This window comes from Candidatus Hydrogenedentota bacterium, from assembly GCA_019637335.1.
GTDB lineage: Bacteria > Hydrogenedentota > Hydrogenedentia > Hydrogenedentales > JAEUWI01 > JAEUWI01.
The window spans coordinates 1-95,921 of the sequence record JAHBVV010000029.1 but is presented as its reverse complement, the minus strand read 5'-3'; the positions used below and the strand labels follow the sequence as shown (position 1 = coordinate 95,921).

Below are 95,921 nucleotides of genomic sequence, written 5' to 3'. Positions count from 1 at the left end.
CCACGAAGAAAAACAGAGAATAGCTTTAACCGCAGAGAACGCAGAGAGCGCATAGGGTGATTTCTGGTACGCAGATGGATTGGGTGGATGATCGAGAGCGCATTCTTAACCACGAATGAACACCAATGCACACGAATGCATCGGGAGCAGCCGCGCGGGCGGTGATCAAGAATTGTGCCCACGGATTGCACTGATGACACGGATAGAGAATAGAAAATGATTTCGGTCGTTGGGGTGTGCAGGCGGCTGCGTGCTGTTTCCAAGGTGGCCTGATCGGATTGTTCAGCATCGGAATTGTAGCGGGGTTGATCGGGTGGCGGGCTGCTTCTTCTCGTTTGGTTCGGGTGTCGCTTCAATCCATGTCATCGGTGTAATCCGTGGGCAAGAAAAGAATTTCGACCACGAAACTTGTGGAACGGCCCGGAGATTCCCCCTGGATTTTTAGCTTCGTAAATGCCTTTACAACAAACGGTTATATGGATCTTGAACGAAAGAACCTGCAGAAAAAACAAGAAGTTGACGGAAAGTAGTACGAAGAGCACGAAGAGAAAGCTCACGAAGAGAAATGGAGACAACGTTTTGAACGCAGAGAACGCAGAGAGCGCATAGGGTGATTTCTGGTACGCAGATGGATCGGGTGGATGATCGAGAGCGCATTCTTAACCACGAATGAACACCAATGCACACGAATGCATCGGGAGCAGCCGCCGGCGGTGATAAGGAATCGTGCCCACGGATTGCGCTGATGACACGGATAGAGAATGATGTCGGTCGTTGGGGTGTGCAGGCGGCTGCCACCGGAGGCGCCTGGCGTGTTTCCAATATCGGCACATTTGATCGGGAAGACGATAGTACCCGGACTCCCGCAGCTTATCAGATTCGCGCCTTCGGCGCGGAGCGGGCGGGCCGTCCATCACGGCGCATCTTCGACCCGCGTTCCCATTGGTCGGCACTTTCGCCGCAGCGCGGATTTGTGCCGCAGGCGAATCAGGCCGACTTCATTCCGCTAAAGTTCTACTACATTTCCTGTCCGAGCCGAGCGCCATAATGAATCACCTGAAACGTCAAAGAGGGCGCTCCAACACGCTCACTTGCATTGATTCAAGACTCCAGGTCAACTCGAGTTCACGCCCAATTGCCGCGATTGGGTCTAAATGCGACTGCCCTGATTGCGGGGGTGCAAGCTCTCGCGGGGCTTCTGCTATACTGCGATGACCCGGTGGGCGCCGGGCCTGAAATCGCGCCCCGTGGAAATACTATCCGCCCGGCGCGTGTTGCTTTGAACGGGCAGGTGTGAGTTCCGGTAACGGGCGCAAGGAGCATAGACGCATGCGGGTCGCCGTCTTAAATCCCATGTTTGGAAAAGACTTCACGAAGTCCGCGCGCTGGTTTGCGCGGTCGCGCGGTCGCGTGCAGCGCCATCCGGACTACCTGGCGACCGCCGCGGCGGTGCTGGAGCAGGCGGGGCACGAAGTGCTCTTTCTCGACAGCCAGGCGAAGAATATGCCGACGCCGGAGGTTATCGAGCAGCATCTGAAGACGTTCAGGCCGGACATGACGGTTTATCAGGCCACCACCCCGTCGATCTACGCGGATATCGAGTCCGCGCGCCTGTGCAAGGAAGCCGTTGGCGGTATGCACGTTCTGGTTGGGCCGCATGTATCCGCCGAGCCCGAATCCACCCTGCGCGCGGCGGATGGGGCCGTGGACGCGGTCGCCCGCCACGAATTCGACTACATCCTGCGGGACCTGGCGAACGGCGCGTCTATTTCCGAGTGCCGCGGAGTCTCCTGGCTCGATGGCGCGGCGTATCGCGAAAACCCGGACATGCCCTACATCGAGAATCTCGACGAACTCCCCTTCCCCGCCTGGCATCACCTCGACATGCACGACTACAAGGATGGGGCGAAGCTTTTTCCCTTCGTGACGGCGATCACCGGTCGCGGCTGCCGCTACCGCTGCTCCTATTGCCAGATCCCCCAGGTCATGAATGGCCACCGCTACCGCACGCACAGTGTGGAGCGGGTGGTGGACGAAATGGAATACAACAAGCGCATCATTCCCGGCCTGAAGGAGGTGATGTTTGAAGACGACACCCTGACCATGCGTATCGCGCGCGATCGCCTCATCGCCCTGTGTGAGGAGATCATCCGGCGCGACCTGAAACTCTCGTGGAGCGCCAACGCCCGGGTCGACCTGAACGATCTGGAGACCCTGCGCCTCATGAAGCGTTCCGGCTGCCGCATGCTCTGCGTGGGTTTCGAGTTCGGCGACCAGAAGATCCTGAACAATGTAAAAAAAGGCACCACGGTCGACCAGATGTACACGTTCGCGGAGAATGCGGCCAAGGCGAAGCTGCGCATCCACGGCTGTTTCATGATCGGCGGTCCCGAAGAGACCCGCGAGACAGCCCTGAAGACCATACAGATGTCCAAGGAGCTCAAGATCGACACCGCGCAATTCACCGGCGTGGTTGCGTACCCGGGCACCAGCTACTACGAGTGGGCGCGCCAGGAAGGGGCGCTCATCCCCCGGGACTGGCGCGACTGGGTGACCGACGACTACGAGCAGGCCCCCACGATCAACCTGGCCACCCTGCCCCGGGAGCAGATCGACGAGTTGGTGGATCAGGGCCTCCGCGAGTTCTACCTGCGGCCCTCTCAGATGTGGCGGATGCTGCGGAATATCAACTCGTGGCCGGACGTCAAGGCGAAGTTTCACGGGCTGGTCAGCTTTTTCGATTACTTCACGGGAAATGGCCGCAAGAACTTCGTGGGATTCACCGGAAACAACTGAACGGGATGCCCGGCTATTCAGTTAACAGATTCTGTGAAAAACGATTGCTTTTGACGCCCGCATGGGGTACCATAGCCCCATGGTGTACAAATGGACATTGGGGATGACCATCAAGGAAGGAAAACCATGAGACTTCTCGTTGCTATTGCGCTAGTGGCCGCCGTGCTGGGCGCCCCCGCCGGGTTTGCGGTGGAGCCGGCCTATCAGGGCCAGTTCGGAAACAATGAGGAACCGGCCCTCCGCCCGTATAAGTGGCTCTATCGCGGGGTGAAGTCCCTCGTGTACCACACCGGCGACCAGTTTGTTGAAGGTAACATGCACGTTCCCTATGCTGGCAGCGTGCAGGGGCTCCGCGGCTTGCGGCGCGGAACCGTGGAACTGGGCGAGAGCCTCTACCGTGGCGGCGTCTTTGCCCCCGCGCCCACGCGCGAGAGCTACAAGTCTCTCGGGGCGTTGAACAGCCACATCGAGGATGATTTTTTTACGCGGAACAGTTCGGATTTCGTATTCAGCTGGTACTTTTTCCCCGCCCAGAAGTTTGTGGATTACTACCCCTACGAGGGTGATCGCAAGGTCGGCCTGCGCAAGGCGGAAGCCCGTGAGATACGCGACGAGCGGTCCAAGGCGGCAGCCTCCCGCGCGGCGAAGGATCCGGGCGAGAGCCGCGTCAAGCGCGCCCAGCGCGGCTACATCGGAGACCGCGCGGATTACGGTACCGACAAGACCGGCAGCGGACGCGGGAACCTTATGAAACTCGGCCGCTGACGGCGTTTTGAATTGGCAGGATATCGCGCCCCCGCCGGGTTGTGCTGGCGGGGGCGCGCTTTGTTTGCGGGGTGGCCCTGCCGCCCGCCGAAGGGGTGCGCGGGCGTTAATCCACGGTGACCAGGGGACGGAGCGTTTCCAGCCGCTTGTCTCCGATACCCTGGACATAGCGCAGGTCGTCCACGCTCGAAAAGGGCTGGAGCGCGCGGAAGCGCAGGATTTTCTCGGCGGTCTTCGGGCCGACGCCCGGAAGCGTTTCGAGTTCCGACTGGGTGGCGCGGTTCAGGTTGATACGCGCGGCGGAGGCCGCGCCTTCCCCGGCGTCACCGGCGATTGCCGCGCCATACTGGCCGCGCGATCGCGTGTAGGCCGGCACGTTCAGGTCGGCCGCGCCCGGCGTCGGGCTTTCTCCCCGCGCCTGGTATGGCACCGTCAATACGCTCCCGTCAATCAATCGGGCGGCGATATTGAGATCGCGCAGCTCCGCGTGGGGCGACGGCCCGCCGGCGGCGTCCAGCGCGTCCTGAAGGCGGGCGCCGCGCGGAAACGAATAGGAATCCGGGTCCACAACCGCGCCCTGGACTTCCACCTGGATGGATGTTTCTCCTTCCGGCGCGGCAGGCGGATCCGGGCCGGCGACGGGCGGCGCGGCTGTTTCCACGGGCGCAACGGGCGGGGTCCGCGGGGCGGGCTGGCACGAGAGGGCGGTAACTGCCAGCGACGCCATGACGGCATACAGGGGACCGGCCAACCTCATTTCGCCGCCTCCTCGTGCTGGGCCGGCCGCGGGCCGTATGCTGCGTCAAGCACGCGGCGGACGGCGCCCGTGAGCTGCGCGGAGACCACGGGCTTGGAGACGATTTCCGCGATCCCCGCGTCCCGCGCGATGCCTTCGCTCACTTCATTGCTGAACCCCGTGAAGAGGATGATGGGGATATCGGGCCGCAACTTGCGCATGCGGCGCGCGAGGGCGTCTCCCGACATTTCGGGCATGTGCTGGTCGGCGATGACGAGGTCGAAAGCGCGCGGATCACGTTTGAAATCCGCGAGCGCGTTGCGCGGGTTGCTCCGGGTTTGCACCTTGTATCCGAGCGGGGTCAGGCATCGCTGGCAGAACCGGCGGACCGCGTGCTCGTCGTCAACGACCAGCAGGGATTCCCGGCCGGGCGCCTCCACGGCCCGCGCGCCCGGCAGCGGGTGCTCCTCGGCGGGCGTGCGCGGCAAATAGGTCTGAAACTCGGTTCCCTGCCCGACCACGCTTTCCACGAGGACCGCGCCGCCGTGATCCGCCACGATGCCATAGACCATGGCGAGCCCCATGCCCGTACCCTCGCCGGGGCCTTTGGTGGTGTAGAAGGGATCGAATATGCGTTTGATATTGCCGGGATCGATGCCGTGCCCCTTGTCGGCCACGGTCAGCTTGACGTAGGGTCCGGGGTGGAGCTTCGGGTGGGTGGCCGCGAAACGGCGCGTGACTTCGACATCCTCCAGGCGCACCTCCAGCGTGCCCCCCTTTTCGGACATGGCCTGGATGCCGTTCGTGCAATAATTCATCACGACCTGGTGCATCTGCGTCGGGTTGGCCAGAACCATGCCGGAGTGGACATCGATGCTGTCGATGATGTGGATTGCCGGCGGGATGGATGCCCGGAGCAGGCCCAGGGCCTCTCGCACTACGACGTGCAGGTGGACCGGCGAGCGTTCTTCTCCGGTCTGGCGGCTGAAGGCCAGAATCTGCTTGACCAAATCCTTCGCCCGGTGGGCGGCCCGGAGCGACTCCTCCAGGTCTTCCAGCACATCCGGCGGACCATCCAGTTCGCGGATTGACATGTCCGTGAGTCCGATAATTGCGGCGAGAATATTGTTGAAGTCATGCGCGATGCCGCCCGCGAGGACGCCGAGGCTCTCCAGGCGCTTGGAATGCTGGATCTCCTGCTCGATCAGGCGCTCTTCCTGCTCCGCGCGAACCCGGTCGGTGATGTCGCGCATGCAGCCGAGCATGCGATACGGCGCGCCGGTCTCGTCGGGCAGGACGATGCCGTGATCCTCCACATGCCGGTACGCATTCTCCGAATGCCGGACACGGTATTGAAGCTGGTATTCGCCCAGCTCCCGAACCGCTTCATTCAGACGTCGCAACACCTCCCGGCGGTCATCTTCGTGAATCAGGGCCTGGCGGGTCTCCCGGTCGAGGGATTCGAGCTCCTCGCGCGAATGGCCGGTGATCTGCCGGGTGGCGCCGGTCAGCCGGATGGTCTGCGCGCGGAGATTGTACTCGTACATGATCTGGCCCGTTTGCGCCGCGAAGGCGCCGTAGCCGTGGTCGAGGCCGCCCGGGGCGTTGTCGCCATGGCGCGGGCGGGCGCGGAACCGCACCACGAACAGAATGTAGGGCTGCCGCTTGAACGAGAAGTGCCGGGCCGTCATCGCCACCGGTAGCTTCTTGCCGTCCCGCGTGACCAGAATGGTCTCGAGGTAGAGTAGCTTCTGCGTGCCCAGGTTGCGCAAGCGCGCCATCACATAGTTTACCTGCGCCGGCTCCAGCAGATCCTTCGGGAGCATCGCGAGGAACTCTTCGCGCGGGTAGCTCAGGGCGTGGCACATTTGCAGGTTGACCTCGACGATGCGCTCTTCGTCGGCCGCCTCGGGCAGCACAACGGTGAAGATGCCGTCGCTGCACGAGTTGAACAGCAGCCGGAAGCGCTCGTCGCTCTCGTAGAGATCGTGGCTGCGCGCTTCGACGAGCCCGGCGAGCACGCGGTTCGCGCGCTGTAGCTCGGCGTGGCCGCCGGAGGCCAGGCAGAAACGAATGCGCGCGGCCAGCTGATCGGCGGAAAACGGGCGAACCAGAAAATCGCCGGGACCCGCCCGGAGCACGGGCATCCAGGGCCGCAGGTCCGTTCCGCGCGGAAAGACCCACAATGCGGGGCAGTCGGGGGCTGTTTTCCGGAGTTTGCGGCCGATGGGTGGCCCGAGCTTTCCGATTTCACCGCCCGCGTCAACGATGAGGCAATCCGGCGGGACCTTGCGCAATCGCGCCTCGAGGGCGGGCAGATCCGGAATGGCGTCCAGGCGGACATCGGTGAACTGTCTTCGGACGGCGCCACTCAGGCTGGCCCGCGCTCCAGGCCGCGATTCGGCGATGGCGATGGTTGGTCTAAGCATGGGCGGTCGAACGCCCTCCAGTTCGCATTGAGGCTTGAAGGAATAGAATCGGCCTTGGCCGGTGTTAGTCTAACAGGCTTGCGGTGGGAAAAGTAATCCCCCGACCCGTGAAGTGATGCGCGTTCTTCTGATAAGATAGCCACCCAGCAGCGAGCCGGTACGTTGCCTCACCCATTCGTGGTTCGACATAAGGAGTTCAGACGATGCCACCCCTGTATGATCCCGATCAGGTCCGCCCCATGTGGGAAGAACTGGCCAATGTGGGCGTGCGCCCGCTGACCACCCCCGAAGCTGTTGACGAAGTTTTCACCCGGGAAAGTGGCACGATGCTCTGTGTCGTGAATTCCGTGTGCGGCTGTGCCGCTGGCGGCGCACGCCCGGGCGTGACCCTGGCGCTTCAGGGCGACGTTATCCCCGATGAACTCGTCACGGTGTTCGCCGGGATGGATCAGGACGCGGTTGCGCGCGCGCGCGGCTATATGGACGGAATAGCGCCCTCGTCCCCGTGTATTGCGCTTTTCAAGGATGGCGCGCCGGTGCATGTGCTGGAGCGACGCCACATCGAGCGCATGACGGCGATTGATATCGCCAACAACCTCACCGAGGCCTTCAAGCAGGTATGCAGCCGCAAGGGGCCGTCGGTTTCGCCGGATGTCTACAATACGAATCCGCATGTGGACACCTGCGGCTCCACCATCAGCCCCTACCAGGGCAACTGATTCCCACCCGCCCGCGGATCGCGGGCCATTCCCACTGTATTCACGCGGCCGTGGGGTCCCACGGCCGCGTTTTCCCGTCCAGAGAGCCCCCATTCGCGACGGTTTTGATCGCGCACCCGCAGTAACGGAGACCCGGTATGGCCCCCAACGCCCGTTTTCACTTCCAGGCGGCGTGCATCGCCTGTGGGACCGCCGTGGCCCTGGGCGCGTTCGCGTCCCACGGCCTGAAGGCGCGCCTGGAACCCGACCTGCTGGTAATCTTCGAGGTTGGTGTGCGCTACCAGTTTTATCACGGCCTTGCGCTGCTCGCGTGCAGCCTCGCGCCCGCGAATCTCTGGGATAGTCCCTGGTTTCCCCGCGCCGCCTGGAACTGGATAGCCGGTATCCTCGTGTTTTCCGGAAGCCTCTACCTCCTCGCCGTCACCGGCCAGCGATGGCTTGGGGCCATCACCCCCATTGGCGGCGTGGCCTTCCTGATCGGCTGGGCCTGCGCCCTCCAGGCGTCAAGGAGGCTTTAGGCTTTAGGCTGGAGGCTGGAGTGGACAGAGTGGACAGAGTGGACAGAGTGGACGGAGTGGACGGAGTGGACGGAGTGGACGGAGTGGACGGAGTGGACGGAGTGGACGGAGTGGACGGAGTGGACAGAGTGGACAGAGTGGACAGAGTGGACAGAGTGGACAGAGTGGACAGAGTGGACAGAGTGGACGGAGTGGACGGCAGTTGACAGTGGCTGGACTTGCCAACTGTCAACTGTCAACTGTCAACGTTTGTTTCCCTTCTCGTCTCTATACTATCCTGTGATCTGATCGACCCCCACGGAACACAGGAACTTCCATGTCCAGCGACTCCCCCACGTTGTCTGTCGTCCTGCCCATCTACAATGAGCAGGCGGCCCTGGATTCGCTCTTTGAGCGCCTTACCACCACCCTGGACGCGACGGGGATGGCTTGGGAAGTTGTCGCTGTGGACGATGGGAGTACGGATGGCAGCCGGGAGCTGTTGCGGGCGCACCGGGCCCGGGATCCGCGGATCCGGGTGGTGGTTCTGGTGCGCAATTTCGGCCAGAGCCCCGCGCTCTACGCGGGATTTTCGCGGGCGCGCGGGCGCTTTGTTGTCATGTTGGACGCGGACCTGCAAAACCCGCCGGAGGATATCCCCCGCCTGGTGGAGAAGCTGGAGCAAGGGTACGACATGGTCAGCGGGCGGCGCGCCACCCGCCAGGACAGCTTCTTTCGGACGGCTCCGTCGCGCTGGCTGAACCGCTACATCAGCGCCGTGACCCGGGTGCCCCTGAGCGACCACGGCTGCGCCATCAAGGCCTTTCGCCGCGAACTCGTGGACCGCATGCTGACCCTGACGCATCGCTGCCGCTATCTTCCGGCGGATGCGGCGATGCTGGGCGGGCGCGTGACTGAGATCGACGTTTCCCATGCCGGCCGCCCGCACGGCCAGAGTAAATACGGGCCAATTAAACTCATCCGGACGGCCTTCGACCTGATCACGAGTGTCACCGCCGCGCCGCTTCAGGCCATCGGGCTTTTCGGCTGGTTCCTCGCCGGTATTGGGTTCCTCATGAGCCTCTGGGTTGCGTATGTGCGGGTCACGCAGGGCGATATCAACCAGATGGGCACGGTGGTCGCCGTGTTCTTCTTCCTCTCCGGATGCCAGCTCGTGGCCACGGGTCTCATGTGCGAGTACATCAGCCGTATTTATATCGAGGTGCAGGCCCGGCCCTACTACGTCATTCAGGAGGAACTGGAGTGACCCCGGGCGCGCCGCTGACGGTGCTCGTCCTGGCCGTTGGCGGCAATGTGAGCCAGGGCATTCTCAAGGCCCTTGCGCGCGCCCGTCGCGCCTGCCGCGTAGTCGGGGCGGATATCCGCGCCGATCATGCCGGGCTCTTCTGGGTGGACCGTGCCCGCGTCTCTCCCTGGGCGCACGAGCCCGAGTTCCTCCCCTGGCTGATCGATTGCTGTCGCCACGAAGGAGTTCAGCTCATTCTGTCCGGCGCGGAGCCGGTCCTGATGGCGCTCGCGCAACACCGGGGCCGGATCGAGGCCGAAACCGGCGCATGCTGCCTCGTGAGCGACTGGGAGGTCATGGAGACCTGCGACGACAAGTGGAAAACCGCGCAGTGGCTCGCGGCGCGCGGTTCTGAGGGGCCGGAGAGCGCCATAACCGACGATCCCGGCTCGGTGGACGCGCTTGCGGCCCGTTGCGGGTTTCCCCTGGTGGCCAAACCGCGTCGGGGCGGCGGAGCGCGCGGTTTTTTCGCCGTGCAGGACGCCGCCGACCTCGATTACATCCGCCGGAAACCCGGTTACCTGATTCAGGCGTATGCCGGCAGCCCGGAGCAAGAATACACCGTCGCCTGTTTCGCCGATCGGGATGGCGTGCTCGCCCCGAGCTGTTGCATGCGGCGGGACTTGGTCGCGGGCACCACCTTCCGCGCAACGCTGGGTGATTTTCCCGATATCCGGGCCGCCGCCGAGTCAATTGTCGCGGCGCTGAAGCCGCTGGGGCCCTGCAACGTCCAGCTGCGCCAGACCAACCGCGGGCCCGTCTGTTTTGAAATCAACCCGCGCTTCTCCGGAACCGCGCCGATCCGGGCCCATTACGGCTACAACGATGTGGAAGCAGCGATCAACCACTTCCTGCTTGGGGAGCCGGTCCGCTTGCCGCTGATAACCCGGGGCGAAGCACTCCGCTACTGGAACGAGGTCTATGTTGAGCCGGAAGCGCTCGAAGCGCTTCGCGAAGCGGGTTCGTTGGAATCGCCCGGCCAGCATGCATTGATCGATACCGCGCCGCGCGAACGGGGGTAGGAACTCGGGCAGGCCGGGGATGCGCCGTGGCGGGAAGTGCAATCCGCCTGGATGGGGATTCGGGGCTTTTACTCTCCCTCGGCGAGGGGGCGCATGAGGAGATTCATCTCCCGCCCGATGACTTCCTGCACTTCGAGGAGCCAGCCGTCGTACAGCTTGTCGGCGATTAGATCCACGAGGCGGCTCATGGGCCCGTCGTAGCCCACGCGTATGCGCGCGGAGCGCTCGGAGAAGTAGGCTTCCTCTATGGAGTGCACGGCGGGGTCCTGGCTCATCAAACCCATCAGGAGCGCCATCCGATCGCGGGTCCCGGGATTCGATAGCGTGATCAGGACCTCGTCGCGCTTTTGCGAGCTCAGCACCGAAAGCACCGTGGCGACGGTGACATTCCCGACTATCTTCGTTACGGCATCGCCTATCGCCTCCTCGCGGCAAGCGTCAGCGTCGTTGCCGGTGATGGCGGCGGAGCGCGCGAAGACCTCGAGCAGGTCTCCATCGCTGCCGCGAAAAACCCGCGCTTCCAGGCTGGCCACGGTCCGCGCGGTGCCGGTCTTGTCTTGATCCGCCTCGCGACTAACGGTGACCACGCCCAGCACCACGGCGTCGGCGAGGGACTCCCGGGCGTAGGCCGCCGCGGCGATCAGGTTCCCGGTCACGGCTTCGTGCAGGTCCGGCATTTTGAATTTCACGGCGGTGTCCTGGTGTCCGTGCGCCTTCAGCTCCAGCTTTTCGAGCCCTTCGACCAGCCGCCGCTCCGCGATGTTGTCGGGCGCGATGGAGAGCATGCCGTGTTCGTCCTGCTCCGCGATCAGGCAGGCCACCGCCGGCGGCGTGGCGAGGCGCGGTTTGGCGGTGGCGGCGAGGTCCTGTTCGAGGGCGTGGATATCCACGTAGGCGTCGATTTCCACGCGCGTGTGGCCGCCGGCGGTGTCCACATGCAGCTCATCGGTCCGCTTAATGTAGGCGTCGGCGTTCCGCACCATGACGCGGTAGGGGCGCAGATCGCCGGAAGCAATCTTGGACTTGAGGATCTCCCAGATGACTTCCTGGCGCGCGGCCTGAAGCGCGGCGTGGCGCGCGGTGAAGCCCACACCCTCGGCGCGCCCCACCATGCGCAATACAAAATCATCGGCGGCGGTGGCGGGCCAACACAGCGCGGCACTGGCGGCAAAGGCCGCCAGCGCCACGTAGAGGTAGAAGCGGGATGTGTGCCGGGCTGCCGGGCCAAACGCCATGCAGGAGGTTACTCCCGCCCGCGCGCGATGGCGATGTAGTAGAGCAGCCACAGGATCGACGAAACCGCCGCCGCGACATAGGTGAGGGCGGCCGCATCGAGGACTTGCTTTGCCCCGCGGAGTTCGTCTTCGTCCATCATGCCCCCCTGCTGGAGGGCGCGAAGCGCGCGGCTGCTGGCATTGAACTCCACCGGCAGGGTGACCACGGTGAAGGCGGTGGACGCGGCGAAAAGGTAGACGCCGGCCCAGAGCAGATACGGCATCTGGGCAATAAACAGACCCGCGAGAATCAGGGGCATGGCGAGTTTCGATCCGATATTCGCCACGGGATACACAAACGAGCGCAGCTGCATGGGGGCGTAACCGTGGGCGTGCTGGATCACGTGTCCCACCTCGTGGGCGGCGATGCCCAGCGCGGCGATGCTCTGGCTGTTATAGACGCCCTGGGAAAGGCGCACCACTTTCGCCTGCGGGTCGTAGTGGTCCGTCAGTTCGCCGCCGATCGGCTCCAGGCCCACATCGTCAATGTTTTCCTGGCGCATCATCCAGCGGGCGAGTTCGGCGCCGGTCATCCCGCGCCGGGTTGCGATCTGCGCATTGCGGGCATAGGCCCATTTCACCTTCGCCTGGGCCCAAAGGGACAGGATCAGGGTGACACCAAAAACTAGCAGGCTTGGCATGTCTAAAATCATCGGTCGTTACTTCTTCTTTCGGTTTTCCTGGGAGTTCTGGCCCTGCTGCTGCCCCTGTTGTTGAGGTTGTTGCTGCGGGGGCTGCTGCTGGGCGGGCGCGCGCATCGCGCACTGGCCGTTCAGCACGGCGCCCTCTTCCATCAGGATGCTGCGGGTTTTCACATCGCCTTCAACCCTCGACGTGGTGGCCAGGCGCAACACGCCCGGGGTAGTCACGTTACCGTACACCTGGCCGGCGAGGAATATTCGCTTGCCCGCCACGACATCGGCGTTCAGGCGTCCCGTTGGGCCCAGTTCCAAGTCTTCGGAGCATTCCACTTTGCCTTCCACCAGGCCTTCGACCTTGCAGGAGACGGCCCGGACATTGCCGGAGATCAGGGCGCTCGGCCCAAGTTGAAGGCGGCCTTCGACCGTTATATTCCCTTCGATGCGGCCCCCGATGTCAGTATCCGATCCGCTGGTGAGGGAGCCCTCAATCAGGACGCCCTCGGGGATAATCATTCGTTGTGCACTCACCGTTCTGGCCCTTCGCATGGCGAGGTCGTCGGCTTTCGCCTCGGGCATCGCCGCGGTTTCCGCAACCACATCCCGCTGCCGGTCGGGGCCGCGGCTTGTCTGAAGCTTGTCGTTGAACCGGGAATTGAAGCGGCCCAGAAGGCCCTTCCGCCCGGCGTTGTTCATCTTTTCAAAGTCCGCGTCGCGATCGAAATCCAATTCGAGGTGGCCCGGATCGGTCTTGCTTGACTGGTCTTGCGCCATGGTTCAGGGTTTCCTGATGGGTTCTTCACGCGTGTCCGGAGCGCGTTGAACATGCCTTCGGCGAGGTGTGAACGGGGAAACGCGCAAACCGTACGGCGGTCTTGCGCCTGTCGCGACCGGGACTAGAAGTAGCCCAGACGGCTCGCCATGTCCGCGATGCAACCGGATATCTTACGTTTCGGGTCCGCAGCCACAAACGGCTTGCCTGAGTTTATCGCTTCCGAAACGTAGTTATCAAAGTACACGAAGCCCAGGTTGTCCGGTTCAATCGCCAGGTGCTGCCGCGTATACTTCGAGAGAATGTGCGCCGCCATGCGGGCCTCGTACGCATTGTTCGCCTTGCTCACCACGATCTTCGGCTTAAACGACTGCGCGAGGGCCATCAGCTCCTTGCACAATTGCTCTTTCAGGGCCGCTTCGAAGCAATCGGCCCGCCGGATGGACACCAGAAAATCGTTCAAGGTTTCATTGCGTTTCAGCAGCATCCCGACGTCCGCGCTCTGGTAGAAGCGCTCAATACGCCGAAATAGGGCCGCCCGGAGGAACTTGAACGCGTTGTCGATACTGGTTCGCTCCGGCGTAATAACGAGCACCCCGTTTGTGTGGGTCATCAGGAAAAAATCGAGCGTGTTCAGGTGTGCGCCGGCGTCCAGGTCCACAATAACCACGTCGGCGTCGAGCTTGCGCATTTCCCGAATGAGGGCCACCTTCTCGCGAAAACGCGGGTTTGCGGCGTCCATCAGCCCGCTCGTGCCTGGAATCAGCCGGAGATTCGGGTAATTCGTGTCGCAGACAATGTCCTGCAGCGACTTGGGGCCGGTTTGGTGGAAGAAGTCGTCCAGCCGCCGGGGCGAGCGAAATCCGAGTACGGACTCGATGTTGGAACAGCTCAGGTCGGCGTCCATCAGCACCACGCGCCAGCCCCGCCGCGCGATCTCGACCGCGGTATTCACCGAGAAGCAGGTTTTACCGACGCCCCCCTTGCCGCCACCGACGACCAGGATCTCGGGCGAGGCCGGGCGCGCCGGTTGATTCTTTACAAGCTGTGTCGGATCAAGTCCCATAACCGCCCGCCGGCCTCATGGTTGTATCCAGTTGAACCGCTTGAGTTTAGCAGATAAACGGGGATTGGTCAATGGCCGGATCTCCGGCGTGAATGGGCGGCGGCGGGGAACAACACTACGGGTTGTGGAAAAAACGCGGGATCCACGTCCAGGGGCACAAGGGCAAAATTTTTTCCCGAAACGCCTTGCGCTACTCGACCGTGATGGGCTCCGCGACGACCCGCAGATTGGCGGGCAGTTTTCCCTGGAAGTGGGTCTCCATGGAGGCGCGCTGGCTGGCCGCCATCGCCCCCGCCGACTTCACCGTAGCGGCCCGCCCGAGGTCGATGTTGGTGGTGGCCTTGGTGTTCCGCACGACGATGCGCGGGGTGTCGACCACGGGTTTGGCCTCGCCCCCCCGCGCCGATTTGGCGGTGCCGCCCTTGACCAGCACCTGCATGACGCCGTCGCCCTTCAGATTGGTGATCAGGATGATGCGCTCGTTCGCCCCGCTCTTGATGATGGTTACGTCGCCCGTGACGGTTCCGTTGAACGGGGGCGTGTGATCCAGCCGCTTCTTCTGCCGGCTCTCGTTGGGGAGGGTCGGCTTACTCTCCGGCGGGGGTTCGGGCACATTCGCCGCCACCATCTCCGACATCGTGCGCTGCGAATACACAACCGGGGCATCCACAATGGTCTCCACTCGGGGAAGATCCTCGGAGTAGATCATCACGTCCTCGGGGCTCAGTGATATGTCTTGCATGCCGGGATAGGCCACGACAATGGCTACCGGTTCGCCGGAAACTTCCAGAGCGCCGACGAGCCCCAGGATAACGGCCGTTATTATTGACATCCGTCTGTACCTCGCAGGTGGGTATTGCGGGATAAGCGCCACCACCCATAAGAATACCGCGATTCTCCGGTATATTGCAACGGAAGGATCAGCGACGAACCGGATTTCGTCGAAGGCGCAGCCGATGGGTGCGCATTGAGGGGTAAGGACCGCGAGTGAACGCAGGGCGGCCGCCTCTGGCCGCAACCAAAGAAATGATCACCGCGAAGGGCACGAAGAAAAACAGAGAATAGCTTTAACCGCAGAGAACGCAGAGAGCGCATTCTTAACCACGAATGAACACCAATGCACACGAATGCGCCGGGGCCGCGGCTGGCCGCGATCAGGAGTTGTGACCACGGATGACACGGATGACACGGATAGAGAATAGTTCCGGTCGTTCATGCGTGGCGGCGGCTGCGTGCGATTTTCGACGCAGCCTGTTCGGATTATCTGGCGCCGAGTTGATCGGGCGGCGGGCTGCTTCTTCTCGTTTGGTTTGAGTGTCGCTGCAATCCGTGTCATCGGTGTAATCCGTGGGCAAGAAAAGAATTTCGACCATGAAATTTGCGGAACGGCCCGGAAATTCTCATTGGAGTCTTCGCTTCGTAAATACTTTCGCACCATATGGTTATTGATTTCCTGGGCGCAAGAGATTGCGGAAACTGACGGCTAGCCGTACAGGGTCGTCCTGGAGGGCGCAAGCAGTGAGTTTGAACCGTGAATGAACGCAAGTAATCGTGCATTTCATGGCGGTTCAGGGCGGGAAAATCACGATGCGCCAGTATTCGGAAAGCATGTTGAACAGGCTCAGGAAGTCTTTTCCCGCGTTTTGCTTGGTCATGTACCCCGCGATGTTCTTCCGGTAGGCCGCCGTAACGTCCTCTTCCCGGCTGGAGGTGGTCAAGACGAACACGACCGTGTCGGAGAGGTCCGGATCGTCCCGCAACGCCTGCAGGAACTCCAGCCCGTTCATCCGGGGCATGTTGATGTCCAGCAGGACCAGATTCGGCCGCGGAATGGCTTTGCGCTTGCCGTTGCCGCGAAGGAACTCCAAGGCCTCCAGTCCGTCGCGGGCCAGGGTCAGGGGATTCGCGACGCGGTATTCCCGCAACGCGCGTTTTACGGCCATGGCGTCGATGTCATCGTCCTCCACGAGAAGGAGGTGTACGGGGTCCTTCATGCGCCGGGGTCCTCCCTGGATTGCGGGGTGTCGAGCGCGGCGCGGATGCAACCGGCGAGGCGCTGCACCGCGAACGGCTTCTGGATCACCCCCGTGGCGCCCAGTTGCCGGACAAGCCCGCCTTCCGCCTCGGCGGAATGCCCCGTGGCCATGAGCACGGGGACGGTGTAGCCCGACTCGCGGAGGCGCCGCAGCGTCTCCCGGCCGTCCATGCCCGGCATGGAGATGTCCAGCACGAGGATATCGTACTTCGCGGTCTGCTGTTCGAGCGCCGCGATCACTTCCCCGCCGCTACCCAGGCAGTGCACGGTGTAGCCGAGGCGGCGCAGCAACTCCGCCGTCGTGACGCGAATCTCCGCCTCGTCGTCGACCAGCAGGATGGTTTCCGAGCCGCGGATTGACGCGCCGGGCGCCGATTGGGCGGGTGCGGGCGGCGGCGAGGCGGCGCTTGCGGGCAGGAAGACCTGGAATTCCGTGCCCTGGTTCAGCTCCGAGCGAACGCGGATCGAACCCCCCATACCGTGGACGCACTCCCACACGGTGGCCAGGCCCAGCCCGGTGCCTTTCTTGGCGCCGGCGGCCTTGGTGCTGAAAAAGGGGTCGAACATCCGGGCCCGGATGTCTTCGGGAATGCCCGGGCCCGTATCGGCGATATAGATCGCGACCAACGGATCCGGCGGCAACCCAATCAGGTCGCCCGCGCGCTCGTCCTCGCCGCCGATGCAGCGGACGGAGACATGCAGGTTCCCCTCGGTCTCCATGGCCTCGATCGCGTTCACGCAGAGATTCAACAGGATCTGGTGCATCTTTGCCGCCGAACCGATCACGTGCGCCGGCTGGTCCCTGTCGCTGTCCAGCTTCAGGGCGATGCCCTTTGGGCGCGAGTGCTCCAGGATGGCGAAGGTGGATCGGGCCACCTCGTGCACATCCACCGATCCGAGTTCCCCGTCGCCCGCGTAGAACTTGTTGAACTGGAGCAGCTGCCGGATGACCTTCGAGGCGCCGTCCACAATGCCGATGATCCGCTCCAGCTCCCGGCGGACGACGGGATTGGTGGCGTGGAGCTGCGCCAGTTCCGCGCTCGACAGGATCCCCGCGAGAAAATTGTTGAAATCGTGCGCCACACCCCCGGCCAGCGTGCCGATGGCTTCCAGGTGCCGGGAGGCGCGCAGTTCCTGCTCGAGGTAGGCGTTTTCCATCCGCAGCTTGTACTCCCGGTGGGCCGATTCTATCGCCCGGACCAGCACCTCCGGCGTAAGCTTGCTCTTGGAGAGGTAGTCGGACGCCCCCAGACGGATGCTCTCCTTGGCCGTCCCCTCGTTGCCGTTTCCGGTCAGCATAATCACGGGCCGGAGATCGCCCCGCTCCCGAAGCTCCTTCAGCAGGCGGGTGCCCGTGATGTTGCCCAGGAAGAAATCGAGAAAAATGACGTCTACCGCGCGATCAGTCAGGGCATCTTGCGCCTGCTCCCAACTCCGGTATCCGTTGAACTCGACGCAGTACTCGTCGCAGGCCGCCAGAGTCCGCCGCAAGGCCTCCAAATCAACTTCATCGTCGTCTACCGCCACTACAGAAATACGTCGCATGGCAACCCCTTCTGTCTTGCGCGCCGCCGCGAGCGGTCGCGACCTCACCGTGGGCCAGGCCCACCCAGCCATGCGGAAAGGTGCTCAAAGTATGAAAAGCGAACCAAACCCGCTCTTCCCGCACACAATAGGATGAACATGTCAAATTCCGTCCTTATTCCCGGCGCTGGGAATCCGTCACGCCTTGAAGCTGCGGGAAGGCATCCGATAGAATCCCCCAATGGCCTCGGGCGGGCATTGGCAGTACGGGGCGCAACCAGCCAGGAACGGCGCATGACCACACCGCCAGCGGAAGAAGAACGGATTATGCGGCGGCGGGTAACCGCCACGTTGGAACGGATCCTGCCCCGGTTGCAGGCGCAGTTTGAGTCGCAGATCGACCCGGACGCCTGGGCGGGCTACGAGGATCGGCTCCGCCGGAACTTTGATCGCCTTTTTCGCAGCCTCCATTACCTCTACGGGCGGGAATACGACTTTTTCTACCACGTGGAGGCGATTCTGGCCGCCGCCACACGCTACTGGATCGAGCGGGCGCCCCAGTTGAAGGCGCTCGACGCCCTGCGCGAGCACGACCCGCACTGGTACCAGTCCCACCGCGTCGTGGGCGCGATGTGCTACGTGGATCTCTTCGCGGAGGATCTCAAGGGGCTCATCCGGCGCATCCCGTACCTGGCGGACCTGGGCATCACCTACCTGCACCTCATGCCGGTCTTCAAGACGCCGGTGGGCGACAACGACGGCGGCTACGCGGTGAGCAGCTACCGGGAAGTGAGCCCGGATCTGGGCACGATGGACGATATCGAGCACCTGGCCTCGGAGTTGCGTCAGCGCGGGATTTCGCTTGTGCTGGACTTCGTCTTCAACCACACCTCCGACGAGCACCAGTGGGCCAAACGCGCCCTGGCCGGCGACGAAGACTACCAGGCCTACTACCGCATGTATCCCGACCGGACGATGCCGGACGCGTACGAGAAGAGCATTGCGACGGTGTTTCCGGACGAGTTCCCCGGGTGCTTCAGCTACCGCAACCCGATCCGGAAATGGGTGTGGACCTCGTTTTACAACTTTCAGTGGGACCTGAATTACGAAAACCCCGAGGTGTTCCGCGGGATGATGGAGGAGATGCTCTTCCTCGCCAACCGCGGCGTCGAGGCCCTGCGCCTGGACGCCATTGCGTTTACGTGGAAGGAAATCGGCACCGGCTGCCAGAACCTCGAAGGGGCGCACCGGCTTGTGCAGGCCTTCAATGCGCTCAAGGACATTGCCGCGCCGGCCATGGTGTTCAAGTCCGAAGCCATCGTCCACCCCGACGAGGTCCGGAAGTACATCAGCCTCGACAAGTGCGAGCTGTCGTACAACCCCCAGCTGATGGCCCTGCTCTGGGAGGCCCTGGCCACGCAGGATTGCCGCATCCTCCGCCGCGCCATGCGCCACCGCTTCCAGATTGACGACGGCTGCGCCTGGGTGAACTACGTCCGCTGTCACGACGACATCGGCTGGGGCTTCGGCGACGACGATGTGGAGCAGGCGGGCATTAACCCCGCCGATCACCGCCGCTTCCTTACCGATTTCTACACGGGCAGCTTTGAGGAGAGCTTCGCGCGCGGGTCCAAGTTTCAGGAGGACCCGGACACCGGCCAGGCCCGCGTCTCGGGCACCTGCGCCTCGCTGTGCGGCCTGGAAAAAGCCATCGAAGAGAACGACGAGACCGCCATCGACCTGGCGATCAAGCGCGTCCTGCTGTTGCACGGCGTCATCATGACGATCGGCGGCGTACCGCTGATCTACCTGGGCGACGAAATCGCCTCGCTCAATGACTACAGCTTCCTCGAGGACCCGGACAAATCGGAGGACAGCCGCTGGCTGCACCGATCGCCCTTTGACTGGAAAAAGGCGGAAAGCCGCTGGGATATCGAGAGCATCCCCGGGCGGGTGTACAACGGCATTGCGCGCCTAATCACCCTGCGCCACCAGAACCCCGCGTTCACCCGCGCCGACACCGACATCTTCGACCCCGGCAACGACAGGGTCTTCGCCTACTTCCGCGTCCACGAGAACCACACGTCTCTCGTATTTGCGAATTTCAGCGCGGAGACCCAGCTCATCGACGCGAAGCGCCTGCGCCAGCTCGGGATGCGCAAGTCGATGGCCGACCTGCTCACTGGGCGCACGATCCTCGCGGCGAAACACCTCGAACTTGCGCCGTACCAGTTTTGCGTGCTGGCGCGGTCGGGCGGATAGGCCGGGCTCAGCGCTTTTTCAGGATGCCCCCGAGAAGGCCCCGCTTCTCGCCGCCCCCGCTGCCACTGCCCTGCATGCTTGCGGTGGGCAGCAGCCCCTGGCGCTCGGCGCGGAGCTCCTGCAACACGTTCGCCGCCGACTGCCCCGCGAAGATCGGCGCGGGGTCGCGGCCATTCAGCACGAGCTGGAGCCCGCGAAGGATCCGCGAGAGGTACTCCGCAATCCCGGGCGGCACGAGCACCCGGTAGCGGTAGCGCTCGGGCTTCACCGCCTGAATCACCAGGTCGCGCGTTCCCTCCAGGTGGATGCTCCCCTCCAGCAGCGACTCGTACGATCCGAAGCCCTTCGTCAGGTCCGCCTTTTTCACATACAGCCCATGCCCGGTCAGCGCCAGGGTCTCCTCCCCCGCCACCAGCAGCCCCGGATGAAACACCCCCAGCAGCGGATCGGCCGGATCGATCCCGAAAAAGGCCCGCACCGACGCCGCGCGCCCCTCGGGGATGTGCGGGTGCAGCAAAAAGATATTCGACGACTGGTGCTGCTGGAAATACGCCATCAACTGCTCCGGCGCGAAACGCGGGCCCGACGGACCCTCATCCGCCGCACGCGGCGGCTCCCCCGGCACCGTGATCGGCATCTTGCATTGCGGGCACGTCCCCCGCTGCCCCGCCAGGTGGTCCTCCACCCGGAATGCCTTCCCGCATACACATTTGAACTCGATGGCCATCGCGATTGCGTCCTCCAGCGGCACGCCGCCCGAACCCGTACTTTACCACGAAGGGGCGCGGCGCAAAAAACGGCATTCCCCCCGCCCCAGGGCAATCACATTTAAACTTCCAACTCGGGCCGCGTGCCACATGAACCACCTTCGATGTTAAGAAGGGCGCGTGTTGGAGCGCTGGCATTTCGCCTGCGGCGAATCCCCGACCTTGCCGGCACAGATGCCGGCGCTCCAAAACGCGCACTATCGTTGATTCAAGGTTCCAAATCAATTCAAGCTTACGCCCATATACCAAGGTCGAGTTTAAGTGCGATTGCCCTGGCCCCCGCCCCGTGCGCTACCCTATCCCCCGGGCAGCCGATGGCGCGCCGCAATACCGGAGACCCCGAACCATGCATCCAGCCACGACCCGCACACTCCTGCGCCACACCCGCGCCGCACTGCTCCTCCTCGCCCTCCTTCCCGCCGCCGCCCAGGAGAGCCCCGATCTCGAGGGAACCGGCCTCAACTTCGATACCGACGTGCCCTATGGCGCCCAGTCCCCCGCGCAGATTCTCGACATTCTCTATCCCGCCGACCCCGCCGCCGATCCCCGCCCCGCCGTCGTCCACATCCACGGCGGCGGCTGGTACACCGGCGGCAAGGGCGGCCAATCCACCTTCAACCTTCTCAAGGCCCTCGCCGACCGCGGCTACGCCGGCGTTTCCATCGCCTACCGCCTCTCGGACGAAGCCAAATTCCCCGCCGCCGTCGAAGACGCCCGCCTCGCCATCCGCTGGCTCCGCGCCAACGCCAGCGCCTACCGCATCGACCCCGACCACATCGGCGCGATCGGCGCCTCCGCCGGCGGGCACCTCTCCGCCATGCTTGCCGTCACCGCCGACGCCGCGGAATTCGACGGCGCCAGCGGCCTGACCGAACATTCCAGCGCCATCCAGGCCGCCGTGCCCGTCTGCGGCCCCATGGACCTCCGCCAGCCCCTCTCCTTCAGCTTCGGCCTCGAAAACGACGAGGTCGTCATCCGCTTCCTCGGCGGAACCCCCATCGACCTCCCCGAACCCGCGCGCCGCGCCTCCCCCGCCGCCTACGTCCGCCCCGGCCTCCCCCCCATGCTGCTCATCCACGGCACCGACGATCGCCGCGTGGAACTCGAACAATCCACCCGCTTCGCCGACGCCCTCATAGCCGCCGGATCCCCCGCCGAACTCATCGCCGTGCAGGGCGGCAAACACGGCATGGGTATCGCCCGCGAACCGGAGATGGTCCAGCGCATTTTTGTTTTTTTTGACCAACACCTGAAGGAATGATCGGAAAAAAGGCGTCTATCGTTCCGGAATCTGAAACGATGATGGGGTGAAAGGGGGAGGGATCTGGATTCGCGAATCCGAACGGAGGGCCCCCGCGCACGTGGGGAAGAGAGGGGACACGGGCAAGCTATCCGGCGGCGTTGCCGCCGCGCTTGACCGTGGCACACCGGGAGGTTTTTGGGGGGATGCGGGGGCACGGGCGATCCGCCTGCGGCGGACGGGGCGTTTCTTCGTGAGGCGGCACGGGCAAGCTATCCGACGGTGTTGCCGCCGCGCTTGACCGTGGCACACCGAGAAGGGTGCACGGGCAATCCGCCTTCTGCGGACAGCCTACAGCCTAAAGGCTCCAGCCTCGGGCCTAAACGACTTCCGTGCTGTGGTCGACGTGGCGGCCGACGGGGACTTTGAGCTGGAAGTCGCCGGGGATGAGGGTGGGGTATTGGTTGTTGAAGCAGCCGAGGCAGAAGCATTCGGGGTCGCCGCCGGTGGCGCGGACGAGGGCGTCGATGGGGAGAAAGGCGAGGGAGTCGACGCCGAGGTATTGGCGGATTTCTTCGACGGAGAAGTTGTAGGCGATGAGTTTGCTGGGGTTGGGGGTGTCGATGCCGTAGTGGCAGGAATTGATGATGGGCGGCGATGAGATGCGGAAGTGGATTTCCTTTGCGCCGTGGTTGCGGAGCATTTTGATGATCTTCTTGGCGGTGGTGCCGCGGACGATGCTGTCGTCGACGAGGACGATGCGCTTGCCTTCGATGGCGCTGCGGGAGGGGTTGAGCTTGATGCGGACGCCGAAATCGCGGATGCCCTGCTCGGGTTCGATGAAGGTGCGGCCGACGTAGTGGTTGCGGATGATGCCCATGTCGAAGGGGATGCTGGATTCGTGGGCGTAGCCGAGGGCGGCGGGGTTGGAGGAGTCGGGCACCGCCATGACGAGGTCGGCTTCGACGGGTGCGGTGCGGGCGAGTTCGCGGCCCATGTTCTTGCGGACTTCGTCGACGCTGGCGCCGAAGATATCGCTGTCGGGCCGGGAGACGTAGATGTACTCGAAGATGCACTGCTTCGGCGTGACCGGCGGGAAGGGGAATTGGCTTTGGATGCCGTCGCGGTTGATGGTGACGACTTCGCCGGGCGCGATTTCGCGGACGCGGACCGCGTCGATGAGGTCGAGGGCGCAGGTTTCGCTGGCGAGGACGTAGGCGCCGTCGAGGCGGCCGAGCCAGAGGGGGCGGAAGCCGTGCGGGTCGCGCGCGGCGACGATTTCCTCGCCGTTCATGACGAGGACGGAGTAGGCGCCGATAACCTCGCTAAGGGCTTCGATGACGCAGTCGGTAAACGTCTCCCCGCGCGACCGGGAGACATGGTGGATGATTACCTCGCTGTCCGTGGTGGATTGGAAGATGGCGCCGATGTCCTCGAGGGTGTCGCGGAGCTGGCCGGCATTGACGAGGTTTCCGTTGTGGGCGACGGCCATGGAGCCGCGTGCGTAGCTTACGACGAGGGGTTGGACGTTGTGGAGGTTGTTGCTGCCGAATGTGGAATAGCGGACATGGCCGATGCCGTGGGTGCCCTTAACGCGCGCGAGCTTATGGGGCTTGAAGACATCGGAAACGAGGCCGACGCCGCGGTGCGCGGTGAGGGCGCCGTCCTTCGAGCAGACGATCCCGGCGCCTTCCTGGCCGCGGTGCTGGAGGGCGTAGAGGCCGAGGTAGATCAGGCGCGCGGCTTCCGCATGCCCGAACACGCCGAACACGCCGCACTCGTCCTGGACCTGGTCGTCCCGTTCCCAGCCGGCGGGTTTGGGGTGGTATTGCGGGGGCGGGTTTTCGATCAGGGCGGCGAGCCGGTCAGCGTTCATGCGCTCAGAGGTCCTTTTTCCCGGTCAGCAGGTGGTAGGCTTCGAAGTATTTTTCCCGCGTCTTCACCACCACGTCGTCCGGAAGCGGCGGCTGCGGGGAGTTCTTGTCCCACCCGGTGCTCGACAGGTAGTCGCGAACAAACTGCTTGTCAAAGCTCGGCTGGCCGACGCCGGGCTGGTAGGTCGCGGCGGGCCAGAATCGTGACGAGTCCGGCGTAAGCGCCTCGTCGGCGAGAATCAGATCGCCGTCCAGCACGCCAAACTCGAATTTCGTGTCGCAAAGAATGATGCCGCGCTCCGCCGCCACGTCCCGGCCCCGCTCATACGCGCGCAGGGCCGCGTCCGAGGCCTTCGTGTTCCATTCCGCGCCAATGATCTCGCCGGCTTTTTCCGGGCTGATGTTGATGTCGTGGCCATCGTTCGACTTGGTCGCGGGCGTGTAAATCGGCGTCTCCAGCTTGCTCGACTCCACCAGCCCCGGCGGCAGGGGAATATCGCAGACTGTCCCGCGTTCCTGGTACTCCTTCAGGCCGCTGCCCGCCAGGTAGCCGCGGATCACGAATTCCACCGGAAACATCGCACACTTCTTAACCAACATCGAACGGCCGTCAAACATTTCCGGGTGGGCCTGAAATTCCGGGGGAAAATCCTTGAGATCGGCCGAAATCAGGTGATTCCTGACGATTCCGTCCAGCTGTTCAAACCAGAACAGGGAGATTTGGGTGAGAATCTTGCCTTTGTCCGGAATGCCCACCGGGTTGACCCAGTCGAACGCCGAAATCCGGTCCGTCGCCACCAGGAGCAGGCGATCGCCGAGATCGTAGAGATCGCGCACCTTGCCCCGGGAATCCGGCGCCCGGCCCGGCAACGACGTCTCGCAAATGGCTTGGGTCATGCAGAAACTCCGAGAATTAGGCTTTAGGCTTTGGGCTTTGGGCGTAAGGCGTAAAGCGTAAAGCGTTAGAAGAACGTGCCCTGGAGGTGCGGCTTGTTGACCTCCAGCAGGTCGTCGAGCAGCGCGCGGCAGCCGGTGGCGTTGGGCGTCAGCGGATTCAGCAGCAGCGCCTGGAACGCCGCCTCGCGATCGCCCGTCACCGCCGCCTGCACCGTCATCGTCTCGTACGCCTTCACATGCTGCATCAGCCCGCGGATCGGCGGCTCCGGCGCGCTCTGGGGGATTGCTTTCGCGCCGTCCTTGCCGATGATCGCGCTGACCTCCACCGACACGTCGTCGTCAAAGGTCGGAATCGCGCCGTTGTTGCGGCAGCACACGATCTGGCGGTTCTGGCGGTCGTTCTCGATGCCGTCGATGAGGTAAAACGCCGCGGTCGAGTAGTGCGCGCCGCCGCGCTTGCCCAGTTCCTCGGGCTTCTCGTTCAGGTTCGGGTCGGCGTACTTCTTGAAGAGGGCCGCCTCAATCTCCAGCACCTCCTCCCCGCGCGTCTTCGGCTTCGCCTTGATCGTCTCCAGCACGGTGTCCGTCGAGTAGAAATACTGGAGATAGTAGTTGCAGAACATGCCCAGGCTGCTCATCGCGGCGATCATGTTGTTCCGCGTGATCTCGTGTTCCCATTCGGAGCGGGCATTCTCGAAGAACTTCTCCAATATCCCGGCCGTGACGTCCTCGCCTTTGCGCTTGAACTGGCGCACCCAGCTCAGGTGGTTCAGGCCCACGTAATCCAGCTCGATATCGGCGACTTCGCCCCCGAAATACTTTATCGTCTCCATGATCATGCCGATGGGCACATTGCACAGGCCGACGCTCTTGATCGTGCTGTGCTTGAGCACGGCTTCTGTCACGATACCGGCGGGATTCGTGAAGTTGAGGAGGTAGCCGTCCGGCGCCAGCTCTTCCATCGCGTGGGCGACGTCCAGAATCCGGGGAATCGTCCGAAGCGCGCAGGCGAAGCCGCCCACGCCGGTGGTTTCCTGGCCCACGATGTTGTGCCGCAGGCCCAGGCGTTCGTCCTCGATGCGGGCCTGCATCTGCCCCACGCGGATCTGCGTGATCACATACTTCGCGCCCGCAACCGCTTCGCGCATGTCCGTGGTGGTATGCACGGTAAAGGGGTTGCCGTGCTTCTCCGCCATCCGGCGCGCGAAGCCCGCGTTGATCTGGAGGCGATCGTTGTCCAGATCCATCATCCAGACTTCTTTGACGGGGATGGCGTCGAGACGGGAAAAGAGGCCGTCGAGGAGCTCGGGGGTATAGGAACTGCCGCCACCGATAATGGTAAACTTCATGGAAGGTAGATTCCTGTGGGTGTATTTTGAGTGCAACCCGTTGGTGTGGGGATGCTTAGGGTGCGCCACGAACCGGACCGCGCATTACCGCGCCCGCGACGCCCTGATCATAGCGGCCCCACCCGCCGGAAGTCAATGAAGCGGGGACCGAATTGCCGCTTCACGTTGGCTCAGATACGAATTCCGGCACGAGATCGCGGGCGATTGGACGCAGCCGCTTGGCCTCTTGTACGGGTATGGCGCGGTAGGGCCAGCGCATCCGCGCCCCCACGTCCGCCCAGTTGCCGATTTGCGCGAGCAGGCGATCGCAGGCGGCGGGGCAGTAGCCGTCTCGCGTGATGAAGGGGACAATGTGCTCGGCCATGAACGCGCCGAGGCGCGATTCGAGTTCGAGGGCGGCGTCGATATCCTTCAACATGCATTCGTACCAGCGCTGGGCCGCCCCGGGGTGCAGGCAGGCGGCGTTGGAGTAGGCTCCGTGCGCGCCCTCGCGAATGCCCGTGGCGAGCCGGTGGCCCGGGACGAATACGCTCAGGTGCCGGATATGCGATCGCATGGCGGCGTACCACACGGCGTCCCCGGCGGCGGTCTTGATCCCGGCGAGCGCGGGGACCTCCCGCGAAAGCGGGGCGAATTCGGCGGGCTCCAGCACGCGCTTGGCGTGCGGCGGATTGTAGAGCACCAGCGGGACCGGGTCCGTGGCCTCTGCGACGCGGCGGAGGAATGCGATGGCCTCCTCGTCGGTGAGCGGGCACCAATCCGGGAGGATGACCTGAATTGCGCCGGGTTGGAGGGCGGCTGCGCGCCGCGCGCGCCCGAGCGAGAGTTGCGCGCTCATGTGGCTGGCGCCAAGCTGAAACGGGATTCCCCCGGCCTCGCATTTTTCGGCGAGCAGCGCGCTGACGGCGTCGAATTCACTTTCGGTAAGGGTATGGAACTCCCCCGCCGTGCCGCAGCTATACACGCCGCTGACGCGAAACGCGATCAGCGCGTCGATTTCGCGGGCGACGCGCGGAAGATCCAGGGTGTCGTCCCCGTTCCAGGCGAGGAGCAGGGTGGCCCAGTTGCCGCGAATTTCGTGGGGTTGGAGGGGCTTCATGGCGATTTCCAGGACATCATTCTTCGCTGCTGGGCGTCTTGAAATCAAGCGGAAAGCCGCCGCCGGTTTCTTTATATTCCGGCCTCCAGAATGTACAATGGCGATGGTTCGACAGCGGCCTTTTCCGGCCGATTGCCTGACGATGGTTTCCGGTTAAGTTCGCGCGGGGGCGAACGCCCGGACATCGCCCCGATGGGGATGCCCGGCGCACACGCCCTGCGCGGCTTGACGCGCTAAGGAGGCGCCCCATGAAACTTCCCATTTCCCCTCCCCATTTCTCTCGCCGCGATTTCATCCGCCGTACCGCCGCCCTGGGCGGGCTGGCCATCGCGCCCAACATCCTCGTTCGCGCGGCGCATGCGAAGTCCGCCGCCGGCAACCGGCTGGGTGTCGGCGTGATCGGCGTCGGCGGGCGCGGGCGCCGCGTAATGCAGGCGTTTCTCGAACAGCCGGACACGCAGGTGCTGGCGGTGTGCGATTGTTATGCGGACCGGCGCGCGCAGGCGGCGGCGCAGGTGAACCAGTATTACAAGAATGAGGCCTGCGCGGAGTACATTGATTTCCGCGAACTGCTCGCCCGCGAGGATATCGACGTGGTGCTTATCGCCACTGGCGACAACTGGCATTCGGGCATCTCGCTCGAAGCGGCGCGCGCCGGCAAGGACATGTTTTGCGAGAAGCCGATGAGCGTGACGATTTCGGAGTCGCGCGCGGTCGCCGATACGATGAAGCGCCTGGGACGCATCTACCAGTGCGGCACGCAGCGGCGCAGCATCGGGAATTTCCAGTTCGCCTGCGAACTCGCGCGCAGCGGCAAGCTGGGCAACCTGACGGAGCTCCACGCCGAAGAAGCGCCGGGCATGAAAATCCTCAAGGACACGGTGCTTCCAGAGGAACCGGAACCCGCGCGCGAGGTTTTCGACTGGGACATGTGGCTTGGGCCGTCACTCTGGCGCCCCTACAACCACGAATACCCGACCCGCGGCTTCTGGAGCGATCACGTCGACTGGAGCGGCGCCTCCATCACCGAATGGGGCAGCCACACGGTGGATTTGTGCCAGTGGGCGAACAGTTCCGACCACACCGGCCCGGTGGAGTTCTGGAAGGAAGGCGAGCGCTGGGTGGGCCGCTACGAAAGCGGTACAAAGCTCATCATCCGGAACGGCCTGCGCTTCGGATCGTGCCCCGTGCGCTTTGAGGGCGACGAGGGCTGGGTGGAAACCGGCGACTCCGGCGAAATCGAGGCCCATCCGAAATCCCTCCTGGGCAACCGTGGCTTTGAAGGCGGCTACCCGCCCGAGAATCACGTCCGCGCGTTTCTCGATAGTGTCTATTCGCGGGTTCAGTGCGTTTCGGACGCGGAGACGGCGCACCGCAGCATCTCGGCGTGCCACGTGGCGAACATGGTGAAGCGGCTGGGCCGCCCGGTGAAGTGGGATCCGATCACGGAGACCTGCCCGGACGATCCGGAAGCGAACCGTTTGATTTCCCGTGCCTACCGCGAACCCTGGTACCTGTAATTCCCGCGCCGCATCCGATCCGATCGGAGCGGCGGCAGAAAGAGACGACCATGTTGAATGTACGACTGATTTCGGGCCTGTTTGCGGTGGCGCTGCTGCTGATCGCCGCCGGGCCGGCGTTTGCGCAGGAAAATGCGCCCTATGATGAAGCCGCGCTACTGGCGGCCCTGGAGACGGAAACGGAGTACACCGCGCGTATGAACGCCTACCGCGGGCTGCGCCAGGTCGGGACGGCGGCGTCGGTCCCGGCGATTGCGAAGGGCCTTCACGATCTGAAGGAATCGCACCTGGCGCGCTACGCGCTGGAAGACATGCCCTTTCCGGAAGCGGGCGCCGCGCTCCGTGGGGCGCTTGAGGGCGTGCCCGAGGAAGTATTGCCGGGACTGCTCGCTTCGCTTGGGGCACGGCGCGACGCGGAGGGCGTGGCGGCCATCCAGCCGTTGCTCGGGCATGCGAACGCCAATGTGGCGCGGGCGGCCGCGGCGGCGCTTGGCCGGATTGCATCCGCACCGGCCGTTGAGGCGTTGATGGCGGTGCACCAGACGGGCGCGAATCGCCTGGACGTGGCGGAAGGCCTGCTCGCGGCGGGCCAGCAATTGGCCGCGGAAAAGAAGCGCAAGGAGGCTCTGGCGATCTTCCAGGCGCTGCGGAAGAAGGAGAATCCGGAGTTCGTGCGCGCCGGCGCGTTCTACGGGCTGGCGCAGGCCGCCCCGAACAAGACGCCCGAGCGGGTGGTGAAGGCCCTTCAGGGCCGCGATCCGCTCTTCCGCAATCTGGCGCGCGAGGTGGTCGCCGACACCAAAGGCAAACCGGCCACGGCGAAGTATGTGGCCGCGCTGCCGCAACTCCCGGCGGACGCCCAGGTGATGCTGCTCGAAGGCCTGACCCGGCGCGGGGACAAGTCCGCCCGCGAGGGCGTGCTCCCGCTGGTGGGCAGCGACAGCGCCGAGGTGCGGACCGCCGCGGTTACGGCGCTGGGTTCGCTGGGCGGCGGCGAGGATGTCCCGTTGCTGGCGGGCCTGCTGGAAGGCGGGGCGCTTTCTTCCGCCGCGCGGAGCAGCCTGATCCGGCTTCGCGGGCCGGCGGTGGACAATCGCATCGTGCAGACGATGCCGGATGTCGCCCCCGCGATTCGCGCGCAACTCCTTGAATTGCTTGCGGTGCGCATTGCGCCGCAGGCGGTGAACCAGGCCCGAAAGCACTTGAACGACGGCGACGGGGCAGTGCGCCTGGCGGCCCTTCGGGTCTTGCAGCAGCAGGGCACGGTGGCGGAGCTTCCGCCGCTTATCGAGCGGATGAACGCGGGCCTGGATACAGAGGAATTCGCCTTGGCGTCGCGCGCGCTGGGCGGTATCGCCGCCGGGGGCCGCGAGGAGGCGCTTCCGATTGTGCTGGCGAGTATTGAGCACGCGCCAGACCCGGTGCAAATTGCCCTGGTTGACGCGCTCGGGCGTATCGGCGGAACCGAGGCCCTCCAGCCGGTGCTGAAACTGTTGGATTCGGGGGACGCGGCCATGCAAAAGGCGGCGCTTCAGGTTCTGGCGACCTGGCCATCGCAGGATGCGGCCCCGGCGCTGCTGGACCTGGCGAAGTCCGAAGATCCGGCGCGCCACGATGCCGGCCTGCGCGGCTACACGCGCCTGGCCGAAAACCACCCGGAGCACGATCCGAAAAACGCCATGATGGCGCAGGCCATGGAGCTGGCGCGCACGAAAGAGGAGAAGTGGATGATCCTCTCGGCGTATGGGAATGTCCATTCCGGCCCGGCGCTGGACATGTTGGAGTCGCAGCTGGACGATCCCGAGGTGCAGCGGGAGGCGTCTATGGCGCTGCTCAAGGTGGCGGAAGGCGTCGGGAACCACGGCGAAGACGGCAAGGCGCGCGCCCGGAAATCCATGGAGTTGCTGAAAGAAAAAGCGGCCACGGATGCGATCCGCGCAATGGCGGATAAAATGCTGGAGCGATTGAAGTAGGACGGCGTAAAGGCAAACGAGAACGCGCCTGCGGATCGCCAATCCGCGGGCGCGTTTTTGCGTTTCTGGAGCGTTCTGGGGATTCGCAGTTGAGACTCTTGAAGCGTGCCGTTCTCCGGTGGGGCAACCTGAGCGGATTGCACAAGGATTCGCGAGACCTTGCAATGACAATGTCATTACGGTATGCTGGATGCCAGAAAAGGAGTATGCCATATGGCCGCGCCGCGTCAAGAAAAGACCAAGAGAAGCACCTTGAATCTTCGGATCTCGCCGGAACTGCGGGGCTTGATCGATCAGGCCGCCGAACTATCCGGAAAAAATCGAACGGACTTTGTGCTGGATGCCGCCCGCCATGCCGCCGAGGAGGCGTTGAAGGAACGGACGGTATTCTTGCTCGACCCCGAAGGATACAAAGCCTTCGTGGCGCTGCTTGATGCGCCCCCACGCCCGAACGAGCGCCTCCTCAAGACCCTCCACTCCAAGCCACCCTGGGAAAAATGATGGGTCTTTCGCCACCAGAACTCCTGGAGGCGCACCACGCCATTGAGAGCTTTCAGTCCGGCGAGCCTTCGCTGGATGCCTGGCTCACGCGCCGCTCACGGGCCAATCAGGCAAGCGGCGCCACTCGCACCTATGTTGTATGTCACGGAAACCGTGTTGTCGCGTATTACGCCCTCGCTTCGGGCGTGGTGGCGGCCGCCGCGGCGCCAGGCCGCTTTCGCCGCAATATGCCGGACCCGATTCCGGTAGCCGTACTCGCTCGTTTGGCGGTCGATGCGGAGTGGCAGGGTCAGGGTTTGGGACGCGCGCTGTTACGTGACGCCGTGAATCGCATAGCGCAGGCGGCCCATCTAATCGGGATTCGTGGAATTGTTGTACATGCCATATCCGACGCGGTGCGTGAATTCTACATCACACTTGGTTTCACGCCAAGTCCAAGCGAGCCGATGTTGCTTATGGTAACCTTGGCGGATATTCGCGCGGGGCTATCCTTGGACGACCGAACGCGCTGACTACTCCCCCGCCGCCTCCTTCCGGAATGTCGCCGCAGCCTCCTCCCATAGCCCTTCGAGGCGGGCGGCGATCTCCGGTTCTTCGGCGGCCAGGTCAATCATTTCGCCGCGATCCGTCCGGAGGTTGTGGAGCGACCAGGTGGATTCCTCGTTGCGCTTGACGATCTTCCAATCGCCCTGGCGGAGGGCGGAGTGGCCGACATGGCGCCACCAGAGGAAGGGCCGATCAACCGCCTGGTCTTCCGTGAAGCTCGAAACGAGGCTGCGTCCGGGCAACGCGGGAGCGCCGGCGATTTCGGGCCGGGGCGCGCCGCTCAGTTCGAGCAGGGTGGGCAGGATGTCGATGAAGTGTCCCACCTGCTGGCGGATTTCGCCGCGGGCTTGCAACCCGCGCGGCCAGTGCACGATCAGTGGTGAAGTGATGCCGCCTTCATGGGTCCACGATTTGTGCAGGCGGAAGGGCGTGTTCGCTGCGCTCGAGAAGCCCGGCCCCAGGCAGAGGTAGGACGCGGCGGATCCCGGCGGTGCGGCGGGATCGTGTTCGTCGCCCCGGATGATTTGCTCCGCGCTCGCGCCATTGTCGGACACGAAGAGGATGAGGGTGTTTTCGAAGGCGTCCATGGCCTTGATCTGGTCGAGAATGCGGCCAATTTCGCGGTCCATCCGATCGATCATCGCGGCGTGGATCGCCATCTTTTCGGCCTGGAACCGCTTCTGCGCCTCGGACAACGTATCCCAGGCGACAGCCCGTCCCGCTTCGCCGACGCCGATGCGGGATGCGAGATCGGCCTCGGACAGGTTGTATCCAGGGAGGATCTCGGGATCCAACGCGGAGAGCGGTGTGTCCAGCAGCTTCATTTCGCGTTGGCGTTCCCACCGCGTCCGGCGGATGGCGTCCCAGCCTTCGAGGTAGCTCATGCGGTAGCGGTCGATATCCTCCCGCAGCGCATGGAGCGGGAAATGCGGCGCCGTGAAGGCGAGGTAGTGGAAGAAGGGCGCGCCGGCGTGATCGCGCGCATGGTCCCGCAAAACGCCCACGGCGTGATCGGCGATGGCGATGGTGGCGTAGTAGCCGCTGTCGGGCGCGGGCTGGGGCTGGGCTTCTCCGTCAAGAAAGTGCTTCGTGGGCGAGAAGAAGCGGTCCTGATCCTGGACGAGGTACGACCGGTCGAAGCCGTTGTCGAGCGGTTCGCCGTCGATGTGCCATTTGCCCGAGTGATAATTGCGGTAGCCGGCGTCGCGGAGGAAAACGGGCAGCAGCGGCGCCCACGCGGGCCGCGCGCCGAGGCGCTCCTCGTCGAAAACATCCCGCCGCACCTGCTGGGCGTAGTAGCCGGTGAGCGCGGCGGCGCGCGACGGCCAGCAGCGTCCGGTGGAGTAGAACTGGGCGAAGCGCAGACCGCCCTCCGCAAGACTGTCGAGGTTCGGCGTGGCGATTTCGCCGCCGTAACATCCCGCGTCGGAATAGCCCATATCGTCGGACATGATGAGAAGGATGTTGGGGCGTGATTCCGCCGCGGCGATATCCCGCGGGGACGCCAGGGCAATCAGGGCAAGTCCGAGCAGGAGCCGCGCCGCCCGATGGTGTATGCGGTGCATCGTCGTTCTCCGGGACCTGGCCGCGCCGTGCTCCGGAGTCGTGTCAACCGGCGTTACGGCGTGGCGTTGAGCGACCGGATCAGCGCTGCCTCTTCAGCGGAGAAGGGCGTCCCGTCCGGCCGGAAGACGTCATGAAACCACACTTCGGGTTCGGAATCAAACGGTTTCTGCCAGGATTCCCACGGGTAGATGGTCTGGCTCTTGCCGCTGACCAGGCCCCAGTGGATTGCGCCGATGTTTTCCGCCTTGAAATAGGGCATGATCTCCTCGAAACGGCTGCCGGCGGTCCGGGCCATGTATTCGGTGCAGATCATGGGGCGTCCGGCCGCCTTCACGCGGGCGACCGCCCGCTTCGCGCCTTCGAGGTTGTCGTAGGTGTGAAACGTTACGATATCCGACTGTTCCAGCATGTAGGCGTCGAGCGGATCGAGGTCGCCCCCGGTGCGGGCGAGCCCCATCCACGCGCCGGCGGTCAGGGGCTGGCCGGGCGCCGTTTCCCGCGCCCACGCGAAGACCCGCTCCAGGAAGATCCGGCACAAGGCGTGCTTGTTCTCCGGTTCCAGGCGGCCGTAGGAATTGCCGTTGGTGTTGCCGGGCTCGTTGTAGAGATCCCACATCAGTACCCGGGGGTCCTGCCCGTAGCGCTTGAGGATGCCCTGCACGTAGGGCTTCACGGACGCGTGGCGGGATTCGTCGGAGAGCACCTCCGTGTGCGGCCCCTGGACCCAGCCGGAATTATGCACGCCGGGCGTCGGGGCCTTCTGAGTCCCGAGTTTCGGATGCGGATCCCACACGGCGTCAAAGAACACAAACATGGTTCGGATGCCATGTCTGCTCGCGATATCCAGGTACGTATCAATGCGCGCGTAGTAGGCCTCGGGGTCCACTTCCCAGACCAGGTCGTGGAGAAACACGCGCATGCAGTTGAACCCGACGCCCGCGGCATAGCCCAGGTCGCGATCGATGGTCGCGGGGTCGAAGGTGTCCGCCTGCCACATTTCGATCTGGTTGATGGCCGACTCCGGGACGAAGTTGGCGCCCGTCAGCCACGGCTGCGCCCGGTACCAGTCCCACGCTTCCTCGGGCGTCCACTGGCGGTCGCGCGCGGCGGCGCTGGCCGCGCCAACCAGCAGCATGCCAGTCAAGACCATGGCCATCACTCCTCGGAATACGCGCGCCATCGACATACCCTTTCGCGTTGCGATATTCCAGGCTACTCCGTCTTCGCCGGATACGTGTCGGGCAGGATGTTGACGCCCGTGGTGAAGACGATTGGCAGACTGAATCCCGGATTCTCGAAAGTCACCTCAATCATAAAGGCCGTATACCCGGTCTCCGGCGTCTCGGGGCGCGCGCTATAAACGCCATCGGCCCCTTCGAGGGAGGTGCTGGACCACGCCTTGCCGATTTCCTCCATACGAAAATCGCGCGCCTTCGGATTGTGGGCCTGCCACAGCAGGACTTTTTTCGGGGCCGTCTTGCAGTGAACTTCCAGCGCGCCGTCCTCCAGGCTCTTCCACGTATATTCCGGGCGCGGGGTGTTGTTACGCAGGGCGTGATAGAACGACGCGACGTTCATGTAGGCCTCGGCGCTCAGCCCGTGGTCGGTGTTGGGCATGTAGCGCAGGTGCTTCTCGCCTTGAAGCTCGTCAAAGTAGAAGCGCGAGGAGTCCGGCGGGAAAAACTGGTCGCCGGTGGAGTTCACAATGTACTTCGGCATCGTCAGGCGATCGCGGTACTCGAAGGGCTCCACGATGGCCAGCAACTCGCGCATACGATCGCTGTGGTAGCGGCCGGTGATGTCCATTTCCTCGTATTCGCTCACGGCGGGGGCCCAGAAGCCATAGGCGTTGATGTGATTGTCCAGCGACGGGACGAAATTGAGCACATCGATGACCGCGGGCGCGATGCCCATGACGCGCTTGTCCACCGCGCCGACGGTCCAAGTGGTCCAGCCACGCTTGGAGCCGCCGAGGACAAAAAACCGCTCGACGCCGGGGACCTCCGCCTGAACCATGTCCATCGCGCGGACGACGGCCTTGGTCATGGGCAGCCGGGCGAGCCACTCCGCGCGCTCGCCATTCAGGAATTTGTCCCACCCGTAGGTGATGAGTTCGTCTTCCTTGCGCCCTTTTTCCTTGTACTTGTCCATCGCTTCGCCCGTGAAATGCAGGGGCTGATTCGGGATCTGTTTGACCTCGATGACCACGGACTTGGTCATGATCGCGATCTGGTCGAGCGCGCTGCTGGGCGACGGGGCCCCGCCTCCGTTGCTGCCGCCGCCAATCATGATCAGCGCGGAACTGTCCTGGCGTTCCGCCGGTATGCTCACCGTGACCCAATGCTCCCAGAGCGTGCGATCGACTTCGGTCTCCTTCAGCCAGTTCTGCGAGACCAGGTGATAGACGCGGGTCTCATGGGTGGGCTTGGAGACCGTCGCGTCTTCCTGAAGCGTGTACTTGTACGCGGGGTCGGCCGTATAGACGTAATCGTCGAGCGGCGTCGCCTGGGCGGCGGCGGAGAGCAGGAGCGCGGCGATAATGGCGCCGCGAGTCGAAGCGATAGATCGAAACAGGGACATTTTATTGAGCTCCAGTTGGGCGGTCGCGCCCGGATGCGGGCGGCGCCATCGATGGCGAAATGCTAGCAGGTTTCCCGGGGCGCGTGCGAGTTTCCGCATTGAACGCCCGCCAAACGCCTGATAGACTGCCCGTGTGCCTGCCCAGGTTTCAACAAGCGCGGCCCGCCCGGCGCCACGCGGTTTCAGGAGACGTATCATGCCTGCTTACATCGTCCCCGCGCGGGCCCGGCGTATCGCCGTCTGCGCCCTGCTTTCACTGCTTGCCGTGTCCGCCCATGCGGAGTTCACGATAGCGCATACCGGCGGCCAGCTCACCATCTATGAGGACGGCGCGCCGGTGCTCGTATACAACCACGGGCTGGTGTATCCGCCGGAAGGCGTGGACGCGGAGCGCTACGCTCGCTCCAGCTACATCCACCCGCTTTACGGTCTGGACGGCGCGGTTATCACAGAGGATTTCCCCGCGGATCACTACCACCACCGCGGGGTATTCTGGACCTGGCCGGAGACGGTGATCGGCGGGCGAAAGATGGATGTGTGGACGCTGGTGGGCGCGCGACAGGTCTACGAGCGCTGGCTGTTGCAGGAAGTTGAGGAGGACCAGGTGACCGTCGGCGTGGAGAACGGGTGGTTCTTCGATGGGGAGCATCTGCCCAAGGTGCGCGAGACCATTCACTTCACGGTGCATCCCGCCGCCGAGCATCACCGGGCGATCGATTTCAAACTTCGCTTTACGAATGTCTGCCAGGAGGATGTGGTATTCGAGGGCGCGAAGGACAAAGGCTACGGCGGTTTTTCGTTCCGGCCCCGCGCCGAAAACAAGCCGTTTGTGTTCGACACCGCGCAAGGGGTGTCGGTCGAGGATGCGCTAAGCTACGACACGCCCTGGGCGAGCGTGCGCTGGGAAAAGGAAGGCGCGCCCTCACCGGGCGTGGCGATCTTCCAGCACCCGTCCAACCCGGGCTTCCCCCACCCGGGCTGGATCTTCCGGCACTATGCGTTTCTCGGTGTCTGCTGGCCACACGAGCAGACGCATGTGCTGAAGCCCGGTGATTTCTTCGAGCTGCAATACCGGCTATTGGTGCACCAGGGCGTGGATGCGGCGGCGCTTGCGGAACTGTTTGATGCGTACGTGAAGCAGAATGAGGCCGGGCATGGCGGGTGATCCTGTGCGCGCCGCCCGTGTGTTCCTGGCAGGGCGCCCCGTCGCGCGGATGTTCGTTCTACTTTGCCTGTTGCAGGCGGGCAATACCCCGGGCGAGGCCCTGCGGGCGGCGCGGGGCGACGGTCGCATTGAGGTGTTTGTCGGCGATGCCCTGTTTACCGCGTACGCCTACTCGGATTCGCAGAAGTACCCGTTTTTCTGGCCCGTGAACGGTCCGGTTTCGGGTAAATCGGTCACCACCGAGTCGACGGAACCGTACCCGCACCACCGGTCCTTGTTTTTCGGTTGCGACAAGGTCAACGGCGGGAACTACTGGCAGGAGGGCAATGATCGCGGGCAAATTCTTTCGCAGGGTCCGAAAATCGAAAGCGCATCGGGCGATCGCGTGGTAATCACGGATTACTGCCTTTGGAGACAGCCCGGAGAGGACGCGGTAATGGCGGATCGCCGCAAGATCACCGTGAGCGCGCCCTCCGATACCCTGCGCCTCATCGATTTCGAGATCACGCTGGAGCCTCTGACCGATATCACCATCGAAAAGACCAACCACTCGCTCTTTTCCGCGCGGATGACGCCGGCGTTGAGCGTGGAAGCCGGCGGTACGCTGGTCAATGCACAGGGAGACCCTGGCGAGGCGGGGACCTTTGGCGTGGCGTCGCCGTGGTGCGACTATTCGGGAACTCGGGAGGGTGTAACCGAAGGGCTGGCGATCTTTCAGCATCCGGAGAACCGATGGTATCCCGCAAAGTGGTTCACGCGGGACTACGGCTTCTTCTCCCCCACGCCGATGTACTGGCCCGAGGGCGACGCCATCCGGCTGGCGAAAGGCGAGGTCCTGATATTGCGCTACCGCGTGGCCGTGCATGCGGGGGACGCCGTGGAGGCCGGAATTGGGGCACTGTTCGCGGCCTACGCCGGGGAGTAGGACCGATGGTGCGCCACGGTCAAGCGTCTTACGCTTGCCCGTGCGGGTCGGGAGTGACTCCGGAACTTTCGTTCTAACGCGTTGGCTTTTCAGCAGTCCGGCACGGTCAAGTCCTTGCGGACTTGGCCGTGGCACACCTGATGCACCTTATGGATACCTACGCCGTCTCGTAGCCCTTTCGCTGGTTGCGCTTGATGTACGCCGTGGCTTCGGGGTCGTTAACAAACGCCTCCTTTTCCGGGTTCCAGGTGATTTTTCGGCCCAGCCAGCGGGCGATGTTGCCCAGGTGGCAGGCGGTGGCGGAGCGGTGGCCGATCTCCAACTCGGCGGCGGGTTTTTCGCGGGTCTGGATGCATTCGAACCAGTTCCGAAGATGCTCCACGGTGTCCGAGCGGCCCGCGGGTTCTTCCACCCGGATCTTGTCGGCGCCGTTGCGTTTGAATTCATAGACGCCGCGGGCAATATTGATGCCGCCCTCGTCCCCCAGGAAGAGTCCGCCGCCCGCCGGGCCCTTGCCGTCCATGTGGACCGTGACGCCGTTCGCGTAGCGGAAGACGACCGGGCACGCGAGCTGCGCGGCTTCCGGCCAGGGGTTGTCGCCCGTGAGGGGCTTGCCCTGAAACGAGAGTTCGCCAGGCGCGAAGGGCTCCGGCCAGACCTCCACGGGGCCGCTGTAATCGAAGCCGAGGCCCCAGTGGATCATGTCCATGCTGTGCGCGCCCCAGCCGGTCACTTCGCCACCGGAATAGGGGGTGTAGGAAATCCAGCCGTACGGGCGGCCATCGGGATAGGACTTGCCGTCGCCACGCGGGGAAAAGAGCAATGGATGGAAGCCGCGCGGTTCGGTCTGGCCGCACCAGGCGTCCCAGTTGAGCCCTTCGGGAACGGGTTCTTCGCCCAGATCGCAATCCCAGGGACTGGGGAGATTGGCGGTGTGCACACGCTGCACGTTGCCGATCTCGCCGTTCAACACCCGCCGCATTCCCTCGGCGCAGCTGAGCATGCTCCGCTGCTGGCTTCCGGTCTGCGCAATGATGCTGTGTTTGCGGACGGCCTCGACAATCTGGATGCCCTCGTCGATGGTGAGCGTGAGCGGTTTTTCGCAATAGACATCCTTGCCCGCGCGGCAGGCGTCGATCACCGGCCTCGTGTGCCAGTGGTCCGGCGTTACGATAACCACGGCATCGATTTCATCCGAAGCGAGCATCTCGTTATAGTCGTCGTAGAGGACGGCATCCGTGAAACGCTCCTTCAACTTTTCCAGGCGCGGGCGGTAAATGTCGGACAGGGCGACGAGTTTTCCGGGCTCGGGCAGGCCGTACAGGCTGTTGGCGCGGCGGCCGCAGCCGATGTATCCGACTTGGATATGGCCGTTCGGGCGGGGCTTCCACGCTTTGCGGCCGCCGGCGCCCGTGACGCAGCCCGAAGGCAGGATGAGCGGGGCCGCGGCGACGGCGATGGCATTGCGCGTATGCTTCAGAAAGCGGCGGCGGGAAAGGGGCTTCAGGGCATTCATGGAACCGACCTCCACGGGATTGTGTCGCGGGTCGTACTACGGCGATCGCGCGTTCAGACTTTCACGTTGGACTTCGCCACCAGTTCGGCGAGTTTATCTTCGTCCACTTCGATGCCGAGGCCGGGTCCCTTCGGAATCCGGACCTTGCCTCCGACCGGCGTGAACGGCTTCTTGATGATGCTGGTTCCCAGGAACTGCGGGCCATTCAGGGCGGCCGGGAACTGGAGTCCATAGGCGCCGTACAGGATCAGCGACGCCGCGAGCGAGACATCGGGATCGGTCAGGCCGCTACCGAGGAACATGAGACCGGCGTCCTCCAGAATCTCCACCTGCTGCGCCGCCGAAACAAGCCCCCCACACCGCGCGGGCTTCATGGCCACACCGTCGCAGCAGCCGAGCTTGATGAATTCCATCAGATCGCCGGGTGAGACCACGCCCTCATCCATGATAATCGGCAGGGCGCCCTGCTTCTTCAGTTCCTGGTATCCAGTGAGGCGGTTCGAGGGCAGGGGCTGCTCCAACACGGGCACGCCCAGGTCCGCGAGTTTCGGCGCCACGTCCAGGGCGGTGGCCAGGTCGTAGCCGCCGTTCGCGTCGGCCCAGAGGAAGCCGTCGGGCACGAGACGCTTGACGATGCGGCACATTTCCAGATCAAACTTGGGGTCCGGCGCGACTTTCACGTTGAAGTTCTCAAAACCGCGCTCGCGGCCAACGGCGATGAGGGGTTCGAGATCGTCCAGGGTCTTCGGGTTCAGGGTCCAGCTGAGCACGAGTTCATCCGCGGGCTTGCGGCCCCAGAGCTCGGCGATGTTGAGCCCGGCGGCCTTGCCGATGAGATCGTGCAGGGCGATGTCGATGCCGGCTTTGGTGATGGGCGCGCCCGTAGAGAAGGACGGCGCGATCTCCTGGTTCATGGCCTGGTGAATGCCCTTCAGGTCGAAGGGATTCATGCCGGTGATGACCGGTTTGAGGTAGCGCTCGATGGCCGTGACGGCGCCTTCGAGGGTTTCGTAACTCCAGCGCGGCACGGGCACGCTTTCGCCCCAGCCCACGCTGCCGTCGTCCGCGGTAATCTTGATCAGCACGGCCGGACGCCCGGTTCCCGAAGGGCCTTCGAAGAACTTGAAGCGCATCACCGTGGGATAGATGACCGGGAAGATTTCAATATTTTCGATGCGGGTTGGCTTATTCGGTTGCGCGAACACCTTCTCGCTCCACAGCATGCCGGCCGCGCCGGCCAGACCCGCGCCGAGGAAGGCGCGGCGGCTCCAGTTTCCGCTTCTTGGGCTCTTGCTCATGGGAAGATCCATTCCAGGGCCGGGGCGGCCCGGTTGTCCCTCCGGAATTCCGGGGTGTTCTGGATGACCAGCGCTGCGCGCGCCGCCTCCCCCCTTCCCCGAATATGGCTCTATGGTATACCTCGCGGCGCGCGGGCGCAAGCATCGGGTACTCTCCTGGAAACGCGCGGGGTGCGCAGGCGGAAACCGGTGCGATATCGTACAGGTCTCCTTCAGGGAGCGTTGGTTACCGAAGTGCGCCGTGAGGCCGGCGCGGGAGTAGTGGATATGGCGAAAAGAATCGGCGGGCCTTGGCGCGGGCTGGCCCTGGCGGTTGCAATGGCGGTTTGCGCAACGGCGTTCGCCGACGTTCCCGTGGTGCGCGATGGGACCCCGGCGGTTTACTTCGACCTGCGCGCGGGCGGTGACGCCGATCTGGCGGCCGCCGTCGAGGATGCGCGGGGCGCGGTGGACCGGGCGACGGGCGCCACGCTCCCGACCGAGCCAGCCCCGGGCCTGATTTCGCTCGTGATTGGCGTGGCCGGAGAGACGGATGAACTCCCCTTCGCGCATCCTTCGCTCGATCGCGAATCGTGTTATATCCGGGTGACCCGGGATGCCATCTGGCTTATCGGCGGGTCGCCGCTCGGCGCGCGCCACGGGCTTTACACGCTGCTCCACGATCTGGGCTTTCGCTGGATCATGCCGGGTCCGCTGGGCGAATGTCTGCCGGCAGGCGATTCTCTCTTCCTGGAACAGGGCGAGCGCGTTGTGGCGCCGGACTTCCGCTACCGGAAGATCGCAACCGGAAGCGGTTCACCGGAGGCCGCCGAACACCTGCGCCTTTGGGAATGGCGGAACCGGCTGCATGCCCCGCCGGTGCTGCACGGGCACAACCTCACGGCCACAATGGCACGCGTGGCGCCGTATTCCGAGCGCCCCGATCTCTATGCGCTGCTGGAGGGGGAACGCAAGGCCACCCAGATCTGCACCTCGAATCCGGAGGCGGTTACGCTGGTGATTCAGTCGGTGTCGGAGTACCTCGATGCGCACCCGGAGGTGGAATCCTATTCGCTCTGCCCGGACGACAATTTCTACTTCTGCGCGTGCGAGCACTGCCGCGCGCTGGATCCGGGCCACCGCGATCGCGGCGGTATGACGAGCGTCTCGGACCGTTACCAGGTATTCCTGAACCACGTGCTGGAGGGGCTCGCCGATCGACATCCAAACGTGCTGATCACCACCTACGCCTATAACCCCAATCACACCGATCCGCCGCGCGTGACGTCCGTGCGCCCGAACACGGCGGTATTCTGCGCGCCGAATGTGTTTTGCTCGATTCACGGCATTGGCGACACGGTTTGCGCGTCCCAGCAGGACCTGCGCGCGCTGTTGCGCGCGTGGCGGGCGCTTACCGAGCATCTCTACCTGTTCGAGTACGACCCGGAGCCTTATTGTGGCGGCTTACCCTGGCCGATGTGGCGGGCGCACGCGGGCGCCTACCCAATCTACCGGGAGATCGGCGTCCAGGGGGTTTTCCTGGCGGCGCAGGCCTCGTGGGCGTCCTATTACCTCTCGTACTACACGGCGGCCCAGTACCTGTGGGAAGCCGACCGGGATCCCGAGGCATTCTACCGGGAGACGAGCGAATCGTTCTTCGGACCCGCCGCTGGGGAAATGCGCGCCTATTACAACGCGCTCGAAGAGTCCTTTCGCGCCTACCCGGGCGCCGCGCTCTGGGGGATGGCGGAGTACTCGCGTTATTTTCCGATCGAAGCCGTGCGCCAGGCGGGCGCAATGCTGGATGAGGCGGAAACGATCACCGTGGAGCCCCCCTACCACGCGCGCATGGCCATGGTGCGGCTCTCCCACACCCTGCTTGACGCCTATCTGCGCATCCGCGCGACGGACTACCCGGATTTCGAGGCATACCGCGCCGATCTTGTGCGGTTCGAATCGGCCCTGACTGCGCTGGAAGCGATGGGGCCCGATCTGATAAACGCGCGATTCGCGCGCGCAAAGTCCGGTATTGCGCTGAGCGAGCGATTCGCGCGGGAACAGGGCTTCGTGAACCAGTGGCTGCTGTGCGGGCCCTTCGACAACCTCGGCATGGCTGGGCACGACCGGATCTATCCGCCGGAGCGCGAGCTCGATCTGACCGCGACCTACGCGGGCCTGAACGAAGGCCCGGTGCAATGGCGACCGAGCACGCTGCCCGACAATTCGGCCTATATGCGCCTCGTGGACGAATACGACGTGACGGATTGGGTGTGCGCGTACGCCGTGTGCTGGGTGCGCAACGACGGCCCGCCCCGCGCGGTGGAGTTCCGCGTCGGCAGCAATGATTCGGTGAAGGTTTTCTTGAACGGCGATATTCTCTGGGACAACAAAGTCGAGCGCGTGGCGTCCGTGGACGAGGACATTATTCCGGTCACCTTGCCAACCGGCGTCTCCAACATCCTGGTCAAGATTGGCCAGGCGGGTTACGACTGGGGCTTCTTCTTCCGGATTGCCGAGCCGGGTGGAAACACGCGCCCGGCGGGGCTTGAGATTTCGGATACGCCGCCGGTCACCCGCCGAACCACGCGCGAATGAGGGCCGCTGTCTCGGCGGGTTTCTCCTGGGGAATGAAGTGCCCCGCACCCGGCACAACCTCAACACGGGAACGCGGCAGGCGCGCGTGTTGCGCCTCGATCCAGGGGGCCGCGTAGCTCCTATCGCCCGTCACCAGAACGGCCTCGAAGGTGAGTGACTCCAGCGCCTCGTAGATATCGGGCGCGCCGCCGTGCTCGTAATACCAGGCCTCGCGGGTTCCGGGGCACTTCAAATGGCAATGGCCGTTCGCGTCGGTTCGGAAGGCGTGCGCCAGATAGGCTTCCACAGCCTCCGGGACCCAATGCTGCATGGGCGGCTTGCCGGTAAGGCGTTCGCGCGCGGCCTCGCGCGAATCGAACGTGTTCTTGCGGCGCGCCACTTTGACGGCGAGCCCGTTCTCCCCCTGAAAGAGCGCCGGATCCGCGATTACGGCGTCGATCAGGAGGGCGCGCGTGATGGTTCCCGGAGAAAGATGCTCGGCGTAGGCCACGTGCGCGCCCCCGGCCGAATGCCCGACGGCCCCAATACCCCGTGAGATTCCGAAATGGTCCAGAATGGCGAGGAGATCGTGCCCCGAAAGTTCCCACCGGCAGTCCTCCCGGCGTGGCGGCGCCTCCGAATCGCCCTGGCCCCGCGTGTCGGGGGCGATCACCCGGAAGGCGTCCTCCAGTTCGGCAACGACGGGATCCCAAATCCGGCCAAAGGTCCCGGTGCAGTGGGCAAAGAGCAGCGGCGGCCCCTCTCCGCCGTAATCCCAGGCGTTGAGGCGAATCCCGCCGTGGCCAATAACGCTTATGGCCTGCGGTTCGCGGGGCAGGGGCATGACGACACGGCCTCTCTCGGTTGGAAGGATGGGATTGAACACTACTGTATTCAGGAGCGTACCAAAAATGGAGGCGCGTGCGTCAAGAACGCGCCCGCCGGGGCTTGACGGGGATTCGCCGTTCGCCTACGATAGCGCACGCAGTTCGGCCACAACCCGCGGAGTTCTCATGCAAGCCCCCACGAAGACGCCTTCCCTTCCGCTCTCCCTGGCGCCGCTCGCGGTGCTGGTGACGCTCCTGGCTATCAACGTCGCCGTGTTTGGCGATAGCGCGACGCTGGGTCCAAACCAGATCGCCCTGCTGGCGGCGGCGCTTTTCTGCGGGCTGATCGGGCGCACGGTGCTGCGGATTCCCTACGCGTCCCTCGAGCGCGGCGCGCTCCACTCCATTGGACTTTCCATGCAGGCCAATCTGATCCTGCTTTGCGTGGGCGGGCTGATCGGGCTGTGGATCCTGGCGGGTATCGTGCCGACGCTCGTGTATTACGCGATCACGCTGATCCGGCCGTCGCTCTTTCCGCTGGCGGCCTGCCTGTCGTGTTCGCTGGTCTCGGTCGCCATCGGAAGCAGCTGGTCCACCATGGGCACGCTGGGCGTCGCCCTGATGGCCGCGGGCCAGGCCCTGGGCTACCCCCTCCCCGTGGTCGCGGGCGCGGTGATCTCCGGCGCCTATTTCGGCGACAAGCTCTCCCCGCTTTCCGACACGACGAATCTGGCGCCCGCAGTTTCCGGCACTGACTTGTTCACCCATGTGCGGCATCTGCTCTACAGCACGGTACCGGCGTACGCACTCGCCCTGATCGGTTTTGCGATTGCCGGAGCCTGGTATGGCGGCGATGCGCGCGAAGCGGACCAGATACGCGGTGCGTTGGACGTGATCGAGGCATCGTTTCACATTGGCCCACACACCTTGATCGCGCCCGCCGCCGTGCTGGCGCTGATCGTGCTGAGAATGCCCGCGCTCCCATCGCTGATCGCCGGATTGTTCCTCGGCGCGGGCGAAGCCTTGCTGTTCCAGCGACACCTCCTGTTCCCGGATAGCGATGCCGGCCTTTCCCAGGCCTACGCCACGCTGCTCAACACCGCCGTATCCGGATTCCAGAGCGCCACGGGCGACCCCATGATCGATGATCTGTTCAATAAGGGCGGCATGGCGAGCATGCTCAACACCATCTTCCTCATCCTGATGGCCATGGTCTTCGGCGGCGTGATGGAGGCGACGGGGATGCTGCACGCGCTGGCCTCGGGCATACTGCGGCTGGTGCGCGGGGCCGGGAGCCTGATCGCCGCGACCATCGGCACGTGCATGCTGTTCAATATCACCGCCTCGGAGCAGTATCTCTCCATCCTGGTGCCGGGCCGGATGTTTCGCGAGAGCTACGCGGCGCGCGGGCTCGCGCCGCAGAATCTCTCCCGGGCGCTTGAGGATGGCGGCACGGTCACCTCGGTGCTCGTACCGTGGAATACCTGCGGCGCCTTCGCGGCCACGGTGTTGGGCGTCGGCGCCTGGGCCTACCTGCCCTGGTGCTTCTTCAACCTGCTCTGCCCCGTGGTGGGGATCGCGCTGGCGTTGATGAACCTGACGATCCGGCGTGTGGAGGACGGCGGTGACGAGACTGGTGCGGACGCCTGAGGGCTACTCGTGACGCAGCGCCTCCACGGGGTCCATCGTGGCCGCGCGGACGGCCGGGTAGATGCCGAAGATGATGCCGACAATTGCGGATATGCTGAAGGCCAGGATCGGGCCGTCCGGGGTCACGATGGTGCGCATATCGGTAAAAAAGCCGATAGCAATCGGGAGGGTCACGCCAAACAGCACGCCGAGCGCGCCGCCGGTGGCGGAAAGCAGGACGGTTTCTATCAGGAACTGGGTGATGATGTCGCGGTGTTTTGCGCCGAGCGCGCGCCGGATGCCGATTTCCCGCGTGCGTTCGGTCACGCTCGCGAGCATGATGTTCATGATGCCGATGCCGCCCACCAGCAGCGAGATCGCGGCGATAGACCCGAGCAGGATGTTGAAGGTTCGGGCCGTCTCCTCCGCGGAACGAAGCAATTCGAGCGGCACCTCGATTTCGAAATCCTTTTTCTTGTGATACCGCCCGAGGATGTCCCCAATGATGAGCGCGGTCTCCTCCACGTCGTTCTGATCGTGGACCTGGATTGTGGCCTCGTGCAGCTCAACCTTTTCATTGTTGAAGCTGCCGCTGCTCCGGGTGCGGAGCACCTCGCCAAAGCGCGCGCGGGCGGTCTTGAGCGGAATATAGATGCGGTCGGTGCTGCTGGAATCCGCCGCGCGGCTTCCCTCGTTCTTGGCGAGCCCGGGGCGGGTCGATTCGACGTCCGTGACCCCGATTACCTGGTAGTAATCACTGTCGATGCGGACGCGGCCGCCAATCGGGTTTTCGAACGGGAAGAGCGCTGGCGCGACGGACGCGCTCAGGACGCACACGTTCTTTTTGGTCTCCATTTCCAGATCCGAGAAGAAGCGGCCCTCCAGTATGTTCAGGCGGCGCATCTCGGGGAACCAGGGGACGGTCCCGACGACCTCGGCATCGGCGCGGTTCGTCGCATTCCACACCCGCTTGCGTATCACGCGATTGGGCACGATAACGGAAACGCCGGGTATGGTGCCGCGAATCCGCTCGAGATCATTGTAGGTGAGCCCGTACTCGATGACGTAGCTCTGCTCGGAGCTGGTGCTTCCGGTATCCGGCGGCTTGACGCTCTTCAAGATGATGTTGTTGCTGCCGAGACGCCGGATCTGCTCCTGGGCCTCGAAGCTGGCCCCTTCGCCGACGGCGAGCATCGCAATCACCGAGCAGACGCCGAACACGATGCCCAGCACGGTGAGCAGCGAGCGCAAGCGGTGCAGCCACAGGCTCTTGAAGCCAAGGATAATGGTGCGCTTGAGCCGCGCGGGCGCCAGCGGGCTGGTGCTGTATCGTCCGGCGAGGCGGCTATCCATTGCGGATATCCTTTTCCACCAGGCCGTCGCGCAGGCGGATCACCCGCTGCGACCGGTTGCCGATTTCATCGTCGTGGGTCACCATGATGATCGTCTTGCCCTGCTGGTGGAGTTCGTCGAACAGGGTCAGGATTTCCGCCCCGGACCGGGAATCGAGGTTGCCGGTCGGCTCGTCCGCCAGCAGGACGATGGGGTCGTTCACCAGGGCGCGGGCGATCCCGACGCGCTGCTGCTGGCCGCCGGAGAGCTCGAACGGCTTGTGATCGAGCCGGTGGCCCAGGCCCACCCGCTGCGCCATTTCGACCGCGATCTCGCGGCATATCTCCTCGGGGATGCCCTGGTAATACAGCGGCACCTCGATATTCTCGACGACCGTCAACTGCTGAATCAGGTTGTAGGACTGAAAAATGAAGCCCAGGCGGCTGCCGCGGATCTCGGAGAGATCGTCGTCCTGCATCTTGGATACGTCCACGTCGCCCAGGATGTAATGGCCGGAACTCGGCCGGTCCAGGCAGCCCAGGATATTGAGCATGGTGGACTTGCCGCAGCCGGACGGCCCCATAATGGCCACGTATTCGCCCTCCAGGATGTCCAGGCTGATCCCGCCGAGCGCATCCAGCGTCTGCGTGCCCATGTGGTACGTCTTGCGGACACTCTCGAAGCGGGCGATGCTCGTCGTCGCGACCGCGGGCATTAAGTCGCCTCGGCGGCCGGCGCGGCCTCGCCCGGGGGTGATATCACGGTCTCCGGGTTCTTGTCGTTGGCATCGCCGGACTTTGGCGCGTTTGGCGCGCGCAGCGCCACAATCTCGCCGGGTTCGAGGCCCGATTTGATTTCAATGTAGGTGGTGTCAAAGGATCCGGTCTCGACAACGCGGCGTTTCAGGCCGCCGTCCGCCACATAAACCACGGACTCCCTGCCCTCCTGGAATACCGCCTGAAGGGGAACCTGAACCACGTCCTTCAGGACATCGATGACGATCTGGGCTTCGGCGCTCATGCCCGGCTTGAGCCACTCGTGGTGGCCGTCAATGAGGATCGAGGTGGAGTAGACCTTGAGATCCGGATTCATCCAGCGGTTCTGGGAATCCGGCAGCACGGCGATGCGAAGCACCTCGCCCGTGAGCTTGATATCCGGGAAGGCGTCCACCGTTACCCGGGCCTTCTGGCCGCGCATGACTCTCTTCACGTAGGATTCGTGCACCTTCACGTCCACCGTCATCTGGGTCGTGTCCGGTATGGTGATGATGACCTGGCGCTCGCGGATCTGCGCGCCTTCCTCGATGCGGTCGTTGTCGCGGTAATAGCTTCGATTCCCCTCGCCATAAACAACCAGGCCGGGCCTCGTCGCGCGGATGACGCACTTTTCGACCTGTTCCGAGAGCTCGTTGCGCTTGCGGCTCTGGAGTTCGAAACGGGCCTGGGCCGAATTCAGCTTCGCCTCGGCCTGGGCCAGTTTGGACACGGCGAGCTTTCGCGCGCGCTGCAGCTTGCGGAGGGACTCTTCATAGTCCGAAACGAGCTTTTCCGCCTGCTTCGGGAACTCGTACTTCACGTAGAGGTCCATGTCGGTCTTGGCGGATTCCATGTTAATGGACTTGCGCTTCAGGGCGAGCTGGTCGTTTTCCAGGTCGATCTTCGTCACGAAATCCTTCTCGAACAGCCGCTGGGTGCCCGAGAGGCGCGATTCGGCCAGGCCGACGTCCTCTTCCGCCAGCACGACGTCGTCTTCCAGCTTGCGCATGGCCTGGCGGGCCTCGCCATCGCCGAGACTCTCCAGGCGGGCAATGTTCCCGAAGTCGATGGGCGCCGTCTCGGCAACGGTGCTCTCCATCGCAATCTTTCCAGTTTCCGGATCGCGGATGACCGAGGCCACGGCTTCGCGGATCTCTTCCGCATCGCCGGATTCGGGGTCGGGCTCCCGCTCGCTGCCGGCCGCCGCGGCGAGGTCACTCGCGGCGACGTTCTCCACGACGCGGCGCGCAATATCCGTGGCGGTGGCGTCTCCGAGGAACTTCTTCAGATCCATCAGGGCGAACTTGCTGGCCAGTTCGGCGGTCTTCACGTCGCTCTGGTTCTGGTTGATCTGGATCCCGTACTCCTCCCGCGCTTCGGTGAAGCTCGCCAGGGCGTTCTGGTATTGGAGTTCCTGCTCGGTCAGGCGGTCCAGGAGGTCTTTGGAATCGAGTTCCACCAGGACTTTCCCCTCGGCCACGTCCTGGGGCGTCACCAGGTACCCCTCTTCAACGATGTACAGGATTTTCGTCACGCCCTGCACTTCGGACTTGAGTTGCTGCGATTCCCGGGCCTCGACGCTGCCGCCCTCGACCACGGTGATTTCCAGGTCGCCCTTGACCGCCTTGAAGGTGGTTCCGCGGGTTACCGGCGCCTCGCCCCCGCCGATGGTCCGGTAAACGACAATGATCGCCACCGCCGCCAGCAGGGCCAGGCCCGCGCGCACCGGCCAGGTGACCCGGCGTTTCGCGGCCTTCACGAGCTCAGGTTTGTTGCTGGTAGTCATCGGAGACTTCCTCCCATTGGCCATTGTCCTTGATATAGAGTATACCCATGTCAAGCCAGAATCGCAGCCGGGCCAGGGTATGGCTTATCAGCGAGGCCGTCAGCTGGTTCTGGGACTCCGTCAGGTTATTCTGCGCATCGACCTGATCCAGCGCCGATCCGCGGCCCAGATCGGCAAGCAATTCCTGCTCCTCCACGCGGCGCAGGTTCAATTCGACACTCTTCTCCGCGACCAGGTAGTTCCGGCGCGCGGATTCCAGGTTTCGCCAGGCGCTGCGGACGTCGAGCGCGATGGAATCTTCCGCGAGGCTCAAGTCCCGCCGGGATCGTTCGAGGGCGATCAGGGCGCCGCGATACGCGTTGCGCTCGGCCTTTCGGTTCAGCGGGAGATCGACATCCAGGCCCGCGTTCCAGTTGGCGCGGCGAAAATCCAGCCGCTGGAAATTGTCGTCGCCGGCGGTGCGCACGCTGGCGCCGGCGACGAGATCCACGTCGGGCAGGAGGGAATTCGCCGCGACTTCGACGATGCGCCCGGCGTCTTCCAGGCGGTCCCGCTCGGTGTCCAGATCGAGGCGCGCGGCGAAAGCGACCTGCACGGCGTCATCCACGACAATGGAGGGATGCTTGAGGCCGGTGGATCGCAGATCGTCCAGTTCGGCGCTGTCCAGCACAATAGACGCACTCGTCGGGAGACCCAGCAGGATTTTGAACTCGTCGAGCCGCTCCTGGTAGCTGCGCGCGGAATTCACCCAGCGGTTCTCCGCGTTCAGGGCGGCCGCTTCCTGGCGTCCCACGCTTGCGGGGGTGCTACGACCCTCCAGCGCGAAATCGCGTTCCCGCTCCGTGTTCCGCAGGAAGTTCTGGTAACTGTTGTAATTGTTTCGCACCGCGTCCAAGTCCTGGAGCACCCCGTAGTACGCGGAACAAACCTGAACCGCGAACTCCTGGCGGAATCGCGCGAAGCTTCGAATCCCATACAGCACGTCGCGCTCGGCCTGTGTCAGGCGTTCGGCGGCGGCCAGCGACCCCGCGCCACGAAGGAGGGGCTGGTTGATTGAACCGGTCAACACGGATGAAGTCAGGCTTGCGTGATCGCCCGACAGGAACTTCAAGAAGTTGGACGTAATCGCCAGTCCGATTCGTCCGCCGCCCTTGAGCAGCCAGTCGACGCCCGCCCCGGTCTGTCCCGACACGGAGCGCTCGCTGGCGTACCCCGGCTCGACGCCGGTGACACCGGCGACCTCGCCCGCCGCCTCGACCACGGCCGCGTAGGCGTTCAGGAGGTCCGCCGGGGTTCCGGTGACCGCCTCAATGTCCCGTATGAACTCTCTGGTAAATTCCAGAGACCGGGAAAACTCAGTCGGTTCAAGGGTATTGGAGACGCTCCGCGCGTAATCGCCGCTCGCGCCCGCCGAAAAGATTGGGGTGTAGCGGTGGCGATCCAGGGTGAGGGATAGCGCCTGCAGATAAAGCACTTCCTTCCGGTTCTGGTGGGTGCGGCTGTTGGTGAAAGCGATGAACAGCGCCTGCTCCAGGGAAAGCACCGTGGCGTCGTGCGCGGACGCTTCCGTGTCGCCCAGGGCGGGTTCCATCACGGTGACGACGGGCAGATGGTCCAGCCGGCCCGCTTCCGGGTCCGCGTCGATGGAAAATGACGGTGTCATTCCGGCGACGGCGGGTGTTTTTTCGCCGATGATGCCGTAGACTTCGCGGTCCGCCCGGTCCTTGTACTGGGTGGTTGAGCACGCGGGGAGCAGACATAGCGCCACGGCCAGCGCGCAGCGGGCGGCCGGACGAAGTTTTCGAGTTTTGCGGGGCTGAACACGGGTCAGCCGAAGATGGTCAACCATGGGAGAACGTACTTTAGTTCCAGTCCGGGACGATGCCGGATGTCGGGCTACCGTATAAGACCGCAGCCGCGGCCCTGAGGTTGCAGGCGGCGCCGATCTGTATCGATCAGGCGACCGGCCGCGTCTCGAGATTTCGATCCGCTATGCCGGCGAAGCCGCGAAATACTGCCGTATGGTAACTATATCTTTTCCAATGCCCTCTTTCAAGGCGTCCACCGAATCAAATTTCTTTTCGGGGCGAATGCGGCGCCACAGTTCCACTTCCAGCCGGCGACCCGAGAGATCGCCTTCAAAATCCAACAGGTGGGCCTCCAGCACCGGCTGCTCGTGCGGCAGGGTCGGCGCGATGCCCACATTGACCGCGGCGTCGTAGGTGGTTCCGTTGAGGGCGGCCCGCGCGGCGTAAATGCCCCGCGCAGGCAGCAAGCCCTGCGCGGGCGCGATATTCGCCGTCGGGTAGCCCAGGCCATTGCCCAGGCCGCGGCCGCGCTCCACGACGCCCGCCACGGCATAGGGGCGCCCGAGCAGGCGGCGGGCGGCGTCCATATCGCCCTCGCCTACCAGCGAGCGGATGCGCGTGCTGCTGACGCGACCGCCGTCACATTCAACGGCGGGCACCATTTCGGCTTCTATACCCAGCCGCTTGCCTTCACGGGCCAGCAAGTCGAAGTCACCCCGGGCGCCGGCGCCGAAGGAAAAGTCATGGCCGACCACGACGCGCACCGCGCCACACTGCCGGTGGATAACGGACTCCAGGAAGTCCACAGGCTCCATTCGCGCGATTGCCTCATTGAAGGGCAGTATGAAGTAGACGTCGATCCCGAGTTCTCGGAGCAAAGTTTCCTTTTGCTCGGGATCGGTGAGCAACGGAATGGGGTCGCCCTGCCCGAAGAAGACCTTGGGGTGGGGCCACAGGCTCATCAGCGCCGCGGCGCCACCGATGGCGCGGGCGCGCTCTATTACGGATTGCAGGATTCGCTGGTGGCCCAGGTGAATTCCGTCAAAACTCCCGATGGTCAACACGAGCCCCGGGTAGGCGCTCCGGCGGGTTGTCACATCGCGAATGATTTCCATCGGGTCTCGATCGGCTCCAGTCTTGAGCGCCGCCTGGATTCAGGGGGCTCCGGCAATAAACACGCGTTTCGGGTGGATCCACGAATCCATCCCCCGAGATTCCACGATGCCGAGCGCGAGCAGTTCTCCTTCGCGGTCTTTCATTTGCACCCACCCCTGGGGAACCGGGCAACCCTCCAGGAGATCGCGCGCGGAAACGGGGTTTCCATGGGCCAGGGCCGCGCGCCCGCTTTCTCCCAGAATGGCCGCCGGCAGGTCGAGCGCGTCACCCATGGCGAGCAGGTGCGCCTCCACGGCCTCCGGAGAATCCAGGGCGTCGATCGGCAGCGCATGCTCGACGCGGTGCTGGCCCACGGCCAGGCGTCGCAGCGAGGCAAGCGCGGCGCCGCAACCGAGCGCCTGACCCGCGTCATGGCACAGGCTCCGGACGTAGGTCCCGCTCGAACAGGTAATACGCACCGCCGCGTCGGGCGGGGTATAGGAAAGCACGTCAAAAGCGCTCACGTTCACCGTGCGCGGCTCGCGTTCGATGGTCTGCCCTTTTCGCGCCTTCTTGTAAAGCCGCTCCCCGCCGACCTTCACCGCGCTGACCATCGGCGGCACCTGTTGAATCGTGCCCGTGAAGGCGTCGCAGGCGGCCTGGATGGCGTCGCGGTCCAGCGGCGGCACGGGGTGCTCGGCCACCACGGCTCCATCGAGGTCGTAAGAATCGGTGACGACGCCCAGCCGCATGGTGCCTTCGTAGACCTTGCTCTTGGCGGTGAAGTGCTCGGAAAGCCGCGTGGCCGGTCCCAGGCACAGAATCAGGAGCCCCGTGGCGGCGGGATCGAGCGTGCCCGTATGCCCCACACGGCGCATCCGAGCGGCCCGGCGGATGCGGTCCACCACGTCGTGGGAGGTCATGCCGGCCGGCTTGTCCACCAGCAAGATGCCTTTCATGATTCGGGCTCCAGGAGTTCCCTTAGGCGATCGAGAAGCCGCTCGCGGGCTTCGTCCACCGGAAGTTCCAGGGTCACGCCCGCCGCGCCGGCGTGGCCGCCGCCGCCGAAGGGCTTGAGAAAGGTCGCGGCGTTGAAGTGATGGCCCGAACGCACGCTGGCCTTGGTAAGGCGCGGCTCCACGCCCGTCAGTAGAATTCCGACGACGACGCCGTCGATGTTTCGGAGGTAGTTGACCAGGCCGTTCAGGTCTTCCTTCTTGCCCCCAACTTCCTCGATGTCCTCCTGCGTCACATACGACGTGGCCACCTGGCCGCCGCAGGAAAGCTCCATACGGTCCAAAACCGTCTTCATCAAATGGATCTTCGGGCGCGAAAACATGTCGAAGACGTCGCTGCAGATGGCGGCATGGTCGATCTTCACTTCGTGAAGGCGCGCCGCGATCCGGTGGGAGCGGGCGTTCGTGTTCGCGTAGCGGTAGCCGCCGGTATCCGTAATCTGCGCGACATAGGCGCAGTACGCGGCATCGGGCGTCAGCTCGACCCCGGCGGCATCAAAGAGATCCACCATGATCTCTCCGGTCGCGGCGTAGGTGGCGTCGATATAGCCCAGATTGCCGTCCGGATGCTCTTCGAGGTGGTGATCAATGACCAGGATCTGCTGGTTCTCCCCGATCCAGTCGGCGATGGACCCCACGCGGTTTAACCGGGCCACGTCGACAATGACCGCCACGTCGAAATTCGGGATCTCGGCGTCGGGCGTGCGAATCGCGCCTGCCCCGGGAATCTCCGAGTAGATCGCGGGGACCGGGTCCGTGAGCGCACAGACAATTTCGGTCTTGCCCAGGGCTTCGAGGAGGAACTTGAGGGCGAGCACGCTACCCACGGCGTCGCCGTCGGGGCTGACATGGCTCGTTATGAGGAAGGAATTGGCGGATTTCAACGCGTCGACGACGCCGGGCAAGTCTACGTGGATCATCGGCTGCCCCTTGCGGTCCTCCTGGATTTCCTCGAAGACCTTTTCAAGCGCATACACGTGATCCAGCGTCCCGTCCGCCTTGAAGCGGATCTCGGGCGTGAAGCGGAGCCGCACGTGCTTGCCGATCTCGCGGCGGATCCAGCCGGCGGAATTCTGCAGCGCGATCAGCGAGCTCTTCCGCTCCTTTTCATCGCCGTAGAGGCTGACGTTGACCGTGGCGTAGTGCAGATCCTTCGACATCTCGACATCCATGACGGAGACGAAGCCGATCCGGGGATCCTTCAGGCCCTTGGTCAAGAGTCCGGCGATTTCGTGGCGGATCAGCTCGCCGACCCGTTTGGCGCGTCCTTTAGTACTCATAGCATTTCAATCTGGCAATCGACCACGTTCGCGCCAAGACGGCTTTCCACGAAGCGGAAGATTTCGTTCAGTTGGGTGTTGGCGTGGGCGGACTCGTTCGAAACGACCACGATACTGACGCGGGCGCGCTGCCACAGGTCGTGGTGGTCCGTCTCCGCCACGGAACAGTTGTAGCGGTTGCGCACCTGATCCTTGAGGCTCTTGACCACACGCCGCTTATCCTTCAGCGACCTGGCCCCGGGGACCAGGAGGTCTATGGTGAGCAGCCCTATCGTCACGCGGGGTTAACGCCCTAGTCCAGGGTCTTGGCGATGTTCTCAAGCTTGTAGGTTTCGATGATGTCACCGGTCTGGATGTCGTCGTATCTATCCAGCTTCAGGCCGCATTCGAAGCCCTGGGACACGGAACGCACTTCGTCTTTCTCCCGGCGCACCGACGCAATCTTGCCGCTGTACACCACCACATTGTCGCGGATCAGGCGGGTAAGCGCGCCGCGCTCGGTTTCCCCGTCGAGTTGGATACAGCCCGCGATGTTGCCGAAGCGGGACGAACGGAAGACCTGCCGGATTTCGGCGTGGCCCACGATAACTTCCTTCGTGTCGGGGGCCAGCAGGCCTTCGAGCGCCTTGGTCACCTCGTCGATCGCTTCGTAGATGACCAGGTAGGTCCGGATATCCACCCCTTCCGCCTCGGCCATCTGGCGCACCTTGGTGCTGGCGGTGACGTGGAACCCGATAATGACCGCGGTGCTCGCGCTGGCCAGCAAAACGTCCGACTCGTTGACGCCGCCGACGCCGGCGTGCACAACATTGATACTGACTTCCTCGTTGCCGAGCTTGGCGAAGCTCGACGTGAGCACATCGACCGAACCCTGGGCGTCGGCCTTGATGATAACATTGAGGGATTTCTGCTCGACGCCCTGCATGAGCGCGTGGAAATCCTCGAGGGTCATCGCCTTTCCGGTGGAGCCGCGCTTCTGACGGCTCAGCGCGACGCGCTTCTCCGCGATGGTCCGCGCGATCCGCTCCTCCTCGACAACGATAAACGGGTCGCCCGCTTCGGCGACGCCGCTGAACCCGGTGACCAGCACCGGGGTCGACGGGCCGGCCTCCTTGACAAGCCGCCCCTTGGAGTTGGTCATCGTGCGCACGCGCCCATAGACCTCGCCACAGATGAAGACATCGCCGGGGCGCAGGGTGCCCGTCTGCACAAGCACCCACGCGACCGGGCCGTGGCCCTTGGAAAGCTCGGACTCGACGATGGCGCCGCGCGCCCGCTTGTTCGGGTTGGCCTTCAACTCGAGCATTTCGGACTCCAGCACGAGCATCTCCATAAGATCGTCGATGCCTTCGCCGGTGTGCGCCGATACGTTCCGCATGATCGTGCTCCCGCCCCAGGATTCGTCCTGAAGGCCGAAGCTCGCCAGCTCGCCCCGAACGCGCTCGGGCTGGGCGCCGGGTTTGTCGCACTTGTTAATCGCGACCACAATCGGGACCTCGGCGGCCTTCGCGTGGTCGATGGCCTCGATCGTCTGGGGCTTTACGCCGTCGTCGGCCGCAACCACCAGCACCACGACGTCCGTGACCTGGGCGCCGCGCGAGCGCATCTGGGTGAAGGCTTCGTGTCCGGGCGTATCCAGGAAAACCACGCGGCCCGAAGGCATTTCCACCTCATAGGCGGCAATGTGCTGCGTGATGCCGCCGGCCTCGCCATCGGCGACATTGGCCTTGCGCACCACGTCGAGGAGGGAGGTCTTGCCGTGGTCCACGTGGCCCATAACCGTGACCACGGGCGCGCGAAGGACCAGGTCCGCGGGATCGTCGGGCTCTTCGGCCAGCGCGGTATCCTCCTCGGGAATAATGGAATGAACTTCAAAGTTACGCTTGTCCGCGAGCTTGCGAATAAGCTCCATCGAGAGCGACTGGTTCTTCGTCACCATCAAGTTCTCGTCCATCAGGTCGAGAATAAGGTCGCTTACCCCGATCGCCATCGCGTCGGCAAGCTGCTCGACGGTCATGGTCTCATCGACTTCGATCACGCCGCCTTCTGTTTGCTCCATCTGTACCTCAACTTCCTGATGGCGCTTTTTGCGGCGCTTTTTGCTGCCGATCTGGCCCGCACCGGACTGAAACTCTCGAACCGCCGCGGCGGCATCGCGCCGGAGGGTGTCCTCGAGGACGCGGGCGCGCTCGGCGCGCTTGGGTTTTTTGCGGGCTTTCCCCGTTGCGGCAACGGCCTTTTTCGGGGCATTTCGAAACAACGTTTCGCGATCGCCGCGGTCGTCCGTAGTGGCGGGGCGCGCTTCGCGGGGCGTCGCGCCAAGCGGTTCGCGTCCCCGGCGGCGGGCGCCGGCGTCGGCGAGCAGGGCGTTGCGCTTTTCCTGGTCCCGCCGGATCACGGCGGCGACGACCTCCGGATCGGGGGTGGGAAGCGGCCGCTCCTTCTTCTGCTGCCGGATCTTTTCTTCCTGTTCCTGGACTATTTCCGCGCGCGCCAGCGTGGCCTCGTGCGCGGGGCCGTCATGGCCGCGGCCGCGGGACGCTTCCCGCGCCCGGGCCGCATCCTCCTCGGGGGTCTCGGGGGGGAGGATCTCGGCGACCGGTTCGGGCTCCGGCTCTGGCTCCGCGGGGGCCTCCTCGGGCTCCGGCGCCACTTCGGTAAGGACTTCGGCGACCGGCGCGGCGGCTTCCTCCACGGCCACGACTTCCGCCGCGGGCGCTTCATCCTGCACGTCCTCGGGGCCAACCGCCTCGGTTTCCGGTTCAGGCTCGATCGCGGCGGCGGCTTCCGCGGCCGCGGCCTCTTCCTTGCGCCGCTTCTCCTCCGCCTTCTTCTCCTCGGCTTCCTTTTTCTTGGCGGCGGCCGCGCGCTTCTTCGCGTTGGCCTTTTGAAGGCGCTCTACGCGCTTCCGGTCCTCTTCTTCTTTTTTCTTGATTTCCTGGAGAAAAACATCGAGCACCGAGATATCCTCATCGACATCGATGAGCATGTCACACTGTTCGTCGCTGATTTCGGTGTTGACACTATCGATGTCGAAGCGCAGTTTGCGGAGCGTTTCGACCGCTTCCTCGGCACTCATATCAAGACGTTCTGCCAAACTGGCAACAGTCTGCATCGTTACTATTCCTCCAAGACGTTCTTCAAATCCGGTCCGGCCGGCGGGCGCAGGTACAGGTGGCGCCGCGCTACCCGGCTGAGGCCAGGAACCCCCTATTATACATCGTTCTCAACGCCGGATCCCTCTTCCGCTTCCGGCGCCTGCGGCGCATCCTCAAAAAGGTCTTCGGCCTCGATCGTTTCCTCCGCGGCCTCGCCCTGAATATCGATATTCCAGCCGATAAGGCGGGACGCGAGGCGCGCATTCTGGCCGCGCTTGCCGATGGCCAGGGAGAGCTGATCCTGGGGCACGATTACCTGGATGCTTCCCTTCTCCGCGTCCGGATGGATGTGAAGGATATCCGCCGGATTCAGCGCGTTCGCGCAGAGTTCGACGGGATCCTCGCTCCACCGGACAATATCGATCTTCTCGCCGGAGAGCTCCTCCACCACAGCGCGCACCCGGGCGCCCTTCATGCCGACGCAGGCGCCCACGGGATCGACGTTGATGTCGTTCGACTTCACCGCGACCTTCGTCCGGCTGCCGGCCTCGCGCGCGATCGCGCGAATCTCGATCGTTTCGTCGTAGAGCTCCGGCACTTCAAGCTCAAACAGCGCGCGGACCAGCTCCGGCGATGTGCGGGAGAGAATGACCTGGGCGCCCTTCTGCGACTTGTCAACCTCGACGAGGATGGCGCGCACCCGGTCATTCGGGCGAAAGGTTTCGCGGGGCGACTGTTCCCGGTATGGGATGAGGGCTTCCGCCTTGCCCACGGACACCACGATATTGCCGTGGCTGATCCGCTTGACGGAGCCGGTGATGAGCTCGCCCTCGCGGCCCTTAAACTCTTCGAAGATGTTGTCGCGCTCGGCATCCTTAATCTTCTGGATGATGACCTGCTTGGCGGTCTGGGCCGCAATGCGGCCAAAGTCCTTCAGTTGGGTCTGCACTTTCAGCCGATTGCCGGTGACGGCGGCCGAATTCAGCGCCAAGGCGTCCGCAAGCAGGATTTCCGTGGCCGGATCCAGGATCTCCTCGGTAACGGTCCTGATTTCGAAGACCTTGAACGCCAGCGTTTCCGGATCCACCTCCACCGTAATGTTGCCCGCATTTCCGGCATCTTTCCGCGCGGCGCTTTCGATAGCGCTCCGGATAGCCTCGATCAGGGTCTCGCGATCGATACTCTTGTCCGCCTCAATCTGCTGCAAAATCATGCGAAGATTCTGATCCAAAACAATCTCCTTACACCGTAACTACCGGTTAAGATTCGCCTTACGAAGATTCTCGATGTGGATCTCGTGGCGTGTCCCATCGCAGTCAACGTGAATCAACCCGTCTTCAAAACCGCCCAGAACGCCGACGAATCGCTTCCGGCCCTCAATGGGCGAGTGGGTCATTACGGTCACTGCTTCTCCGGCGTACCGGATGAAATCGGAAGGTTTCCGCAGCGGGCGGTCAAAGCCCGGCGAGGAGACCTCCAGGATATAGTTGTCCGCAATGAAGTCCTCCGCGTCCAGCAAGGGATTCAGGAGTTGGGAAACGGCGGTACAATCTTCCAGCCCGATGCCATCGGGCTTGTCGATATAGATGCGCAAAATGCGCACCCCGCCCTGGCCGGCCACTTCGACCTCGACCAGCTCGTATCCCTGTTCCGCGATGTCGTCCTCAAACCGGGACCAGAATCGCCGAACCAATTCCTCTCTGCTCACGTAGGGCCTCGATTACGTAATAAAAAAAGTGGGTCAAGACCCACTTTCCGCGAAGTCATACTATCAGGAAGGGAAGTATAGCACAGGGTGGAGGGACGGTGCAATGAGTAAATGCTGTATTACAAGTAGCTTACCCACCCGCATTTCATATGGGTCATCGGGCGGTTCAGCGCATGATTACGGCGAGATTGCGCTGGTTAGTCTGGTTGCCGCGGTAGGAAAACAGGCCGGGCATACAGATCGTGCAGTGGCCGATGACGTGGATCCGGGACTTGCGGACTCCGCCGTCAATCAATTGCGCCACGTTCGTCCGCCAGAGGTCGAGGTGATCCCCCTCCGCGATCAGCCCCCGCGCCACCCAGGCGTCGCGTAGCTCGCCGGACACCTGGTAGCAACATGGACCCGCCGACGGACCAATCAGCGCGGTAAGGCTTTCGGCATCTGCGCCACATTCCCGCGCCAGGGCTGCGACAGCCTTTGCGGCTATGTTTCGCGACGTCCCCTCGCGCCCCGCATGAATCAGCGCAACTGCCTTCGGGCAAGCAAGATAGAGCGGTACGCAATCGGCGACATGGATGCCCAGCGGCAAGTCGTCTTCGCCCGTTACGACCCCATCGGCGTCGCCCAGCGCGTTTTCTCGTTCGCCGAGACCGCACCCGGCCTCGTCGCCCGCCGCCACGACCACGCGGTCGCCGTGGCACTGCCGCAGCGCGACCAAACGGTTCGGCGGCGCCCCGGCCCGCGCAAGGAACGCGGCCCGACGCGCGGGATCCGGCGTCGCCCAGCCACAATCGCCCTCCGCCTGACCCGAGATGGCCGCCACCCGGGCGCCGGCCTCCAGGAGTTGGGGAAACTGCATCATGGAATTTGCTCCGCTTTGGAACACTCAGGCGTACTGCTGGGCTACAGGATGTACCGCGACAGGTCCTGGTTCTCCACTTTCGCGCCGAGGCGTTCCTGAACGGTGGCCGCATCGATACGCACCACGGCCCCGCTTTGCTCAGGGGCGTCGAAGGAGATATCTTCGAGGAGGTTCTCCAGCAGCGTGTGCAGCCGCCGCGCGCCGATGTTTTCCGTCTCTTCGTTCACACGCTGGCAGAAGTTCGCCAGGGCGTCGATGGCGCTGTCCTCGAATTCGAGGGTCACGCCTTCTGTCGCCATCATGCTCTGGTACTGCTTGATCAGCGAGCACTCGGGCTCGCGCAGGATACGGGCGAAATCGGCCGCGCCGAGGTTCTCCAGCTCCACGCGGATCGGGAAGCGCCCCTGAAGCTCCGGAATGAGGTCGGAAACTTTGGAAATATGGAACGCGCCGGCGGCAATGAACAGGATATGGTCCGTGCGCACGGGGCCATATTTGGTCATCACCGTACTGCCCTCCACGATCGGCAGAATGTCTCGTTGCACACCTTCGCGCGAGACATCCGGGCCGTGCCCATGCTGGCCGCGCCCGGCGATCTTATCGATTTCGTCCAGAAAGACGATGCCGGCGTTCTCGACCCGCTCGATGGCGACCGGGGTGACGGCGTCCATGTCGATGAGGTCCTGGACGGCTTCCTGCTCCAGGATGCGCCGGGCCTCGTCCACGCGGACTTTGCGCCGCTTCGATCGCTGCGGCATCATCCGGCCGAGCATCTCCTGGAGGTTGACCCCCATTTCTTCCATGCCCGACGCGCTGAACACCTGCATCATCGAGGTGTTGCCGCTGTCGCGGACGGATACCTCCACTTCGCGATCATCCAGCTCGCCGGCGCGCAGCTTCCGGAGCAGGATTTCGCGCGTGCGGGCTTCCGGGTTGGATTCGAGGTTCTTCGCGGGCCCCTCGTCCCCGCTTTCCGGGTCGCTCGGGCGAAAAATCTTCTGGGGCCCCGCCGGTTGTGGCGGTAGGAGGAGATCCAGGAGCCTCTGCTCGGCTCGCGCGCGGGCGGCGCCTTCGACTTCGCGTTGCATCTCTTCCTTGACCAGCTTGACGCCCACCTCGGTGAGTTCGCGGATCATGGATTCACAATCCCGCCCGACGTACCCCACTTCGGTGAATTTGGACGCCTCGACTTTCACAAAAGGCGCCTCGGCCAGCTTGGACAGGCGCCGCGCCACTTCCGTCTTGCCCACGCCGGTGGGGCCGATCATGATGATATTCTTGGGCGCGACCTCGTCGCGCAGGCCTTCGGGCAGCTGTTTGCGCCGCCAGCGATTGCGGAGGGCGATCGCGACCTTGCGCTTGGCTTCCTGCTGGCCGACGATATGCCTGTCCAGCGCCTCGACGATTTCGCGGGGCGTCAATGCACTCATGGGGGGTACTCCAGTTCGGTTCGGGGCGGGGGGCCGGCGCTATTGCGGATTAACAGCCGATGCGGTCGAGCTTTTCGATGCGCCGCTCGTGCCGGTCGCCGTAGCTGAACTCGGTTTCGAGGAAGAGGCGCAGCAGGCGCTTGCAGTCCTCGATGGACGATACCCGGGAACCGAGGCACAGGATGTTGGCGTTGTTATGGTCCCGGGCCAGCCGCACCATCTCGTCGGTGACGCAGGCCGCCGCGCGAATGCCCTTGTGGCGGTTGGCGGCGATACTGATGCCCATGCCGGTGCCGCAGAGCAATACACCCAGATCGGCCTCTTTATTCAGAATCCGCTCGACAACCCGCTCCGCGAAATCGGGATAATCCACCGAGCCGGGGCCATGGGTCCCCACATGCTCGACGGTATGGCCCAGTTCTTCCAGGTACGCGACGATGGCCGGCGCGTGATGGGGTGGCGGGTCTTCGTATCCGGCGTGGTCGCAGCCGAAGGCTAGCTTCATGATCTCTCTCTCGTAACTCGGGCCGATGCAAACGGCTATTGTAATGACTTATTGAAATCATTCACAAGTAGCGCTGAAAAACCGGCGGTTCGCGCCGGGAACGCGTACGGGCCGCGCTACTTCCGGAGGGCGGCCGGTGGCGCTGTTTTGCGGCGGTCAGCGCGATCGCGGGGAATTACGCCGATCCATCGTATTCTTCGAGCCAGGCCCGCATTTGGCCGAAGGCCTTACCTCGGTGGCTGATGGCGTGCTTCTCTTCGGGCTGCATCTCGCCGAAGGTACGGTCTTCGCCGGCGGGAACAAACAGGGGATCGTAGCCAAACCCATTGGTTCCCTCGCACGAAATCGCGATATGGCCCTCCACGGTTCCCATTTCGACATGGGTTTTCCCGCTCGATGGAATTACCAGCGCCGCGCAGCACCGGAAGCGCGCCGTGCGTTCGTGCCAGGGGACCCCTTCGAGGGCGTCCAGCAACTTGCGATTGTTATCGGAGTAAGAACATCCGGGCCCCGCGTAGCGCGCGGAGTAGACGCCGGGGGCGCCATCGAGCGCGTCCACTTCGAGGCCGGAATCGTCCGCCACGCAGGCTACGCCAAACTGGGCGCTGTAATAGCGCGCTTTCAGCAGGGCGTTCTCCTCAAACGTGGCGCCGGTCTCCTCCGGCTCCTCGGCGGGCGGGTAGTCCCGGAGGCTTCGCACTTCCCAGGGAAGGCCCTCCAGCAGGACGGCCAGCTCCCGGGCCTTGTCGCCGTTTCCGGATCCGAGCAGCAGGATATCAGGCATGGCCGAGGGCCTCCCGCTGGGCGCGCAGAATCACGGCGATTCCAGACTCCGCGGCCTCCAGCATGTTCAGGGCTTCGCTTCGCTTGAAGGGCGCCCCCTCCGCGCTGCCCTGTATCTCGATGAACTCGCCGGCGCTGTTCATGACCACGTTCATGTCCACATCAGCGACGGCGTCCTCTTCGTAACAAAGATCGAGGAGGGTCTCCCCCTGTACGATGCCCACGCTGGCCGCCGCGCAGGCGGCCCGGAGCGGCCAGGTTTCGATCATGCCCGAGGATTGCAGGGAGACCAATGCGTCGTGCAACGCCACATAGGCCCCCGAAATGGCGGCGGTGCGTGTGCCACCGTCGGCTTCGATGACATCGCAATCCAGCGTAATCATGATCTCGCCGAGCGCCTCCAAATCCATCACACCGCGAAGGGAGCGCCCGATCAGGCGGCTGATTTCCAGGGCGCGGCCCTTCTTGTTCGCCTCCCGGCTGACCCGATCATGGGTCGAGCCCGGCAGCATGGCGTATTCGGCGGTTACCCAGCCCTTGCCGGAGTCCTTGAGCCAGGGCGGCACACGCGATTCCACGCTGGCGGTGCAGATCACCCGGGTGTTTCCAAAGGACGCCAGCACGGAGCCGGCGGCGTTTCCGGTGAAATGCCGCTGAAACGCGACGGGGCGCATTTCCCCGGGGCCTCGGCCGTCTTTTCGCATGGTGTGGTGTCTCCACTTCTATTCCACAGGAGGATTCGACTCGCGCCGCTTCCCGAAAGGGAGTGCGGCGCTAAACCAAGCCGCTCCAGCGGGCGAGCACCCGCTGGAGCGGCGGCAAGTGTGAATCCGGGAGGCGGCGCTACTCCGCTTCCGAGGCCTCGGGCAGCGCGGGCGCGGTACGCTCCTCGGCGATGGGCGACGCCTTCTCCAGGCGCTGCGTACCCGTACTGGCGGCCACCTGGGTTTCGGAGATATCCCGGTGGTACTTTCGGAACGTCGTGGTCCAGTCGGGGGCTTCCTGGATGAGTTCGACGGCCCGGAGGAGCGGGCGATCCTCGACGGTACGCTCGAGGCGTTCCTTCAGGCTGACGCTGTTGCGCAGGGTGTTGGCCACGTCATCCCCGTAGTAAGCCGCGATCTCCTTGAGCAGCGCCTCTTCCTTCTCCGTTTCGGAGGGGTCCGCCTCGGTCACTTCATGGCCGGACACGGTGCCGTGGTTCTGCGTATTGCGCTTCGTGGGATCCTTTTCGTAGGAGCGGAACAGCTGGTTAATCAGCGCCTTCTCCTCGTCCTCGGTCATAATCACTTCGACATCCGGCAGGATGCCCTGGTGATCGATCGTGACATCCGCCGGGGTGTAGTAGAGGGCCGTCGTGAGGCGCAGGGCGGTCTGTTCGGGGCGCTTCAGGGGGATAATCGTCTGGACGCTCCCCTTTCCAAAGGTCTTTTCGCCCAGCACAAGAGCGCGCTGATGAAACTGGAGCGCGCCGGTCACGATTTCGGCGGAACTGGCGGTATCCCCATTGACCAGGACGACCATCGGGAACTCCGCGGGCAATACGGGGGCGTGCTCGGTGTAGAGCTGGAGGTCCTGCGTGTTGGCGCGCCCGTCCGACCGCTCGCGGCCCTTCGTGTAGGTGACAAGCGACTTCTTGGGCAGAAACAGGTCGCAAACCTCCTGGCTGGCCGACAGCAGTCCGCCGGGATTCCAGCGAAGGTCCAGCACAAACGCGGTCATGCCTTCCTGTTTGAAGTCGTTGATGTGTTTGCGGATATCCGCCGCCGAATTGTCCTTGAAATCTTTCAGGCGGATGTAGCCGATGTTTCCGGGCAGCAGACGCGCCTCGACTACACTGTTGAGCGGAACCTTGTCGCGCTTGACGACGAAATCAAGGATCTGGCCCCCGGCGTCCGGTCCGCCATCGCGCGATACGGTAATCTTTACGGTAGTTCCGCGCTTGCCGCGGATCTTGTCGGCCACGGCGCTTACGATGCTGAAAGCGGGGTTGCCCTCGGCCTCGGACCACATCTGCTCGGTGGTAACGTCATCGACCGCCGTGATGATGTCGCCCGGCAAGAGACCGGCTTCGGCCGCGGGCGCGCCGTCGACGGGCGTGAAGATGAGCACCTGGCCGTTCTCCTCGCGAATCTGAATCCCGATGCCTTCGAACTCGCCCCGGGTATCCTCGCGCATCTCGGTCAGGGCCTGGGCGGGAATATAACTGTTGTGTCCCCCCAGGGCGCTCATCATGCCGAAAATGGCGCCTTCAACGACACGGTCCAGATCCGGGTCGTGAACATACTCGTCCAGGATTTTGGTGAGCACTTCGCCGATGGGCTCGACCTGCGGGTAGATGTCCACCTGCCCGCCCTGCGCGTGAATTCTCGGCGCGAAGGCGTTGGTTATCAGGAGGGTCAAAATGGCCAGAAAGGCGAGTAGCGAAAGGAATTCCGCTTTGCTGCTATGCTTCTGCATGGGTTCTCCAAATGTGGCCGGCGTGCGGGCACGCGGCCTATTCCGCCGGTGTGCTACAGGGCATCCGGAACAGGTTGGCGGCGGGCGCGTATGTCCGCGGAATCACCCGGGACGGGCCCGCGGACACGTTCTGCCTGCTGCTTCGAAAAAAGTTTACCAGATGATCCTCAGGTAATGCGAGAGGGTTTCGTGCGTGGTAGAATGGAACACGTTGCCCGGTCCGGAGCGACGCGCGGGGAGTGCGTTCCGGGCCGGGCGGGCTCAAATCGAAAAAATGAATAAAGCCATGAAGCGGGCGTCCAGTAAGGTGAAACGAGGAGACCCCGCGTATGAGCCTTTCGTTGGATATTCGCCTTCATTTTGGCAACTTGACCGCCGAAGAGGAGCACGTGGACAGCAGGGTTGACGCGCGAAACGCAACGGACGAGGCACTCGTCACCCGGGCGCAAACCGGGGACGGCGCGGCCTTTGAGGAGCTCGTCCGGCGATACCGGAACGACGTATATGGGCTCAGCTACCATTTCCTGCGTAACCGGGAGGAGGCGTGGGACGTCTCCCAGGAGGTGTTTATCAAGGCCTACCGGTCCCTGAGGCGTTTTCGGGGGGACGCGGGCTTCAAGACGTGGTTGCTCCGGATAACGGCGAACCACTGCAAGGATCTTTTTAAGAAGCGGCGCGTGCCGACAGTCTCGATCGACGCCATGCCCTCCCAGGATTTCTTTCCCTCGGGAACGGATCCCGGACGCGCGCTGGGCAACTCGGAGTTGGGCGAGGCGATTCAGGAAGCCCTGGACAGCCTCTCCCCCAAACACCGGATGGCGTTTGTGCTGCGAGAGTTTGAAGATATGTCCTACAAGGACATGGCAAGTGTCATGGAGTGTAGCGAAGGAACGGTGATGAGCCGTTTGCATCATGCCCGGAAGAAGCTGCAAGATAAATTGTCGCGGATGGGCTTTGCGGAGGGTGGTATATCATGAAAACCTGTACCTGGTTCAATCGAATTGAAGCCCTGATCGACGGCGAGGCGCGCGAGGCCGAGGCCGTTCAGGCCCATCTGGTGGCCTGCCCCGACTGCACGGCGCACCGCGATCAATTGCTCCGCCTGCGCGCGGCGGTGCGCCGCGAGGCGCCCGTGCTGAGCGACGCGCAGTTTCCGGCCTTTATGGATGGCATCCGCCAGGAGATCGGCCAGGCCCCCGCCCGCCCCCGTGGATTCTGGGCCCTGGCCAGCCTGGCGGCGGCGGCCCTCGTGATTGCCGTCGCCACCTTCTCGATCTTCGACGGCGCCGCGCCCGTCCCCGTTCAGGCGAATGAAGTCGAGGCGGTATCGACGGAGATTGACGGCGCCACCGTCGTGTGGGGGGACTCGGGCGCCGGCGTCACGACGATCTGGATTTCGATTACGGAGGACGATCTGTAATTATGTCGCCCCTTGTGACGGTCCTGCTGCTGGGCGCGCTGCTGTCCGCGCCGGAATCCGGGGGCGCGGCCCCTGCCCAGACGGAATTGAAGGTCTGGGCGGTCGAGCTGGATTCGCAGGGCCGCGCGGAGGCGCACTTCGATTCCGGCCTGGAGGAAATTCGGGACGCCCTGAAGGACCCGAAGCACGATACCTACCGGAATCTCCGATCGTCGCGCCATGGATTCAAGGACGCGAAGCCCTTTAAGACCGCCTTGACGGATCAGTACACGCTGGACACGAGCGCCCCCGCGCGGTCCGCGGACGGTCGCTACCGGGTGAAACTGCGCCTCACGATGAAGGAAGAGAAACCGGAAACCCCGCCGCCGGGCAACGGGGCCTCCTCCCTGCTGCGGCCGGACGGGCTGGCCCCGACATCACCGCGGACGGCGCCCGCCAAGCCCAGGGAAATCGAGGCGCTCTCGTCGGATTTGCTCCTGCAACCGGGTAAGCAGGTGGTCATTCGCGGGCTGAAAACCCAGGAGGGCAAGGATATGGTGCTCGTCGTGTCTTTATCCGTGCCCCGCGAGGGGGCGGAGCGCTAGCGGCCACCGTCACGCGAACGGGATCACGGCGTGCCGGTCTTCCGCGTCTCCGGCGGTCCATCCCTTGCCCGGAATCAGGGATTGCTCCGCAAAAGCCGGATCGCTGAGCCCCACCGTGCGCACTTCCATTCGGTCGTCAAATACCTGCACGTCCCGGTATTCTGTCGGGTATTCCGGCAGCGCCCCGGTCACGATGTGCGCGATGCCGTTTTCGCGCGCAACGAAGTTCAAGTGCACGTGCCCCGAAAAAATCGCCCGTACCTGTGGATGCCGCTGGAGCACTTCGAGGAGCAAGGGGCCATTGTCGAGGCAGCCGCCGTTGTTGAATCCGGGCCGGTGCAGGCGCATGGGTACCGGAACCGCCGGAAAGTGCACGCCAATAACGGCGGGCAGGCCCGGGTTAGCCTCAAGGTCCTGCTCCAGCCACGTGAGCTGGTGCGGCGGAATGGCCCACCGCGCGCCCTTCAGCGTCGAATCCAGTTCCTTCGCGACGCTGGCCTCGCTCACTTCACAGAGGGCGCCGTCGGACCAGAGCCACCAGGCGTCGAGCACGTAAAAACGCAGGTTTTTGTGGGTGAATGCGTAGTACGTCCGGGGGCTGGGCAGGCGGTGGGCAAAGGCTTCGAGGAACCACGCCCGGGACTCCTGGACCACGAAATCGTGGTTGCCGCCCATCGGGTAGTAGGGCAGCTTCAGGCTTTCCATCATATCCCGCGCCTCGAACATCGCTTCCCGGGTCTGGGTGCTGGCGATATCCCCCGTCACCAGAACGAAATCCGGCTTCATGACCGCCAGGTCCCGGGCCAGGCACGCCATGACGTCCGGCATCATCGTACACAAAAAGCGGTTGTTCCAAACCCCGTCCCGCTGGCTTGCCAGGTGCGGGTCGGACACATGTGCGAAGCGCCACATACGGACTCCCGGCTTCATCGGTTCCCATTGCGTCAGGCAGCGACCGCAAGTATACCGGAACCGGGCCCCGAGTCCAACCTATCCCGCCTGTGGGAAGGGCGGGACCGATCCGGTTCCGCGGCGCCGGTAAAGCCAGGCGGCCAGCGCGGCGCCGATCACGATCATGAGCACGCAAAACGCCTGCTGCGATGTCAGTTGGACGCCCAGGTAGCTCTGGACGGGGTTGCCGTCGCCCCGGTACATTTCGACGATGAAACGGCAAATGCCATACAGGACCAGGTACCCCGGGAGCGCAACGCCGAAGAAAGGGCGGCGCCTGCGCAGCAGCATCAAGGCGCCACACATCGCAAGCAGCAGCAGGATGCTGTAGATCTGTGTGGGGTGCACCGGGTAGGACCAGAGGGCGTCGTCTGGAAAAGCCGCGTACTGGGCCTGGTGGGCGAGGTATGCCGGGCTGCCCTCGGGAAAACTTACGCCCCAGGGGAGATCGTCCGACCGGGCGCCGTGGCAGCAGCCCTTGAGAAAACATCCCCCACGGCCGAAGGCCTGCGCCACCGGCACCCACGGCATGACAACATCGGCGGCCTGCCAGAAGTTAACGCCCCGGCGGGTCAGGTTCCAGTAGGCGTAGGCGATGCCGACCGGAATGGCGCCCTGGAACACAAGCCCGCCCCGGGTAACATCGATCCAGCCGATGGGATCGGTCCACGAATAGTTGTCCGAGTAGAGAATAATATGGGCCACGCGGGTGGCGATAACTCCCAGAATCAGCGTCCAGAACGCGGTATCCGCGATCGCGTCTGGATCGATGCCCGCGCTCCGCGCATCCCGGCGCATGAAATAGAGGACCGTAATGAAGCCCAGGGCGATCATCAGCCCATAGGAATAAAGGGTTATCGGGCCGATTTCCAGGATGGTCGGAAACATGGAGGTGGGGTGATCCTCATGCGTGCGTGGCCGCCGCGCTCGGGCGGCCACGATAGAAAAGGCGCACTGCGAACGTGGGAAACGCCGCACCGCGCCTCAGGGGTGAAAGGTATCCGCGATTAGTAAATGCCCTGCTTCTCGATCTCTTCCTTGCACGGAACGCAGAACTTCGCCGACGGGAACGCCTCCAGGCGCTTGCGGGGTATCTCTTTCTCACAACCCTCGCAGATGCCGAAGGCGCCGCTCTTGATCCGGTCCAGGGCTTCGGACACCTCGTTCAGCCAGTGGGACTCGCCGCTGGCGATGTTCAGGGCCGTTTCCAGTTCAAAATTGTCCGTGCCGGACTCCGCATAACTGGAAAGGTCGCCGCTGTTGTCCCGCCCGGACTCGTAGCGGGAGGCGTCTTCGATGCTCTTGATGCTTCCCGTAAGCCGATCCCGCTCGGCGAGAAGCATTTTCTCGAATTTCTTCAGGTCTCGTTTATTCATTCCAACTCCACTCCTGCTGTGGTGGCCGGCTGGCCCCATGCCTCCCCTGGTTCCGCCCAGGAGGGGCGCGGGTCAGGGGTTGCGTGCAGGAAAGTGCGAGATCACCATGGGAGATCTTGCCGCGATCCTGATCGCGCGCCCGCCCCGGAATTCAGGGTCCGACGTCTGTTGATCCCACCAGGGAACTGCCGTTGTCTAGAGCGCAGAGACGGTACCACAGGTTGGAGCGAAAGTCAAGGTTGTGCGGCTGCTATTTTCATTGTGCACAGTATGCGCAGCTTAATTGCCCCCGAATTTCTCACGCAGGGCGGCCAATTGGTCGGCGAGAAGCGTATTCATCGGTTCCGATGGGGCGCTGTCGTGCTTTGCCGGGGCCGCTTTGTCCCCGGCGTTCCTCTTGCGTCCTCCACCTTTCTTCTCGGTGCGACGGCCGCGCGGGCGGTTGCTGTCCTCGCTGCGCTGTCCCCGGGCCGGCTCGCCTTCGCGGGATCGTTCCGATGGTGAACGCTCCGCTGCCTTGGCGGGACGGGGCTGGGATCCCGTTTCGCGTTCGGGACGGCGCTCGGCCTGCCCGCCCGCGGCGTCCGGCTGGTCCGTCTCGTTCCGGGAGCGGTGCCTGTGCCGTGGCGGCGGGAGCAGCGCCTTGATGGAAAGGGAAACGCGACCGCGATCCTTGTCGGCGCTGAGCACCTTCACCTGCACGATGTCCCCCACCTTGACGACTTCGTGCGGATCATGAATGTAGCGGTTGGCGAGTTCGGACAAATGCACGAGACCGTCCTGGTGAACGCCAATATCCACAAAGGCGCCGAAATCGGTCACGTTCGTGACGACGCCCTCGCTGACCATGCCCGGCTCCAGATCCTTGACGTCGTCGACCCCTTCGAGGAACTGGGGCGCCTGGAAACGCTTTCGGGGATCGCGGCCCGGCTTGAGCAACTCGCGCTTGATGTCGTCCAGCGAAAGCTTGCCGATGGTGTCCGTCGCGAAGATTTCGAGATTGGCCTTTTCGAGCAGTTCCCGGTTGCGGATGAGGTCGCTCTTGGAGACCGACAGGCTCTGGGCGATGGCCTCCACGATCCCGTAGGCCTCCGGGTGAATGGAGGTTTGATCGAGGGGTTCGGCGCCATTCTGAATGCGCAGGAAACCGGCGCACTGCTCGTAGGTGCGCTCCCCCACGCCGGAAACGTCAAGTAATTGGGCGCGGTTCGTAAAGGGGCCGTTTTTCTGGCGGAACTCGACGATATTCTTGGCGGTATTCTGCTGGATGCCGCTGATATACCGGAGCAACTCCGCCGAGGCGGTGTTCAGGTCGACGCCGACACGGTTGACGCAAAACTCGACCGTCTTCGTCAGGCCCTCCCGCAGGTGCTTCTGGTTAACGTCGTGCTGGTACTGGCCCACGCCGACATGGCGCGGCTCCAGTTTCACCAGCTCGGCCAGGGGATCCTGCAGCCGCCGGGCAATGGAGATGGCGCCGCGGATCGTCAGATCGAGATCGGGGAACTCCTCGCGGGCCACGGGCGACGCCGAGTAGATGGACGCGCCCGCTTCATTGACAAGCACGGTGGTAATGCCGGCCAGGTTGTTGTCCTTGATCACGGTCTTGATGAAGCGGCCGATTTCCTTCGATCCGGTGCCGTTGCCGATGGCGATGAGTTGAATATGGTGCTTATTAATCAGCGTGAGCAGCGTTTCCGTCGCGCCGGCCACATCGTTGGCGGGTTCCGTCGGGTAAATGGTGGCGCTCTCGTGGTAGGCGCCCTGGGCGTCAATCACCGCCAGTTTGGATCCCGTGCGCAGGCCCGGGTCGACGCCCAGCACGGGTTTCTGGCCCGCGGGAGGCGCGAGGAGCAGGTTCTCGGCGTTTTCCCGGAAGACCGCGGTGGCGGACTGGTCCGCAACCTTGCGCGCCTCCTGGATAACTTCGTTTTCAATGGCCGGCTGGATCAGGCGGCGGTACGCGTCTTCAATGGCCGTGCCGAGAAAGGCCGCAAACGGCGAAGCCGGGTCCTGGATGAAGCGGGCGCGCATTTCGTTGAGCACGGTATCCTCGCCCACGGCGAGCTCCATGCGCAGGAAGCCCATCCGCGCGCCGCGCAGCACCGCGAGCAGGCGGTGCGACGGGATCTTCTTGATGGGCTCGTTGTAGTCGTAGTACGCCTCGAATTTCGTCTTCTGGCCTTCGGCGTTCTTGGTGCTGGCCGAGCGCAGCACGCCCTCGTCGTGGAAATGCTGGCGCACAAAGCCGCGCAGCGCCGCGTCGATTGAAATCCGCTCCGCAATGATGTGCTGGGCGCCCTGAAGCGCGGCGGCGGCATCGGGCACGCCCTTCTCCGGCTGCACATAGGCCACGGCCTCTTCTTCCAGACTGCGCTCGCCCGCAACCTGCGCCCAGATGAAATCGGCCAGGGGCTCGAGCCCCTGCTCGCGCGCGGTGGTGGCTTTCGTCTTGCGCGCCTTCTTGTAGGGCAGGTAAAGGTCTTCCAGCACGGTGGCGTCCGTGCATTCCTGAATCTGCTTCCTAAGATCGTCCGAGAGCTTGCCCTGTTTCTCGATATTCTCCAGGATCGCGTCGCGGCGGTTCGTGAAGGCGGTGTACTGGTTGTTCAACGCCTCGATGGTTTCGAGTTTGACCTCGTCCAGGTTGCCGGTGACGTCCTTTCGGTACCGGGCGACAAAGGGAATCGTGGCGCCCTTGTCGAACAGTTCGATGGCCACGGCGACCTGTGCCGGCGCAGCGCCCACAGCGGCGCTGATCAGGTCAACGAATTTCGATTCAATCATGAGTCACTCCGTAAGTCCGCGAAAACGGTCCGGGTAGATCAGGGGCTTGCCTGGTGGAACCGCCCTGGCCCAACTGCCCGCGCGCCCGCAACCCGGTTTCTTCTCCCCGAATGTACCGGGGGATCCTAACCTATATCAAAAAGTCAACGCCAGTCGAATCTCCGCGGCCTGGTTCTCATAGTGGAGCCGCAGGATCCCCCGCTCCGCGTCCCACGCCTGCTCAACAGCCGCCGGTGGGTCCAGGGTGACTTTGACGGGGCGCCGCGGCAGGCGGACGATCACATTGGCCGCCGTTCCGGCGGGACCCCGGGTCGTGCATTGGAATCCGCCCTCGGCGGCCATTTCCCCGCGTACACGGGTGGAGGCGGCGGCCACGGCGGGCGCGGGCGTGTTGGCGGACGCCCATTCGAGGTCATACAGCAGTGCGGGCGTGCCGGGATGCAGCACTTTTTCCGGGAGCAAGGGCAATTCCGGGTCGAATAGGTCAATGAAGGGGCCCGAAAGCACGTGGGGCGGCGCGTTCAGGCTTTCGTCGAGCCCCATCGCGACGACATAGGGGCCGCGGCGAAGGCGGAGGTAGTGCTGCGTCTTCAGGGGCTTGTCCCGGGCCGCCAGGGCCAGCCGGACAGCCTCCCGGATGCGCTCCGCACCCGCGGCGTCGGCCTGCAGGGCGGCGGGCGCGGCGTCGAGCCGGATCAGCTGCCCCTGGCCAACCGAGGTGGGTTTGGAGGCGGGTTCGGGGGCGCCCAGCCGGTCCAGCAGGTCGTCGTAGGGCGTGGACTCGGCCGCCCCGCGCTTATTCCACCATTCGGGAACGGCATGATACGGATCCGCGCCGTCCCCCACCAGAATCAGCGCGCCGCCCGCCCGCACCCAGCCGGCCAGGATCTCGTGGTAGTCCGCGCGCAGGGGCTTCTGGCCTTCGTAGGTGAGCAGCAGGACGGAGAACGCGTCGAGCGCGCCCGGGGTAAGCACGGTTTCCAGTTGTACGGGCGCCACCGGCACGCCATGCTTGAGCAGGGGCAGCGCGAGCGCGTAGACCGGGGCGAGGTCCGGATCGCTCGGGTGCGGATCGCCGCGCTGGAACATCAGCGTGTCGGACACGATCAGGCCGATGCCTCCCGTGCCGGCGTCGAGGGCGATGTCGTCCTGCTTCATGTGGTTCAGGGCGTTGAAAATAGCCAGAAGCTGGGCCGTGTAGGCGGGCGAAATGGTCGCCTTTTCCTCGCTCCCCTCGACCGGGTAACGTCCCTCGAAAATGCGATCGGGCCACGGCAGCACTTCGTACTGGTAGACCTCGGGCCAGAAGAGCGATGCGGCGAGCGTGAGCTTGTAGTTGTACTCGTAATCCGTCCAGGTGTGGTTCGGGTTGTCCTCCACGGGGTCGGCCAGGAACCAGACCGTGCGGCCGGTCGGTCGCACCATGCTGAGCATCTGCCCGTATTCGATGAAGGCCGTTTCGAAGGTCCGCTCCTTCCGAACGCCCTGGTAGCGGTTCGGCGTGCGCGCGGTGCCCGTCCAGACCTGGGCGATGTACCCGTCGGCGATATCCAGGTCCATGAGCCGCGATTCCGGACTCACAATGCGCCAGTGGGCGTAATTAATCATGCTGTGGGTGGGGACGTAGCACTTCGCCGTGCGGCCCTGGGAGGCGGCGCGCTCCTTGATGTGCCCGAAGATCTCGCTCAGGGCGTTGTAGTAGAGCTCGTACTTCAGGCGGCTCGCCTTGAACTGCGCGGCGACGCTGCTGTCGGGCGCTTCCCACGCCTCCCCGTAGTAGTCCCGCCACGCGCGCTTGAAGCCCTCGCTCCAGCCGGTGCGCGCCCAGTATTCCGGCTCTTCCAGGTAGAAGGATTCGATCCCGGCGTCAATCGCGGGGTTCAGGTAGTCTTTCAGAAACGAGAGGTACTCCGGGGTGGGCACGTTGTAGCCCACGGTATCGCTTTGGCCGTGCATGAAGCGCTTGCCCGAGGCGTCCGTCTGGATCTCCTCGCGCACCCGCCGCTCATCCGCCCCGTAGTAGGCCTCGTAGCCGCCCCAGGAGATGCCGGTCATGAAGCCCGCATGGTAGCCCTGCGCCCGCCAGCTGTCCAGCCGCGATGCGAAGCTCGGATTGACGCCGTACACCATCACCTGGTCGGAGGCGATGTCCAGTCCCGGCTTGTACGGGCCGGCGGTCTGAAACGAGGTGTGGTCTTCCCCCGCGGCGGCGGCAACGGGCGCGATTGCGGCGAGAAGCAGGAGGGGAAGGAAGCGGTATGGCACGGGAGATCCTCCAGCGCTCCGGGGCGGGAACAGCCCGGATGCGCCTGGGCACGATCATACGGCATTTGGGCGCCCGGCGGAAAATGGCCGCGGGCAAAGGTATGCAATGGGCGGGGCGCTGCTGGATGCCTCCAGCAGCGCCCCGGGAAGTCGCCTGATTCAGGTGGGGCGTCTATCTGGTCACAATCGCGCCTCCGGCCTGTCGCCGCCGGTACCCGAGGGCCAACAGGATGGCTGCGGCCGCGATGAGCAGAAGGGTATCGCCCGCGCCCGGCCCGGGTCCCACCGCCGCCGAACCCGCGAGGAGATTGCACTGCGGGGCTGGCGTCACACCGGCCCGCACGGTAATGGAGACGGTGTCGGGAGCGCTCTGCGCGCCCTGATCGTCCACGACAATCAGCGTGAAGGTGTACTCGCCCGGCGCAAGATTGACTGTGGGCCGGATCACGTCGCTCGGATCCGGGCTTCCCGACCACAGGTATTCCGCGATCGTTCCATTTGCATCCGTAGAGGCGCTGCCGTCGAGCGTGACGCGCGCGGTTTCCCCGCTTGCGGTTACGGTCTGGTCCGGCCCCGCGTTCGCCACGGGCGGCACATTCCCGCCCACCTCGAAGCCATCCAGCAGGGCGGCTTCCTCGCTGCCGGTCACGATGACGATGTCGCGGAAGCCGGTGGAGGCGTCCGCGGCAATGGCGATGTCGAGCTGCGCCTCGGTCTCGCTATTGACGGTGGTGGCGTTGACCGTCACGCCGGCGCCGCTGAAGGCGCCCGCGGATTCGCCATCCACGAAGTTCGTGTTCTCGCCGGCGACGGTGACGATGAGGGATTGTCCCGGCGCCCCGACGGGCGGCGTTACGGAAACCAGCCGCGGGATGGATGCGCTGAGCGCGGTGGTGGTAACGAGGAATGGGCCTATCACGGATTCGGCCGCGAACTCGGAGCCCGTCGTTACGCCAACGTTGTGGTAGCCCAGGGTTGAATCCTCTTCGTCGATGGTGATGTTGGCCACGCCTTCCGTGGGGCTGACGGGGGTGAAGGCGTTAACGGTGATGCCGAAGCCGAAGGAGACTTCCGACTCCGCGCCGAAGTTGGTGTTGGCCCCGGTGATGGTTACATCCAGCGTTTCGCCCAGCGCGCCCCGCGCGGGGGATACGCCGGTGACCGTGGGGCCGGTGAGGAGGTCTTCTACCTCGAAGATTCCCATCCCGATGGCTACTTCCTGGCCGCCGCCGCCGAGATCGGTGGTTACCGTGATGTCGCGGAAACCCAACTCGGTCTCGGCGTCGATGGTTATATTTGCCAGGTAGGCGGTGGCGGAAGTTGCTCCGCCGGCGTTGACACGGATTCCCTCGCCGCTGAAGGCGATTTCGCTGCTGATGTTAAAATTGGTGTTCGAACCGGTTATCTCGACGTTGATAGTGGTATCGCGATTGCCGCGGGGAGGCTCAACATTGGGCAACGCGGGGAAGGCCGCGCCCAGCATCATGTTGAGCGCGATGTTGTTAAACCGGGTAAGTCCGTCCGGGTCGAAGGAATTGACCTCGGGCACGAAGGCGAAGACGCCGCCGGTTTCCGCCGCGATGGACGAGAAGAGCGCGATTGAACCCGTGGGATACTCAGGCGCGGGTTCGAGCTGCGTGTTGCAATCGGGCCCATCACAATCGGGCGCCGTCTTTGCCGCGCCGTCTTCGCCGAAGCAATCTTCTCCGTTGCAATGGGGTGGAATGGCATAGAGCTCGCCAAGCGAGTTGCTGAAGTACGTCCCGTGCTTGAACGACTCCGAACAGCTGCCCGTCAGGAGCACGTCCACCCGGATTCCCTTCGCGCGCAGGGCCGCGACGGTTCCGGGGATGTCCAGGCCCGTGTGCGCGTCGGCGTCGGTGGCGAAGAGGACGCGCCCGCCCGCCCGTACGTTCTTCGAGGCCAGGCGCAAGCCCTGAACGGAGGCCTCGGGACAATCGCCGCCGCCCGAGGCGAATAGCCCGTTAACCTGCGCCTGAACGGCCGGCAGATCGCGGGAAACGATGACGGAGTGCGCCGAGTCCTTGAAGGTGATCAAGTTAATGGACAGGGAGCGCTCCGCGCCTTCCAGGGCCGCGATGAAGGCGGTGAGCGCGTCGCGCACGCCGCCGATCTCCTCGCCCATACTACCGGTGTCGTCGATAACGAAGCCCACGTCCACGCCGCCGAGGGATCGCGGGCAGCTGATGTAGGTCCCGGTCTCGGGGGCCGAGGTGTTGCGCCCGCGCACGACCCACTTGATGAGGTCGTCGCTGCCCAGGATGGTGTTCCAGTCGGCGGCGGAGGGGGTCCAGGGCGGGGCGTCGACTTCGGGGGACACAAAGTAGCGGGTGGTGTAGCTCGCGTCCCAGAACTCCACGGTGAATTTATTCAGCCGGAAGGAAGGGCCGGCGCCACGTTCTTCCCAGTCGAAGGCCGGCGGCGGGTCCGCGGCGGCGAAGGTGGCGCCATCCGCGGGCGCGGTTGGCTCCGGCGAGACCTTGTGATCCATGAAAAGGCAGCCGTAGGCGACCTGTTCCTCGGTGGATGCGCCCATGATGAGCTGGTTCCAGAAGGCGCTGAGCGTTGTCGCGTTCGCCTCGCGCGCCACGGTGAACACGCCAAAATCGCCCAGGGCCACCTCGTCGTTGCCATCGGGGGCGGAGTCGTACAGGTCGTACAGTGCGCGCTGGACGGCAAGCTCGTCGTCCTCGCCGTTTTCGGCGGGCGCCGCGCTGGACTCGAGGTCGTAGTGGATGGAGCTGTCGATCGTATCGGTGTAGGCCGTGTCGCCGACATTCGGGATGCCCAGGGACGCGGCGCCAAGGCGGAGCTGTCCGACCGTGCCGAAGTACGTCGGAAAGCCCTCGCCCCAGGCCAGGCGTATGCCCCTGTCCTTGCCGAGCCGTTCGGCCAGGTTTTCGCCGAGGGCGTGGGCGCCCCCCGGGTTGTCCTCGATGTCCTGGTCGTCCATGAAGTAGTGGCCGTATTCGTGGTGGATGACGTCCCAGTCGATCCAGTCATCCCGGAGCATGTTGATGGTTGTGCCGTTGTAGAACGAGACCGTGCCGCCCACCGGGAAGAGCGTGTCGATCCGGGCGGGAGAAACGCCGAGGAAGAAGGGCGTGTACTGCACGATTGTAATCATGGCGTCGTGCACGGAAAATGCGCGGTTGTTGTCGTCTGTATTGTTGGCTGTGAGGTCGATGGTCAGGGCGGATCCGTCGGCCACGTCGTCGGTGACGGAAGATTCGATAAAATGGGTTTCATCGGGATCGTCCGCCCGGACCACGTTGGCCGAGGAACTGCGGGTGAGGACGCGGATAAAGATATCGCGCCCGCCGTCGCCGAAGGTGTCGCTGTTGTCAATGGTCGCGTTGAACACCCCGCCGAACGCGGTTCTGGTCGCGACCAGTTCGGATCCGGCGGTGTTTTCGTCGCGAATCTCCACATCCACCTCGCGCGCGGGGTGGACGTTGCCGGCGGCGTCGGTCCAGCGAATCGTCCCAGAAACCGAGATTGTCCCCTGCTTGGCTACGCCCGGCTTAACTGAAGACTTCTCCGCTGCGCCCTGTCCGAGAATCCGGCGTTGCTCCCTTTCGTAGTCCTCCTCGGAGAGCTGTTTCTTCTCGTATCGGCGCTTGGCGGCTTCCAACTCCAGTGGCAGAAAGCCCTCGATCCCGCTGACCACCTCGCCGTTGGCGTCCACGACGAGCAGGGCCGCCGATCGCCAGAACTTGCCGATGCCGGCGGGGTCGCGGCCGTGAATATAGCCGCGGATCTCGGACTTGCCATAGCCCGTAAGGCGGATCGCGGTGCTGATGTGGTGCGTGCTGCCCGCCGCGATGCTCCCCAAGTCAATGGATTTCGGGCCGGTGATCTCGGCGTCGCCCAGCGCGACCTCGAACTCGACCCGCGCATCTTCCAGATCGGCCCCCGGGCGCACCTCGACACTCACGCGGGCCTCCCGGTAGTTCGCAAGATCCTGCTTATCCACGCCAATGGCGATCTCCACAGGGGGCGTGGGTTTCGTGGCGATCGCCGCCGGACTCAGGCCCAGGATCAACGCGATCAGAAAGGTTGCGGTCAATAAACGTGCGCGCGGGACTGAACTGGCTCGTCTCATGGTCGGTAACTCCCGAGGTGGTGTTATAAACATGGCACTTTCCTCTCTCCTCTGCCTGGCGACGGCGGGCCCGCCGATACGAATGCCCTTGCGGCGCGATCCGGCCGCGGTCGCCCCTGAATACTCGCCTGCTCTCCCGGCAGGCCGCTTCCTCGCTCCTGCGAATCCGTTGTGATCCCAAAGGCCCTGCTCGTGTGGCCGGCGCCGCCGATCAGCCGCCCGGCGGCGTCACGGTAATCTCCTCGTGCGCGCCCCCGCCCTGAATCTGGCGGCGCGCGCGCTCGTAGTCCGCCTCGCCAATCTCGCCCGCCGCCTTGCGCCGTTCCAGCGCGGCCATTTCCAGTGCGCTGAAGCCGCCCGTCCCCGCAAAAAGGCGATCGCCGGACAGCAGCAGGTACAGGGGGCGCGACACCTCAAAGAGCGCGCCCCCGTCCTCGCCGCGACCCGCTATATTCGCGCGAAGTTCGGACTTACCCGGCGTGTCGGCGCGCAATTGAATGGGAACGGTCTCGGTGGCGCCGCTTTCGACGGGGCCGCCCTCCCACGTGGGCTCGGAGAGAATCTCGAGGTCGCCGGTGTGCTGGACGCGCACGGAAAGCCCCGCCACAGCCACGCCGGGGGTTATGTCGAGCAAAAACTCGGCCGTGTTCCCGGGTCCCCACGCGGCGTTCGCGTCCCATCGGAAGGCGGCCTGCACCGGCAGCGTGACCTTCCCGGTGGAGGTGTTGTGTTCGGCGGGTTCCGCCTGGTCGGAACTTGCGGAGGGCTCGGCGGGTCGTTCGGTGGGGTCGGTCGGGACGGGTTCTGCGGCGGGGACGTCTTCGAGCGGGCCGGCGTCGTTCGGCGAGCAGGCGCCGAGCAGCGCGAGGAGAACCGCAACGACAGACAGCCCGTAGTGCACCGGCAAACCCTCCCGGGCCCGTGGAGACGCACGCGTAACCACAACCAGCCACGCCCGCGCTTCCTCTTGCCGAAAAGCACGATTCGGCGCGCCCGGCCGGTCGGACTCACGAACCCTTATGCTCAATTATAGAAGCGCGCCGGGAAGCTGTCAATACCTCATTTGGACGCGCAGGCGCGGCGACCCAGCAAAAAAGGCGGCCGCGGCACTGGATGCTTTCCAGTCTCCGCGGCCGCCCTGGGGGCAATCGGTGTGGATCACACGTCGGCGACGGTGGGGACTTCGAAACCGGGCCGGTTCGGGTCCTTCAGGAGCGCGTTGGCTTCCGCGGCGAACTCGCCCGTGTGGGATTCAGTGGCCGGATCGAAGGTGAGCCAGGGGCCGACCACGTATTCGCTGCCATCCTCGGGAACGCCGACGCCGTCGCTCATGACTTCGTGGAGCTTGGCGAAGTGTTCGTAGGCGTCCTTGTTGTCGCCGAACTTGCCGGCCTTGAGGTTGAACGGAACCTTCTCGCCGAGGCGGTAGGAATTGTTCATGAGGTGGCCGAGCACGCTGCCGTAGTGCGCGACGGTGACGTCGCCGTTGGCCAGGGCCGGGTCGCCCGCACGGCACGCCGCCACGAAGCTGCCCCAGTTGCCGCCGGGCGTCACATCGCCGGGCTCGACGGTAATCTTCTCGCCCTTCTTGCTGCCGGCGGCGAAGTACTCGCCGCGGCGGATGAAGCCGCCGTCCTCAAAGTAATACTCGTTCTCGACCTGGTGCTGGTAGCCGTTGTAGTTCACATTGCGGACGTTAAAGAACACCTGCTGGCCGTTCGGATATTCGGCGATCCCGAACATGGTGTTCGGCGTTTCGCCCTGATCGTCCCACTTGAATCGCCCGCCCAGCGCCATCGCGCGCACCGGGTGCGTCTGATCCGGATCGATGCCCCAGCGCGCCACATCCAGCTGGTGCGTGCCCTGGTTGTTCATGTCGCCGTTGCCGGTCTTCCAGAACCAGTGCCAGTTATAGTGCACCAGGTTCTCGTGGTACCCCTCGACTTCCGCCGGCCCGCGCCAGAGGTTCCAGTCCAAATGCGCCGGCGCTTCCGTGACCGGCTTGAACCCGATGCCGTCCCGCGTCTTGCAGCAATAGCCGTAGGAAATCTTCAGCCGGCCGAACTTGCCGTCGTGGACCATCTTCGTGAGGCCGGCCGTCTCCGCGCTGCTCCGCTGCTGCGTGCCGTGCTGGATGACCACGCCATACTTCTTCTGCGCCTCCACGCAGATGCGCCCCTCGACGATGTCGTGGCTCATCGGCTTTTCAACGTACACATGCTTGCCCGCCTGCGCGCCCCAGATCGTCTGCAGCGAGTGCCAGTGGTTCGGCGTGGCCAGCGTGATCGCGTCCACGTTCTTGTCGTCCAGCGCGACCCGGAGATCCGTGACCCCCTTCGCGGTGAACTTGTCGCCCAGCTTTGCGCGCAGCTCGCTCATCGTCTTGTCGAGCACCTGCTGGTCCGGATCGACCAGGTAGGCAATTTCGACGTTGTCCTGTTCGAGGAAGCCCGAGATATGGCTCCGGCCCCGGCCCCGAAGACCGGCAATGGCGATGCGCAGGCGATCGTTCGCGCCGACAGCCCGGCCTCCAAACAGCAGCAGCGACGCGCCCGCCAGCGCGGAAGTGGACGTAATGAATTGACGGCGGCTTATACGTGACATGGTGGCACTCTCCAAGTTTGAGGACATTTTCCCCTATTCTGAACCCTCCGGCCCCCCGTGTCAAGCGCGTGTGGGCGCAGCAGGGCAATCGCATTTAAACTTCCAACTCGAGCCGAGCTCCACATGAACCACCTTCAATGTATGTAATACTTTAGACGTCTGAAGTAAGGCGTTCGCCGATACGAGATGCTTTAGTCACACTGGAAGTATTCGTCATTCCCGCGAAGGCGGGAATCCAGAGGGTTTCCGAGGTTAGCGTTGCACGGTCTCTGGATCCCCACTTTCGTGGGAATGACGGTGTTCGTTCACGGTGATCCGCCACCGTTGGGTGCGACGTGGGTGACTACTTCAGACGGCTAAAGAATTGCCAATGTATAAAGGGCGCGTGTTGGAGCGCTGGCATTTCGCCTGCGGCGAATCCCCGACCTTGCCGGCACAGATGCCGGCGCTCCAAAACGCTCACTATCGTTGATTCAAGGTTCCAAATCGACTCAAGTTTACGCCCATATACCGAGATCGAGTTTAAATGCGATTGCCCTGGTGGGCGCGACCTGAGCCAATTCTTTCGGTTTGCTCCCACCGTTGGGTCTAAGCGCGGGGCGACCCTGGCGCGGATTGACGGCCGGAAAAGAAAGGGGTACAATTGTACAATGAGAGCTGTGGCGGATGCGATACGCACACGGGCCCCACGGAAAACAGAGGATTTGCGGCAGACCAATCAAAGAAAATTCGCCCAAAACCGGTTTGTACTACTACGGTGGTGCGGAAGTTGGGTAAGCGCCAACAAGGCAAGTCCCAATAGCAGAATATCTCCGAGCCGCTTTTTAACAAACGTCCGCATGTCCATCAGATTGGATTCGCACGCACATCCGGCCCCCGCGGCGGAATCGACAAAGGTCTCCAACTCCGCCCTGCTCAGCGATCCGTCGCCGTCGCTGTCCAACGCGTCAAACTGACCTTCCGTAAGGGAAGAATGCACCGACATCGCCTCTGAAAACGTGAGTGCCCCATCACCATCGACGTCGGCGCCATCAAAGCCATCCAATAGGGCCATCGCCACCGCGAGCAGATCCTCCTCACCCTCGCCTTCACCCTCGCCTTCACCTTCGCCTTCGCCTTCGCCTTCGCCCTCGCCCTCGCCCTCGCCTTCCCCTTCGCCTTCACCTTCCCCTTCCCCTTCCCCTTCCCCTTCCCCTTCACCTTCACCTTCACCTTCGCCTTCCCCTTCGCCTTCCCCTTCGCCCTCGCCTTCCCCTTCACCTTCACCCTCGCCTTCACCCTCGCCTTCACCCTCGCCTTCACCCTCGCCTTCGCCTTCCCCTTCGCCCTCGCCTTCACCCTCGCCTTCACCCTCGCCTTCACCCTCGCCTTCACCCTCGCCTTCACCCTCGCCTTCACCCTCACCTTCACCCTCACCTTCACCCTCGCCTTCACCTTCGCCTTCGCCTTCTCCTTCACCTTCGCCCTCGCCCTCGCCCTCGCCTTCCGCGGAACAATTGTCGAGCACGGTCACCGTGCGAACGGCGGCGCCCGTATTGCCGGCGCTGTCGGTGGCGCTGTAGGTGATCAGGTATTCGCCCGGCGTCGCGGTAAACACCGTGCCCGACGTATCCACGGAAACGGCGCCATCGATATTGTCCTCCGCCGTTGCCCCGGGATCCACATAGGGGTCACTGCCGCAATCCACCGTGTTGGCCTCTTCGGTGTTGTTGGCAATCATGATCTCGGGCGCAGTGTTGTCAATGACCACGGCGTCGCTGATGACGCTGGACGCGAGGGGATTGCCCGCCGTATCGGCCACGTCGGATTCCGTGTCCACGGCCAGGGTAAACGAGCCGTCGCCCGTGATGCCGTTCACTGTCACGGTATAGGCGGCCGGGCCGCCCGTGATCGAAATGCCACCATGGGCCGTTCCCGTGTGGGCGATCACCAGGTCCGATTCGCTGTCAAAACCTACCACATCCTCGTCGAAGGTTACCGTGAAGTCCACAGCCAAGGCATTGGTCGGGCCGGTCGACTCGGGAATGACGGTGATGGCGCTGGGCGGGGTTAGGTCTGGCCCCGAAAGCTTATGCACGAAGATATCGATACCCCCCGCCCCGGTTAGTTCGAAGGCGCCCGCCGCCGGGTCAAAGTCCACCGTACCCTGGAAATCCCCCGTGGTGTAGACGTTCCGTTCGTTGTCCACCGCGATGCCGTGGCCGCGGATTGATCCGTCGCCGCTCATGGCCCGCACCCAGACGAAATCGCCGGTGCTGTCCAGCTTATGCACGAAGATATCGTGGCTACCCGCCGCAGTGAGTTCGAAGGCGCCCGGCCCCGGGTCAAAGTCCACCGTATTCCTGAACTCCCCGGTGGTGTAGACGTTGCCGGCGCCGTCTACCGCGATGCCGGCGCCGAAATCACCAATTTCGCTGCCCATGGCCCGCGCCCACACGAAGTTCCCGTCGCTGTCCAGCTTCTGAACGAAAATGTTGTCGAACCCCGCCGAAGTCAGTTCGAACGTGCCCGCCCCCGGGTCAAAATCCACCGTGGCCCCGAACTGCCCTGTGGTATGGACGTTCCCGTCGCCGTCCACCGCGATGGCGGCGCCCTGGTCGAGATTCTCGCCGCCCATGGCCCGCGCCCACACGAAGTTCCCGTCGCTGTCCAGCTTCTGCACGAAAATATCGTCCCGTCCCGCCGCAGTCAGTTCGAACGTGCCCGCCCCCGGGTCGAAGTCCACCGCACCTCCGAAAAAGCCCGTGGTGTAGACGTTGCCGTCGCCGTCCACCGCGATGCCGCGGCCGCGGTCGAAATTCTCGCCGCCCATGGCCCGCGCCCACACGAAGTTCCCGTCGTTGTCCAGCTTCTGCACGAAAATATCGTCCCGTCCCGCCGCAGTGAGGTTGAAGGCGCCTGCCCCCGGGTCGAAGTCCACCGTACCTCCGAAAAAGCCCGTGGTGTAGACGTTGCCGTCACGGTCCACCGTGATGGCGAGGCCGAAGTCAACATTCTCACCGCCCATGGCCCGCGCCCACACGAAGTTCCCGTCGCTGTCCAGCTTCTGCACGAAAATATCGACAAGGCCCCCCGACGTGAGTTCAACGGTGTCCGCGCCCGGGTCGAAGTCCACCGTACCTCCGAAAAAGCCCGTGGTGTAGACGTTGCCGTCGCCGTCCACCGCGATGCCACGGCCTTCGTCAGTGTCCTCGCCGCCCATGGCGCGCGCCCACACGAAGTTTCCATCGCTGTCCAGCTTCTGAACGAAAATATCGCCGAGACCCGCCGACGTGCGTTCAACGGTGTCCGCGCCCGGGTCAAAGTCTACCGTAGCCCGGAAGCGCCCCGTGGTATAGACGTTCCCATCGCTGTCCACCGCGATGGCAGCGCCGCTGTCAACATCCTCGCCGCCCATGGCGCGCGCCCATTCGAAACCGCTTTCGGCCGTAGCCGCGCAACAGGCCAGGCACCCAACCAAGAGTCCCGCACATCGGACGCCTGCGGATACGCGGCCTTCCAAAGACCCTAATCTCCTGCTCACGCTATGCATCATCCCGGTAACCCTCGCCGTTGAAACCATAGCGCCTCCACACTGGCTCGGCCTGGCCGAATTAACTGGTTCGCACGCGCCCTCTGTACTCCTTAACCTATCGGCAAAACGCCGGATTTGTCGACAAATTTCGCGGGCCGCAATTCGTTGTGTTCCATAGTATCCTTGTAACGCCGTCTACGACTTCCAGTGCCCGCCGCGGCGCCAGCCGAGCAAAACCACGAATCCGACGCCCAGGAGAAACAGATCGCCCAGGTGATCGCGGATTGTCTTGGACGCGTCCGCCGGGCACGCGCAACCGGAAACCACGGTTTCCAACTGTGCGTTTAGTTCGGCTACGGTCAAGAACCCATCCCCGTCCGTATCGATGGCATCGAATTGTTCCTGCGTAAGTCCGCTGAACGCGGCTGAAGCTTCGGTAAAGGACAGTTGGTTGTCCAAGTCCTCGTCCGCCGTTTCGAAGGCTCCCAGCAGGGCCTGGGCGATTTCGGACAGGTTCGCCTCGCCCTCGCCCTCGCCCTCGCCCTCGCCTTCGCCTTCGCCCTCGCCCTCGCCCTCGCCCTCGCCCTCGCCCTCGCCCTCGCCCTCGCCCTCGCCCTCGCCCTCGCCCTCGCCCTCGCCCTCGCCCTCGCCCTCGCCCTCACCCTCACCCTCACCTTCACCTTCACCTTCACCCTCGCCCTCGCCCTCGCCCTCGCCCTCACCTTCACCTTCGCCCTCACCTTCACCCTCGCCTTCCGCTACGCCGCCCAGTTCAGCGATGTCGAGTTCCCCGTTTGAATCGAGATCCAGCGCTTCGAACGCGGAATCAAGCAACTCGGGAAAATCAACGCGCGCTTCGGAAATACTCAGACCGTCGCTGGAATCCGCATCCAGTTCATCGAAGCGCTCCAACAGCGCCACGCGGATACTTTCGAGCTCACTCAACGCTTCGATGGTAATGTTGAATGTATCCCGCGCGATGTGGCCCTCGTCGTCCATCGCCTGAACCGTTACCGTCGCCGCGCCCGTCTGGTCGGACGGGATTGCGATGTCCAGGCCGCCGGATGAATCGATGGTCACCCCCACAAAGCCGGCCGGTTCAACCGAGACCACCGAAAACTCCAGCGGCGTCGCACCCGGCAAGGCATCCACAAATACACTGTCCAATAGCTGGTAGTCGTTAATATTCTCCGAATTCTCGTAGACCGTGAGGCCGGGTATGGGGTTGGCTACGGCGGGGCCGTCGTATTCATACGCGCCGATGTCGGACACCGCCGCGCCGCCGCCGTCGCCGTCGAGCGGCGCCGGGACACCGCGCTGATCGCTGGCTTCTCCATCGCCCGGATCTCCGGCATCAACCGGCGGGGAATCGTAGGCCAGCGCGTGTGTTTCTGTCGGCCCGCCATTATCCGCGAGATCTCCCAAGCCGGGGTCGAGGAGCATTGCCGTGGTCCCTACACGGTCGCCGTCCAGCCAGCCCATGCTGTCCGTTCCGTCGCCAATGAAGTTGTATCCGTTCGACGTAAGACTTCCAGCTACGTCTGGTCCGGCGGTAAACGCGGTGTTCCCCGCCACGATGCTATTGGCAATCGTGCCGGAGCCTGCCGAAATACCCCCGCCCTCGTTCGCTACGTTGCCCGTAATCGTGACGTGGTCCAGCGATAGCCCCAACCCGCCCCGAATGGCGCCGCCGAACTGTGATCCGTCGTTGCCCGACAGCGTACTGTAGCGGATGGCCAGACTGCTCTCCCCGCTGCCCGTGTTCGCGATGGCGCCGCCCTCGATATCCGCCTCGTTACCCGAAATCGCACTCCCGGTGATGGTGAGGGGGCCGCTGTTCAAGATCGCGCCGCCACCGTCCGCACGATTCCCCCGCAAGGTCGAATTCCGAATGGTCATGGCGCCGAGGTTCCGGATGGCGCCGCCGTCGCCCCCGGTCCCGAGAACGCCGCGGGCCCGGCAATCCTGTATCACAACTTCGGATAGCTCCAGTGCGCCCCGGTTGGTGATGGCGCCGCCGTGCGGTGACCTGCCGCCCGCGAGGGTCAAACCGCTTATTTCAATTGCCACACCCTCCATGATGTACACGTGGCTCTGAAGGTTCCCGTCGATACCCGCCAAATCCAACGTCAAGCTGTCCGCGCCAGGGCCCGCAATCGCGCCGTTGAAGCCGATCATGGGCAGGGCGTCGGTTAACGCTATCGTCCCCATGGCGGTAATGGATATCGTGGTTTCGAGCGCCAGTTTCTCGGCTTCCAGCGCCTCCCGAAGTGACCCCGGCCCCGCATTCTGGAGGCTGGTCACCTGAATGACCTCTTCGAGCACCAGCTCATACGCGCCGATGTCCACGGCATCGCCAAATACCCGAACCGCCCCGCGCTGATCCACGTTCAGGCCCGCGTTGGCGGCCAGCGTGTTGTCGCCGCCGTCCACCGCCGGCCCACCCTCGCTTTCCAGGGCATGCGTGAACGTCGGTCCGCCGTTGTCCGCAAGCGGGCCGAGCATGGCATCGAGCGCCGCCCCCCCGGCGCCCACCTGATCGTCCGCCGTCCACCCCGAGCTTTCCGTGCCGTCGCCAATGAGATTGAAGCCTTGCGAGGTGACCGTTCCACTTACGTCCGAGCCCGAACCCAGATTTCCGGCGATAATCGAATTCCCGATCATCGCTGTATTGGTGCTCCGGAGCCCGCCGCCGCCACCGGCATCGTTATTGGAAATGGTCACGTTGGTCAGGGTCAGCGTGCCCGTGTTGTAGATACCGCCACCTTCCGTGTCGGCGCTGTTCCCCGATATCGTGCTGCTAAATATCGTCAACGTGCCGCCGTTCCGGATGGCGCCTCCCTGATCCGCCGCATCATTGCCCGACAGCGTCGAGTGCAGGATGGTCATCGTCCCGCTGCTGTTAATAGCGCCGCCGTCGCCCCCGCCGCCGCCGAATGTGATTGATCGGCTTCCGGAGATAGTACACCGGGTTATGGTTACGGTACCGCCGTTATTCAGTATGGCGCCGCCGGCTATGCCGAGGCCGTTGCGTATGGTCACATCTTCGAATGCAACGTCGCGTCCGCCCGTCACGGTAATGGGAAAGTGTTCGGCGATATCGATGATGGACACATCCGCCGATGTTCCCCGAATTACAAGATCGCTTTCAATCCCCGGCGCGCCCGCCGGCAGGGTCAAGGTCGCCTCGCCCACGATGATCGTGTCTACGCCGGCACCGTTTGCGTTCGCCATTGTAATAGCGTCGTTGAATTGCGCGCCCGTATTCGCCACGAACGTAACCGCGGAAGCCGGCTGCTGATAGGCGCACGCTATAACATAGAGGCCTACTAGTCCTCTACACCAGTTACACCCCCCGATCCGGCGGCTCACAACCTGGACGATCAATCGACACACGCGCATGGCCCAATCTCCCTTTTGGAATGCGATTCGCGCGCAATCGCGCACAACCTGCCTCCGCGCCCAACACCGCTTCCAATCAGGATAGCACAACCAGACGGCACATGGGCGCAAAAAGCTGGTTGGCCGCCAGACCGGAGCAACTCGCCGGTATTTTCGCAGAATTCCTCGGGGATATTAGAGCCACGCTATCCGGGAAAACCCGATTTCCCGGTTTCTCCCGGCGGACCGGCCACGGCGCCCCCCATGACGGATTCTTCGAAAGGATGGAACGGCGCGCCCATCTGCTCCGCAGCATACGCCCCCCCAAACTTTCGCATCACCCGCACAAGCTCAAGCGAATACGATTGCACAAGACTTTCCGCGAACTGTTGCGTCACCTGGCCCTCCCCCGACTTCGTCACCGTCAGCGTGGTCTGGTAGAACACCGCGTTCACGGACTTGTCCTCGTCCATCGTGACATTCACCGACGCGGAAACGCCGCCCGCCGCCCCCGTCCATTCCTTGAAGCCCCAGCCCGCCGCCGGGGGCGCCGATATAAATCCGGGCGGCATCGTGTGCCCTTTTACCACCCAAAGGGGTTCCAGTACCAGACGTCCCCGATCTTCCGCATCACCAGCACGAGTTCAAGCGAATCCGATATCGCGAAACCTTCCGCGAGGAGTTGTGCTTCCTGGCCCGCGGCCTTCCAGTGCTCCGCCACCAGCGCGCCGCTGTTGGGAATGGGCATCGTCACAATGTAGGAGCCGTCCTCGGCCTGGCCTGCGGTGAATTGCCCGGCGTCCGGGGTGAGGCCTCCTGTCTGCATCGCGCGGAATATCGGCGCCTGCGTGTCCTGTAGCTCACGGCGGATATCGGCCCAATGTTTTTCAACGAGCCGCGGGACCTGCGGCCGCCCGTCATCGAGAAGCCGGCCCTTGAAGGCGTCATAGTCCCCGTTTTCCACGCGAGCCGCCACAAAGGACACAAACGCGTCCCGCGCCTCGTCGGCAAGCGCCGCAAACCGCGCCTTTTCATCCGGGGGCGCCGGCGTATCCGGCCGCACCACGCTCACCATCATTTCCTCCGCGGTTTCCGGCGCGCGATCCGGCGTGTCGCGCGGCGCATCCGCCGCGCCGCCGGGCGCCTTGCCAAGGTGGAATGTTTCATACGCCCAGTCAAGCTGTTTTCGGGTTTCCGAATTGAGTTCGTTGGCCGCCGTCGATTCTTGAGCGTCCGCTATATTGCCCGCACCCTTTCGCGCGATTGCAATCTGGTAGATGAACCGCTTCCGGGCGTCGTCGTCGCCGGCGTACGCCGGGTAGAACCTCAGCAACATTTCCTCGTCAGAGGGCAGCGGATTCCGGTCTATCGAATCGAGCATATACTGGGCAAAGACGGCATTCACCGAGATAAGATCGGGATACGTCTCATAGAGCCAGTCCGGCATGGTGCGGATGGCGAGATCTTCCCAATACGGCTTCTGCGCCATGATTGCCAAGACTTCCTTCGCGGGCACGACTCCGCGATAGGCCATTCGCCCAAGTCCCAGCATCGCGTTGAACACACCGGCATGCGGCCTCTGTTGGCCCCGCTGCTGCTCTATATACCCCCGTAATCTGCCGGCGTCTTCCCCAATGCCCAGATACCCGAAGAGCGCAAGAACGCCCGGCGAAGGCTCGTTGCCGCTTTCAACCGCGCCGTCGAACATCTGTACGATCGCGGAGCGCGCTTCGGGATTGGCGCGCTGGCGAACACCGTCCGGCAATACCGGCAGGTACGTCGAAGCGATAGTCTGCTCGACGGAGAGCGTTGCTGGCCCGGCCGTAGATGATGCCTGTTCAAGCACGAGTAGCGCTGCAAAGAAGAGAGTTGTGTGGAATCTCACACGTATTTTCATGGTCCGGCTCTCCAGAGTTGCTGTTCTAATGTTGCCTCTAATTGAAGAAATCTGCATGAGAACTTGTAAGCCAGGATTTATGATAGTGGGTGCTACCGCTTCCCCAATACGCGTACATGACATATAGCAAGGGGTTTGTCGGATCGGTATAATGAGTCCCAATACCACATCCATGGCCGATTTCGTGCGCCCAGTCGTCTGCATGCAATTCCATTGTTATGACGAATCTGACACCCAGAAGTGGGTTACATATCCCGCCTTGGACAGGAATGCTATTCCCACCATCAAATGATTGGATTATGCTGATTTCGCAGTATTCGGTAGGATTCGTGTTAGGAATCGCCACTGTATTGTGTTGGCTGTTGGAGGTGCTGCTGAACGGAGCCAGGACATCCGGCCGGTCGTTCGGGTCTGGCGTATACGTTGAGTAGCTTTTGACATGATACTCCACCGCTGCCCGCCAGTCCTCCTCGTCATCTTTCCGAAGCAGCACGTTCTGGGCCTCCGCGAGCAGGGCTTCCGCATTTGGAGGATTGGCAATCTGGTCCGAAACTTGCACATTGAAGTGAATCACCCTGGGCCTTACCACCAGGAATGTGGAAGAAAACACATATTCCTCCCCCGAATCGTATTGTTCGTTTCCGTTGGCATCACAATAAAATCGAATTCGCGTATTCCCCAGATAGGTGGAAAATGCGCCATCCTGCCACGTGTGGGAAAACGTATGTCCAGCGCCACCGCCAATAGTGTTCGTCCCGGAATTCATGTTTTGAATCTCGTAGCGCGTTGCGGACGACGGGGCCGGCGAGGAATTGTCTAGCACAAACTGAAATGTTCCGCCCACTTCATACTGTTCGCCCTCCTTTACCGGGAACAGATTCGCCTCAGTCGGTGACGACGTACGTTTGGACAATACCGTGCCTCCAGTTATCCCACATGGCTCGAATACCGAGGTAACGGCCTTCTTCCCATCCACCATGAGCGAAGTTGGGTTTGCTGTTCCGGTCTTATCCCCCGTCCACTCCTTAAAGATCCATCCTTGCTCCGGAATTGCCGTCAATGTCACGTTCGTATCCGTGCTATAGGGCTGAATGAACGTGGGAGTTTGTGTCGTTCCGGGCGGGTTAAGGTTTACCTCACCATCCCCTTCTTTCTCCACCTTCAACTCGATTTCCTCAAACACCGCCGTCACCGATTTTTCGCCATTCACCACGACGCTCGTGCTCGGGTTCTCGCCGCCGGCGTCGCCGGTCCACTCCTTGAAGCCCCAGCCGGCCGCGGGGCTGGCCGTGAGGCCGACGGTCTGCGGGGTCCCGTAGGTGATTGTGTGCGGGAGCGTCTCCCCGCCGCCCGGCGGCGTCACCGTCCCCTCGCCCACCTTGCTCACGGTCAGCTGGAGCTGCTCGAAGATGGCGTTGACCGATTTGTCCGCCGTCATGGTGACATTCGCCAAAAGCGCGCCCCCGATCGCCGCCCCCCGGCGAACTCCTCCGTCGCGCTCGCCGCCAGCGTCGCCGAAACCCAGTTCAACGTCTCCGTCGAATCCTCCGGCCTCGACCTGAAAACTCTCCTCGGCGTCATCGCCGCCCTCGGTGTGCTGGCCATGCTGGTGATCGCGCTGAAGATTCCACGGGCCTCGCGGTAGAGCAGGGGAGATGTGCGGGGGTAAGGGCGCGTGCGGATGAATGGGGATTCCGAAGCAAACGGGTGGCTGTCCCTATTAGTGCCGTCCCTATTAGTGCCGCAAAGGCGACATCGCCGTGAAGGTCTTCGTCCCGCCGGCGGGATACACTTGCCAGACACCTGGAAGAATCTTTGACAACTTGAATGTGGTTCAGAATCGAGGTATTGCCAGAAGGAGTGAACACGTCTCGACATCGGTCCCGGAAAAGCGAGAGCCGGCCAATACGCCAGACGCGGAATCCCTCGCTCAGATTAGTTTCTCGCTTCGACCGAATTTTGAACCGCATCGCGGATCGTGTCTTCCGACTCAACGATAGCATTCTTCACGTTCCACACGAATCCGACACTGTACTCGATTTCGCCGGTTTCGGAATTCCGGCTCGAACCTTGGTAGCACGTCAGGTCCGTTGTCACTGGGTCGTAGGATAACCATAGAACCCCATCCAACGCCCGAAGGTACACTTGCGTCCAATTCTGAATCTCGCCCACCCAAACAAACAGGTCAATATCCATCACTCGGGCCGTTCCATACACGCCGTGATACATCAAGACACTTGGAAAACCGCTTTCGCGCTCCAGAAATCCAAGAAGCTTGGGCAGCCGGCGATCCAGGGTTGTAGAATCCAGCGACCACAGAATGCGTTTGGTGTTTACCTCGTCGCCGTCCACGATCACGACGTATGCCGAGAAACCGACGCGCCTCCGGGTACTCTTTTCAGGGCGGCTGCGAAATGTGGGTTGTAGATAGTGCAGCTTGATTCCATCCTTCGCAGCATACTCCTGGTGGATCACCACCACTCCATTCTTGGGACTTCCCCATTCGCCTGCACTCAGTTCGTGGTCAGAGTAGCCCCTCGGCTCGCCATCGCGATTTTGGTAATTCCGGGGCCAATCAACCCAAGTAATGTGCTGAGCCGTCCTGGCTCGAACTTCCTTCAGATCCATCCCCCGATTGAGGCCGTCCCGAATCATTTCCATGGTTGCACTTTCCGCCGCCTCCACGCCCCCAAGCCGCTCTTCCCTGATCTTGCTGGACCATTCCCGCATTTCCGGATCGCGATCCTTCGCTTCAGGGGCCGGTGTCGACGGAGGCCCTGAATAGACTTCCATTCCACTCTCTATCTGAGTCATAGCTTTGTTGACCACCGCGGAGAATGTAACCGGTTGCGCGATGCAACTACCTGTGAAAAGTACGATAGGTATGGACCACAAAATGGCTAACTGGCTTCGCCGACTCGCGAGTTCGATCAATTTCATAGTAACGTGTCCTTTCGGCCTATTATGGCCAGTAAGATTTAACGCAATTGACGGAAGAATCGCGTTGTCATAGCGTCGCGTTCGGTTCTGTGGGATGTTCTGTAGTCTATTCCAGCGCAATAACATGGTCTGCATACCTGGGCGCCCGATTGGCATTACCAGAATTGGGGTTCCCCGCTCCACCCCAATTTGGAATACTATATACGTTGCCCGCTTGGTCTCTGACACCGTCATTGTTGTAATCGCGGAAACCGTCCGTATTTGTTCCGACAGGAATATAGCCCATCTTGACCCATCCTGTAGGTGGTCTGAATCCCGCTGAGTTCACAACCGAGTTTGGGCTCGGAGCACCCTCGTGAATCCTGTGGCGCAGAGTCTGTCCATTGTGAGTGATCGCTAGAAATATGTGTATATGATCCACGTTCGCGCCCGATACGAAGTCATTCTCGGTCGGATGGTGAAGGTCCAATTCGACACCATTCCAAGGGAACGGCGTGTTTTCGGGCATGGCGCCAGGCCAACTCACGACGTCTACAGTCGGTTGAGTCGCTTCGTTCTGGAGCGAAATGGCTGTCAGCCCTTCCAGCGTGGCATCGATTTCGAGGCTTAGTTCAGTAACGGTGGGACTATGTGACTCAAAATTGTTGGCCGTGCTTTCTGTCAAGGCATCGCATTCAACTACGCTGCCCTGCGCGTTCCACCAGTAGTAATTCGCATTGTCGCCACCGTTGTACTTCACGTAGGTCTGAAGCCGAAGGCCGACATCCAACGAAACATTTACGGGATATGTTGCGAAATCTGCGACCGGGTGTGCGTAGATATTATCGTGGGCAATCCGATAGAACTCGATCACGGTTTCCGCTCCCATTTTTATGTTTTCCTGCCAGTCCCAGATCGTAGCCCGATTGAGCATTTCGGGCTCCGAAAGCTGCATGATTCCGTATCCCGCAAGGTACTGTTGAGTAGCCGGGTTCCATTCGCGAATGGGATAACGGTTATGCGCCGCATGGCCAACGTTTCCCCCGTACCAGTAATGAGTGCCATCACTGGTCTCGTGCCTAGCGACCGCTCTCAAGATGGTTCTCAATTGGTCTAATGGAGGATCGTTTCCCGCTAGTCCGGTAAATCCAGCGAAATCAGCATAGGTGAGTTGGCTGACAAAACTGTTTGCTGCATTTTGAGTGAGCGCCCCCCCCACGACATAGATCCCTCCGAAACCCGCCGTCGTTCCCGCGACGTAGTCGCGGTTCTCCTCATCCCCTCCGGGCGGCCGGATGTACGCGCGCACGTTTTGCAGGTGGCCGCCGAAGATGCCGCCGTTCGTTACGTCGTTGTTGATATCCCAGTCAATTAGCCAGGTATAATCCCACAGGTCGGGCTCGGCAGCATTTTCGAGCCAGCCTGAATCAAGCGCGCCTGGGTGCGTATATCCGGTGGACGGCACGTCCGGATAGTGCGCCGCCCGTGCGTTTTGCCCTTCGCCTCCTATGATGAATCTGAATTCGGTTCCTTCTGGGAGGCCTTGCGAGTTTGCCAGCACGATTCGAACCTGCGGCATGGCGCATGGCGTAAACGTGGCCGGGGTCTCTCCCTCGGCCGGGATGTAGGCGCCGAGGTCCAGAGCCACGTCTCCACCGTCGGGGATCATGGTCCAGTCGCCGCTTATGGAGGGGGTGGTGAAGCGAAGTGTAAGCGGCTGCATCGAAAAGGTCTGCCGGGACTTAACAGTTCGGCCGGCGGTATTGATGGTTGCCGTGACGACGATGCTTCGCGAGTCATTTGAACCGATGACCTGATCGCTGACTTCGTAGCTCACACTCATGCTATCGGGGAGGGGCGGCTCGAAGCCCTCCCGGCCAGCGTTGCCGTAGTCCGTGACGATCAGGTCGCGCAGATTCTCGTCGGGCCACATGTATTCTCTCTCCAGCACAACGTTCATGGTGTAGTTCCGGTGGATTGCCTCCGCGGTGGCCGTAGGTTCTTCGCGGTTTACCTCAACACGCGTCGCGAAGGTAGTCACTTCTTGTGTTTGAGTATTTCCACCGGCATCGTTCTGGGAGATTATCCAACGATCAAATAGCGTGACCGATTGCCGGGGCCACGGGGCGTCTAGGGGGGCGCATTCGTCCATTGTCAAATCTACGGCCATGGAATTATCGCCTGTTACCGTGTCCTCAATGAGTCCAAAACGGCCACAGAATCCCCCGGTGTTGGTCGCCATGGCGCCGTAGATGAAATTGGCAAATGAAGCCGATGCTTCCGTGCTTGAAATCGCCTCTAATATTCCGACCGAATCCCAGTAGCCATGGGTATTGAATTGGTCCATGGGCTCCCGAATTTCGTATTGGTCACCTTTTTCGACGAAGGATTTGATTTCAACAGATACAACCCCCTCACCTTCTCCCTCTCCCTCGCCTTCTCCCTCTCCCTCACCTTCTCCCTCTCCTTCACCTTCTCCCTCACCTTCTCCCTCACCTTCTCCCTCACCTTCT

General features: G+C 63.5%; 73 protein-coding genes and 1 pseudogene. 22 read left to right on the top strand and 52 right to left on the bottom strand.

Features of this window, described 5'->3' with window-relative positions:
* Nucleotides 1-745 precede the first annotated feature (745 nt).
* The 3 genes from KF886_22765 to KF886_22755 all read left to right on the top strand — a co-directional run bounded on the left by KF886_22765 (nt 746) and on the right by KF886_22755 (nt 3,561).
* A complete protein-coding gene (locus tag KF886_22765; GenBank protein MBX3180181.1) occupies nt 746-1,048 on the top strand; it encodes a hypothetical protein in 303 nt (100 codons plus the stop codon).
* 281 nt (nt 1,049-1,329) lie between these two features.
* Nucleotides 1,330-2,796 carry a radical SAM protein gene (locus KF886_22760; GenBank protein MBX3180180.1) on the top strand — a complete coding sequence of 489 codons (1,467 nt, stop codon included), beginning with the start codon at nt 1,330-1,332 and terminating at the stop codon, nt 2,794-2,796.
* Between the two features lie 126 nt (nt 2,797-2,922).
* Complete coding sequence (locus tag KF886_22755) at nt 2,923-3,561, top strand: hypothetical protein (GenBank protein MBX3180179.1); 639 nt, start codon at nt 2,923-2,925, stop codon at nt 3,559-3,561.
* A gap of 106 nt (nt 3,562-3,667) precedes the next feature.
* Here KF886_22755 and KF886_22750 read toward each other — a convergent pair whose 3' ends face one another.
* Together KF886_22750 and KF886_22745 are read right to left on the bottom strand one after the other, a co-directional pair.
* A complete protein-coding gene (locus KF886_22750) occupies nt 3,668-4,318 on the bottom strand; it encodes a helix-hairpin-helix domain-containing protein (GenBank protein ID MBX3180178.1) in 651 nt (216 codons plus the stop codon).
* Nucleotides 4,315-6,726 carry a response regulator gene (locus KF886_22745; GenBank protein MBX3180177.1) on the bottom strand — a complete coding sequence of 804 codons (2,412 nt, stop codon included), beginning with the start codon at nt 6,724-6,726 and terminating at the stop codon, nt 4,315-4,317. Before KF886_22745 ends, KF886_22750 begins: the two co-directional genes overlap by 4 nt.
* A gap of 203 nt (nt 6,727-6,929) precedes the next feature.
* Here KF886_22745 and KF886_22740 point away from each other — a divergent pair, with 203 nt between their 5' ends.
* The 5 genes and pseudogenes from KF886_22740 to KF886_22720 all read left to right on the top strand — a co-directional run bounded on the left by KF886_22740 (nt 6,930) and on the right by KF886_22720 (nt 10,270).
* Nucleotides 6,930-7,445, top strand: coding sequence for a BrxA/BrxB family bacilliredoxin (locus KF886_22740; GenBank protein MBX3180176.1), 516 nt, complete (start codon nt 6,930-6,932; stop codon nt 7,443-7,445).
* Between the two features lie 137 nt (nt 7,446-7,582).
* Nucleotides 7,583-7,963 (top strand): DUF423 domain-containing protein, encoded by a 381-nt coding sequence (locus tag KF886_22735; protein MBX3180175.1) that lies wholly within the window; start codon nt 7,583-7,585, stop codon nt 7,961-7,963.
* Nucleotides 7,964-7,985: 22 nt separating this feature from the next.
* Nucleotides 7,986-8,246: pseudogene (locus KF886_22730) on the top strand (hypothetical protein).
* Nucleotides 8,247-8,279: 33 nt separating this feature from the next.
* A complete protein-coding gene (locus KF886_22725; GenBank protein ID MBX3180174.1) occupies nt 8,280-9,209 on the top strand; it encodes a glycosyltransferase in 930 nt (309 codons plus the stop codon).
* Nucleotides 9,206-10,270, top strand: coding sequence for an ATP-grasp domain-containing protein (locus KF886_22720; GenBank protein MBX3180173.1), 1,065 nt, complete (start codon nt 9,206-9,208; stop codon nt 10,268-10,270). Before KF886_22725 ends, KF886_22720 begins: the two co-directional genes overlap by 4 nt.
* Before the next feature lie 68 nt (nt 10,271-10,338).
* Here KF886_22720 and KF886_22715 read toward each other — a convergent pair whose 3' ends face one another.
* The 7 genes from KF886_22715 to KF886_22685 all read right to left on the bottom strand — a co-directional run bounded on the left by KF886_22715 (nt 10,339) and on the right by KF886_22685 (nt 17,600).
* On the bottom strand, nt 10,339-11,505 hold the full coding sequence (locus KF886_22715) for a hypothetical protein (GenBank protein ID MBX3180172.1): 1,167 nt from the start codon (nt 11,503-11,505) through the stop codon (nt 10,339-10,341).
* A gap of 8 nt (nt 11,506-11,513) precedes the next feature.
* Nucleotides 11,514-12,197, bottom strand: coding sequence for a zinc metallopeptidase (locus tag KF886_22710; protein ID MBX3180171.1), 684 nt, complete (start codon nt 12,195-12,197; stop codon nt 11,514-11,516).
* A 6-nt stretch (nt 12,198-12,203) separates the two neighbouring features.
* Entirely contained in the window at nt 12,204-12,956 is a 753-nt protein-coding gene (locus KF886_22705; protein MBX3180170.1) for a polymer-forming cytoskeletal protein, read from the bottom strand.
* A gap of 122 nt (nt 12,957-13,078) precedes the next feature.
* Entirely contained in the window at nt 13,079-14,020 is a 942-nt protein-coding gene (locus tag KF886_22700; GenBank protein MBX3180169.1) for a P-loop NTPase, read from the bottom strand.
* 190 nt (nt 14,021-14,210) lie between these two features.
* Nucleotides 14,211-14,852 (bottom strand): hypothetical protein, encoded by a 642-nt coding sequence (locus KF886_22695; protein ID MBX3180168.1) that lies wholly within the window; start codon nt 14,850-14,852, stop codon nt 14,211-14,213.
* A gap of 736 nt (nt 14,853-15,588) precedes the next feature.
* Nucleotides 15,589-16,014: a response regulator gene (locus tag KF886_22690; GenBank protein ID MBX3180167.1), complete on the bottom strand. Its 426-nt coding sequence runs from the start codon at nt 16,012-16,014 to the stop codon at nt 15,589-15,591.
* Nucleotides 16,011-17,600 carry a response regulator gene (locus tag KF886_22685; GenBank protein MBX3180166.1) on the bottom strand — a complete coding sequence of 530 codons (1,590 nt, stop codon included), beginning with the start codon at nt 17,598-17,600 and terminating at the stop codon, nt 16,011-16,013. The genes KF886_22690 and KF886_22685 overlap by 4 nt, the downstream gene beginning before the upstream one ends.
* A gap of 273 nt (nt 17,601-17,873) precedes the next feature.
* Between KF886_22685 and KF886_22680 the strand changes: the two genes are divergently transcribed.
* Complete coding sequence (locus tag KF886_22680; protein MBX3180165.1) at nt 17,874-19,841, top strand: cyclomaltodextrinase C-terminal domain-containing protein; 1,968 nt, start codon at nt 17,874-17,876, stop codon at nt 19,839-19,841.
* Between the two features lie 7 nt (nt 19,842-19,848).
* Here KF886_22680 and KF886_22675 read toward each other — a convergent pair whose 3' ends face one another.
* On the bottom strand, nt 19,849-20,568 hold the full coding sequence (locus KF886_22675) for a hypothetical protein (GenBank protein ID MBX3180164.1): 720 nt from the start codon (nt 20,566-20,568) through the stop codon (nt 19,849-19,851).
* Nucleotides 20,569-20,954: 386 nt separating this feature from the next.
* Between KF886_22675 and KF886_22670 the strand changes: the two genes are divergently transcribed.
* Entirely contained in the window at nt 20,955-21,869 is a 915-nt protein-coding gene (locus KF886_22670) for an alpha/beta hydrolase (GenBank protein MBX3180163.1), read from the top strand.
* A gap of 358 nt (nt 21,870-22,227) precedes the next feature.
* Here the strand turns inward: KF886_22670 and KF886_22665 are convergent, their stop codons facing one another.
* The 4 genes from KF886_22665 to KF886_22650 all read right to left on the bottom strand — a co-directional run bounded on the left by KF886_22665 (nt 22,228) and on the right by KF886_22650 (nt 27,067).
* A complete protein-coding gene (locus KF886_22665; GenBank protein ID MBX3180162.1) occupies nt 22,228-23,724 on the bottom strand; it encodes an amidophosphoribosyltransferase in 1,497 nt (498 codons plus the stop codon).
* A gap of 4 nt (nt 23,725-23,728) precedes the next feature.
* Nucleotides 23,729-24,619 (bottom strand): phosphoribosylaminoimidazolesuccinocarboxamide synthase, encoded by an 891-nt coding sequence (locus tag KF886_22660; GenBank protein MBX3180161.1) that lies wholly within the window; start codon nt 24,617-24,619, stop codon nt 23,729-23,731.
* A gap of 65 nt (nt 24,620-24,684) precedes the next feature.
* Nucleotides 24,685-25,968 (bottom strand): 6-phospho-beta-glucosidase, encoded by a 1,284-nt coding sequence (locus KF886_22655; GenBank protein MBX3180160.1) that lies wholly within the window; start codon nt 25,966-25,968, stop codon nt 24,685-24,687.
* A gap of 160 nt (nt 25,969-26,128) precedes the next feature.
* Nucleotides 26,129-27,067 (bottom strand): dihydrodipicolinate synthase family protein, encoded by a 939-nt coding sequence (locus KF886_22650; GenBank protein MBX3180159.1) that lies wholly within the window; start codon nt 27,065-27,067, stop codon nt 26,129-26,131.
* A 248-nt stretch (nt 27,068-27,315) separates the two neighbouring features.
* On the opposite strand from KF886_22650, the gene KF886_22645 reads away from it, so the two are divergent.
* The 4 genes from KF886_22645 (at nt 27,316) to KF886_22630 (ending at nt 31,573) form a co-directional block, all read left to right on the top strand.
* Entirely contained in the window at nt 27,316-28,587 is a 1,272-nt protein-coding gene (locus KF886_22645; GenBank protein MBX3180158.1) for a Gfo/Idh/MocA family oxidoreductase, read from the top strand.
* 50 nt (nt 28,588-28,637) lie between these two features.
* Nucleotides 28,638-30,560 (top strand): HEAT repeat domain-containing protein, encoded by a 1,923-nt coding sequence (locus KF886_22640; GenBank protein MBX3180157.1) that lies wholly within the window; start codon nt 28,638-28,640, stop codon nt 30,558-30,560.
* A 213-nt stretch (nt 30,561-30,773) separates the two neighbouring features.
* Nucleotides 30,774-31,061: a DUF1778 domain-containing protein gene (locus KF886_22635; GenBank protein MBX3180156.1), complete on the top strand. Its 288-nt coding sequence runs from the start codon at nt 30,774-30,776 to the stop codon at nt 31,059-31,061.
* On the top strand, nt 31,061-31,573 hold the full coding sequence (locus KF886_22630) for a GNAT family N-acetyltransferase (GenBank protein MBX3180155.1): 513 nt from the start codon (nt 31,061-31,063) through the stop codon (nt 31,571-31,573). The genes KF886_22635 and KF886_22630 overlap by 1 nt, the downstream gene beginning before the upstream one ends.
* On the opposite strand, the gene KF886_22625 is transcribed toward KF886_22630, so the two are convergent.
* From KF886_22625 to KF886_22615, 3 genes are read right to left on the bottom strand one after another with little or no spacing between them, the layout of a single operon-like run.
* A complete protein-coding gene (locus KF886_22625) occupies nt 31,574-33,172 on the bottom strand; it encodes an arylsulfatase (GenBank protein ID MBX3180154.1) in 1,599 nt (532 codons plus the stop codon).
* Nucleotides 33,173-33,225: 53 nt separating this feature from the next.
* Entirely contained in the window at nt 33,226-34,329 is a 1,104-nt protein-coding gene (locus KF886_22620; GenBank protein ID MBX3180153.1) for a cellulase family glycosylhydrolase, read from the bottom strand.
* Nucleotides 34,330-34,385: 56 nt separating this feature from the next.
* A complete protein-coding gene (locus KF886_22615) occupies nt 34,386-35,753 on the bottom strand; it encodes a PhoPQ-activated pathogenicity (GenBank protein ID MBX3180152.1) in 1,368 nt (455 codons plus the stop codon).
* A 196-nt stretch (nt 35,754-35,949) separates the two neighbouring features.
* Here KF886_22615 and KF886_22610 point away from each other — a divergent pair, with 196 nt between their 5' ends.
* Nucleotides 35,950-36,918: a PmoA family protein gene (locus tag KF886_22610; protein ID MBX3180151.1), complete on the top strand. Its 969-nt coding sequence runs from the start codon at nt 35,950-35,952 to the stop codon at nt 36,916-36,918.
* A gap of 49 nt (nt 36,919-36,967) precedes the next feature.
* Nucleotides 36,968-37,843, top strand: a complete 876-nt coding sequence (locus KF886_22605) for a PmoA family protein (GenBank protein MBX3180150.1) — start codon at nt 36,968-36,970, stop codon at nt 37,841-37,843.
* Between the two features lie 157 nt (nt 37,844-38,000).
* On the opposite strand, the gene KF886_22600 is transcribed toward KF886_22605, so the two are convergent.
* The gene (locus KF886_22600; GenBank protein MBX3180149.1) at nt 38,001-39,359 is read right to left on the bottom strand and encodes a Gfo/Idh/MocA family oxidoreductase; all 1,359 of its coding nucleotides are present in this window, start codon (nt 39,357-39,359) and stop codon (nt 38,001-38,003) included.
* 53 nt (nt 39,360-39,412) lie between these two features.
* On the bottom strand, nt 39,413-40,657 hold the full coding sequence (locus KF886_22595) for a mandelate racemase (protein ID MBX3180148.1): 1,245 nt from the start codon (nt 40,655-40,657) through the stop codon (nt 39,413-39,415).
* A 267-nt stretch (nt 40,658-40,924) separates the two neighbouring features.
* Between KF886_22595 and KF886_22590 the strand changes: the two genes are divergently transcribed.
* Nucleotides 40,925-43,231 (top strand): DUF4838 domain-containing protein, encoded by a 2,307-nt coding sequence (locus tag KF886_22590; protein ID MBX3180147.1) that lies wholly within the window; start codon nt 40,925-40,927, stop codon nt 43,229-43,231.
* Here the strand turns inward: KF886_22590 and KF886_22585 are convergent.
* Nucleotides 43,206-44,054, bottom strand: coding sequence for an alpha/beta hydrolase (locus KF886_22585; GenBank protein MBX3180146.1), 849 nt, complete (start codon nt 44,052-44,054; stop codon nt 43,206-43,208). The two genes, KF886_22590 and KF886_22585, sit on opposite strands and share 26 nt — an antisense overlap.
* A gap of 169 nt (nt 44,055-44,223) precedes the next feature.
* Between KF886_22585 and nhaC the strand changes: the two genes are divergently transcribed.
* Complete coding sequence (nhaC, locus tag KF886_22580) at nt 44,224-45,687, top strand: Na+/H+ antiporter NhaC (GenBank protein MBX3180145.1); 1,464 nt, start codon at nt 44,224-44,226, stop codon at nt 45,685-45,687.
* 3 nt (nt 45,688-45,690) lie between these two features.
* Here the strand turns inward: nhaC and KF886_22575 are convergent, their stop codons facing one another.
* The 17 genes from KF886_22575 to KF886_22495 form a co-directional block, all read right to left on the bottom strand.
* The gene (locus KF886_22575) at nt 45,691-47,019 is read right to left on the bottom strand and encodes an ABC transporter permease (protein MBX3180144.1); all 1,329 of its coding nucleotides are present in this window, start codon (nt 47,017-47,019) and stop codon (nt 45,691-45,693) included.
* Nucleotides 47,012-47,713, bottom strand: a complete 702-nt coding sequence (locus KF886_22570) for an ABC transporter ATP-binding protein (GenBank protein ID MBX3180143.1) — start codon at nt 47,711-47,713, stop codon at nt 47,012-47,014. Before KF886_22570 ends, KF886_22575 begins: the two co-directional genes overlap by 8 nt.
* Entirely contained in the window at nt 47,713-49,539 is a 1,827-nt protein-coding gene (locus tag KF886_22565) for an HlyD family efflux transporter periplasmic adaptor subunit (GenBank protein ID MBX3180142.1), read from the bottom strand. The genes KF886_22570 and KF886_22565 overlap by 1 nt, the downstream gene beginning before the upstream one ends.
* A complete protein-coding gene (locus KF886_22560) occupies nt 49,517-51,388 on the bottom strand; it encodes a TolC family protein (GenBank protein ID MBX3180141.1) in 1,872 nt (623 codons plus the stop codon). Before KF886_22560 ends, KF886_22565 begins: the two co-directional genes overlap by 23 nt.
* Nucleotides 51,389-51,529: 141 nt before the next feature.
* Entirely contained in the window at nt 51,530-52,462 is a 933-nt protein-coding gene (locus tag KF886_22555; GenBank protein ID MBX3180140.1) for a bifunctional riboflavin kinase/FAD synthetase, read from the bottom strand.
* 39 nt (nt 52,463-52,501) lie between these two features.
* Nucleotides 52,502-53,401: a tRNA pseudouridine(55) synthase TruB gene (gene truB / locus KF886_22550; protein MBX3180139.1), complete on the bottom strand. Its 900-nt coding sequence runs from the start codon at nt 53,399-53,401 to the stop codon at nt 52,502-52,504.
* Nucleotides 53,398-54,738 (bottom strand): 30S ribosome-binding factor RbfA, encoded by a 1,341-nt coding sequence (gene rbfA, locus KF886_22545; protein ID MBX3180138.1) that lies wholly within the window; start codon nt 54,736-54,738, stop codon nt 53,398-53,400. Before rbfA ends, truB begins: the two co-directional genes overlap by 4 nt.
* On the bottom strand, nt 54,735-55,016 hold the full coding sequence (locus KF886_22540; protein ID MBX3180137.1) for a DUF503 domain-containing protein: 282 nt from the start codon (nt 55,014-55,016) through the stop codon (nt 54,735-54,737). Before KF886_22540 ends, rbfA begins: the two co-directional genes overlap by 4 nt.
* A 14-nt stretch (nt 55,017-55,030) precedes the next feature.
* Nucleotides 55,031-57,817 carry a translation initiation factor IF-2 gene (gene infB / locus KF886_22535; protein MBX3180136.1) on the bottom strand — a complete coding sequence of 929 codons (2,787 nt, stop codon included), beginning with the start codon at nt 57,815-57,817 and terminating at the stop codon, nt 55,031-55,033.
* A 134-nt stretch (nt 57,818-57,951) separates the two neighbouring features.
* Nucleotides 57,952-59,049, bottom strand: a complete 1,098-nt coding sequence (gene nusA / locus KF886_22530; GenBank protein MBX3180135.1) for a transcription termination/antitermination protein NusA — start codon at nt 59,047-59,049, stop codon at nt 57,952-57,954.
* 39 nt (nt 59,050-59,088) lie between these two features.
* On the bottom strand, nt 59,089-59,544 hold the full coding sequence (locus tag KF886_22525) for a ribosome maturation factor RimP (protein MBX3180134.1): 456 nt from the start codon (nt 59,542-59,544) through the stop codon (nt 59,089-59,091).
* 166 nt (nt 59,545-59,710) lie between these two features.
* A complete protein-coding gene (locus KF886_22520; GenBank protein ID MBX3180133.1) occupies nt 59,711-60,406 on the bottom strand; it encodes a polyphenol oxidase family protein in 696 nt (231 codons plus the stop codon).
* A gap of 41 nt (nt 60,407-60,447) precedes the next feature.
* Nucleotides 60,448-61,836: an ATP-dependent protease ATPase subunit HslU gene (hslU, locus tag KF886_22515; protein ID MBX3180132.1), complete on the bottom strand. Its 1,389-nt coding sequence runs from the start codon at nt 61,834-61,836 to the stop codon at nt 60,448-60,450.
* Nucleotides 61,837-61,885: 49 nt separating this feature from the next.
* Entirely contained in the window at nt 61,886-62,341 is a 456-nt protein-coding gene (gene rpiB, locus KF886_22510; protein ID MBX3180131.1) for a ribose 5-phosphate isomerase B, read from the bottom strand.
* 175 nt (nt 62,342-62,516) lie between these two features.
* Nucleotides 62,517-63,125 carry an RdgB/HAM1 family non-canonical purine NTP pyrophosphatase gene (gene rdgB / locus KF886_22505; protein MBX3180130.1) on the bottom strand — a complete coding sequence of 203 codons (609 nt, stop codon included), beginning with the start codon at nt 63,123-63,125 and terminating at the stop codon, nt 62,517-62,519.
* Complete coding sequence (gene rph, locus KF886_22500) at nt 63,118-63,828, bottom strand: ribonuclease PH (protein ID MBX3180129.1); 711 nt, start codon at nt 63,826-63,828, stop codon at nt 63,118-63,120. The genes rdgB and rph overlap by 8 nt, the downstream gene beginning before the upstream one ends.
* A gap of 139 nt (nt 63,829-63,967) precedes the next feature.
* Nucleotides 63,968-65,584, bottom strand: coding sequence for a S41 family peptidase (locus tag KF886_22495; protein MBX3180128.1), 1,617 nt, complete (start codon nt 65,582-65,584; stop codon nt 63,968-63,970).
* A 329-nt stretch (nt 65,585-65,913) separates the two neighbouring features.
* Between KF886_22495 and KF886_22490 the strand changes: the two genes are divergently transcribed.
* The 3 genes from KF886_22490 to KF886_22480 are packed head-to-tail and all read left to right on the top strand — an operon-like array spanning nt 65,914 to nt 67,588.
* The gene (locus tag KF886_22490) at nt 65,914-66,561 is read left to right on the top strand and encodes a sigma-70 family RNA polymerase sigma factor (GenBank protein ID MBX3180127.1); all 648 of its coding nucleotides are present in this window, start codon (nt 65,914-65,916) and stop codon (nt 66,559-66,561) included.
* Nucleotides 66,558-67,004 (top strand): hypothetical protein, encoded by a 447-nt coding sequence (locus KF886_22485; GenBank protein ID MBX3180126.1) that lies wholly within the window; start codon nt 66,558-66,560, stop codon nt 67,002-67,004. Before KF886_22490 ends, KF886_22485 begins: the two co-directional genes overlap by 4 nt.
* Nucleotides 67,005-67,006: 2 nt before the next feature.
* Nucleotides 67,007-67,588 (top strand): hypothetical protein, encoded by a 582-nt coding sequence (locus tag KF886_22480; protein MBX3180125.1) that lies wholly within the window; start codon nt 67,007-67,009, stop codon nt 67,586-67,588.
* 9 nt (nt 67,589-67,597) lie between these two features.
* Here the strand turns inward: KF886_22480 and KF886_22475 are convergent, their stop codons facing one another.
* The 15 genes from KF886_22475 to KF886_22405 form a co-directional block, all read right to left on the bottom strand.
* Nucleotides 67,598-68,500: a metallophosphoesterase gene (locus tag KF886_22475; GenBank protein ID MBX3180124.1), complete on the bottom strand. Its 903-nt coding sequence runs from the start codon at nt 68,498-68,500 to the stop codon at nt 67,598-67,600.
* A 78-nt stretch (nt 68,501-68,578) separates the two neighbouring features.
* Nucleotides 68,579-69,427 (bottom strand): prolipoprotein diacylglyceryl transferase, encoded by an 849-nt coding sequence (gene lgt, locus KF886_22470; protein MBX3180123.1) that lies wholly within the window; start codon nt 69,425-69,427, stop codon nt 68,579-68,581.
* 119 nt (nt 69,428-69,546) lie between these two features.
* The gene (locus KF886_22465) at nt 69,547-69,915 is read right to left on the bottom strand and encodes a TraR/DksA C4-type zinc finger protein (GenBank protein ID MBX3180122.1); all 369 of its coding nucleotides are present in this window, start codon (nt 69,913-69,915) and stop codon (nt 69,547-69,549) included.
* A gap of 279 nt (nt 69,916-70,194) precedes the next feature.
* Entirely contained in the window at nt 70,195-72,702 is a 2,508-nt protein-coding gene (locus KF886_22460) for an RNA-binding transcriptional accessory protein (protein MBX3180121.1), read from the bottom strand.
* A 135-nt stretch (nt 72,703-72,837) separates the two neighbouring features.
* Nucleotides 72,838-74,967 carry a hypothetical protein gene (locus tag KF886_22455; GenBank protein ID MBX3180120.1) on the bottom strand — a complete coding sequence of 710 codons (2,130 nt, stop codon included), beginning with the start codon at nt 74,965-74,967 and terminating at the stop codon, nt 72,838-72,840.
* A 172-nt stretch (nt 74,968-75,139) separates the two neighbouring features.
* Nucleotides 75,140-79,093: a hypothetical protein gene (locus KF886_22450; GenBank protein MBX3180119.1), complete on the bottom strand. Its 3,954-nt coding sequence runs from the start codon at nt 79,091-79,093 to the stop codon at nt 75,140-75,142.
* A 211-nt stretch (nt 79,094-79,304) separates the two neighbouring features.
* Nucleotides 79,305-79,994 carry an SHOCT domain-containing protein gene (locus KF886_22445; GenBank protein ID MBX3180118.1) on the bottom strand — a complete coding sequence of 230 codons (690 nt, stop codon included), beginning with the start codon at nt 79,992-79,994 and terminating at the stop codon, nt 79,305-79,307.
* 257 nt (nt 79,995-80,251) lie between these two features.
* The gene (locus KF886_22440; protein MBX3180117.1) at nt 80,252-81,697 is read right to left on the bottom strand and encodes a Gfo/Idh/MocA family oxidoreductase; all 1,446 of its coding nucleotides are present in this window, start codon (nt 81,695-81,697) and stop codon (nt 80,252-80,254) included.
* 718 nt (nt 81,698-82,415) lie between these two features.
* Nucleotides 82,416-85,094 (bottom strand): SBBP repeat-containing protein, encoded by a 2,679-nt coding sequence (locus KF886_22435; GenBank protein ID MBX3180116.1) that lies wholly within the window; start codon nt 85,092-85,094, stop codon nt 82,416-82,418.
* Nucleotides 85,095-85,406: 312 nt separating this feature from the next.
* Nucleotides 85,407-88,445 (bottom strand): hypothetical protein, encoded by a 3,039-nt coding sequence (locus KF886_22430; protein MBX3180115.1) that lies wholly within the window; start codon nt 88,443-88,445, stop codon nt 85,407-85,409.
* A 353-nt stretch (nt 88,446-88,798) separates the two neighbouring features.
* Entirely contained in the window at nt 88,799-89,182 is a 384-nt protein-coding gene (locus tag KF886_22425; protein MBX3180114.1) for a hypothetical protein, read from the bottom strand.
* Entirely contained in the window at nt 89,176-90,489 is a 1,314-nt protein-coding gene (locus KF886_22420) for a hypothetical protein (protein ID MBX3180113.1), read from the bottom strand. Before KF886_22420 ends, KF886_22425 begins: the two co-directional genes overlap by 7 nt.
* 37 nt (nt 90,490-90,526) lie before the next feature.
* Nucleotides 90,527-91,927 (bottom strand): hypothetical protein, encoded by a 1,401-nt coding sequence (locus tag KF886_22415; GenBank protein MBX3180112.1) that lies wholly within the window; start codon nt 91,925-91,927, stop codon nt 90,527-90,529.
* 497 nt (nt 91,928-92,424) lie between these two features.
* A complete protein-coding gene (locus KF886_22410; protein ID MBX3180111.1) occupies nt 92,425-93,429 on the bottom strand; it encodes a hypothetical protein in 1,005 nt (334 codons plus the stop codon).
* Nucleotides 93,430-93,535: 106 nt separating this feature from the next.
* On the bottom strand, nt 93,536-95,755 hold the full coding sequence (locus KF886_22405; protein ID MBX3180110.1) for a hypothetical protein: 2,220 nt from the start codon (nt 95,753-95,755) through the stop codon (nt 93,536-93,538).
* On the opposite strand from KF886_22405, the gene KF886_22400 reads away from it, so the two are divergent.
* Nucleotides 95,735-95,921 (top strand): hypothetical protein (locus KF886_22400; protein MBX3180109.1); only part of this gene is annotated, 187 nt, incomplete at its 3' end. The genes KF886_22405 and KF886_22400 overlap by 21 nt on opposite strands.

Coding starts and splice junctions, on each gene's coding strand:
- nusA (MBX3180135.1), bottom strand. CDS start 59,049: ATGATTTTGCAGCAGATTGAGGCGGACAAGAGTATCGATCGCGAGACC.
- KF886_22495 (MBX3180128.1), bottom strand. CDS start 65,584: ATGCAGAAGCATAGCAGCAAAGCGGAATTCCTTTCGCTACTCGCCTTT.
- KF886_22420 (MBX3180113.1), bottom strand. CDS start 90,489: ATGAAAATACGTGTGAGATTCCACACAACTCTCTTCTTTGCAGCGCTA.
- rph (MBX3180129.1), bottom strand. CDS start 63,828: ATGCGAAAAGACGGCCGAGGCCCCGGGGAAATGCGCCCCGTCGCGTTT.
- KF886_22620 (MBX3180153.1), bottom strand. CDS start 34,329: ATGGCCATGGTCTTGACTGGCATGCTGCTGGTTGGCGCGGCCAGCGCC.
- KF886_22690 (MBX3180167.1), bottom strand. CDS start 16,014: ATGAAGGACCCCGTACACCTCCTTCTCGTGGAGGACGATGACATCGAC.
- KF886_22435 (MBX3180116.1), bottom strand. CDS start 85,094: ATGGGCGGCGAGGATGTTGACAGCGGCGCTGCCATCGCGGTGGACAGC.
- KF886_22710 (MBX3180171.1), bottom strand. CDS start 12,197: ATGATTTTAGACATGCCAAGCCTGCTAGTTTTTGGTGTCACCCTGATC.
- KF886_22475 (MBX3180124.1), bottom strand. CDS start 68,500: ATGTGGCGCTTCGCACATGTGTCCGACCCGCACCTGGCAAGCCAGCGG.
- KF886_22675 (MBX3180164.1), bottom strand. CDS start 20,568: ATGGCCATCGAGTTCAAATGTGTATGCGGGAAGGCATTCCGGGTGGAG.
- KF886_22585 (MBX3180146.1), bottom strand. CDS start 44,054: ATGCCCCTGCCCCGCGAACCGCAGGCCATAAGCGTTATTGGCCACGGC.
- KF886_22410 (MBX3180111.1), bottom strand. CDS start 93,429: ATGAAATTGATCGAACTCGCGAGTCGGCGAAGCCAGTTAGCCATTTTG.
- KF886_22650 (MBX3180159.1), bottom strand. CDS start 27,067: ATGAAGCCCCTCCAACCCCACGAAATTCGCGGCAACTGGGCCACCCTG.
- KF886_22480 (MBX3180125.1), top strand. CDS start 67,007: ATGTCGCCCCTTGTGACGGTCCTGCTGCTGGGCGCGCTGCTGTCCGCG.
- KF886_22745 (MBX3180177.1), bottom strand. CDS start 6,726: ATGCTTAGACCAACCATCGCCATCGCCGAATCGCGGCCTGGAGCGCGG.
- KF886_22680 (MBX3180165.1), top strand. CDS start 17,874: ATGACCACACCGCCAGCGGAAGAAGAACGGATTATGCGGCGGCGGGTA.
- KF886_22765 (MBX3180181.1), top strand. CDS start 746: ATGACACGGATAGAGAATGATGTCGGTCGTTGGGGTGTGCAGGCGGCT.
- KF886_22605 (MBX3180150.1), top strand. CDS start 36,968: ATGTTCGTTCTACTTTGCCTGTTGCAGGCGGGCAATACCCCGGGCGAG.
- KF886_22460 (MBX3180121.1), bottom strand. CDS start 72,702: ATGATTGAATCGAAATTCGTTGACCTGATCAGCGCCGCTGTGGGCGCT.
- KF886_22630 (MBX3180155.1), top strand. CDS start 31,061: ATGGGTCTTTCGCCACCAGAACTCCTGGAGGCGCACCACGCCATTGAG.
- KF886_22760 (MBX3180180.1), top strand. CDS start 1,330: ATGCGGGTCGCCGTCTTAAATCCCATGTTTGGAAAAGACTTCACGAAG.
- KF886_22700 (MBX3180169.1), bottom strand. CDS start 14,020: ATGGGACTTGATCCGACACAGCTTGTAAAGAATCAACCGGCGCGCCCG.
- KF886_22640 (MBX3180157.1), top strand. CDS start 28,638: ATGTTGAATGTACGACTGATTTCGGGCCTGTTTGCGGTGGCGCTGCTG.
- KF886_22750 (MBX3180178.1), bottom strand. CDS start 4,318: ATGAGGTTGGCCGGTCCCCTGTATGCCGTCATGGCGTCGCTGGCAGTT.
- KF886_22735 (MBX3180175.1), top strand. CDS start 7,583: ATGGCCCCCAACGCCCGTTTTCACTTCCAGGCGGCGTGCATCGCCTGT.
- KF886_22430 (MBX3180115.1), bottom strand. CDS start 88,445: ATGGCGAACGCAAACGGTGCCGGCGTAGACACGATCATCGTGGGCGAG.
- hslU (MBX3180132.1), bottom strand. CDS start 61,836: ATGAGTGCATTGACGCCCCGCGAAATCGTCGAGGCGCTGGACAGGCAT.
- KF886_22405 (MBX3180110.1), bottom strand. CDS start 95,755: ATGGACCAATTCAATACCCATGGCTACTGGGATTCGGTCGGAATATTA.
- KF886_22595 (MBX3180148.1), bottom strand. CDS start 40,657: ATGAGCAAGAGCCCAAGAAGCGGAAACTGGAGCCGCCGCGCCTTCCTC.
- KF886_22440 (MBX3180117.1), bottom strand. CDS start 81,697: ATGTCACGTATAAGCCGCCGTCAATTCATTACGTCCACTTCCGCGCTG.
- infB (MBX3180136.1), bottom strand. CDS start 57,817: ATGAGTGCCGAGGAAGCGGTCGAAACGCTCCGCAAACTGCGCTTCGAC.
- KF886_22565 (MBX3180142.1), bottom strand. CDS start 49,539: ATGACTACCAGCAACAAACCTGAGCTCGTGAAGGCCGCGAAACGCCGG.
- KF886_22625 (MBX3180154.1), bottom strand. CDS start 33,172: ATGCACCGCATACACCATCGGGCGGCGCGGCTCCTGCTCGGACTTGCC.
- KF886_22555 (MBX3180140.1), bottom strand. CDS start 52,462: ATGGAAATCATTCGCGATGTGACAACCCGCCGGAGCGCCTACCCGGGG.
- KF886_22725 (MBX3180174.1), top strand. CDS start 8,280: ATGTCCAGCGACTCCCCCACGTTGTCTGTCGTCCTGCCCATCTACAAT.
- rbfA (MBX3180138.1), bottom strand. CDS start 54,738: ATGAGTACTAAAGGACGCGCCAAACGGGTCGGCGAGCTGATCCGCCAC.
- lgt (MBX3180123.1), bottom strand. CDS start 69,427: ATGTTTCCGACCATCCTGGAAATCGGCCCGATAACCCTTTATTCCTAT.
- KF886_22610 (MBX3180151.1), top strand. CDS start 35,950: ATGCCTGCTTACATCGTCCCCGCGCGGGCCCGGCGTATCGCCGTCTGC.
- KF886_22590 (MBX3180147.1), top strand. CDS start 40,925: ATGGCGAAAAGAATCGGCGGGCCTTGGCGCGGGCTGGCCCTGGCGGTT.
- KF886_22660 (MBX3180161.1), bottom strand. CDS start 24,619: ATGACCCAAGCCATTTGCGAGACGTCGTTGCCGGGCCGGGCGCCGGAT.
- rdgB (MBX3180130.1), bottom strand. CDS start 63,125: ATGCCTGATATCCTGCTGCTCGGATCCGGAAACGGCGACAAGGCCCGG.
- KF886_22755 (MBX3180179.1), top strand. CDS start 2,923: ATGAGACTTCTCGTTGCTATTGCGCTAGTGGCCGCCGTGCTGGGCGCC.
- KF886_22655 (MBX3180160.1), bottom strand. CDS start 25,968: ATGAAGTTTACCATTATCGGTGGCGGCAGTTCCTATACCCCCGAGCTC.
- rpiB (MBX3180131.1), bottom strand. CDS start 62,341: ATGAAGCTAGCCTTCGGCTGCGACCACGCCGGATACGAAGACCCGCCA.
- KF886_22465 (MBX3180122.1), bottom strand. CDS start 69,915: ATGAATAAACGAGACCTGAAGAAATTCGAGAAAATGCTTCTCGCCGAG.
- KF886_22600 (MBX3180149.1), bottom strand. CDS start 39,359: ATGAATGCCCTGAAGCCCCTTTCCCGCCGCCGCTTTCTGAAGCATACG.
- KF886_22635 (MBX3180156.1), top strand. CDS start 30,774: ATGGCCGCGCCGCGTCAAGAAAAGACCAAGAGAAGCACCTTGAATCTT.
- KF886_22695 (MBX3180168.1), bottom strand. CDS start 14,852: ATGTCAATAATAACGGCCGTTATCCTGGGGCTCGTCGGCGCTCTGGAA.
- KF886_22645 (MBX3180158.1), top strand. CDS start 27,316: ATGAAACTTCCCATTTCCCCTCCCCATTTCTCTCGCCGCGATTTCATC.
- KF886_22520 (MBX3180133.1), bottom strand. CDS start 60,406: ATGATGCAGTTTCCCCAACTCCTGGAGGCCGGCGCCCGGGTGGCGGCC.
- nhaC (MBX3180145.1), top strand. CDS start 44,224: ATGCAAGCCCCCACGAAGACGCCTTCCCTTCCGCTCTCCCTGGCGCCG.
- KF886_22615 (MBX3180152.1), bottom strand. CDS start 35,753: ATGTCCCTGTTTCGATCTATCGCTTCGACTCGCGGCGCCATTATCGCC.
- KF886_22715 (MBX3180172.1), bottom strand. CDS start 11,505: ATGGCGTTTGGCCCGGCAGCCCGGCACACATCCCGCTTCTACCTCTAC.
- KF886_22490 (MBX3180127.1), top strand. CDS start 65,914: ATGAGCCTTTCGTTGGATATTCGCCTTCATTTTGGCAACTTGACCGCC.
- KF886_22575 (MBX3180144.1), bottom strand. CDS start 47,019: ATGGATAGCCGCCTCGCCGGACGATACAGCACCAGCCCGCTGGCGCCC.
- KF886_22570 (MBX3180143.1), bottom strand. CDS start 47,713: ATGCCCGCGGTCGCGACGACGAGCATCGCCCGCTTCGAGAGTGTCCGC.
- KF886_22665 (MBX3180162.1), bottom strand. CDS start 23,724: ATGAACGCTGACCGGCTCGCCGCCCTGATCGAAAACCCGCCCCCGCAA.
- KF886_22415 (MBX3180112.1), bottom strand. CDS start 91,927: ATGACGGCGGACAAATCGGTCAACGCCATCTTCGAGCAGCTCCAGCTG.
- KF886_22485 (MBX3180126.1), top strand. CDS start 66,558: ATGAAAACCTGTACCTGGTTCAATCGAATTGAAGCCCTGATCGACGGC.
- truB (MBX3180139.1), bottom strand. CDS start 53,401: ATGAAAGGCATCTTGCTGGTGGACAAGCCGGCCGGCATGACCTCCCAC.
- KF886_22670 (MBX3180163.1), top strand. CDS start 20,955: ATGCATCCAGCCACGACCCGCACACTCCTGCGCCACACCCGCGCCGCA.
- KF886_22705 (MBX3180170.1), bottom strand. CDS start 12,956: ATGGCGCAAGACCAGTCAAGCAAGACCGATCCGGGCCACCTCGAATTG.
- KF886_22450 (MBX3180119.1), bottom strand. CDS start 79,093: ATGAGACGAGCCAGTTCAGTCCCGCGCGCACGTTTATTGACCGCAACC.
- KF886_22685 (MBX3180166.1), bottom strand. CDS start 17,600: ATGCGACGTATTTCTGTAGTGGCGGTAGACGACGATGAAGTTGATTTG.
- KF886_22740 (MBX3180176.1), top strand. CDS start 6,930: ATGCCACCCCTGTATGATCCCGATCAGGTCCGCCCCATGTGGGAAGAA.
- KF886_22560 (MBX3180141.1), bottom strand. CDS start 51,388: ATGGTTGACCATCTTCGGCTGACCCGTGTTCAGCCCCGCAAAACTCGA.